Consider the following 112,617-nt stretch of genomic DNA (forward strand, 5'->3'; position numbering starts at 1 on the left):
TCTTCCGCCTGGTCGGACACCGCACGCAACACGCGGATCGGAACACCGAACTGCTCGGCGACCCAGATGAAGGCGTAGGTCTCCATGTCGACCAGTGCAGCACCGGAGGGGCGGATCACGGCGGTGACCTCGGCGTCCTCGACGAAGTGGTCACCGGTCGCGATCAACACGCCGTCGCGTCCGGTGGAGACGCGTGCAGGCAGTGAGACGTGCTGCCCGCGAACGCCGTCGAGGTCGGTGACGTCGTGCTGGAACGCGCTGCCGACCTCGTGGACGGTCGCCTCGAGGCCGGGCTCGATGGCTCCGGCTGTTCCGACCACCACGATCTCGTCGTAGACCTTGGCATCGAGTGCGCGGGTCAGGCCGTACGTGGCCGGCAGCTTTCCGGCGCCGGTCACGAGTCGGTCGAAGCCGTCGAGCTCCTCCGGGAATGCGGACAGTTCGGAATCGAGGGCAGCGACGAGGAGCTTCACCGGTCCATTCTCTCAGGCCTTCGCTGGCAGGAGCATGCGAACGCCGCGGCGTCACCCGGACGTAACACGCAGGGGCGATACTGGTCGAGGACAAGACGGAGGATGACATGTCGTTGCAGAAGCAGATCTCTGAAGACCTCGGCGTCAGGCCCGAGATCGATCCTGAGGCCGAGACCGATCGTCGGATCGGTTTCCTCGCCGACTACCTGCGTGCCACCGGAGCGAAGGGGTTCGTGCTCGGGATCTCGGGCGGGCAGGACTCCACGTTGGCCGGCCGTCTGGCACAGCTCGCGGTGGAGCGCGTGCGCGCCGAGGGCGGCGAGGCGAAGTTCCTCGCGGTGCGTCTGCCCTATCGGGTTCAGCACGATGCCGAAGATGCGGAAGCCGCGCTGGCGTTCATCGCGCCCGACTCCTCCGTCGAGGTCAACATCCAGAACGGTGTCGACGGAGTGGAGGAGGACATCGAGTTCGCGGTCACGAGCGACATCAGCGACTTCAACCGCGGCAACATCAAGGCTCGCGTCCGCATGGTCACGCAGTATGCGCTCGCCGGTCACGACGGACTGCTGGTGATCGGCACCGACCATGCGGCGGAGGCGGTGACCGGCTTCTACACGAAGTTCGGTGACGGCGCTGCCGACATCCTCCCGTTGTCCGGGCTCAGCAAGCGGCAGGGACGCTCGCTGCTGCAGTTCCTCGACGCTCCGGACCGACTCGCCTTCAAGGTGCCGACGGCCGATCTCTTGGACGGCCAGCCCGGACGCGCCGACGAGGACGAACTCGGCCTCACGTACGAGCAGATCGACGACTTCCTCGAGGGGCGCGAGGTCGATCCTGAGGTCGCCGGTCGCATCGAGGCCAGGTATCTCGCGACGCTGCACAAGCGACACCTCCCGGTGACGCCCGACGACACCTGGTGGCGCTGAACCCGCGCGTCGAGGAGCCGCCCGCTTTCGCCTGTGTCCGATGCCGCGGATAGTGTCGAAGCATCCGACAGAACGGGAGCATCGTGCGGATCGACACTCAGGCGCAACGCGTCATCTGGAGCGCGAGCGACCTCAAGGCGGCCGCCGAGTGCGAGTTCGCGTGGGCCCGGGCGATCGACGCGAAGCTGGGGCGCGTCCCCGCCGTCGAAGAGCCGGAGGATGCGACTCTGAAGCGCGCGGCCGAGCTCGGCGACGTGCACGAGCAGAACGTTCTCGACCGGTACATCCACGATCTCGGTGACGAGAACGTGCACCGCATCGAGAAGGTGTCCTCGGTCGACGCGGAAGCGCTCGCTGCAGCAGTCGACGAGACGGTGGCTGCACTGCGCTCGGATGCGCTCGTCGTGTTCCAGGCGGCTTTCGCGACGGACGAGTTCGTCGGGTTCGCGGACTTCCTGCGCAAAGACGATGAGGGGCGCTGGCGTGTGCAGGACTCGAAGCTCGCCCGCAAAGCCCGTGTGACAGCTCTCATGCAGCTCGCGGCATATGTCGACCAGCTCGACCGCCTGCGGATCCCCCGTTCCGACGAGGTAGACCTGATCCTCGGAGACGGCACGCTCAGCACGCACGCCGTCGACGATCTGCTCCCGTTGTTCCAGGTGCGCAGGGCAAGGTTGCGCGCCCTCATCGCGGATCGCCGCATCGCCGACGGCACCGCGGGCGCTCCTCTGGCCTGGGGCGACGATCGCGGTGACCTCCAGGTGGTCGCCTGCGGGCGCTGCGCGACCTGCGAGGAGCAGGTGCTCGCACACCGGGACCTGCTGATGGTGGCGCGGATGCGTCCGGTGCAGCGAGCTCGGCTCCGGGCTGCAGGCATCGAGACGATCGACGCCCTGGCCGGTGCGATCGAGGCGCCGACGGGGATGAACGCCGATACGTTCGAGACGCTCCGTGCCCAGGCCCGTCTGCAGCTGCGGGCTGACAGCGAGGGTGTGCCGACCTTCGACGTGCACTACGCGCAGGCCATCCACACCCTCCCGCTCCCCAGCCACGGCGACATCTTCTTCGATTTCGAGGGCGACCCGCTGTACACCGAGCCTGCTCCTGACGGTGAGGCGCACTGGGGGATCGACTACCTCTTCGGCTGGGTGGACAACGCCGACCAGTACTCGGCACTGTGGGCGCATACGTTCGCCGAAGAGAAGCGGGCGCTAGAGACGTTCCTCGACTTCGTCAATGCCCGCAGAGCGGCGCATCCGGGAATGCACATCTATCACTATGCCCCGTACGAGACCTCGCATCTCGTGGCCATGGCAGCGCGGCACGGAGTGCGCGAGGGCGAGGTCGATCGGCTGCTCCGTGAAGGGGTGTTCGTCGATCTGTATCCGCTCGTGCTGCGGACGGTCAGGGTGGGCTCCCGGTCGTACTCGATCAAGAAGCTCGAGCCGCTCTACATGGGCGACGACGTCCGGACGAGCGACGTGCAGAAGGGTGACGACTCGATCGTGCAGTACGTCGCGGCCCGCGAGCTCGCCGCGGCCGGGCAGCGGTCCGAAGCAGACGCGGTCCTCGCCGACCTCGCCGACTACAACCGCTACGACTGCGTCTCGACACGGCGCCTGCGCAACTGGCTGATCGACATCGCGAGGGAGAAGGGCGTCACGCCGGCGCCGCCCGACGACGCGGACGAGGTCATCTATGAGCCGTCTCCCCGATCGGTAGCGCTCCTCGCCGATGCGGAGCGCGCCGTGGAGGCAGGCGGCGACGGACAGGTGCACCGCATCGCGGCCGCGGCCATCGACTACTTCCCCCGTGAAGCGAAGAGCTTCTGGGTATCGCACTTCCAGAGGCTGCGCGAACCGGTCACGATGTGGGACGGCACGCGTGATGTGGTGCGGGTAGACCGTCCGTCGTCATCGGTCGTCCGGGAGTGGAGCATCATCGAGGGACGGAGAGTGATGTCCAGGGACATCGAGATCCGCGGCGAGGTGTCACCCGGCACCACGCTCGGACCCGGTGCCCAGCCGTTCGCGCTGTACGAGGTGCCAGCCCCGTTCGACACCGAGGTGCCCTCACGCGCCGTCCACGTACCGCACACGGTCACGATCGCCGAGGTGCTCGACGACGGCTACCTCGTCACAGAAGCGGCTGTGCAGGGACAGACCTGGGATGAGCTGCCGCTTGCGCTCACTCCGGCGGCTCCGCCTCGGGTGGTGTCGCTGCAGGGCGCGATCGACGAGTGGGCCGACGCGGTGCACCTGGCCGCGCCGGGCTTCCCCCAGGATGCGGCCACCGACATCCTGCGCCGACTGCCCCCGCGCACCTTCTCGGGCGGCGCGCTCCCGGAAGCAGGTGATGACACGATCGATGCGATCGTGCGGGGAGTGCTCGACCTCGATCACAGCTACCTCGCCGTGCAGGGCCCTCCGGGGACGGGGAAGACCTACACGGGTTCGCGCGCGATCGCGCGTCTGGTCAACGAGCACGGCTTCAAGGTCGGCGTCGTGGCGCAGTCGCACGCCATCATCGACACGCTTCTCGAGCGGATCGTCGCCGACGGCGTCTCGCCCGCCCAGGTGGCGAAGGCGCCGAAGGATCCCGATGCGGCCCCGTCATACACCGTGATCCCGAAGAACGGCATGGCCTCCTTCCTCGCCGAGCACTCCGGTGAGGGCGCGGTCGTGGGCGGTACGGCCTGGGACTTCAGCAACACCCAGCGCGTCGAACGGGCCGGGCTCGATCTCCTCGTGATCGACGAGGCGGGGCAGTTCTCGCTCGCCTCGACGATCGCGGTCGCGGCCGGAGCGAAACGGTTGCTGCTGCTCGGCGACCCGCAGCAGCTCCCGCAGGTGAGCCAGGGCGCCCACCCCGAACCGGTGGACACGTCCGCTCTCGGCTGGGTGATGGACGGCGATCCGGTCGTGCGGCCCGAGTACGGCTACTTCCTCGCTCGGTCGTGGCGGATGCACCCCTTCGTGGCCGCTCCGGTGTCGAAGCTCGCCTACGCGGGACAGCTCGCCTCGGCACCCGGAACCGAACTCCGGTCGCTCGAGGGTGTCGACGCGGGTCTCCACGTCGTCCCGCTGCGCCACCGCGGAAACGCGACGCAATCGCCCGAGGAAGCGGCGGAGGTCGTCCGCCTGGTCGCCGATCTGGTCGGCCGGGTCTTCACCGACAACGACCCCGAGGCGTCGACGCGACCACTCGCGCAGTCCGACATGATCGTGGTCACGCCCTACAACGCGCAGCGCCAGCTGGTGCTCGACGCGCTCGCCGACGCCGGCTTCCCCGACGTCCCTGTCGGCACGGTCGACAACTTCCAGGGCAAGGAGGCAGTGGTCTCCATCACCTCGCTCGCGGCGTCGAGCGGTCGGGATGCGCCGCGCGGTCCGGAGTTCCTGCTGCTCCAGAACCGCCTCAACGTCGCGATCTCCCGAGCACAGGTCGTCGCCTACCTGATCCACTCGCCCGCGCTGCTCGACGACCTGCCGTATACGCCTGAGGGCGTCACCAGGCTCAGCGCGTTCGCCCGGCTCGTCGGAGCGGCCGAGTGAGCGCCCACACCACCGACCAGATCATGCGCGCCGCGGCAGCGTGGGTGTGGTTCCCCCGCGACAGTGAGCACGAGCGCGAGCATCTGCTCCTCGTGCGGGATCCTGCACGGTTCGGCGGGGGAGTGCGAGGTTCGCAGGTCGACTCCGCACTGTCGGCCGTCGACGTGGTGGATGGCGCACTGGCGCGGACGAGAGCATGGGGCGCCTCGCAGTTCACGTTCTGGACGAATCCTTCCGACCGGCCCGACGTCGAGGACGAGCTTCGGCGACGCGGGGCAGAGCACATCGATACGGTGGCGGTGTTCGCACGACCCGTCGACGAGGTGGAGGTCGAGGTGCCGTCCGACGTGTCCACCGAGATCGTGCGTACCCTCGATCAGGTACGCGACCTCGACGGCGTCAATGTGCCCGTGTGGCACCAGCAGCCCCTCGATGAGGAGGGTCTGCGGGCAGAACTCGACGAGGTGTCCGCGGCGCTCGAGGCGCAGACCGGGTTCCGTGTGCTCGCGCGCATCGATGGACGCGCCGTCAGCACCGGAGGATGCACGATCGAGGACGGGTTCGTGCGGCTCTGGGGCGCATCCACACTGGAGAGCCACCGCGGTCGCGGCGCCTACCGCGCAGTGCTGGCCGAGAGACTGCGGCAGGGTGCGGCATGGGGAGCGAAGACGGCCCTGGTGAAGGGTCGCGTCTCGACGTCAGCGCCCATCCTCGCCCGCGCGGGCTTCACGCACCACGGAGATGAGCGCGCCTACCGCCTGACCATCTGAGGCGGAAGACGCACCGAAGAGGTCGTACGTTGCCGAGGATCAGACCGTGCCGTAGAGCCGGTCGCCCGCGTCGCCGAGGCCGGGCACGATGTAGCCCTTCTCGTCGAGACGCTCGTCGAGCGCGCCGAGCACGAGGGTCACGTCGCGGTCGCCGGCCATCGCCTCGATCGCGGCGACGCCTTCGGGAGTGCCGAGCAGGCAGATGGCCGTGACATCCTTGGCGCCGCGGTCGAACAGGAACTGGATCGCGGCGGCGAGCGAACCACCGGTCGCCAGCATGGGGTCGATCGCGAAGCACTGGCGGTCGCTCAGGTCGTCGGGCAACCGCTCGGCGTAGGTGGTCGGCTCGAAGGTGGTCTCATCGCGCACCATGCCGAGGAAGCCGACCTCAGCCGTCGGAAGCAGCTTCACGAGGCCTTCGAGCATGCCGAGACCGGCGCGCAGGATCGGCACCACGATGGGGCGGGGCTCCGAGATCTTCACACCCGTCGTGGTGGTCACCGGAGTCGTGATCTCGATCGGGCTGACCTTCACGTTGCGGGTCGCCTCGTACGCGAGCAGTGTCACGAGCTCCTCCGTGAGCTGCCGGAACACCGGTGAGGGCGTGCGCGCATCGCGCAGCACCGAGAGCTTGTGAGTGATGAGAGGGTGGTCGGCCACGTGAACACGCATGAATACAGGGTAATGCGCCACGCGGTCAGGCACGACATCGGGACTCGGGCCGGGCTCGACGGCTGTCGTAGGCTCGACGCATGACCGCAGCCGACCGACGCGCGATGACGCGTGCCCTCGAGCTCGCCACCGAAGCGGCCATGGCATCCGAGATCCCGGTCGGAGCGGTGGTCCTCGATCCCGAAGGCCGGGTCATCGCGGAGGGACGCAACACTCGCGAGGAGACCCACGACCCGACGGGGCACGCCGAGGTCGAGGCGCTCCGTCGCGCGGCGGCAGTGGTCGGGTCCTGGAATCTCGAGCAGCACACACTCGTGGTGACCCTCGAACCCTGCATCATGTGCGCCGGCGCCGTCCTGCAGGCACGCATCAGTCGTGTGGTGTTCGGAGCATGGGACGACAAGGCCGGTGCTGCCGGATCGATGTACGACGTGCTGCGCGATCGACGGTTGCCCTATCGTGCCGAGGTGGTCGGCGGCGTCGAGGCTGAGGCTGCGACCGCGCTGCTGCGTTCGTTCTTCGAGCAGCGGCGCTGAACGCGGTCCCCGTTCAGTCCGACGACGTTCAGTCCGACGACTTCAGCACGAAGACGTCGGTCGAGGGCTCCGGGTCGATCGCGGGGCGGTAGACGTCGGGCTCGATGTAGACGACCCGCGCGACAGGCACGGCCTCCCTGATCCGAGCCTCGATCGCGTCGATGTCGTCGGCGGCCTCCCGCAGCGGCTTGTCCGCGTTGAGGGCGATCTTCGCCGCCACCATCAGCTCGTCCGGGCCGAGGTAGAGGGTCTTCATGTGGATGATCTTCTCGATCTCGTCGCCGGCGTTGATCGCATCCACGATGCGGTCGTGGTCGGCCTGGGTGGCGCCCTCGCCGACCAGGAGGCTCTTCGTCTCGACACCCAGCACGATCGCGATCAGCACCAGCAGCACACCGATCATCACGGTGCCGAGTGCGTCGAACATCGGATTGCCGGTGAGCAGCGTGAGGCCGACGCCGAGTAGGGCGAACGTGAGGCCGGTCAGGGCGCCCACGTCCTCCAGCAGCACGACGGGGAGCTCGGGTGCCTTGGAGCGGCGCACGAACGACACCCACGACTGCCCCTTCTCCCGCACGAGGTTGCTCTCCCGCACGGCTGTGCGCAACGAGAACGACTCGAGCCCGATCGCGATGGCGAGCACCACGAGCGGGAGCCACCACCACGTCTTGTCGAGCTCATGCGGATTCGTGAGCTTCTCGACGCCCTCGTAGATCGCGAAGAGACCGCCGACCGAGAACAGGATGATCGACACGACGAATGCGTAGACGTAGCGCTCGCGACCGTAGCCGAACGGGTGCGCGCGGTCGGCCTCGCGCCGAGCCTTGCGTCCGCCCAGCATCAGGAGCAGCTGGTTGCCGGAGTCCGCGACGGAGTGGATGGCCTCGGCGAGCATCGAGGCGGAGCCGGAGAGTGCCCAGGCGATGAACTTCGCGAGGGCGATTCCCATGTTCGCCAGGAACGCCGCGACGATGGCCTTGTTGCCTCCGGATGCACTCATGGGACGAGTCTAGAACCGCCCGCCCGGGGATGTCGGAGTGCCCGCCGTAGGATGACGACATGTCTGACTCGCTTCCTTCGCTCGCTTTCCTCGGTGCCGGCTCGATGGGCGGTGCGATCCTCCGCGGAGTGGTCGCCTCGGGCGTCCGCATCGATGGCGGGATCACCGCGACGAACCGCACGGCGGAGAAGGCAGAGGCGTTCGCCGGCCTCGACGAGGTCACCAGCATCGCGCTCGCCGATCGGCCGGAGGGCAACGTCGAGACGGCTGCCGGTGCGCGGATCGTGCTCGTCGGCGTGAAGCCGGCGATGGTGCCGGACCTGCTCCGCGAGATCGCCCCGCACCTCGCCGCTGATGCGATCGTGGTGAGCGTCGCCGCCGGGGTCACGCTGCAGACCTTCGCCGATGTGCTGGGTTCGGAGGCGAGGGTGATCCGCTCGATGCCGAACACGCCGTCGACGGTGCGCAAGGGAGTGACGGGGCTCGCCGCCGGTGCCGCGGTTCCCGCCGAAGACATCGCCCTCGTCCGTCGTCTGTTCGAGACCGTCGGCGCCGTCGTCGAGGTTCCCGAGTCGCAGATCGACGCGCTGTCCACGATCTCGGGATCGGGACCGGCCTACGTGTACCTGCTGATCGAGGAGCTCACCAAGGCCGCCGTCGGCATGGGCTTCACCGATGCGGATGCGCGGCTCATGGTCGAGCAGACGTTCATCGGGGCGACGGCCCTGCTCGACGCCTCCGGCGAGGCTCCTGCAGAGCTGCGCCGTCGGGTCACGAGCCCGAAGGGGACGACGGAGCGGGCGGTCGCCGTGCTGCAGGAAGCACGCCTCGATCGCACCTTCGCGGAGGCTGCGGACGCCGCACTCGCGCGTGCCAGGGAGCTCGCCGCCGGAGCCTGAACCATGCGGCTGAGGATCGAGGGACCCATCTGGTACTGGCGCGGGCCCGCGCCTTTCCACTTCGTCACCGTGCCGCCTGCCGAGAGCGAGATGATCCACGAGATCGCCTCTGTCGTGACCTATGGCTGGGGCATGATCCCGGCCAGGGTTTCCGTAGGCACCACCACCGTGGCCACGGCGCTGTGGCCGAAGGACGGCGGCTACATCGTGCCGATCAAGAAGACGCTGCAGGACAGCGAGGGCCTCGGGGTGGACGACGTGATCGAGGTCGTCCTCGACATCGACGCCTGACCCGTCGGGCCTGATGTCGCGGGAGGCCTGGCGCCCGGGGCCTGCGTGTCGCGTGGGATCCGTCCGCGCTCAACTCTCGCTGGACACGTCGGCGAGCACCTCGGGCCAGCGGCGATCCAGGATCTTCCCGCCCAGCACGGTCCCTCCCCAGAGCGCGAGGCCGCCGAACGCGAGTCCGCACGCGAGGCTGATCCAGCCGAGCGTGGGACTCCAGATCGCCGCGATGGCGAACCCGAATGCGGGTGCTCCGAGGACGAGCGTGATGGGTCCGATGATGATCATCGCGAGCAGCGACTGCACCCCGCCGGATGATCCGCGCCCGAAGGGATTGGCTTCCGGAGCGGGCGCACGGCCCGGAAGGAAGCTCCCCACCCAGGCGCCGGCCCCTGCAGCGATCGCCGTGAGACCGAGGGATGCGCCGATGCTGCCGGGGAGCAGATCCGGCCGCCCGGCGAGGAGGCAGGTCGCCACGCACAGGGCGAGCGTCACCGGCACCGCGATCATCCCGAAGCCGAGCAGGCGCCCGGCACGGTCCGCCGCCCCGGACACACCCGTGAGGACGTGCGCCGCGACGGCATCGTTGTCATAGGCGATCGACATCTGCACGATCGTCCCGGCGAGGAGAGCGTTGATCGCCGGGATCAGTGTGATCGCGGGGGCGAAACCGAGGGACTCCTCCTGCAGGCCGTTCATGAGCGCGATGCCGATGAAGATCGCGGGCAGCAGCAGGAGCATCACGATGTTGACGAGCTGCCGCGGGTCGCGGCGGTAGTAGTGCAGAGATCGTGCGGCGATCGCACCCATCGGGTTCGCCGGCAGCAGTCGATCGAGCAGACCGCCGGAGCGCACCCGTCCACCGCCGCTGCTCTGGATGGGGGAGACGAGCCGGGCGGCGAGCAGCCGCTGAGACGCCCACCACAGGACCACGACCGTCGCGAGGGCGATCAGCAATCGCAGCGTCGCGGTGAGCGCGTCGCCCTGCGCTGCCGATGCCGACACCCCGAACACGGCGCCGAACGGCGTCCAGGCGGCGATGTCGGCAACCGAGGCGAAGGCACCCCCGACGTCCGTCACGGTGGTGAGCGCCCCGATCCCGAGGTTGAGGATGAGGCCGGACGAGGCGGCGAGCAGCACCCCGAGGGTCAGCACCAGGTCGCGGGTGCTGCGTCGGGCCAGCCATCCGGCGAGCAGTCCGCTCACCACGCGGGCACCGAGCACGCAGGTCACGACCGCCACCGGGATCATGATCACCGCGGTGAGCATTGCGGGAAGGCTCACCGACCAGCCGAGGAGCATCAGCAGCAGGGCGACCGTGGTCCCGATGCCGCCGATGGTCGTGGCTCCGGCGACGACGAAGCCCGGCAACAGGGAGGGGGCGGTCACCGGCAGCAGGGCGAAGCGCTCGGGGGCGAGGGAGTCGTCGGCGCTGACCAGGATGGAGCCGATCCACCATCCGAGGACGAGCACGGACCCGGTGAGCACGATGGCGGTGACAGCGCCCTCCGGTGCGGCGAAGCGCAGAGCGACCAGACCCGCAGCGAGTCCGGCGAGGAGCCCGAGGGCGATCATCCCCGTGATGATCAGGGTGACGATCATCCACGGGTTCCGCGACAGTTGATGCCGCAGCTGCCGCCAGCGCAGGCTTACGAGGAGCGCAACCATGCGAGCGTCTCCGTCCCGAGATCGTGCGCCCCGACGAGCGTGAGGAACCGCTGCTGAAGCGAGAGTCCGGCTCGCACCTCGTCGAGCGGACCGTGCGCGAGCAGGCGCCCCTCGGCGACGATGGCCACCCGGTCGCACATCGACTCGACGAGCTCCATCACGTGGCTCGACAGCACCACGGTGCCGCCGCCGTCGACGAACGAGCGCAGGATCTGGCGGATCGTCTCGCCCGAGACGGGATCGACGGCCTCCAGCGGCTCATCCAGGATGAGCAGGCGGGGAGCGTGGATCAGCGCGCAGGCGAGCCCGATCTTCTTGCGCATGCCGGCGGAGTAGTCCACGACGAGGGTGTCTCGCGCCTCTGCGAGCCCCAGCGCCTCGAGCAGGTCACCCGTCCGCGAGACGACGTCGGCCTCTGCCATGCCGCGCAGCAGTCCGGTGTATCGCAGCAGCTCTGCTCCACTGAGACGATCGAGCATGCGGATGCCGTCGGGGAGCACACCCATGCGGGCTTTCGCCTCGGCGGGGTTCTGCCACACGTCGGCGCCCAGCACCCACGCCGTGCCGGCATCGGGGCGGAGCAGTCCGGTGGCCATCGCGAGCGTCGTGGTCTTGCCTGCGCCGTTCGGCCCGAGCAGGCCCAGCATGGATCCGGGCGGCACGTCGAGGGACAGACCGTCGACGGCGACCTTCTGCCCGAACTGCTTGCGAAGCCCGCGAAGGGCGAGGACGGGCGGGGCCGCTGTGGGGTCGGTCATGGCCCCATCCCACCACGGCCGCCGGGCGTCGCGCATCCGCCGCGAGGGGGAGTCGCTCGGAAGGCGGGAGGGAGACGTCAGCGGTCGAGGCCGGCGAACCGCTCGATGTCGCTGTTCGTACCGGACACGATGATCAGGTCGTGGTTGGTCACGATGGTGTTCGCCTCGGCGTAGCGGAACGGCTTGCCCGGGCTCTTCACGCCCACGACGGTCACCTTGTACTTCGAGCGCACGCCGGACTCGTTCAGGCCGACGCCGCGGATGAACTTCGGCGGGTACATCTTGGCGAGCACGAAGTCATCGTCGAAGCGGATGAAGTCGAGCATGCGCCCGGAGACGAGGTGCGCGACGCGCTCGCCGGCCTCGCGCTCGGGGTAGATGACGTGGTTGGCGCCGACGCGCGCCAGGATCTTGCCGTGCGACTGCGAGACCGCCTTGGCCCAGATCTGCGGGACCTTGAGGTCGACGAGGTTCGCCGTGATGAGCACCGAAGCCTCGATGGAGGAGCCGACGGCCACGACGGCCACCTGGAAGTCCTGCGCGCCGATCTGCCGCAGGGCGTCGATGTTCTTGGCGTCGGCCTGGACGGTGTGCGTGACGCGGTCGGACCACTTCTGCACGAGCTCGAGGTTGTCGTCGATCGCGAGCACCTCGCGGTCGAGGCGGTCGAGCTCACCGGCGCATGCGGCACCGAACCGGCCGAGGCCGATGACGAGGACGGGAGCGTCGCCCCGGAGGACTTCAACCAACGATCGGCCTTTCCACGGGCAGTGAGTAGTACTGCGTTCGCGATGTCGCGGCGACCGCCGCGGCGAGAGTCACTGTACCAACGCGGCCCATGAAGATCGTCGCGGCCATGACGTAGGAGGCGGAATCCGGCAGCTCGCCGGTGAGGCCTGTCGAGAGACCGACGGTACCGAACGCGGAGATCACATCGAAGAGCACGTGACTGATATCGGCCTTGGTGATCTGCGCGATCACGATGGTCGACAGCGCGACGATCGTCGCTCCCCACGCGACGACGCTGAGGGCGACGCGCTGCACGTCGCTGGGGATGCGGCGACCGAAGGCTTCGACGGACTGGCGTCCCTTGGCCTCGGACCAGACGGCGATGGCGAGGACGGCGAGGGTGGTCACCTTGATCCCGCCCGCGGTCGAGGCGGAGCCGCCGCCGACGAACATGAGCATGCTCGCCGCGAGCAGGGACGAGCCGTTCAGGTCGTCCATCTCGATCACGTTGAAGCCGCCGGAGCGTGTCATCGCCGACAGGAAGAAGGCTTGGAACGTGGTGTCGGTGGCATCCATCGAGCCGAAGGTCTTCGGGTTGTTGAACTCGAGGATCACGAAGACGGCCGCACCCAGGATGAAGAGCAGGACGGTGGTGACGATGGTGAGCTTGGAGTGCAGGGACCAGCGCTTCACATGCCAGACATGCTTGGCGAGGGTGTAGATGACCGGGAAGCCGATGCTGCCGAGGAAGACGCCGACCATCAGGAGCGAGAGCACCAGGTAGTCGTCGGCGAAGACGGCGACGCCGCCGTCGTTCGGCGCGAATCCGGTGTTCGTGAACGCCATCGCCGCGAAGTAGGGCGCCTCCCAGAGCGCCGCGATCGGGTCGACCTTGGCCATCACGAGGGCGGGGTAGAGGAGGATCGCGAGCGACGCCTCGATGATCAGCGCCGAGACGGCGACCGTGGTGAGCAGCTGGCCGACCTCGCCGAGTCGCACGGTCTGGCTCTCGTTGACGACACCGCCGTGCGCGCGCATCGGGTTCGTGTCGCCTGCCGCCATCAGCTTGGCTCGCAGACCGAGACGCTTCGAGATCAGCATTCCCATGAGCGATGCGAGGGTCAGCACGCCCAGCGCGCCGATGTTCACGCCGAGGAAGATCAGCACGTGTCCGAAGGGCGACCAGTAGTTGGCCATGTCGACGGTGGCGAGTCCCGTCACGCAGATGGTGGAGACGGCGGTGAACAGCGCATCGCTGAGGGGGGTGACCCTGCCGGACGCGGAGGCGATGGGCAGGGAGAGCAGCACCGTGAAGACGAGGATCAGCAGAGCGAAGATCACGATCGCGAAGCGCGACGGCGATGACGTCACGAGGTGCTTGACCCAGCCGGCTGCGCTCTTCAGGCTCTCGCGCGGGGACGACGCCGAAACGATGCCCGACATCGCTGCCCCCTGTGTGTCGTCGCACGCCCTGCCTCGGGCGGCGGCACGGCGCCTGTCGCCGAGCCTTCGTCATGGTACTCCGTGCCGGGGACGACTACCCTGAACTCATGACGGACATCTTCGACGTGATCGCAGACGGTACGAGGCGAGACATCCTCCAGCTCCTGCTGCGGCGCACGACCGAAGGAGAGACCGGCACCAGCGTCAGCCAGATCGTCGCCGATCTGGGTATCAGCCAGCCCACCGTGTCGAAGCACCTCAAGGTGCTCCGCGATGCCGAACTCGTCACCGTGCGCGAGGACGGACAGCGTCGCTTCTACAGCCTCGCGGTCGAGCCGCTCGAGGTCGTCGATGACTGGCTGGTGCCGTTCCTGGTGGATGCCTTCGGAGATGGTGCGCCCGACATCGCATACCCGGGTGCCTCGCTTCCCGACAGCGCCGCCCACGCGGCCGAGGTCGTCGGACGCGCGGCGGCATCCGCGAAGCATGTGGTCGCGTCGGCCCTCAAGCGCCTCGGCGCCTGACGTTCGGGCGATCCCCGCAACGACTCTCCCCTGACGACACGGGGGGCTTGCCGTCAGGGGAGAGGTGCGGGTCCCCACACCCGGGGGGCGGACTCGGCGGTGCCGCACGAGACCTGCGATGACTCTGCCAGTCGCGATTGAGCGAAGCCCGCAGAATGCCTATGCGCCGGCTGGGCGCCTCACAGAGTCCCGCGATGCCTCACTGATCACACGGGTCACAGAGGTTTACACGTGTCCCAGCTACCACATAGAGTGTGCACATCGAGAAAGGGGTACGTGGGATGCCCGAGGTTCCTGACGTCCGATTCCTCACGGTTGCTGAGGTCGCCGAGCTGATGCGCGTGTCCAAGATGACCGTGTACCGGCTGGTTCATGCTGGGGAGCTGCCCGCCGTCCGTTTCGGCCGCAGCTATCGTGTTCCGGAGTCCGCTGTGGCCGATGCGCTGCAGCGACCCATCGCCGACGTCGGTTGACGTCGCAGGCTGTCCCATGCTCGGCCGCCCTCGGGCGGAAGGCGCGTGTGACAGCCCACGCCTTCGGGTTTGCTAGACTGACCCGAGGCATTTTCCGTGCCCGTACCCGGGTGTCCGATTTCGGAGACACCCAGCCACTGACTTAGTGAGGTTTCCGTGGGTTCTGTCATCAAGAAGCGCCGCAAGCGCATGGCGAAGAAGAAGCACCGCAAGCTGCTTCGCAAGACTCGCCACCAGCGTCGCAACAAGAAGTAAGCGACCAGACACGAGCGCCTGTCTTCGGACGGGCGCTTTGTGTCTCCGGCCCCATCTCCGTCCTGCCGAGAGGTTGTCATGAAGTCGATCACCGTCACCGAGCTCGCCGAGCGCACCGCTACCCCGCTCATCGATGTACGGGAAGTGGACGAGTTCGCCGCGGGACACGTCCCCGGCGCCGTCAACATCCCCATGTCGGAGATCGGCAACCGTCTCGAGGAGCTGCCGAGCGAGGCGTTCGACGTCATCTGCCAGGCCGGCGGTCGATCGGCGCGTGTGGTCGAGGCGCTCGAGTCGCGCGGCTACGACGCCACGAACGTCGAGGGCGGGACCGGCGAGTGGATCGCCCAGGGCCGCGCGGTCGAGGTGCCGTCGGCGTGACCACGCTGACTCTGATCGGCAAGCCCGACTGCCACCTGTGCGACGTCGCCTCCGACGTCATCGACGCGGTGGTCGCCGAACTGCCAGACGCCGCAGCCGAGCAGATCGAGATCGTCGAGGCGTCGATCCAGGACGACCCCGCACTGTACGAGCTGTGGTGGGAGAAGATCCCCGTGGTCCTGATCGACGGCGAGCTGCATGCGCACTGGCGCGTGGCACCCGATCGACTGCGTGAGGCGCTCGAGGGCGCTCTCCGTGACGGGGCGGCGAAGACCGGAGTGAAGGAAGCGCTATGACGATCCGCCACGTCGTGACCTGGAAGCTCGCTTCCGAAGATGCTGCCGAGCGCGCGGCGCAGGCTGCGGAAGTCGCCCGCCGCCTCAACGCGCTCGACGGCGTCGTGCCGCAGCTGCTCACCATCTCGGCAGGGGCCAACGTCGCCTACCCGGAGGCGAACTGGGACGTCACGCTCGTCGCGGACTTCGCGTCGGTCGAAGCGATCGACGAGTATCAGGTGCATCCCGCGCACGCCGAGGTCGCCACGTACATCCGCTCGGTGGTCGCCTCCCGAGTCGCCGTCGACTTCGAGGTCTGAGACCGCGTCGCGCCGGCTCAGAAACTCGGTTTCCACGTGTGATCGGGGCCTACTCGCAACACAAACGTAATGTGCGCGGACGTGGATGTCATTGGTCACGCGACGAGCCGCATGTTTAGATGAACTCCTACCCGTCAGCGGGCCTCCGTGCCCTCGACTCACAGGAGCCGACATGCCTCGTCGCAACCTCATCGCCGGTCTCGCCCTCGTGGCGACGGCCACCCTCGCGCTCGCCGGCTGCGCCACCGGATCGTCCGACGCGGGCAGCAGTGACGCTCCCGCCGCCGACGACAAGTACGGCCTCGTCGAGGCCGGAACGCTCACCGTGTGCTCCGACGTCCCCTACCCGCCGTTCGAGGTCGAGGACCCCTCCAGCGAGACCGGCTACTCGGGCTTCGACATCGACCTGCTCAGTGCGATCGCCGAGAAGATCGACCTGAAGCTCTCCGTGCAGGACGTGGGCTTCGACGCCCTGCAGTCGGGCACGACTCTCGCGGCGGGCACGTGCGACATCGGCGCTTCGGCGATGACGATCACGGATGAGCGCAAGGCGAACATCGACTTCTCCGACCCGTACGTCGACTCGTTGCAGTCGCTGCTCGTGCGCGCCGACTCGGACATCAAGTCCATCGACGACCTCGACGGGAAGAACGTCGGCGTGCAGCAGGGCACCACCGGCGAGACCTACGCGGGCGAGAACGCACCGGGCGCGCAGCTCGTGCAGTACCCCTCGGATGGCGAGCTGTGGCCCGCCATGCAGGCGGGGCAGATCGACGCGATCCTGCAGGACCAGCCCGTCAACTACGTGCACGAGCAGGACGACCCCGACTACAAGATCGTCGAGACGTACCCGACCGACGAGTCGTACGGCTTCGCCTTCGCCAAGGGCGAGAAGGACGAGCTGCGCGATGCGGTCAACAAGGCGCTCAAGGAGCTCCAGGACGACGGCGGCTATCAGAAGATCTACGACGAGTACCTCGCGGCCAAGTGACCGGCGGGATCGGTAGAGCGGGAGGACCTCGACGATGGCGTTGAGGCGTACCACCAAGAGCAAGCTGTATCGCTACACGGTCTACGTCGTGCTGATCGCGATCGCCGTCTGGGCGATCGTGAGCACCGACTGGGCGAAGATCGGACCGCTGTTCTTCAATCCTGAAGTCGCGGCGAAGATGTTCCCCGGGATCATCACCACGGCCCTGGTCAACACGCTATGGTTCACGGCCGTCGCTTTCGCCGGCGGCCTGGTCCTCGGCGTCGTGCTGGCGCTGATGAAACTGTCGACCATCGCGCCGTTCCGCTGGATCGCGACGGTCTGGATCGAGCTGTTCCGTGGTCTGCCGGCGATCCTCACGATCTTCGGCATCGCCTTCATCCTGCCGATCGCCCTGGGCGTGCCTGGGACGAAGCTCGGTGGGCCGGTCGTGCTCGGGCTCATCGGTCTCGTCCTGGTCGCCTCGGCCTACATGGCCGAGACGATCCGCGCGGGTATCCAGGCCGTTCCGAAGGGGCAGACCGAGGCGGCCCGCTCGCTCGGCATGTCGCCCATGAAGACGACGTTCTGGATCATCGTGCCGCAGGGGTTCCGGATCATCATCCCGCCCCTGACCAACGAGTTCGTGCTGCTGCTGAAGGATACGTCGCTGCTGTTCGTGGCGGGTTCCTTCATCTGGTCGAAGGAGCTCACCACGTTCGCCCGCGATGCCAGCACGCAGAACGCGAACGGAACGCCGTTGATCATGGCGGCGATCCTGTACCTGATCGTGACGATCCCGCTCACGCGATTCAGCGCGTGGCTGGAGCGACGGATGTCGAGGCAGCGATGATCACCGACCTGATTGATGTCCACGCCCCCGCGATCGATGTGCAGGGGCTCGTGAAGTCGTTCGGCGACAACGAGGTGCTCAAGGGCATCGACCTCACCGTCACCAAGGGAGAGGTCGTGTGCGTGATCGGACCTTCGGGATCGGGGAAGTCGACGCTGCTGCGCTCGGTGAACCTGCTGGAGGAGCCGACCGGCGGCAAGGTCCTCATCGAGGGGATCGACATCACCGACCCCGACGTCGACATCGACCGCGTGCGCACCCGCATCGGCATGGTCTTCCAGAGCTTCAACCTCTTCCCGCACCTCAGCGTGCTCGGCAATCTCACGATCGCTCAGCAGCGCGTGAAGAAGCGGTCGAAGAAGGAAGCCGAGCTGATCGCCCATGCCATGCTCACGCGGGTCGGTCTGGCGGAGAAGGCCGACGCCTACCCCGGGCACCTCTCGGGAGGGCAGCAGCAGCGCGTGGCGATCGCCAGGGCGCTGTGCATGAACCCCGACATGATGCTGTTCGACGAGCCCACATCGGCACTCGATCCCGAACTGGTCGGCGAGGTGCTCCAGGTCATGCGCTCGCTGGCCGACGAGGGGATGACGATGCTCGTCGTCACGCACGAGATGGGCTTCGCCCGCGAGGTCGGATCCCGGCTCATCTTCATGGACGGCGGCTACATCGTCGAAGAGGGCGACCCGCGTGAGGTGCTCGGCAACCCGCAGCATCAGCGCACGAAGGACTTCCTCTCCCGCGTGCTCTGACACGAGATCCGGTTCGCCGAGACCCATCGCAATCGCCGAGACCCCCTGTTGCAGACGTCTGCAACAGGGGGTCTCGGCGTGAAACGTGGGTCTCGAGCTCAGTCGGCTTCGACGACCTCGGCGTCCGCGGCGTTGCGGCGCACGGAGTCGATGCCGTTCAGAGCGGCGGACTTCGACGAGTAGCCCTCGCTGATGGCGATGACCTCGCCGTTGCCGGCCTTCAGGCGGAACCGGTACTCGCCGGACTTGTCGGTGTACAGCTCGAACTTGCCTGCCATGAGGCGTCCTTTCTCTCTCGGATGAAGGGAACCCCGCCCCTCGGCCCTCACGCTAGCGCCCGGGGTATGTCAGGGGAAGAGCGGTGAGTCAGCCGCGCGGATGCACGGCCACGGGCTCCGGGGCGATCGCGATGCGCACCCGGTCGCCGAAGGCCGGATGAGTTCCTGGCGCATGCTGCACCCGGACGAGTTCGCCGGACTCGGTGCGCACGAGCGTGCGACGCATGCTGCCGAGGAAGGTGCTCTCCTCGACCAGGGCCTCGGCTGCGGCGTCGGCTTCGGAGGCGAAGTAGACGTTCTCCGGGCGCAGGTACACGTCCACCGGTCCGTCCGCCGGAGACTGCAGCGGAAGCCGCTGCCCCCACACCATGACGTGATCGCCCTCGGCGACGCCCGACACGACGCTCGACAGGCCGACGAACGCCGCCACCCCGGCCGTGGAGGGCATCGTGTACAGCTGCTCCGGTGAACCGATCTGCTCGATGCGGCCGGCGTTCATCACCGCGATCCGATCCGAGACGGCCAGAGCCTCTTCCTGATCGTGCGTGACGAACACGGTCGTGATCCCGAGCCTCAGCTGGATGCGGCGGATCTCGTCGCGCAGCTGCACGCGCACCTTCGCATCGAGCGCCGAGAGCGGTTCGTCGAGCAGCAGCACCTTGGGTTCGGTCACCAGCGCTCGTGCGAGTGCCACGCGCTGCTGCTGGCCGCCGGAGAGCTGGTGGGGGAACCGATCCGCGAAGTCGGCGAGGCCGACCAGGGCGAGGGCGTCGACCGCGCGCCGTGAGGCCTCCGCCTTGCCGACGCCGCGTCGCCGCAAGCCGAATGCCGTGTTCTCGGCCACCCGTAGGTGCGGGAAGAGCGAGTACGACTGGAAGACCATGCCGATGTCGCGCTTGTTCGTGGGCACTCGCGACACATCGCCGCCACCCAGCAGCACGGCGCCTTCGTCCGCGCCTTCGAGACCGGCGAGCACACGCAGCAACGTGGTCTTGCCGCACCCGGAGGGCCCGAGGAGTGAGACGAACTCGCCGGGGGCGATGTCGAGGTCGACCCCGTGGAGCACACGGTTGCCCGCGTAGCTCTTGACGATGCCCTGCAGCTCGACACGGGTGCCTTCGCCCGCCTGGGCGAGCAGCAGATTGTCCTTGGTGCGCGGCAGCGCGTGGTCGACGGTCATGAGCGGGCCTTTCCGGTGCCGCGGGCGACGCGACCGATGACGAGGAGCAGGAGGAAGACGAACACCAGCGCGAGCAGCGTGAAGATGGCCGGCGCGTAGGGGTCCTGTTTGTTCACCACGACCATGGCCGTCTGGAACACCTGGCGGTTCAGGAGCGAGGCGATCGTGAACTCTCCGAGCACCACGGCGATGGAGATGAGGGACGCGGCAAGCAGCCCCTGTCGGAGGTTCGGGGCGAGCACCTTCAGCACCACGGTCGGCCAGCTCGCGCCGAGGGACCGCGCGGCTTCGGAGAGCGTCCGGAGATCGGCCGCATCGATCGACGCCTGGATGGAGCGGAACGCGAACGGCAGCACGGTGATCCCGTAGGCGAAGGCGAGAGTCCAGGTGCCCGTGCCGAGGGCCCGCCCGATCTGGAGGTAGATCGGCGCGAGGCCGACCACGAGCACGATGGCGGGAATCGAGATGGGCAGCAGCACCGCGAACTCGAAGGCGGGCTTGAGCTTCGGGAAGCGCAGGTTCACCAGGATCATGGTCGGGGCGAGCAGCAGCAGCACGATGGCGACAGTCACCACGGCGAGTACGAGCGAGTTGCCGAGACCGGTCCAGATCGGCTTGAGGGTGGCTGCGGCCGCCGGGTCGAACAACGCGATCCAGCGGGCGAACGAGAGTCCGCCGGCGGGGTCGCGCAGCGTGAAGAGGAACGTCGACACCAGGGGCACCGCGAAGAACGCGCCCACGAGGACGCCGATCACCCACCGGGTCGTGCGGGAGGGGCCGAGCCGGTTCACGACTGCCACCTCGCCGCGCGTCGCTGCACGAGGGAGTACAGGGCCATCACGATCCCGACGATCACGATCATGCCGAGCGCAAGCGCGCCGGCGAGATTCTCCCGACCGAGCACCGTCTCGCTCGTGAGCGCCGTGCGGATCTGCAGCGGCACGATCTGGGCACCCTGGCTCGCGAGAGCGGCGGCGGTGGCGTACGACGAGAACGCGTTCGCGAACAGCAGCAGCAGGCTGGCGAGGAACGAGGGCGCGAGCACGGGGATGCCGATGCGCAGCCAGAAGCTCGCGCGGGTACCGCCGAGAGTGAGGTTGGCTTCGGCCCACTGCGGCTTGAGGGCTGCGAGGGCAGGCATGAAGGTGATGACCATGAGGGGGATCTGGAAGTAGAAGTAGGGGAGTACGAGGCCGGGCAGCTCGTAGAGCCAGGTGCCGTTCTCGAAGATGTTCATGCCGAAGGTGTCCTTCAGGAACACGGTGACGACGCCCTGGATGCCGATGGTCGCGATGAAGGCGAAGGCGAGCATGACGCCGCCGAACTGCGCGAGCACACCCGCGGCGGCATCCACGGCCGAGCGGGTGCGGCCTTCGGGGTCCATGCCGAGGAGCGCGTAGCAGACGAGGGCGCCGACGAGCGCCCCGACCACGGCGGTGAGCAACGAGAGGCCGGCCGAGTTGGCGAAGGTGTTGAGCACGACCGGGTCGACGAGGGCCGACATGTTCGTCCAGGTGAAGGAGCCGTCTTTGGTGAAGAAGCCGGAGCCGATGGCCAGGATCGTCGGCACCGCGAGGAAGAGCACGACATAGGCGGCGAAGGGCACGAGCCCGAGCCAGGCGAGGGACGGAGCGGACCGCCGGGCCCTCGCGTGCTGCGAGGACCCGGCGGGGGTGGCGGGGGCGGACGCCGCAGCGTCCGCCCCCGTTGCGGTGAGGGTGGTCACTGGACCGCCGCGGCCCACTTCTCGCCGAGCAGCGTGCCGGCGTTCGTCGACTGCTCCTCGGTCGGGACCACGGTCTCCTCCGGAGCCTCGGGGAGCGCGGCGGCGAGGTCGGCGTCGATCGTGCCGGCGTCGGTCATCGCTTCCATGCGCACCGGACGGGCGCCGCCCTTCAGCCACAGGTTCTGCACCTCGTCGCTGTAGAGGAACTCCTGCCACAGGCGGGCAGCCGCCGGGTGCGGGGCGTCGGCGTTGATGGCCTGGTTGTAGTACCCGGCGTAGCCCGTGCCGTCGAACACGACGACCTTCCAGTCCTTGTTGTCCGCCGTGTGCGAGGCGTTGAGGTAGTCCCAGTCGAAGACGACAGGGGTCTCGCCGCTGGCGATGGTCGCGGTGGTCACGTCGACCTTGAGCAGGTTTCCGGCCTTCTGCAGCTCGGAGAAGAAGTCGATGCCCGGCTGGAAGTCGTCCAGCGTGCCGTCGGACTGCACGGTGGCGAGGCCAACAGCGGCGAACGCGGCACCGGCCTGGGTCGGGTCGCCGTTGATCGCGACGGCGCCCTTGTAGTCGGCCGAGAGCAGGTCGGAGAGCTCGGCGGGAGCCTCGAACTTCGACGAGTCGTAGCCGATCGACATGTACCCGCCGTAGTCGCCCACGAAGAGGCCGGTGGGCTCCTTCAGCTCGTCGGGGATGTCGTCCCACGTCTGCACCTTGTACGGCGCGAAGACATCGGTGTTCTGCAGGGCGACCGTGAGGCCGATGTCGAAGACGTCGGGTGCGGTGTCGAGACCCTCGTTCGTCTTGGCGGCCTGGATCTCCTCGGCGCTGGAGACATCGGGGGAGGCTTCGTTGATCGTGATCTCGGGGTACTTCTCGGCGAAGAGGTCGAGGATCTCGCCGTAGTTGGCCCAGTCGCGGGGCAGCGCGATGACGTTGAGTGAACCCTCGGCCTTGGCCGCGGCCTCGAGGTCGGCGAACGTGCCGAAGTCGGCGACCGAGGTCGCAGCAGAGGCGTCGACGTCGGAGCTGCCGCCGCCGGTGGCGTCAGCGGCGCCGGAGCAGGCCGTGAGCGCGAGTGCGGCCGTGGTGGCCAGGGCGATGCCGGCGCCGATGCGCGCGCGGCGGGTGAAGCGAGCCATGAGTGTCCTCTCGGTGTCCGGCGCTGTGAGCCGGTGTCGGGTTGCGAGAGGACACTATGAGGCGGAGGTTGCCGCCCGTCGCGGGTCAGGTGAACGGATGGTGGCTGGGTGCTGTCCGGTCGGGGCCGCCGGGGCTTCAGCTCTGGGAAACCGTGTACTTGAAGCCGCGATGCGAGCCGACGTAGCCGAGCCGCTCGTAGAAGCGGTGGGCATCGACGCGGGCGGCGTCGGAGGTGAGCTGCACCATCGATGCGTCGACGGCTGGGGCGGCGACCTCTCCGACCCAGCGCATCACGGCGGAACCGATGCCCGACGAGCGCAGACTGCTCTGCACCCGTACTGCCTCGACCAGCAGCCGCCGTGCACCGCGACGCGCCATCCCCGGGATCGAGGTGAGCTGCAACGTGCCGACCACCGCACCGTCGAGCTCGACCACGAGCAGGTCGTTCGACGGCTCGGCCAGGATCTCGCGGAGACCGCGCTCATAGGCCGGGCGGTCCTCGGCGGATGCCACATCGCCGCGGGCCGCACTGATCGGGTCGTCGGCGAGGAGGGCGATCACGGCATCCGTGTCGTCGACCGTCGCGCGGCGCAGGAGCGCGGTGCCGACGCGCGATTCGAAGGGGTGGGGCAGCGGGAGGGCTTCGAGCATGGCTCCAGTCTGTCAGCGGATGAGTCTGTCGGCGGATGCGAGGGCGGCGTCGACTCTCTGGAATCATGGCGAGGTGGATATCGGCGCCGTGCTCGGACTCGAGCAGCTCACCTGGGGGATGCTGCTGCTCGTGGTGATCGCCGCGTTCTGCGCCGGCTGGATCGATGCGGTCGTGGGCGGGGGAGGGCTGCTGCAGCTGCCGGCGCTGCTGCTGATCCCCGGCATCTCCCCGGTGCAGGCGCTCGCGACGAACAAGCTCGCCTCGGTCTTCGGCACGGCCACCAGCAGTGCGACCTATTACCGACGAGCTAAACCGGACCTGCGCACCGCCCTGCCGATGGCGATCATCGCGTTGATCGGCTCCTTCGGAGGGGCGGCTGTCGCCACCGTGCTGCCCCCTGCCGCGTTCAAACCCATCATCGTGATCGCTCTGCTCGCTGTGGCCCTGTTCACGGCGTTCCGGCCGCAGATGGGGGCGGCGACCCAGCTGCGCTTCCATGGGCACAAGCACCACATCATGGCGGGCGCAGCGGGACTCGGCATCGGCTTCTACGACGGGATGATCGGCCCTGGTACCGGTACCTTCCTGGTGATCACACTCGTCGCGCTGCTCGGCTACGACTTCCTACAGGCGAGCGCCAAGGCCAAGATCGTCAACCTCGCGACGAACGCGGGGGCGCTGATGCTGTTCATCCCGCACGGCGCCGTGCTGTGGCTGCTCGGGGGTATCCTCGCGATCGCGAACGTCGCGGGCAGCTACCTCGGATCACGCATGGCGATCTCGCGCGGGACCACGTTCATCCGCGTCGTGTTCCTCGTGGTCGTGATCGCGCTGATCGGCAAGCTCGGCGTCGACGTGTGGAACGAGAACATCGTCCCGGCCTTCGCATCGATCGCAGGCTGAACGAAGCGACGCCGCCGCAGGCAGAAACGCCGGATCAGGCAGGTTCCTCGCAGAACCGCCTGATCCGGCGTGTGTGCCTGTGCTCGCGCGAGGCGGCTGGACTCAGTCCTCGTCCTCGGGCTCGAAGTCGACGCCGGCCTCGGCGCGCTGCGCATCGGTGATCGGAGCGGGAGCGGAGGTCAGAGGGTCGAAGCCGTTGCCCGACTTCGGGAACGCGATGACCTCGCGGATCGACTCGGTCTTGGTCAGGTGCTGCAGCACGCGGTCCATCCCGAGTGCGATCCCACCGTGGGGCGGAGCGCCGAACTTGAACGCGTCGAGCAGGAAGCCGAACTGCTCGTCGGCCTGCTCGTCGCTGATGCCCATGACCTCGAACACGCGCTTCTGGATGTCCTCACGGTGGATGCGGATCGACCCGCCGCCGAGCTCGGAGCCGTTGCACACGATGTCGTACGCGTACGCGAGGGCCGATCCGGGGTCGGTGTCGAACGTGTCCTCGAACTCGGGCTTGGGGCCCGTGAACGCGTGGTGCACGGCCGTCCAGGCGCCAGCGCCCACTGCCACGTCACCGGAGGCCACCGCGTCGGCCGCCGGTTCGAACATGGGAGCGTCGACGACCCACGTGAAGGCGAACTCGTCGGGGTTCAGATAGCCCAGGCGGCGACCGATCTCGACGCGAGCCGCACCGAGCAGTGCCCGGCTCTGCTTGTTGTCGCCGGCGGCGAAGAACACGCAGTCGCCCGGCTCTGCACCGACGAGCTCTGCGAGTCCGGCCTGCTCGGCCTCCGACAGGTTCTTGGCTGCGGGGCCGCCCAGCGTGCCGTCCTCGTTGAACAGGACGTAGGCGAGGCCACGTGCACCGCGCTGCTTGGCCCAGTCCTGCCAGGCGTCGAGCTGCTTGCGCGGCTGGCTCGCGCCGCCGGGCATGCGCACAGCGCCGACGTACTCGGCCTGGAAGACGCGGAACGGGGTGTCCTTGAAGTACTCCGTCGCCTCGACGAGCTCGAGGCCGAAGCGCAGGTCGGGCTTGTCGGAGCCGTACTTGGCCATCGCCTCGGCGTAGGTCATGCGCGGCAGCGGGGTCTGCACCTCGACGCCGATGGTCGCCCACATCGCCACGATGAGCGACTCCATGAGGGCGATCACGTCCTCCTGGTCGACGAAGCTCATCTCGATGTCGAGCTGCGTGAACTCCGGCTGACGGTCGGCGCGGAAGTCCTCGTCGCGGTAGCAGCGGGCGATCTGGAAGTACTTCTCGACGCCGCCCACCATGAGCAGCTGCTTGAACAGCTGAGGTGACTGGGGCAGTGCGTACCAGCTGCCGGGGCTCAGGCGCGCGGGAACCAGGAAGTCACGGGCGCCCTCCGGCGTGGAGCGGGTGAGGGTGGGCGTCTCGACCTCGGTGAAGTCGTCGGCGTGCAGCACGTCGCGGATCGCCTTGTAGACGTTCGAGCGCAGGCGCAGGGCGGCGGCGGGGGCCGGGCGGCGCAGGTCGAGGTAGCGGTACTTCAGGCGTGCTTCCTCGCCAACGGTCTCGGTGTCGGCGAGAGCCGTGGAGACCTGGAAGGGGAGCGGAGCGGACTCGTTCAGCACCTCGACGTCGGTCGCGATGAGCTCGATCTCGCCGGTCGGCAGGTTCGGGTTCGCGTTGCCCTCGGGGCGCTGCGAGACCTCGCCGGTCACCTTCAGGACGAACTCGTTGCGCAGCGGATGCGCGATCTCCTCGTCGCGGATGACGACCTGGGCGATGCCGGAGGCGTCCCGCAGATCGATGAAAGCGACTCCTCCGTGGTCACGACGGCGATCGACCCAACCCGAGAGGGTGACGGTCTGACCGATGTGCTCGGCTCGCAGAGAGCCTGCCGAGTGGGTGCGAAGCACGGAGTATTCCTTCTGATCTGGGAAATGGGGAACCCGCCCATTCTACGGGGGCGGTCGGCCGGTCATCGGCCCGGTCACCGGCGGCCGGGACGGCGTATCAGTAGGATCGCCACGACACAGCTCATACACAGAAAGAGTGCACCGTGGACAACAACGGCATCTCCGATCTCTATGCGTCGATCTTCTCGGGTACCACCGGCCTGATCGCGCTCGTCTTCTACATCCTCGTCGCGGTCGGCCTGTGGAAGGTCTTCACCAAGGCCGGGTACCCGGGAATCCTCGCCATCATCCCGTTCGTGAACCTCGTCTTCCTGGTGAAGATCGCCGGCCTCTCCGGCTGGTTCGCGCTGCTGTACCTCATCCCTGTCGCGAACCTGATCCTGGCCATCATCGTCGCGTTCAAGCTCGGTGGACGTTTCGGCAAGGGCGGGGTCTTCTCGTTCTTCCTGCTGTTCCTCTTCCCGTACATCGGGTACCTGATCCTCGGCTTCGGGGACTCGCGCTACAGCAAGGCGTGACATGACGGCGTCCCGGCTGCACCTCGTGCGACACGGTGAGGTGCACAATCCGGCCCGCGTGCTCTACGGACGTCTTCCCGACTACCACCTGAGCGACGCGGGTCGGGGGATGGCCGCAGCAGCGGCCGACCATGTGGCCGCGCTCGACCGTCCCGTCTCCGCGCTGTACGCGTCACCTCTCGAACGCGCCCAGGAGTCGGCCGAGCCGTTCGCCGCGACGTTCGACCTCGTGCCGGAGATCGACATCCGGCTGATCGAGCCGACGAACGTGTTCGAGGGGACGCAGATGCGCCGTTCCCTGATGAACCCCCTGAACTGGTGGCATCTGCGCCAGCCCTCGGTTCCCAGCTGGGGCGAGCCCTACTCCTCCATCGCCGAGCGGATGCTCGGTGTCATGGACGAGGCGTGGGATGCGGCACCCGATGGAGACGTCGTGATGGTGTCGCACCAGGCGCCCATCTGGATCACGCACCTCCGCGTCGCGGGGCTTCCGCTGCAACACGACCCACGCACCCGACGCTGCGCGCTGTCCAGCGTCACCTCGTTCGAGCGCGTCGGTGACGTCTGGCGAGAGGTCGCCTATGTCGAGCCTGCCGCGACCGGCGGTGCCGTCGACGTCGGCGCGGTCTGACCCCCACTTCCGAATCGCGCAGGTGGTTCCATTCCGGCGACGGATGGAACCACGTGCGCGATTCGAAACGGGGTCAGTGCTCGGCGGCCAGGAGTGACTGGATGATGCCGACAGCGGCCAGCTGACCCGCGGCGGCCGCCAGCAGCACGGATGCCATCGGGCCGGGGAGGGTCGCACGGTGGGCGAGGTCGCCCGCGGCGAACACCCCGGGGTGCGAGGTACGTCCGAACTCGTCGATCTCGATGCACCCGGACTCGAGCATGCCGAGTCCGAGCTGCGCGGCGAACGGCGCCCGCTGACGCATCGCCCCTGCGGCGATGAAGACTCCGGCGACCACACGCTCGTCGTCGTCCGTGCGGACGAGCACGCCGCCTTCGACCTTCTCGACGCAAGCGACGGGGGTGCGACTCACCCGCGCGCCCTTCGCCTCGAGCGTGCGGATGTCCTCGTCCGTGAACGCCTCCTCGACCGGCACGACTGTGATGCTCGCGACGATCCTCCCCAGCAACCCGATGAGGTGCTCGGCGCGGGGCGCGGCGCCGACGATCGCTATGTCCTTGCCGGCGTGCTCGTGCCCGTCGCAGAACGGACAGCTGAAGGCGAGCGTGCCCCACAGCTCCTGCAGTCCGGACACGATCGGAAGATCGTCGGCGACCCCGGTGGCCAGGATGACCCGGCGCCCCTCGACCACGGATCCGTCGGCGATGACTACCGCGAACGCGTCCTCGACGCCGGTGATGCTCGTCGCCGCAATGTCGCGGATCTCCACGTCGTCGTAGGTGGCGAGCTCCTCTCGGGCGGTCGCGCGGAGGCCGGCGGGGGCGGCACCGTCCTCCCCGATCATGTTGTGCATGTGCAGGACGGTGCCGTTGCGGTACTCGCCCGAGTCGAGGAGGAGCGTGGAGCGGTGCATCCGTCCGAGGGTCAGAGCGGCCTGCAGCCCTGCCGGTCCTGCGCCGATCACGATGGCGTCGTACATGGTGGTCCTTCCTCTGGATGTTGCGTTCCACGCCAGTCTGTGACTTCATGTCAACATGAAGTCAAGTTCCGAGCATCCGTGGTCCGTCGGCGATGTCGCGACCCGTTTCGACCTGCCGACGAACGTTCTGCGGCATTGGGAGTCGGTGGGGCTGCTCACCCCTCCGCGCGACGCTGCCGGGCGGAGGCGCTACGGCGAGGACGAGGTCGTGCGCATCGCCGTGATCCAGCGCAGCAAGGCTGCAGGGATGACGCTCGAGCAGATCGCCGTGCTGCTCGATGACGGGAGTGCAGGGCGGCATCAGGTGCTGCAGCAGCACCTGGACGACATCGACAGGCGCATGGAGGAGATGCGTCTGTCGCGCGAGATGACCGAGCACGCGATGGGCTGCCGCGCCCACGACATCGCCACATGTCCACGCTTCCGGGCGGGTGTGGACGACATCCTGGCGCGCTTCTGAGGGGCGTCGGAGGAGGTCACGTTTCCGGCTCGCGCATAGGATCCTCTGCGTAAACTCGGAGTCGTGCCAAGCGATTCGACGGTCCGTCAGATCCGCAGCGGCCGCTCCTCCCGCACCCGACGTTCGCGTCGTGCGGTCGGTGCCGCGCTCGCTGCGGTGCTCGCCATCGGTCTGAGCGCGTGCGCTCCCGATCCCGTCAGCGAATCCTTCCTGAACGGCGAGAACACCGGCTACGTCGCCGCTGACGGCGCGATCGTCGAGATCCCCGTCGCCGAGCGCGGCGAGCCCGTCGTGTTCAGCGGCGTGACGGAGAAGGGCGAGGAGTTCGACAGCGCCGACATCGCCGGTCAGGTCGCGGTCGTCAACTTCTGGTACGCCGGTTGCGCGCCATGCCGTCTTGAAGCGGCCGATCTGGAAGGCGTCTGGCAGGACTTCAGCGATCAGGACGTCGCGTTCATCGGCATCAACACCCGCGACCAGGCCGACACCGCCGTTGCCTTCGCGAACGAGTACGGCGTCACGTACCCGAGCCTTATCGACGTCGACACCGCTCAGGCCAAGCTCGCCTTCGCGAAGGAGACGCCGATCGCCGCGACACCGACCACGCTCGTGCTCGACAAGCAGGGGCGCGTCGCCGCGCGCATCATCGGGCCCATCGACGGCAAGTCGATCCTCTCCACGCTCGTCAAGGACGCCCTCGCGGAGGACTCGTGAGCAAGCAGGACGGCTCATGAGTCCCGAAGCGATCATCGGCTCCGGGGCCCTCTGGATCGCGATTCCCGTCGCGATGCTCGCGGGACTCGTCTCATTCCTGTCTCCCTGCGTGCTCCCACTCGTTCCCGGCTATCTCGGCTTCCTCGGCGGTGCCGTCGCACCTCGGTCGACCGCTGCTGCCAGCGGGGAAGGCGGGACGACGACGCAGACGGCAGAAACCGCGACGCGGGGGCGACTCGTCGGGGGAGTGCTGCTGTTCATCCTCGGCTTCACGATCGTCTTCATCCTCTACACCGTGCTCGGCGGAACGGCCGGGGTCTTCCTGCTGCAGTGGGGCGACCTGATCACCCGCATCCTGGGCGTCGTCATCATCGGGATGGGCCTGGTCTTCCTCGGGCTGTTCGGGTTCGCGCAGAAGGAATTCCGCTTCCACGTGGATTCCAGAGCCGGAATCGTCGGGGCGCCGCTCCTCGGCATCGCGCTCGGTATCGGATGGGCTCCCTGCATGGGGCCGACGCTCGCGGCGATCCTCGCGCTGTCGTTCAATGCCGGTGACCCGGTGCGGGCAGGCTTCCTCGGTCTTGCCTACTCGCTCGGCCTCGGTATCCCGTTCCTGCTCGTCGCGCTCGGCTTCGGCTGGGCCACGAAGGCGATCGGGTTCCTGCGTCGGCACATCCGGGTGGTGAACATCATCGGCGGCGTGATGCTTCTCCTCCTCGGCGTCCTGATGGTCACCGGACTCTGGACCGACATCATGTCGAGACTGACGGCGGTGATCGGCAGTGTCATCCTCCCGCTCTGACGATCCCGAGACGAGCGAACGAGATGATAGCCGTCCCGACAAGCCCATCCATCCCGAGAAAACTCCCCGCACTGAGAAGGTCATGACCAAGAACAAGGGTGCCGCGAACAGCGACTCCAGCGATCCGCTCCGCCCGTCCGACCACGTCGACGGAGACGACTCGATCACCCAGCCGCGCCTCGGGTTGGTCGGCTGGCTGCGCTGGGGCTGGCGTCAGCTGACCTCGATGCGCACGGCACTGATCCTGCTGCTGGTCCTGGCGATCGCGGCGATCCCCGGCTCGATCTTCCCGCAGCGGATGGCCGACCCCAACGGTGTGACGCAGTGGGAACGCGACAACCCGGACCTGTTCCCGATCCTCGACGGCCTCAAGCTCTTCGACGTCTACCTGTCGCCGTGGTTCTCCGCGATCTACCTGCTCCTGTTCGCCTCGCTCGTCGGCTGCGTGATCCCGCGCATCAAACACCACGCCAAGGCGCTGCGTGCCCGCCCGCCGCGTACCCCCGCCCGGCTGCAGCGCCTCGAGGACTACCGCGCAGTCACGCGCGATCCCGCGGCGGACTCCGGAACCAAGACCGGCGACGCGGAAGCGGAGGCGGCCGCGTCCATCGATGTCGCGACGAAGCAGCTGAAGGCCCTCGGCTACCGGGTGGAGCGCTACGACCGCGGACGCACGTTCTCGGTCTCCGCAGAGCGCGGCTACTGGCGAGAGACCGGCAACCTGCTCTTCCACCTCGCGCTCGTCGGCGTGCTGGTCACGGTCGGCATCGGCGGTGGGTTCTCCTACACCGGGCAGCGGGTGCTGGTCGAGGGCGAGACCTTCGCCAACACGCTCCTCGACTACGACTCGATGAACCGCGGACGGTTCGTGGGCGACGACGCGTTCTCCCCGTACTCGATGCGCCTCGACTCCTTCGACGTGACCTACCAGCCGTTCGGTGAGCCGGGGTCCGGTCAGGCCGGCGACTTCTCCGCCAACGTCACCGTGCAGGAGAACGGCGAGGAACGTACCGGCTCCGTCAAGGTCAACGAGCCCCTCGGCGTCGCCGACGACGACGTGTTCCTGCTCGGCAACGGCTACGCGCCGACGGTGACGGTGCGCGATCCCGAGGGCAATGTCGTGTTCACCAACAGCACGCCGTTCCTGCCGCAGGACAACAACATGAGCTCGCTCGGCGTGCTCAAGGTGCCGGACGGGTTGGCCGAGCAGGTCGGCCTGGTCGGGTTCTTCTACCCGACCACGGGTGTGCTCGAGAGCGGTGCGTTCTTCTCCGCGTACGGCGACCTCACGAACCCGACGCTCACGCTCAACGTGTACACGGGTGACCTCGGCATCAACGAGGGTGTGCCGCGCTCCGTCTACGTGCTCGACACCACTGGCATGACGAAGCTCACGGGCCGCACCACCGACGTCAAGTCGATCGAGCTCGCCCCCGGGCAGACCGCGCAGCTGCCGAACGGCCTCGGCTCGGTGACCTTCGAGGACGAGTCTCCGGCCGGCGCCACGGATGCCTCCCAGTCGGTGAAGCGCTTCGCCTCGCTGCAGATCCACCGTGACGAGTCAGGTGTGTGGGTGCTCGGCTTCGCGCTGCTGGCCCTCGGCGGTCTCATGATCGCGCTGTTCGTTCCGCGGCGACGTGTGTGGGTCAAGGCCACGGCGCAGGACGGCGAGGTCGCCCTCGAATACGCGGCGCTCGCCCGTGGGGAAGACCCGACGCTCGCGGCAGCGGTGGACGACCTCGTCGCCGGCCACGCCCGACTGCTCGACGCGGCAGGCGGCACCACGGTGCGGGCCGAGGACGGCGAGAACCCTGCCGACGACACCGCGGACGATCACACCGTGGCTGATGACATCGCGACTAAGTCCGCCGAGGTGGAAGCCCCGGCAACCGACACCCGGAAAGTAGACTGACACCATGCTCGAGCTCAACGTGATCTCGCCGGTCCTGCTGTGGACGGCGATCGCGATCTACGCGGCAGCCTTCGTGGCCTATGCCTTCGATCTCGCGCGGCGTTCGCAGGCGACGGCCGATGCACAGAACGTGCGGGAGTCGGTGCTCGTAGGGGCCGGCGGAGCAAGCATCCCCGCAGCGTCGGGCGGGTCTAATGCGGGCTCCGCCCCGCAGCGATTCGTGATGGCCAGGATCGGCACCTCGCTCACGGTACTCGGCTTCCTGTTCCACCTCGCGTCCGCTGTCACGCGTGGCATCGCCGCCGGTCGTGTGCCGTGGGCGAACCTCTACGAGTTCGCGATGATGGGCACGCTGCTCATCATCGCCGTGTACCTCGTCGTGCTCACGCGTATCGACCTGCGGTTCCTCGGCACGTTCATCACGGGCCTCGTCGTCGTGCTGCTCGGCCTCGGAGCGACCAACTTCTACGTCGACGTCTCGCCGCTGATGGACCCGCTGAAGAGCGTGTGGCTCGTCATCCACGTGTTCGTCGCCTCGCTCGCGACGGCATTCTTCGCGCTGGCTTTCGCTCTCTCGGTGATCCAGCTCATGCAGTCGCGACGTGAGCGCCTGCTGGGCGAGGGGGCGACCAAGACGGGCCCAGGCTTCCTCCGCACCTTCCCGAACGCGGTGCGCCTGGAGAGCCTGGCGTACATGTTCACGATCATCGGGTTCATCCTCTGGACCTTCACTCTCATCGCGGGCTCCATCTGGGCGTACTACGCCTGGAGCCGCTTCTGGGGCTTCGACGTGAAGGAGACCTGGACCTTCGTGATCTGGGTCATCTATGCCGGCTACATCCACGCACGGGCTACCCGCGGTTGGCGGGGCAACCCCTCGGCGTGGCTCGCGATCGTCGGATTCTCGGCCGTGATCTTCAACTTCACGATCGTGAACGTCTTCTTCAAGGGTCTGCACGCCTACTCCGGCCTGAGCTGAGCCGCGCTCGGCTGCGACGACTCGGCTGCGAAATCCCGGCCGCGAACACTCAGCTGCGAAAACAGAGACCTCCTGCATCAGGCCCGGCGCGTCCACACAGGACACGCGGGGCAGAGTGCGGGAGGTCTCTGTTTCGGCCGGAGTGGGAGTGGGGAGTGGGGGTCAGCCTCCCAACGGCAGGACCTCGGCGTGCTCGATGCCGTCCTCGTACCAGACCAGCTCGGCTTCGGTGATGGTCTCAGCGGGCGCAGGCTCGAGAGCACGCGACTCGGGCTGCGCGAAGTGCGACCAGACCTCCGGGTCGAGAGTCTTGCCGTAGAGCACCGAGAGGTGGAAGGTCCACTCCTCCAACGGCAGCTCGCCCAGGCGGCGGAAGTCCGTGGCATCCAGCGCGGTGGTCAGGCACGAGTACGCCGAGACGAGTGATGCGGTGCGTGCGAGGCGCACGATCAGGATCCTCCACGGCGTGGGGAACTCGTCCACGGCCTCGGCGGTGATCTCGATCGGCGTCTGCTGCGCCGCCCAGGAGCGGATCAGCGTGGCGAGTTCGTCGCGCCGCTCGGGCTCGTAGAAGCCTCGGAGCGTGACGTGCCCGGTGTGCGGTCGTCGTACCGGAGCGCCGAGACGTGCGAGTGCAGTGTCCTGCACTTCCCGGTAGGTATCGGCGACCTCGACAGTGGGCCGGAGCACGAGGTACTGCTGCCCCTCCAAGCTCTCGAGCTGGTCGGGGGTGTCCATGAACGGTCGACGCATGTCAGGAGCCTAGGTCCTGGTCACCGCATGCGAAAACGGAGACCGTCACGCGCACGGCTCAGCGCGTCACATTCCGACGCGCTGAGCTGAGGGGAGATGGTCTCCGTTTTGGCAGGGCAGGGCAGGGAGGGGGCAGAGCAGGAGGGAGTCAGGTGGTGGCGAGGACCGCCTTGGCCGAGGTGGTGCGTCGCAGCGTCACGGCGAGCGTGGTGGCCACGAGTGACAGCACGCCCCAGACGACCAGCGCGGCGACGGCCGAACCACTGGCCGTGATGAGCCCTGCGAAGGCCGGGGCCGTCGGAAGTGCCGCACCGATGCCGGCGAGCCAGTCCGGCACGGTCGAGATCAGGCCCGTCGCTACGGCGAGCACTCCCACCAGGGCCGAGATCCAGCGACCGACGCCGCCGAACACCGCGACGAGAGCCTGGTTGACGGCGGCGAACACCACTCCGGCGAGGACCGCTGTGCCCGCGAAGGCCCACCAGGTGCCCGCGTCGTAGCTCGCCACGATCTGCACGATCAACGACACGAGCAGACCCTGACCGGCACCGATCAGCGCCGCCGGAGCGAACGCGCGCAGCGTCAGACCCGCCGAAGACCGTCGAGAGGTGAGCGTGCGAGCGGTGTGGGCGCGCATCACGACGAACGTCGCGAGTCCACCGAACCAGAGCACGACCGCGGCGAGCAGCGGGATCGCGGTGGGGCCGAAGATCGTGTCCACCGACGAGTTCGACGACACCGGGTCGGCGATCACCGAGGCGAGCGACTTCGACTCGGTGTCGCTGAACGAGGGGAGCGAGTCGGATGCCGTGCGCAGCCCGCCCGCGAGGTCGCCCGTGCCGGTCGCCAGCGTGTCGAGTCCGGTCGTGAGCTCGGTCGCGCCGTCGGCGAGAGCGGTCGCGCCGCCGGAGAGCTGGGCCGCACCGGATGCGAGGCTGCGCGCGCCAGAGGCGGATGCCCCGATACCCTGGTCGGCGAGCTGGGTGAGGCCGGAGGACAGCTGCGTGGCGCCAGCGCCGGCCTGGGACATGCTGGACGCCAGAGTGCTGAAGGTGCCAGGGAGGGCTGCGACACCACCGGCGACTTCGTCGTTGGTGAGGATGCCCGATGCCGTGCCGGCGTCTTTCGCGACAGCTCCGGCGTCGGTTGCAAGCGACGAGTACAGATCGCACTGCGCTTGGTCGGTGACCGGAGGTGTGCATGCCTGCTGAGCCAGGCCGCCCAGACGCTGCGCGAGCGCTACCGAGCCGGTCGCTGCCGATTGCGCCGATGCGGAAGCGCCTTGCACGGCCCCGACCAGCTTCTGAACCCCGCCGACGTTCTGCTGCAGCTCCGCACCACCAGCCGCCAGCCCGGACCCGATCTGTCCCGCACCCGCCGCAGCTTCACGGGCCTTGCCCGCGATCGTGTCGAGCCCCGAGGCGAGTGAGGACGCACCCGTGCTGAGCTCACCCGCGCCGGAGGCGAGTTTCGCCGCACCGTCCGGGATCGCCGCGGCTCCGGTGGCGGCGTCGCGTGCTCCGTTCGCGAGCTTGACGGCACCATCTGCGGCCTCGCCGATCTGGTCGCCGATCGTGGTGAAGCCGACCAGGATGTTCTCGGTCGTCGCCTCGGAGAGCATCGTGCCCATGGTCGAAGCGGCGACGTCGGCGATCTGGCCCGTGATGAGGTCGTCGGCGACGAGTCCGTCCTTCGGGGTCGTCACCTCGATGGTGGCCTTCTCCGCCTTCCCTCCGCCGTCGGAGATCGCGGTCCCGGCCGAGGTGGCGGCGGACGAGAAGTCCTCGGGAATCGTGATGACCGCCTGATAAGAGCCGTCGGCGAGTCCGTCAGCGGCGTCGTCCTTGTTCGAGATCACCCACGTGAGGTTCGAATCGAGGTCGTCCGATCCCTCGACGAGGCCCGAGGCGAGCTGACGTCCGAGCGGGGTCATCTGGCCGTCGATGGTCACGGGCTCGTCGAGATTGACGATCGCCGCGGTCATCGAGTCCAGCCGCTCGATCGGGTTCTGTAGTGCCGCGACCAGGATGCCGCCGACCGCCGCCGGCAGCAGCAGCACCCCGAGGATGGTCAGCCACGTGATGGGCTTGCGGGAGCGCGCGCGCTCTATGGGGAGGGTCATGCGGTCACCTCGGTGGATTCTGCGGCGCTCCGGCGAGGGGCGCGCGTGTCGAGTGTCTGGGCGTCTGGCCATCCGGCCTCGGCGAGGGTCGTCCGTGCCGAGTCGGCATCGGATGCGGTGGTGAAGACTGCGATCGTGCGGGTCGCTGCAGCATCGCGGAGCATCGCCGTCGCCTGGTCGCGCTGCCCGCTGCTCAGCCGGTCGATCCCGTCGATCACGACGATGGATGACTTTCCGCGCAGGGCTTCTGCGAGATCGTCGAGCCCTGTGTCGGCATCGTCGATCAGCACGCAACCGACATGTGCGCGCACCCAGGCGGCGCGGCCGGGGAGGAGGTGCCCCGCAACCCTGAGTCGTCCCTCCGTCGGGGTCAGACGTCCCGCGATCGTCAGAGCCAGTGCGCGGCGGCTGCGGTGGTCGCCACCGGTCGCGATGAGGGCACCGCCCTCCGGGATCCGCATCGACAGGTTCTCGATCAGCGGCGCATCCGCGCTGATCTCGAGGTCGTCGGCGGCGACGACCGATCCGTCGCCCGGCCACGCGGCCAAGTGGCGTTCCCGTTCGACGGCCTCGCCCTCGACGTCGATGCGGGGGAGGATCTTCTCCAGCCAGCGCGGGAGCTCCCAGGCGCGCTCGCCCAGGATGGCCATGAGGGCGGGGATCAGCGTCATCCGCACCAGGAAGGCATCGAACGCGACGCCGGCGGCGAGGCCGAGTGCGATGGGCTTGAGCGACGAGTCGCCCTCAGGGACGAAGGCCACGAACACCGCGAACATGATGAGTCCTGCCGCCGTGACGACCTTCGCCGAGCCGGTGAAGCCGCTGCGCACGGCGCGGAGGGCAGCGGCCCTGCGGGTGGCGCGGTCGGGACTCTTCGCGTCCTTGTCGTGCACGAAGTCCTCGCGCATGCGGGAGACGAGGAACACCTGGTAGTCCATGGCGAGGCCGAACAGCACGCCCATCAGGATGATCGGCATGAAGCTGATGATCGGTCCCACCTTGGCGACATGCAGCAGATCGGCGAACCAGCCCCACTCGAACACGGCGCCGACCACACCGAAAGCGGCCACGATCGACAACAGATAGCCGATGGCGGCGGTGATCGGCACCCAGAGGGATCGGAACACGATGGTCAGCAGGATGAGCGAGAGGCCGATCACGAAGATGCCGAAGGGCAGCAGCGCGTTGCCGAGCTGGTCGGAGATGTCGATGCCGACGGCCGTGAAGCCGGTGACTTTGAGGTCGATGCCGAACTCGTCGAGCCATTCATCGTGGTGGCTGCGCAGCTCGCGCACGAGGTCGGCGGTCGCGGGGTCGTCGGGCGCGGTCTCCGGCACGATCTGCACGATCCCGGTGTCTGCGGTCTCGTTCGGGGTCGCGAGGGCGACCTCCTTGACGCCGGGGACCTTCGCGACCGCGTCGCCGAGGTCCTCCATCAGCGTCAGCGGATCGGTGGAGGTGACGATCGTGCCCGTCAGGATCATCGGACCGTTGAAGCCGGGGCCGAACTCCTCGCCGACGAGGTCGTAGGTCTGCCGTGCCTCGTTGTCCTTGGGTAGCACGCCGGCGTTCGGCAGAGCGAGGTCGAGGCTGAGCGCGGGGACGGCGACGATCCCGAGTCCGAGCACCACTGCGATCGACACCAGCACGGGGTGCTTCATGACGCCGCCGACCCACCGGGCGCTGCCCTTCACCGGGACGACCGGCTTCGAGGGCACGGAGTCGTCGGCCTGACCGGCGGCGGTCTTGTTCGTCTTCGGGGTCCTGACCTTCTTCGGGCGCCCGACGACCCTGCCCTTCATGAAGCCGAGCAGGGCGGGAGTGAGGGTGACGGCGATAGCGACGGCGACGGCCACGGCGGCGGAGGCGGCGATACCCATGGTCGTCAGGAACGGGATGCCGGCGAAGCCGAGGCCGATCAGGGCGATGAGCACGGTGACACCGGCGAACACGACGGCGGATCCGGCGGTGCCGACGGCACGGGAGGCCGACTCCTCCGGGTCGACGCCGTCGCGCACCTGGTCCTGATGTCTCGCCATGATGAACAGTGCGTAGTCGATACCCACCGCGAGCCCGAGCATGAGAGCCAGCAGCGGGGTGGTGGACGATACGGTGGCGAACGCGGTCGCGGTGAAGATGCCGGCCATCGAGATGCCGACACCGAGGATCGCGGTGAGCAGGGGGAGGCCGGCCACGACGAATGAGCGGAACGTGACGATCAGCACCAGCAGGGCGATGAGCAGTCCGACGGCTTCGGTGAGCGTGACGCCAGGGATCGAGATCGCGAACAGATCTCCGCCGAGCGAGGTCTGGGACCCTGTCGGGAGTTCGGCTCCCAGGTCGCTCACGACCGTGCGCAGCGCATCCTTCGTCTCCTCGGAGACGTCAGTGGATTCGCCGTCGAACTGCACGCGCACGATGGCGGCGGTGTCGTCGTCGTTGATCATGCCCTTGACCATCTCGTCGTACGGCGAGGTGGCAGCGAGCACGCCGTCGAGGTCGCCGAGCTCATCGACCGCGCCCTCGATGTCGTCCTGGTACTCGGCGTCCGTGATCTTGTCGCCGTCGGCGGCGACCACGATGAACTGCGCATTGGTGCCGCTCACCTGCGGGAACGAGCGCGAGAGCTGCTCGAGCCCCGCCTGCGACTCGGTACCGGGGATGGAGAACGTGTTGTCGGTTCCGGCGCCCAGGACGAGCGCTCCGGCGCCGGCGATGCCGAGCGCGAGCAACCAGGACACGAGGACCCGCCACGGGTGCCGGAAGGACCAGCGTCCGAGCGAGGACAGGAGAGTGGACACGCGTTCCTCCGAGGGGTGCGGGGTGGATACACAGGTGTATCCAATACATAGATGTATCGTAAGGTGACCCGCCCGGCCAAGCCTGTGTGCGGGGTGTGAATCATGCGAGAGTGAAGGGCTAGGAGGTTTCGATGTCGACACCCGCAACCCGCAGCCGCGAGAACACGCGCGCTCGCCTGCTGGAAGCCGCGGCGCAGGTCTTCGCCGAGGTCGGGCTCGATGGAGCGTCGGTCGAGGCGGTGTGCGAGCGCGCCGGATTCACGCGCGGCGCGTTCTACTCGAACTTCGAGTCCAAGGATGAGCTGTTCCTCATGCTCGCCGCCAGCGTCTCCGAGGTGCGCGTGAACGCCGTGCGCACCCGTGTGGAGGAGTTGACGGCCGCCGGTGCCCTGGTGGAAGGCTGCGATCCGATCGAGCTCGTGCAGCAGATCATGGAGCTCGGCGGCGACGACAGGCTCGGCGTCATGCTGCTCAGCGAGATCCGTATCCGTGCGCTGCGCGACGCGAAGTTCGGCGAGGCATACCTCGCGCAGGAGCGGGAGATGGTCGCCAGCATCGCCCAGATCGTCGACGACATCGTCGCGGCCGGTCTGCTGCGTCTGCGACTGCCCGCGGTGGTCGCAGCCCGCATGCTCATGATCATCTGGGAGGGGATGACCGTGCGCGGGGCGATGGCCGGACAGGACGATGCCCAGCTCCGGCACTCCGGTGGCGAAGAACTCGGGCGCCTGGTGCAGCTGCTCATCGAGTCGTAGGCCGGGCTTTGGTTCCGCGGATTCAGCCCGGCGTGGACAGCTCGCCGTAGCAGCGGGCGAGCCGGGCGAGCCACCATTCGCGACGCTCGTCGGGCGCCGCGAGCCGGCTGAGCGACTCCGCGTCCGGCGTCACGCGGCCGACGGGGATCGAGCCGTCGACCGGGCGAAGATCTGCCACGTCGTCCAGGAACAGGGAAGCCGTTCCGAGCCCGCAGTCGTAGTCGAGCGTCGGGAGCGCGGCGGCGAGGGCGGCACCCTGGGACAGGCCGATGGCCGTGTCCAGCGCGCTCGAGACCACGACGGGAAGGCCGGCGGCGGTGACGATTTGCAGGGCGTGCGTGATCCCGCCGAGGGGCTGCGCCTTGATCACGAGCAGGTCGGCGGCTCCGGCGCGGGCGACCGCGAGGGGGTCGGACGACTTGCGGACGCTCTCGTCGGCGGCGACGGGGATGCCCATGTACTTCACGCGTCTTCGGAGCTCCGCCAGTTCGGGAACCGTCGCGCACGGCTGCTCCACGTACTCGAGGTCGCACTCGCCGAGGGCGTGCACCGCGTGCTCGGCCTCGTCGACGTTCCAGGCGCCGTTCGCGTCGATGCGGATGCGGCCCTCCGGACCCATCGTCTCCCGCACCGCCCGGACGCGCGCGACATCGTCGGCGAGCGTCTGCCCTGGTTCGGCGACCTTCACCTTGGCCGTGCGGCAGCCGGCGAAGCGCGCCAGCAGCTCGGGCACCAGTGACGCCTCGATGGCCGGAACCGTGGCGTTGACGCCGATGCGATCCCGCAGCGCGGTCGGCTGACGATTCCAGGCGAAGTCGATCGCGGCAGCCAGCCAGGTCGCCGCCTCCACGTCGTCGTACTCCACGAACGGGGAGAACTCCGCCCAGCCTTCCGGCCCCTCGAAGAGCAGTGCCTCCCGTGTGTCGACGCCACGGAAGCGGCTGTGCATGGGGAGGGCGACGACCCTGGCCGAGTCGAGCAGGTCTGCGAGCGGCGGGATCATGTGCCCATTCTGCTCCGAGTCGCCCTGCGGGCGTGCCCCGTGGAGGGGTGAGTCTCATTTCGGTGTGCGGTTGACGATAGTGTGCGACACACAGTAATGTGACGGGCATGAACGAAACGCTCGACATCCACCTGCAGGAACTGCGGCGCGGCACCGTGGTGCTCGCCTGCCTGCAGCTGCTGCGCTCGCCGGGATACGGCTACGCGCTGTTGGAGATGCTCGAGCAGCGCGGTTTCGCCACCGATGCGAACACCCTGTACCCGCTGCTGCGCCGTCTGGAGAAGCAGGAGTACCTCACGAGCGAGTGGAACACCGACGAGGCGCGTCCCCGCAAGTTCTACCGCACCTCGGAAGCCGGCGTCCGCCTCGCCGACGCCCTCACCGACGAATGGCGGTCGCTCACGGCGGCGATCGCCTCCCTCACCTCAGAGGAGAACTGACATGACCACCACTCTCACCGAACGCTACGTCAGCGCCACGATCCGCAGTCTGCCGCCGGAAGCGCAGGCGGATGTCCGTGCCGAGCTCGAAGCCTCCATCGCCGACGCGGTCGAGGCGCGCGTGGAGCAGGGAGAAGCGCCCGAGGATGCCGAACGCGCGGTACTCACCGAGCTCGGCGATCCCGGCGCTCTCGCGGCAGGCTATGCCGACCGCCCCCTGTACATGATCGGGCCCCGCTACTACCTCACCTGGTGGCGTCTGCTGATCCTGCTGCTCAAGTTCGTCCCTGTCAGCGTTTTCGCCGCCGTCGCGCTGGGCCTGACGATCTCCGCGGCCCCGATCGGGGAGATCATGTCCACGTCGCTCCTCGCGACCGGCGGCACGATTCTCCACCTGTGCTTCTGGACCACCCTGGTCTTCGTGATCCTGGAGCGAGCCGGTACCGACACCGGGGTGAGATGGGATGTCGATCAGCTTCCCGAGCCGACCGACGACGGGGTGGGCCGCAGCGAGCTGATCGCCTCGCTGGTGTTCCTCGGCATCAGTGTCGGAGCGCTGTTCTGGGACCGCTTCCGCGGTTTCGTCCAGGTGGACGGTGAGGCGCTGCCGATCCTGAACCCCCAGCTGTGGCCGTGGGGGATCGGCGTTCTATTCGTGCTGATCGCGGCGGAGGTCGTGTTCGCCTTGGTGCTCCACCGGCGGCGGCGATGGAGCATCGGTCTCGCCGTGGCGAACACGGTGCTGGCCCTGGCCTTCCTCGCCTGGGTCGTGATCCTGCTGCTGACGGATCAGCTCGTGAACCCCGAGTTCCTCGCACAGATCGCGACGGCCGGTGGCGAGGGTTTCGCCGCCGGTCAGGCGGAATCGGCCGACGAAGGCGGGGTGTTCAGGATCCTCGCCGTGCTGCTCGGATTCGGCGTCGCGATCGGGGTCGGGTGGGACATCGTCGACGGCTGGCTCAAGACCGCCCGCGCGAACAGACGACCGGAGCAACAGGAATAGGGTGGATGCCGTGACCGATGCCTTCGTCTCCGACCTGTTCGACCCGGCCGAATGGGTGCTCGCGCCCGGCGCCGAGGACTACACCGACATCACCGCGCACGTCTCGCGGGACGGCGGAGTCGCGCGCATCGCCTTCAACCGGCCGGAGGTGCGCAACGCCTTCCGTCCGCACACGGTCGACGAGCTCTACCGTGCCCTCGACATCGCCCGACAGGATGCGCGCATCGGTGCGGTGCTGCTCACGGGAAACGGACCGAGCCCGAAGGACGGCGGCTGGGCGTTCTGCTCCGGTGGCGACCAGCGCATCCGCGGTCGCGATGGATACAAGTACTCCGACGCCGAGACGGCGATCGTCGACGGGGCGAGCCGCGCGGCGGTCGGTCGACTCCACATCCTCGAGGTGCAGCGGCTCATCCGCTTCATGCCGAAGGTCGTCATCGCGGTGGTGCCGGGGTGGGCGGCCGGCGGCGGCCACTCCCTGCATGTGGTGTGCGACCTCACGATCGCCTCGGCGGAAGAGGCGCGTTTCAAGCAGACGGATGCGGACGTCGGCAGCTTCGACGCCGGATACGGCTCTGCATACATGGCGCGTCAGACCGGACAGAAGTTCGCCAGAGAGGTGTTCTTCCTGGCGGAGGAGTACTCCGCACAGCGCGCGTACGAGGCCGGTGCGGTCAACCGTGTCGTGCCGCACGTCGACCTCGAACGCGAGGCGCTGAAGATGGCGCGCACCGTGTTGACCAAGTCCCCGACCGCCATCCGGATGCTGAAGTTCGCCTTCAACGCGGTCGATGACGGTCTCGTCGGCCAGCAGGTCTTCGCCGGCGAAGCCACTCGCCTCGCCTACGGCACCGACGAGGCCGTCGAGGGGCGCGACTCCTTCCTCGAGAAGCGCGACCCCGACTGGTCGTCCTTCCCCTGGCACTACTGAGTCCGTCGGTCCCACAGAGTCGGAGACACGCATGACCGCCCTGATCCCCACAGATGCCGAAGACCCGGTTCTGCTGCGGGAGGCCCTGCAGCGGGCGCTCGACGGCGGCCCCGCTCTGGGGCTGGGGATGGTGGCCGATGCCCCGGAGAACGTGGCGGACGGACTCGCGGCGGTGATCGCGACGTCGGGATCGAGCGGCATCCCGAAGCGCGTCGCCCTGAGCGGGGAGGCGCTGAGGGCGAGCGCAGAGGCGACGGCGGCACGGATCGGCAGCGGGCGCTGGCTGCTCGCACTGCCCGCCGGCTACGTCGCCGGGCTCCAGGTGCTCGTGCGGTCGATCCTCGCGGGTACGCAGCCCACACGGATCGAGGGGCGATTCTCGCCGCAGGTCTTCGCCGAGGCGACGTACGAGATGATGCGGCCGTCGTCGAGCACGGGGATGCCCGACCTGTACACCTCGCTCGTGCCCGCCCAGGTCTCGACGCTGCTCGACGCCGCGGACGAGACGTCGGTCCGCGCGGCCTTGACGGCGTATCGGGCGATCCTCGTGGGCGGCCAGTCTCTTCCCGAGCCGCTGCGCGAGCGAGCAGCCGACCTCGGGGTGCGACTGGTGCGCACCTACGGTTCGACCGAGACCAGCGGGGGATGCGTCTACGACGGCGTACCGCTCGACACGGTCGGCGTCCGCACGGTGGACGGAGAGCTGCGCATCGCCGGGCCCATGCTCGCCGAAGGATACCTGGGAGATGCGGCACTGACCGCGCGCACCTTCGTGCGTGATGAGCACGGCATCCGCTGGTACCGCACCGGCGACCTCGGCCTCGTCGAAGACGGCACCGTGCGCGTGCACGGCCGGGCCGACAACGTGATCGTCTCCGGCGGCATCAACATCTCCCTCGACCGTGTGGAGCGGGTCGTCCGCCGCGTCCCCGGTCTCCACGAGGCCGTGGTGGTCGGCGTGGAGGATGAGCGGTGGGGCGAGGCATCCGTGATCGTGGCGGCGCGGGGGGAGGTGCTCCGGCGCAGCGAGTCCGAGCAGCTCGCGCACGCCCGGGACGCGGTCGAGGAAGAGCTCGGCAAGCATGCCAGGCCCGCACGGTTGATCGTGGTCGACGAGATCGACGTGCTGTCCTCGGGCAAGCCCGACCGCGAGTCCCTCCGACGGATGGTCGCCGAGCTGCGCTGAGGCGTGCCACGACCGGTCTCGAAGCGCTCTGCCAGACTGACCCCATGGCCTCGTACACGCATGGACACCACGAAACCGTCCTCCGCTCGCACAACGTCCGCGACATCGCGAACTCCGCCGAGTACCTCCGTCCGCACCTCGGGGCCAGCACACGACTTCTCGACGTGGGCGCAGGTCCTGGGAGCATCACGGTCGACTTCGCCGGCATCGTGGCGCACGTGACAGCGACGGAGATCGACGAGAACGCCCTGTCCCTCTCGGAGCGGCTCGCCGCCGATCGCGGCCTCACGAACCTGTCGTTCTCCGTCGAAGACGTGCACGCGCTGAGCTTTCCCGACGAATCCTTCGACGTCGTGCACGCGCACCAGGTGCTCCAGCACGTCGGCGACCCCGTGCAGGCTCTGCGCGAGATGCGCCGCGTCACGGTTCCGGGCGGCGTCGTCGCCGCACGCGATGCCGACTACGCGGGCTTCGTGTGGTTCCCCGTGCTGCCGGAGCTCGACCGGTGGCTCGCGCTGTATCGCGCCGCGGCCAGGGCCAACGGCGGAGAGCCGGATGCGGGACGACGGTTGTTGGCCTGGGCACGCGCTGCGGGCTTCACCGACATCTCGGCGACGGCGTCGACCTGGTGCTACGCGTCTCCGGAAGAGCGGGCTTGGTGGGGCGGCATGTGGGCCGACCGTATCCTCGAATCCGCGCTCGCACGGCAGCTCGTCGACAGCGACATGGCGACGCCCGCTGATCTACAGGAGATCAGCGACGCCTGGAAGCGCTGGGCCGATGACGGCGACGGCTGGTACCTGGTGCCGCACGGCGAGATCGTCGCACGCGCCTGACCTGGCACGGATACATCCCTCGACGGATGCCCACGCGCAGACGCTCGCGTAGCGTGGGGGAGTGATCCGCCCGCTCTCCCGCACCGCGCTGATCCTCGACATCGTCGGGGCGGCGTTGCTCTTCCTCGTGCTCGCACCGATGTCGCTGGTGTTCTACGGGCCCGTCACGGACAACCCGGCCGTCGGCGGCGCGGCGATCGTGATCCTCGTCTTCGCGAGCGTGCTCATGTCCGGCGCCGTCGCCATCGGACGGCTCGCGCCCGGATGGGCGTTGGCCGCTGCCTGGGCCGGCGCCGTGCTGCAGATGATCGCCGGTTTCGGGCCGCTGCCGATCGACGTCGCGATCCTGCTGGTGCTGTACGCGACCTCCGCCTGGGGGACGCGCCGGGTGCTCTGGTGGGGATTCGGTTCAGCGCTCTTCGGCGGTCTCGTGGCCGCCGTATTCATGGTGATCGTCAACGGTGTGGCGTTCGGAACCGGCGACGGATGGCAGAAGATCACCACGGGGACGCTGCTCCTCGTGCTCTCGGTCATGGCGCTCGGCTTCGCCTGGGTGTGCGGCCTGCTGTGGCGTGTCGTGCTGCGCGCGCGCCGAACGAGGTCGGCCCAGCTGCAGGCCGAGTCCCTCGCCGCCGAGGAGCAGGAACGGGTGCGCATCGCGCGCGACATGCATGACGTGGTCGCGCATTCGCTGGCCGTGGTGATCGCCCAGGCGGACGGTGCCAGGTACGCGGCCGCGGTGCAGCCCGAAGTGGCGACCGAGGCTCTCGGCACCATCGCCCAGACCGCGCGCGGAGCTCTGAGCGACGTACGGATGCTGCTCACGCAGTTGCGGCATCGACAGGGCGACGGTCCGCAGCCGACGCTCGCCGACCTCGAGGCGCTGTTCGCGCAGGTGCGGCAGGCCGGGATCGAGCCGCGCGTCACCGTGGATCCGATGCCGCCGGGGGAGCCGCCCGCCGCGATCCAGCTCGCCGTGTACCGCATCCTCCAGGAGGCGCTCACGAACGCGATCCGCCACGGAGACGGCGCGGTCGACGTGCACATCGCCTGGCTTCCCGACCGCGTCGACGTCGATGTGCGGAACACGGTCGCGAGCGAGGCGACCTCCGTCCCCGGCGGACACGGGCTCATCGGCATGCGTGAGCGTGCGCAGCTCGTCGGCGGTAGTCTGCAAGCCGAGCGCAGAGGGACACAGTTCGTCGTCCACGCCACGCTCCCGATCGGAGTCTCCGAATGATCAGAGTCGTGCTCGTCGACGACCAGGCGCTCTTCCGTGCCGGAATCCGGATGCTCATCGCGTCACAGCCCGACCTCGAGGTGGTCGGCGAAGCCGGCAACGGCCAGGAGGCGATCGACGTCGTCCGCACGACCCGCCCCGACGTGGTGATGATGGACATCCGGATGCCGGTGATGGACGGGCTCACGGCGACTGCGGAGATCCTGACCCGCCCTGATGCCCCGCGCGTCGTCATGCTCACCACGTTCGATCTGGATGAGGCAGCGGCGAGGGCGATCCGGCAGGGCGCGAGCGGATTCCTCCTCAAGGACGCCGACCCCGAGTTCCTGCTCGCGGCGATCCGCACGGTGCACTCCGGGTCGAGCGTGATCGCTGCTTCGGCGACCCGCGATCTCTTCGAGCACTTCGCCGAGGCTCCCAAACCCGTTCCGCCGCAGTATGCCGACCTGACGGACCGGGAGAGGGAGATCTTCGCGCTCGCGGCCCGAGGGCTGTCGAATGCCGAGATCGCGAGCCGGGAGTACCTGAGCGAGGCGACGGTGAAGACGCACATCAGCAGGATCCTCAGCAAGCTGGCGCTGCGCGACCGGGTGCAGCTCGTGGTGTTCGCCTTCGAGCACGGCCTCGCCTGACGCAGACATCCCCTGACGTACGTCTCGCCTGACGCACGTCTCGCCTGACGCACGCCTCGCCTGACGCACGCCTGGGTGTGACGGGATCATCCTTGCGATGTATGCCGATGAGCCCCGCGGGCGATGACCCGCCACGGGCGGCGGAAATAGCGTCGGGGACATGGAGATCACGACCACCGACCTGGGGCTCGCCGCCCGCGTCCAGCACCTGAAGAAGACCTACGGCTCCGGCGAGGGCACCGTCCACGCACTGGACGACGTCAGCGTGGGCATCCGCCGCGGGCAGTTCACCGCCATCATGGGGCCTTCGGGTTCCGGCAAGTCGACCCTGATGCACATCATGGCGGGACTCGACAGCCCGACCGAGGGACGCGCGTGGATCGGCGACACCGAGATCACCGGCCTGGGCGACATCGACCTCACCATCCTGCGGCGTCGCCGGGTCGGCTTCATCTTCCAGGCCTTCAACCTCGTCCCGACGCTCGACACCCTCGGCAACATCATGCTCCCGTTCGAGCTCGACGGTCGTCGTCCGAGTGCGATCGAGCGGGCGCGCATCGACGGGCTCGTCGAGACGCTCGGCCTGGGCTCGCGGCTCTCCCACCGACCGCACCAGCTGTCCGGGGGTCAGCAGCAGCGTGTCGCCATCGCCCGCGCCCTCGCCACCGCGCCCGACCTCGTGTTCGCCGATGAGCCCACCGGCAACCTCGACTCCAAGACCGGCCGTGAGGTGCTGCGCCTGCTCGCCACCGCGAGCCGCGAGCACGGGCAGTCGATCGCGATGGTCACGCACGACGCGATCGCCGCCAGCCACGCCGACCGCGTGCTCTACCTCGGCGACGGACGCATCGTCGCCGACCACCCCCGTCAGACCGCTGAGGAGATCTCGGCCTACATGCTCGCCGCGGAGGTGGCCGCATGAGCGCCGTCGCCACGGTCGTCCCCGAGACTCGGGCGACCGGACCCCGACTCGCGTGGTTGCGCGACCGCGGGATGGGCGCCAGCATCCTGGTCGCGGCACTGTCCGCGGCGTTCGGCGTGCTCCTCGTGGAGATCACCGCCTACATCGGCGCCGTGCTGCAGAACGATCCGTTCATCGGCGACAGCGAGACTCTCGCCTTCGTCGTCGCCCTGCTCTCCGTCCTGTTGACCGTCGTCGCGATGTACGTCGCGGCCATCGTCACCGCCAACACCTTCTCGACGATCATCGCCGGCCGTACGCGGCAGATCGCGCTCATGCGCCTGATCGGAGCGACCGCGCGCTCCCAGCGGGCCGAGGTCGGCAGGCAGGGACTCGTCGTCGGACTCCTCGGAGCAGCGATCGGCCTGCTGGTCGGGATCGGGCTCGCGGCCGTCGGAGTGCAGATCGGCGGGCAGCTGATCACCAATGCCCCGTCCGATTTCTCCCTCGCTCAGCCCTTCGTGGCGCTTCCGGCGATCGGGGTGGCCCTCACGACATGGGCGGCGGCCTGGGCCGGTTCCCGACGCGTGCTCGCGGTGACCCCGCTGCAGTCGCTGGGCGGTTCGGTCGAGCGCACCCTCGACGAGGTCTCCGGCAAGCCGGGCCGGCACATCGGCGCCTGGGTGCTGCTCATCGCCGGTGCGCTGCTCCTGGTCGGCGGGGTTCTGGTGGGGCTCATGACGCCGCTCGGCGTCGTCGTGGCGTTCGTCGGCGGTGTGCTCTCGTTCACCGGCCTCGCGCTCGGATCCGTGCTGTTCATGCCGCCCGTGCTGCGTCTGGTCGGCCGGATGTTCGGGTCGAGCGCCACCGCTCGCCTCGCCGCCGAGAACGCGCTGCGATACCCCGAGCGTTCGTCGCGGATGGCGATCGGCGTGGTGATGGGTGTGACCCTGGTGACGATGTTCGCCGTGGCCCTGGAATCGGCCAAGGCGTTGATGATGAGCCAGTCGACGGGAGAGGTCCCTCCGGAGTTCTTCGCCCCGATGGACGCTTTCGCGGCGGTGATGATGGTGCTGGTCGCCGTCTCCGCGGTGATCGCCGCAGTCGGCCTCGTGAACCTCCTCACGATCGGAGTGGTGCAGCGACGCAGGGAGCTCGGACTGCTGCGCTCGATCGGTCTGTCGAATCGCCAGGTGCGACGGATGGTGCTGCTCGAAGCCACGCACATCACGGTCGCGGCGACTCTGACGGGCCTCGTGCTCGGGGTCGTGTACGGCTGGATCGCCGCGCAGTCGCTGCTCGGTTCGGTGCCGACGTTGCCGGACTTCACACCGGCGGGACTCGTCGCGCCCCAGATCCCGTGGGTTCCCGTGGTCATCATCGTCGTCGCGACAGCGGTGCTCACGCTGGTGGCGGCCGCGACGCCGACGCGACTGGCGACCAGGGTGGCCCCGGTCGAGGCTCTCGCAGCCGACTGACGCCTCTAGGCTGGTCGGGTGCCGTCGCCGTTCGATCAGTCCACGTATCAGGTCCGCCTCGACTGGGGGACAGCCGGTCTCGACCGGCTCGCCGGCGCCGACGTCGTCGTGGTCGTCGATGTGCTGAGGTTCTCCTCGATCGTCGTCGACGCCGTCGCGTCCGGCGCCGAGGTCGGCCTGGCCGAGGCGGAGACCTGGTCGCGCAACGGCGCGGCGGTCGCGGTCGCAGCCTCCCGCGATTCGACGGTGCTCGTGGGAAGCATCCGCAACGCCGGCGCCGTCGCTCGCGCGGTGCAGACCATCCAGGAGCGTCGGCAGGCACGCACCTCCGTCGCCGTCATCGCGGCGGGCGAGCTCGACGAGAACGAGCTTCTCCGGTTCGCCGTGGAAGACCAGCTCGGTGCGGGCGCGGTCATCGCCGCTCTCTCGGCTCGGGGCATCGATCACACGGCCCCGGACGCCGCGGTCGCCGCCGAGGGGTTCCACGCGCTCCGCGCCGCCGTGCGGCATATGGTCGGGGCGAGCGGTTCCGGGCGGGAGATCGCGGGCGGAATCGCGGCGACGGCCCGCATCGAAGCAGCAGGACTGACACCCACCACGGTCGCCGACGCGGCGGTGCTCGACGCGGTCGACGTCGTCCCCGTGCTGCGTGATGGGGTGTTCACCCGCTTCGAGTGATGTCGCCTCGGCCCGTCCGGAGCGATCCCGCCGGCACGCAGATGTGTGCCGGATGCCGCGGGGCAGGCGCCGGTGCGGGCGAGGACACGTAGGGTCGTGTCATGAGGTACCTTCCCGCTGTCGTCGTCGACGTCGTGCTCGTGCTGATCTTCGCGGCGATCGGTCGCGCCTCCCATGACGAGAACCCCGCCGGGTTCCTCCTCACGGCATGGCCGTTCCTGATCGCCCTCCTGGTGGGGCATGCCCTCGCGGCCCTGTTGCCTGGTCGACCCCGCCGCCCCTGGTCGTTGCTGTGGGGCGCGGTGGTCTGGATCGTGACGGTCGCCGGTGGCATGCTCATCCGCGTGCTGAGCGGTGATACGGCGGAGGTGCCCTTCATCATCGTCGCGACGCTCGTGCTGGGGGTGTTCCTGGTCGGCTGGCGCGCGATCGCGGCGCTGGTGCGTCGCCGGCGCAGCTCGGCGGAGAGCATCGACGGATCCGCACCGGTCGAGACGGAGGGCGTCGACGACTCCGACAGGTGAGTCGCGGTCAGCGCGGGAGCTGCGCGGCGAGCCGCACGTCGCTCGTGATCTCACGTCGGGTCCAGGCGAACAGGTGCCGGGAGTCGAATGTGCGCGAGCAGCGTGCACACGACGTCGGCCTCGTGGGCCGGCGGTGCCGGTACGTGACGTGCCCGGCAGGGCAGCTGCCCACCCAGGGCGCGAGCTCCACCGCCGTCTCGCCGCGATGGGTGGTGCCGCCGACGTAGCCGAGGTCGCGGGCGACGCGCTTCCAGATCGGTCCGTGGGCGGCTTCGTGGCCGGCGAGGGCGTGCGCGACCTCATGCAGCAGCACCTGGTGGATGTCGTCGTCGTCGAAGCGCGCGGCGAGGTAGCGCGACACGGTGATCCGCTTCTTCGTGTAGTCGCACTGACCGGCCCGACGCTTGGCGTTGTCGAAGCCGAACGACCAGCTGTCGTCGAGATGCAGCGTGATCAGTGCCTCGCCCCAGACGCGCACACGGTCAAGTTCCGCCATGCGATCAGGCTAAGCCATGCCGGTGACATCGCGGCCGCGCCGGGCCTCAGCCGGGGATGAGCTGCGGCGGGCGCCGACGCTCGACCGCTTCGATCGCCAGGAGCGCGGTCTCGAGCTCGCTGTCTTCGGCCCCGGACTCGCGACGCAGGAACAGCGACTGCTTGAAGCTCTCGCGCGCGGTCTCGTAGTCGCCGGCGTCGTAGGCGTTCTTGCCATGGTGCTGGTACGCGAAGGCCGCGATCGACAGCCACCGCTGGCCCTCGGCCTCGGCGGCGCAGGTCGCGAGCTCCTGTTCCGCTGCGGCGTGCGCACCCCGATACTGCAGGATCGTCGCGTGCAGCACGCGTGCGCGAAGCACGTCCTTGCGAGTCCCCGCCATGCGCGCCTGGCGCACCGTCTCGTCCGCCAGTGCGAGCGCTTCGTCGAGGCGATCGAGCACCTTCAGCAGCCACACGCGCTCCAGCAGAGCGGGCAGGCTGCGCTGCGAATCGATCTCCGCGAGACGGGCCTCGCACTCATCGAGATCGACCTTTTCGCGGAGGGTCTCCTGGTCGTATCCCCGGATGAAACTCATTGCTCTCCTTCCGCAGCGTCCCCATCCAGTCTGCCTTCCGTGCGCGGGGTCCACCCGACGGCGCGCCCTGGTCCGCCGCATCCTGATTTCGACACGCCGCCATCGCTTTCCGGGGGCGCCGTCCGAGCCGGTCGCGCGCGGGGAGCGGGCGGTGCGTCAGCGCAGGAACAGCGAGGCGTCCGGCCGCGGTGAGGCGACGGCGTCGGCGTCGGTCACGATCCGCGCCCCCTGGATGAAGGCGTCGACCTCGGCGCCCTGAGCGATCTTGGCGGGATGGGGCCCCGCGGCCAGGATGCGCGGCAGCCACTCCGTCGGCAGGGGAGCGGCGGAGGCGGCGACGACGAGGTTCCCGAAGCGCCGGCCCTTGAGCACCTGGGTGTCGGCCAGGATGCCGACCTCCGGAAGCACGTCCGCGATCGTCGCGGCCTGGCGGCGGGCGAAAGCGAGTCCCGGCCCGTCGGCGACGTTGACGAGGAGCACCCCGCCCGGGGCCAGCAGCTCTGCGAGTTCCCGGTAGAACTCGACGCTGGTGAGATGCGCGGGTGTCTGCGCGCCCGAGTAGACATCGGAGACGACGAGGTCGCAGCTCGCGCGGAGCGCGCTCGGCAGCTTGGCGACTCCTTCGCGGGCATCGCCGATCCTGATCCGGATCGGCGCTCCCTTCGGCAACGGGAGGTGTTCGCGCACCAGCTGCGCGAGCGGAGCCTCGAGCTCGATCACCTGTTGACGTGAGCCGGGCCGCGTCGCGTCGATGTAGCGCGGTACGGTCAGCGCGCCGGCCCCGAGGTGCACGGCGGTCAGGGGGCCGGGGGCGAGCTGATCGATGACCGCGCCCATGCGGACGATGTACTCGAAGTGCAGGTGCGTCGGGTCGTCGAGGTCGACATGGGACTGCGGGGTGCCGTCGACGATGAGCTCGAAGCCGCTCGTGAACTCCGAGGGCACGATGCCGGCGACGCCGCCGTGGTCCAGCCGGACCTGGGGATGCTCGGTGTCGCGCGATCTCGTCCGGCCCATGGGCACGAGCCTACGCGCTGCTCAGCGTCTCAGCGGCTCAGCGCTGCTTGCCGTTCGCACACGTCTCCTGATCGACCGTCTGCCCGGAGATCGCCGAGTCGAGCGTCGCACGGGGAGACGGGGCGTCCGTGGCAGGAGCATCCGTCGCCGGCGGGTCCGTCACCGGAGCCTCGCCTTCCGTGCCCGGCGCAGGTTCGACGAGTTCGACGCCCCCGTTGTTGCTGACGTCGCCGGTGAGCTGCACGGGCTGACCCGCTTTCAGAGCGTCCCAGATGGTCGCGGCGGCCTGCTCGTTCGGGATCACGCGGTCGGAGTCGTCGGGGTCGGCGAAGACCGGGTACTGGAGGAACACGAACTCGGAGAACGGCACGTCCTTGATCGACAGGGCCAGCTGGGCGAGCCGGATGGGGTTTCCCAGCTCGACGCTCGGATCGATGTTGTCCACGATGGTGTCGGCGAGCCCCAGCACCTTGCCGGGATCGGACAGCACCTCGTCGCTCATGATCTTCTTCACGAGGCGGGACATGTACTGCTGCTGGTTCGACACGCGCGCCATGTCGCTCTCATCGCCGACGCCGTGCCGCGTGCGGATGAACTGCAGGGCCTCGTAGCCCGATACGGTGCGCAGACCCGGCTCCCAGTCGAGCGCGGTGTGCCGGTCGCGGATGCCGTCACCGCCGATGCACACCTCGACGCCGCCGATCGCGTCGGTCACCTCCATCACGCCGTCGAAGTCGATCTTCGCCGCGAACGGGATCTCGATCCCGGTGAGCTCGGTGACGGTTTTCGCGACGCACGACATCCCGGCGTTCTGATAGATCGAGTTGATCTGCGTCTTGCGGGTCTCCGAGGCGATCGATCCGTCTTCTCTGGTGCACTCCGGCGTAGGGATCATGAGGTCGCGGGGAAGCGAGACGACGGTGACGTTGCGCGGCTCCGCCGAGACGTGGACCAGGAGGTTCACGTCGTTGAGGATCCCACCGTCGGCCTTCGAGCAGCGCTCGCCCAGCAGACCCGTCGACACGGCACCGCATTCGTCGGTGCCGAGGACGAGGATGCTGAACTCCCCGGGGTAGGCGCTGATGGACGGCGGCTCCACCTCGGGGGCATCCTCCAACGCGACGGCGCCCTCGTTGAAGCGGTTGAAGTAGTCGGTGACGACGAACGCGGCGACCGCGATCGCGGCGACGAGGATGACACCGACGGAGATCCCGGCGATCTTCAGGAATCCTCTGGCGGGCTTCTGGGCGGGGAGTGTCGCGTGGCGAGCGACCGTCGAGCGGTCGTTGTCAGGAGTGCGGCGAACCATCCGGGGAGCCTACCGGGGGAACCTGATGTTACGGCCACATGACGATTGTGAGAGGAACTTGCAGGTAATTAGTTAGTCGTGGATACTTTTTCCTAACCCCCGGTGAGTACCCGATGCTTGCCAGGACTTTTCAAAGAGGAGATCCCCGCAATGCACAAGCGCATTCTCTCGGCTGTGGCGCTCGGCGCCGTGGCCACGCTCGCCCTCGCCGGTTGCGCCGGCGGCAGCGACACCGGCTCCACCGACGGCAAGGGCCAGGAGCTCACCGTCTGGATCATGAAGGGCACCAACCCCGACGCCTCCGCCTTCTACGACAAGGTGTCCGACGCCTTCGAGAAGGAGACCGGCGCGACGGTCAAGATCGAGGAGATCCAGTGGGCCGACGCCCACGACCGCTTCGTGACCTCCATCGCCGGTGGCACGACCCCCGACATCGCCGAGACCGGCACCACCTGGACCGCGGAGTTCGCCGACGCTGGCGCGCTCGAGCCGCTCGATGAGTACGTCGACGCCGAGAAGGGCCTCCGCGACGACCTCGTCGAGGGCCTCGAAGTCGCCGGCACCTACGACGGCGAGCTGTACGGCATGCCGTGGTACGCGGGCGTCCGCTCGCTGGTCTACCGCGCCGACGTGTTCGAGGAGCTCGGTCTCGAGGCTCCGAAGACGTGGGACGACATCGTCGCCGCAGGTGAGGCCATCAAGGCAGCCAAGCCCGACATGCTCCCCTTCCCGGTCCCCGGTGACGCCGAGTTCCAGGTCTACCCCTGGGTCTGGGGCGCCGGCGGAGAGATCGCCACGAAGGACGGCAAGACCTGGACCAGCGAGCTGGACAGCACGCAGTCGCAGGCCGGCATCGAGTTCTACACGGGCCTGGCCACCGAGCACGGCTTCTCCTCCGCTGGTGCCACCACGTGGAAGGAGACCGACCTCCGCGACGCGTTCACGCAGAGCAACGTCGCCATGATGCTCTCCGGCTCCTGGACGCCGAAGTCGCTCATCGAGGCGAACCCCGACCTCGAGGGCAAGATCGGCGCAGCCGTCATCCCGGGTGAGGACGGTGGAATCGCTCCGTCCGTGCTCGGCGGATCGCACCTCTCCGTGTTCAACACGACCAAGAACGCCGACCTCGCGTGGGAGTTCGTCAAGCTCATGACCACCGGCGAGTTCGCCGAGCAGTGGTCGAACGAGACCGGCTACTTCCCGGGCGTCCAGTCCGCGATGGAAGAGGCGCTGGCCTCGACCGACCCGCTGGTCGCACCGTTCGCCGAGCAGATGGTCGACGGCGGCGCATCCGTCCCGGTCACCCCGAACTTCGGCGCCGTGCAGGCGAAGAAGACGACCAACTCCATGATCCAGGCCATCCTCAGCGGGCAGAAGGACGTCGCGACCGCGACGAAGGACGCCGCCGCCGAGATGACCGAACTCCTCAACCAGAAGTAAGGAAGCATTCCTTCCATGTCGATGGTGCAAGCGCCACTGCCGGCCACGGAAGCGGAGTCCCCCTCCGCTCCCGTGGCCGGCGGCCGGAAGCGACGCGGTCTCTCGGTCGTCGCGGCCCGCCCCTGGCTCCTTCTCGCGCCCGGGCTGGCCATCCTCGCGGTGCTCATGCTCTGGCCGCTCATCCAGGTGTTCATCTACTCGCTGCAGGACTACGGTCTGCGCGAGATCAACACCGGGGAGAACAACTGGATCGGTCTCGACAACTACGTCGAGGCGCTCACCAACCCGACTCTCTGGACGGTGGTGCTGCCGAACACCGTCGGCTTCGCCGCCGTGGCCGTGTTCGTCACGGTTGCTGTCGGCACGCTCGTGGCGCTGCTGCTCGCGCGGCTGGGCACCACCTGGCGCGTCATCGTCTCCAGCTGCATCATGGTCGCCTGGGCGATGCCCGCGGTGACCGGAACGTACGTCTGGACCTTCATCTTCGATGCCGACCGCGGCATCTTCAACACCGTCCTGCGCGACCTCGGCCTGATGGACGATCCCGTGAACTGGTTCACGAACCAGTGGTCGTTCTATGCCATCGTGCTCCTCAACGTCGTGCACCACGGCTTCCCGTTCGTCGCCATCACGGTGCTCGCCGGCCTGCTGGGGGTCTCGAAGGAGATGCTCGAAGCCGCCGCGCTCGACGGCGCCGGTGCATGGCGCCGGTTCTGGAAGATCATCTTCCCCACGCTCAAGCCCGTGTTCTCGGTCGTGATCATCCTCTCCACCATCTGGGACTTCAAGGTCTTCGCGCAGGTGTACCTGATGCCCGGTGGTGGCGGTGGCAACCGTCAGGTGCTGAACCTCGGCGTCTGGTCGTACGTGGAGTCCTTCGGCCAGAACCGGTACGGCTTCGGTGCGGCTCTCGCCGTGCTGCTCACCCTGGTGCTGATCGGCATCACGATCGTCTACATCCGCTCCCTCATGAAGGAGGACGAGCTGTGAACCCGCGTCCGAGGCTCCGCTCCCGCATCGGAATCGGGATCGCGGTCGCCGCCGTCCTGATCTTCACCCTCTTCCCCGTCTACTGGATGGTCTCCAGCGCCTTCGACGGCAAGGCGTCCAGCGGTGGACAGTCGCTCCTCCCGCAGGAGTTCACGTGGGACAACTTCGCCTTCGTGCTCACCGACGGCGGATTCGGCACGTACCTGCGCAACTCGGCGATCGTGGCGCTCGTCACGGTGCTCGTGAGCGCTCTGGTGTGCCTGCTCGCCGCGGTCGCGGTCGCGCGCTTCAAGTTCAAGTTCCGCACCACGATCCTGATGATGATCCTGATCGTGCAGATGGTGCCGCTCGAGGCGCTCGTGATCCCGCTGTTCCTGCAGGTGAAGAGCCTCGGCCTGCTCAACAGCATCCTCGGACTGATGGTCGTGTACGTCGCGCTGTCGCTCGCGTTCGGCATCTGGATGCTGCGCGGCTTCGTCGCCGCCGTTCCGGTCGAGCTCGAAGAGGCCGCGTACATCGACGGCGCGAGCTGGTGGCGCATGTTCCGTTCGGTGCTGCTGCCGCTGGTCATGCCCGGTCTCGTCGCGACCAGCATCTTCAGCTTCATCACCGCATGGAACGAGTTCATCTTCGCGATGACCATCCTGGGGGCGCAGACCGACCAGTACACCGTCTCGATCGGTCTGAAGTCGTTCTTCGGCCTGCACTCCAACGACTGGGGCAGCATCATGGCCGCGTCGACCATCATCACGGTGCCCGTCATGATCTTCTTCGTGCTGGTGCAGCGCAAGCTCGCCTCCGGCATGGTGGCAGGAGCGGTGAAGGGATGACCGACGAGCTCGAACGTCTCGCGAACGGCGTGCTGTGGCCGGGCTTCTTCGGCACCGAGGCGCCCGCGTGGCTGCGAGACGAACTGCGTGAAGGGCTGGCCGGAGTCGTGTACTTCGGGCAGAACGTCGGAGAGGGCCTGCCTGCGCTGAGCGCCCAGATCCTCGACGCGAACCCGAATGCCCTGATCGGCATCGACGAGGAGGGCGGCAGCGTCACCCGGCTCGAGTCCGCCACCGGGTCGACGGTTCCCGGTGCCGCGCAGCTCGGCCTACTCGACGATCTCGTCGCCTCGGAGGAGACCGGAGCGGAGTTGGCACGTCGCGTGCGTGCGGTCGGCGCCAACGTCGTGCTCGGTCCGGTCGCCGACGTGAACACCGACCCCCGCAACCCGGTCATCGGCGTTCGCGCGTTCGGTGACGACGAGGCGCTCGTCTCCCGGCACGTGGTCGCGACGATCGACGGCATCCAGGACGGCGCGGTCGCGGCGTGCGTGAAGCACTTCCCCGGTCACGGCGACACCCACATGGACTCGCACCACTCGCTTCCCGAGATCACGCTCGACCTCGAGGAGTTCGAGCGTGTGCATCTGGAGCCGTTCCGCGCGGCGATCGATGCGGGCGTCGATGCCGTCATGACCGCTCACATCGTGGTCCCGGCTTGGGGCGAGCAGCCGGCCACCCTCAATCCGCGTGTGCTCGGCATGCTGCGCGACTGGGGCTATGACGGCGTCATCATCACCGATGCTCTCGACATGGCGGCCATCCGCGAGACGGTCGGACTCGGCGGGGGAGCGGCCATGGCCCTCGCCGCCGGAGCCGACCTCCTGTGCATCGGAAACCCGACCAACCCGGGCGATGCGGCTCTGCCCGACCAGGACGAGCAGGACTTCCGCGCGGCGAGAGACGGGATCGTCGCGGCTCTCCGCGACGGCTCGCTCCCGCGTGAGCGCGTCGAGGAGGCAGCAGCCAGGGTCGCTGCGCTCGCGACCAAGCTCCGCTCCGCCGCGGCCGCGGTAGAAGCCACGCAGGAGCCGACAGGCGACTTCGACGCCGCCGGGATCCTGCGCCGAATGGTGACGATCTCCGGAGGTACTCCCGAGGTGTCGACGGAGCTCGCCGTCATCGATGCGCGTCGCCGATCGACACTGGCGGTCGACAGCGCGGGTTCGTACGTCGCGAGTGCGCTCGCGGAGGAGGGCCTGCGCGTGCGTCTCGACGTGGCGTCCGCGCCGCTGTCCGAGCAGGACCGGGTGCTCGACGAGATGGCGGCCGCGGCGGCCACAGCCTCCGCGACGACCGTGCTCCTGATCGACCGGCCGGACACCGACGCCGCGCAGCGGGCACTCGTCGAACGTGCTGCCGTGCGCGATCCGCACGCTGTGGTCGTCAACGTGGGGCTTCCGACGGCGCAGCCGTTGCCCCTGCCGACCGTGGAAGTCGCCGCAGCCAGTAGGCTCGGTGCCCAGACGGCGCGTGAAGCACTCCTCGGACGCTTCACGGCGCAGCAGAGGATGACCAGCGCCGGCTGAGACAGGACCCTCCATGGACGATGACGTTCTCGCTCTGGTGCGGCGCTCCCTTCCCAAGGTGAGCGCCGCAGAGGCGCGCGTCGCGGAGAAGATCCTGGGCGACCCGACCCTGGTCGTCGATCTGGCGATCAACGACCTCGCCCAGCTCTGTCAGACCTCGCTCTCGACGGTCGCCCGCTACGCCCAGTCCCTCGGATACAGCGGCTACCGCGAACTCAGGGTCGCGGTCGCCCGCGCGATCACCCTGGAGCAGGCGCAGCAGGCACGGTTCGGTCTGGACACCACCGCGATCGACCCCGACGACGGTCCGAGCGCGATCGCCGCCAAGCTCGCCGCCCAGGAGATCGACGCGATCGAGAAGACCGCGCTCGCCCTCGACGCGGCCGCGCTCGACAGGGTCGCCCGTGCGGTCGTCGATGCCCGGCACATCGATCTCTTCGGCCAGGCCGCGTCATCGCTGACGGCGCAGGACCTGCAGCTGAAGCTGTCGCGCATCGGCTGCTCCGTCTCGCACTCGGCCGACCCGCACCTCGCGGTCACGACGGCTTCGCTGCGCAGTGCCGCCGACGTGGCGATCGCGTTCTCCCACGGCGGCGAGACCACCGAGACACTGCGTGCCCTCGAGGTCGCGCGCGACGCCGGTGCGCTCGCGGTCGCGGTCACCAGCGCTGCGGACTCGCCTGTGGCACTGGCGGCCGATGTCGTGCTGCTCACGCACGCGCACGAATCCCCCTTCCGGATGGCCGCGATGTCGAGCCGCATCGCACAGCTCGCGCTCGTCGATGTGCTCTTCGTGCGGGTCGTGCAGCACCGCGGGGAGCCGGTCGCCGTCTCGCTGCAGCGCACTCACGACGCGGTCCCGGCCCGGCGTCGCAGCTGAGGCCCGCCGTCGCAGCTGAGACCCGGCGTCGCAGCTGAGGCCCGGCGCGAGAAGCACCGGTGCGAGAAGGCAGGCTCGAGAAGGCTCAGTCGACGTGGTCGCGGGTGCTGACCAGGGCGCGGGTCGCGATGCGATGTCCGCGCGCGAGGCTCCCCGTCAGCGAGAGGCCGGTGAGGACCCCGGCGAGGAAGCCGGCCGCGAAGGCATCGCCTGCGCCGATGGTCTCCACCACGGGCGCGTCGAGCGCGTCGCTCTCGGCGGTCTCGGTGCCGTCGAACGCCACGGCACCGCTCGCGTCGGTGATGAGCAGATGGCGCGGGTGGGGGAACAGGGCGCGGATCCGCTGCGGCTCGCTCGTGCCGAACACAGCCTCCGCGTCGGGTCGGGTGCAGAACACGATGTCGGCGCGGGATGCGAAGTCCGCGACGATCCTGCGGCCCTCGGCCTCGCGTCCGAGCCAGAGCGCGGGTCGCCAGTTCACATCGAAGCTGAGCAGGCGGCCGGGGCGTCGCTCCGTGAACAGCGCTTCCTGGGCGGCGAGGGCTGAGGCCGACAACGCGGGTGTGATCCCCGAGGTGTGCACGAGCGCCGCATCGCCGAGGAGCGCGGATGCCACCGGCGTCGTGAGCGTCCGGGGCGACAGGGACGCGGCGGCCGACCCGGCACGGTAGTAGTGCATGGTGCCGTCGACGGCACCGTCCTCCCGTGCCGACAGCTCCTTCACGTAAAGCCCGGTGGGTGCGTCGCCGTCGACCTCGACCGCGGAGTCGTCGACGCCGTGGGCGCGCAGCTCAGCGGTGAGGAAGCGCCCGAAGCCGTCGTCACCGACGCGGGAGAGGACCGACGTGCGCACACCTGCCGACGCCAGAGCGATCGCGGTGTTCCACTCCGCCCCGGCGAGGGAACGGTGGAAGGTCCGGCAGTCCTCGAGCGGACCCGCGGTGGCGGCGACGAGGGCGACCATGCCCTCTCCGAAGCAGACGGCGAGCGGAGTGGTGTCTGGCACGATCTGGACACTACCGGATCGATGCCGGTCCCGCCGATATCGGATTGCAACCTGGATGCGTTTGGTATCTGAGGATCTGCTGGGTACCGTCGAGTCATCACCGTCACCGAGGCGAGGAAGCCTCGGGACGCGCAAAGAAGCGCCCGACAGGGAAGGTCACACAATGCACCAATCAGTCAAGCGTCGGCGAGGACTCATCGCCGTAACCGGAGCCACGATCGCGGCGCTCGCGCTCGCCGGCTGCGTCGCCAGTGAGCGTGGCGACGAGGGCTCGGAAGGCTCGGGCGACGTCGACGGGACGTTCGTGTTCGCTGCGTCCTCGGACCCGGCGAGCCTGGACCCCGCCTTCGCGCAGGACGGCGAGAGCTTCCGCGTCTCGCGTCAGATCTTCGAGGGTCTCGTCGGCACCGAGCCCGGCACCGCCGACCCGGCACCGCTGCTCGCCGAGTCATGGGAATCGTCCGAAGACGGGATGTCGCACACCTTCGAGCTGAAGAAGGACGTCACGTTCCAGGACGGCACGCCGTTCAACGCCGAGGCCGTCTGCGTGAACTTCGACCGCTGGTTCAACTGGACCGGTCTCGCGGCTTCCGAAGCCTTCGGGTACTACTACAACAAGCTCTTCAAGGGGTACGCCTCCAACGCGGCCGACGCCGTCTACAAGTCCTGCACGCCCGACGGCGAGAACTCGGTGACGATCGAGCTCAACAAGCCGTTCGCCGGCTTCGTCGCCTCGCTCTCGCTCCCGGCCTTCGCCATGCAGAGCCCCTCGGCGATGCAGGAGTTCGGTGCGGATGAGGTCAGCGGTTCCGCCGAGGCCCCGCAGCTGTCCGAGTACGCCATGGGCCACCCGGTCGGCACCGGCCCCTACGCCTTCGACGAGTGGGCGCCGGGCGAGCAGGTCACGCTCAAGTCCTACGACGGGTACTGGGGCGAGAAGGGGCAGATCGACGAGATCATCTTCCGCACGATCGACGATCCGACCGCACGCCGCCAGGCGCTCGAATCCGGCTCGATCGACGGCTACGACCTCGTCGGACCGGCCGACACCAAGGCTCTCGAGGACGACGGCTTCACCATGGTGTCGCGCCCGCCGTTCACGATCCTGTACCTCGCCTTCAACCAGGCGGTGCCGGAGCTGCAGGACCCGAAGGTGCGTGAGGCGCTCTCGTACGCGGTCGACAAGGACGCGCTGATCAGCCAGGTGCTGCCGGAGGGCACGCAGAAGGCCATCGAGTTCGTCCCCGAGGTCGTCAACGGCTACAACTCCGATGTCACGACCTACGACTACGACCCCGAGAAGGCGAAGTCGCTGCTGGCCGAGGCGGGCTACACCGAGGCGAACCCGCTGAAGCTCACCTTCAACTACCCGGTCAACGTGTCGCGTCCGTACATGCCGGACCCCGAGCAGATCTTCACCGTGCTGTCGTCGCAGCTGTCAGAGGTCGGCGTCGAGACCACCCCGGTCTCGGAGGAGTGGGTCGAATACCTCGACCGCACCACCGGCACCTCGGACCACGGCATCCACCTGCTCGGCTGGACCGGTGACTACAACGACACCGACAACTTCGTCGGCGTCTTCTTCGGTCAGCAGAGCTCCGAGTGGGGCTTCGACAACCCCGAGCTGTTCCAGAAGCTGAACGAGGCGCGCGGCGTCTCGAACCTCGAGGACCAGACGGCGCTGTACGAGGAGATCAACGAGATGGTCGCCCAGTTCATCCCCGGTGTTCCGCTCGCGCACCCGGCGCCGACCCTGGCGTTCGACCCGCGCGTGAAGAGCTACCCCGCCAGCCCGGTGAACGACGAGGTCTTCACGGACATCGTCCTCACCAAGTAGGCCTGACCACTTGATACGTCGTTCCCCGGTCCCACCCCTTCGGCGGGACCGGGGAACGACGTACCTTCTGATCGACGGAGATCTTCGTGCTGCGCACCATCGGCAGGCGACTGCTGTTCCTCATCCCCACCCTGTTCGGGCTCAGCATCCTGCTGTTCGCCTGGGTCAGGGCCCTTCCCGGCGGCCCCGCGGTCGCCCTGCTCGGCGAGAAGGCCACACCCGAGGCCGTCGCCAGAGTCAACGAGCTCTACGGCTTCGACAAGCCGCTCATCGAGCAATACTTCATCTGGATCGGGCGGCTCCTCCAAGGAGACTTCGGAACCTCCATCGAGACCAACCGTCCGGTGACCGAGGAGTTCATGCGGCGCTTCCCCGCGACGCTCGAGCTCAGCGTGATGGCGCTCATCTTCGCGGTCGGCATCGGCATCCCGCTCGGATACTGGGCCGCCCGCCGCCACGGCAAGTTCACCGACCACGCATCCGTGGTGCTGAGCCTGATCGGCATCACCATCCCGGTGTTCTTCCTCGCCTTCATCCTGAAGTACGTCTTCGCGGTGCAGCTGGGCTGGCTGCCGTCGGACGGACGACAGAATCCACGAATAGACGCGACCCATCCCACCGGGTTCTATGTGTGGGACGGCATCATCACCGGAGAGTTCGATGCCGCATGGGATGCGATCCTGCACCTGATCCTCCCGGCGCTCGCGCTGGGTACGATCCCGCTCGCGATCATCGTCCGCATCACCAGGGCCAGTGTCCTGGAGGTGCAGAACGCGGACTACGTGCGCACCGGTCGGGCCAAGGGCGTCGGTGCGCCGACGCTGCGCAACCGCTTCATCCTGCGCAACGCCATGCTCCCGGTGATCACCACGATCGGCCTGCAGACCGGGCTGCTGATATCCGGGGCGGTGCTCACCGAGACGGTGTTCGCCTTCCCGGGCATCGGCTCGTTCCTGGCGAGGGCGATCTTCACCAGGGACTTCCCGGTCCTCCAGGGGTTCATCATCTTCATCGCGATCGCGTACGCGCTGATCAACCTGGCGGTCGACGTCTCCTACAGCTTCATCGACCCGAGAGTGAGGGTCCAATGATGTCCCGCTCCATCGTCCGAAAGGAGGCGGTCGCATGACCATCGCACTCCCGCCCGCCCAAGGTCCCTCGGCGGAGAGCGGCGGCAGCATCGACACCGTCGCCATCGCCCAGGCCGACCTGAAGAACGGCTCCGGCGGCTTCTGGCGGGATGTGTTCCGCCGCCTCCGCCGCAATCCGACGGCATGGATCGGCGCGGCCATCGTGGTGGCGTTCCTGCTCATCGCCGCTCTCGCACCTCTGATCGCTCCCTACCCGGAGACGGCGCTGCCCGGCGCGAAGTACATCACGCCGACCTACATCCCGGGGCCGGGGGAGCTGCCGCAGTTCCCGCTGGGCCTCGACCGCTTCGGCGGCGACGTGCTGTCCAAGCTCATCTGGGGTGCGCAGGCGTCGCTCATGATCGGTGTCATCTCCACCGCGATGGGCCTGGTCGGCGGCATGATCCTCGGGTTGCTCGCCGGCACGTTCGGCGGATGGGTGGACACGCTCATCATGCGCATCGTCGACATCATCCTGTCGGTGCCGAACCTGCTGTTGGCCGTCTCGATCGCCGCGATCCTCGGGCAGACCCCGTTCGCGATCATGATCGCGATCGGGGCCTCGCAGGTGCCGATCTTCGCGAGGCTGCTGCGCGCATCCATGTTGCAGCAGCGCTCCAGCGACTATGTGCTCTCGGCGCAGACGCTCGGTCTCGGCCGCGGCAAGATCACCATGTCGCACGTGCTGCCCAACGCCATCGGGCCCGTGATCGTGCAGGGGACCCTGACGCTCGCCACCGCCGTGATCGATGCGGCGGCACTGTCGTTCCTCGGCCTCGGCGGAGGCCGCCCGGAGACGGCCGAGTGGGGGCGCATGCTCACCTACGCACAGGCCGAGCTCGCCATCGCGCCCTGGCTCGCCTTCCTGCCCGGCATCTGCATCGCCGTCACGGCGCTCGGCTTCACCCTGCTGGGTGAGGCGCTGCGCGAAGCGATGGACCCGCGAACGAGGGCGCGATGAACGTGCGCGACGACGGCGCCGTGAGCGCCGCGAAGGAGATGCAGATGTCGACCGAGCCGTTGCTGTCGGTGCAGGGACTGGCCGTGGACTTCGCCACCATGGACGGCGTCGTGCACGCCGTCGAGGGCGTCGACCTCGAGATCCGCCCCGGCGAGACCGTCGCGATCGTGGGGGAGTCCGGCTCGGGCAAGTCCACCACCGCGATGGCCATCATCGGGCTGCTCGCCGGTGGAGGCAGGATCGCCGCCGGCAGCATCCGCCTCGACGGGAAGGAGATATCCCGCGCGCCGGAGCACGAGCTGCGCACGATCCGCGGTCGGGACATCGGCCTCGTGCCGCAGGACCCGATGTCGAACCTGAACCCGGTGGCGAAGATCGGCACACAGGTGGCCGAGACGCTGCTCGCGCACGGCCTCGCCACGCGGCAGAACGTGCAGGCGAAGGTGGTCGAGGCGCTGACCGCCGCCGGGCTCCCCGATCCGGAGCGGCGGGCGAAGCAGTACCCGCACGAGTTCTCCGGCGGCATGCGCCAGCGGGCGCTCATCGCGATCGGTCTGGCCTGCAAGCCGCGCCTGCTGATCGCCGACGAGCCCACCAGTGCCCTCGACGTCACGGTGCAGCAGACGATCCTCGATCAGATCGGGCAGATGACGCGCGAGCTGGGAACGGCCGTGCTGCTCATCACCCACGACCTGGGACTCGCCGCCGAGCGCGCGGAACGGGTGATCGTGATGCACCGCGGCAAGGTCGTGGAGCAGGGCGACGCCCGGCAGATCCTGGAGGATCCGCAGCATCCGTACACGCAGTCGCTCGTGAAGGCGGCACCCTCGGTGGCGGCGGCCCGTCTGCGGCCGGAGGCGTTCCGGGTGCAGGAGCCGGTGGACTCGGCGACGGACGCTTCGACAGGATCAGCGACCCCCGGGGTTCCCGGCTCCCAGGGCTCGTCGAAGGGCAACATCGTCGAGATCGAGAACCTCACCAAGGTCTACCCGGTACGCGGCCGCGGGGAGGACTTCGTCGCGGTCGACGACGTGTCGCTGGTGATCCCGCGCGGGGAGACGGTCGCGATCGTGGGGGAGTCCGGTTCGGGCAAGACCACGACCGCGCGGATGCTGCTCAAGGTGATCGAGCCCACGAGCGGGCTGATCCGCTACGGGGGCAAGGACATCGCGTCGCTGAGCCGGGCGGAGACGAAGGACTTCCGCCAGCGGGTGCAGCCCATCTTCCAGGACCCGTACTCGAGCCTGAACCCGATGTTCACGATCGAGCGGCTGATCGCCGAACCGTTGGAGTTCTACAAGCGGGGGAGCACTGCGGATCGTCGCAAGCGCGTGCGGCAACTGCTCGACGACGTGGCGCTGCCGCAGTCCATGCTGCGTCGCTACCCGTCCGAGCTCTCAGGCGGTCAGCGGCAGCGCATCGCGATCGCCCGTGCGCTCGCGCTCTCGCCCGATCTGATCGTGTGCGACGAGCCCGTGTCGGCGCTCGACGTGCTCGTGCAGGATCAGATCCTGAAGCTGCTCGGCGACCTGCAGAGCGAGTACGGCCTGAGCTACCTGTTCATCTCGCACGACCTCGCGGTGGTGCGCCTGATCAGCGACTACGTGTGCGTCATGAAGGACGGGAAGCTGGTGGAGGCCGCGACCTCGGAGGAGATCTTCACGAACCCGCGCGACCCCTACACGAGGCGTCTGCTGGCGTCGATCCCGGGCAACGAGCTGAACATCGCCTCCTGAGGCCCCGTTCGCCGACACCCATCCCGCCCGCCGAGACCCATCGCCGCAGACGTCTGCGGCGATGGGTCTCGGCGCTGACGGTGGGTGTGGACGACTCCGGCGGGGTGCCAATACCGCAGGTTCGAAGATTGGTCAAGGATTGCGCTTGCCATGTCGCAGAATCGTGCGTATAGTTGGTAGTTGCGCTCGCTTCTCCCTGCCCTCATATGGTGGTCGGCATCTGTTGAGTTCCCGGGCGCACACTCCACCTGACGACAAAGGAATCGAGAAGCCCTGCGGGGCTCACGGAGGTTATTCCCTTGGCTGCTGCTCGCAACGCATCCACATCCACCACCACCAAGAACGGACGCGGAGCTTCCCGTCTTTCGTTCGCCAAGATCTCCGACACGCTGACGGTCCCTGACCTTCTCGCCCTGCAGACCGAGTCCTTCGGTTGGCTGGTCGGCAACGACGCCTGGAAGGCGCGCGTGGCCGAGGCCAAGGCCGCCGGTCGTACCGACGTGAACGAGAACAGCGGCCTCGGCGAGATCTTCGAGGAGATCTCTCCGATCGAGGACCTCGGCGAGACGATGCAGCTGTCGTTCACGAACCCGTACCTCGAGCCGGAGAAGTACTCGATCGAGGAGTGCAAGGAGCGTGGCAAGACCTACGCCGCTCCGCTGTACGTCGAGGCCGAGTTCATGAACCACCTCACGGGTGAGATCAAGACCCAGACGGTCTTCATGGGCGACTTCCCGCTCCAGACCGACAAGGGCACGTTCATCATCAACGGCTCCGAGCGCGTCGTCGTCTCGCAGCTCGTGCGCTCGCCGGGTGTCTACTTCGACAAGACCCCCGACAAGACGAGTGACAAGGACATCGTCTCGGCGCGCGTCATCCCGAGCCGTGGTGCATGGCTCGAGTTCGAGATCGACAAGCGCGACCAGGTCGGCGTGCGCGTCGACCGCAAGCGCAAGCAGTCCGTCACGGTCTTCCTCAAGGCGCTGGGCATGACCAGCGAGGAGATCCTGGCCGAGTTCGCCGGCTACACCTCGATCGAGGAGACGCTCGCGAAGGACACGATCGTCACGAAGGAAGATGCTCTCCGCGACATCTACCGCAAGCTCCGTCCGGGCGAGCAGGTCGCAGCCGAGGCCGCGCGTGCGCTTCTCGACAACTTCTACTTCAACCCGAAGCGCTACGACCTCGCCAAGGTCGGTCGCTACAAGATCAACCACAAGCTGGGCCTCGACCAGCCGCTGACCTCGTCGGTGCTCACCGTCGAGGACATCGTGGCCACGATCAAGTACCTCGTGCGTCTGCACGCCGGCACCGAGGAGACCTTCACCGGTATCCGCGGCGGCAAGAAGGCCGAGATCCGTCTCGCGACCGACGACATCGACAACTTCGGCAACCGTCGCATCCGCGCGGTCGGCGAGCTCATCCAGAACCAGGTCCGCACGGGTCTGTCCCGCATGGAGCGCGTCGTCCGCGAGCGCATGACCACGCAGGACATCGAGGCCATCACGCCGCAGACCCTGATCAACGTGCGCCCCGTCGTCGCCGCGATCAAGGAGTTCTTCGGAACCTCGCAGCTGTCGCAGTTCATGGACCAGAACAACCCGCTCGCGGGTCTGACGAACAAGCGTCGTCTCTCCGCGCTCGGCCCCGGTGGTCTCTCGCGTGACCGCGCCGGTGTCGAGGTCCGTGACGTCCACCCGTCGCACTACGGCCGCATGTGCCCGATCGAGACTCCTGAAGGCCCGAACATCGGTCTGATCGGTGCGCTCGCGACCTTCGCGCGCATCAACTCGTTCGGCTTCATCGAGACCCCGTACCGCAAGGTCGTCGACGGTGTCGTCACCGAGCAGATCGACTACCTGACGGCTTCCGAAGAGGTCGACTTCAACATCGCGCAGGCCAACGCCCCGCTCGATGCCAAGGGTCGCTTCGTCGAGAGCCACGTCCTGGCACGCCCGAAGGGCGGCAGCGGCGAGGTCGACATGTTCCTCCCCGAGGACATCGGCTACATCGACGTCTCGCCGCGTCAGATGGTGTCCGTCGCGACCTCGCTCGTCCCCTTCCTCGAGCACGACGATGCACAGCGCGCCCTCATGGGTGCCAACATGCAGCGTCAGGCCGTGCCGCTGCTGCGCAGCGACTCGCCGCTCGTCGGAACCGGTATGGAGGGCTACACGGCCATCGACGCCGGTGACGTGATCACTGCCGAGAAGGCCGGTGTCGTCTCCGAGGTCTCCGCGGACCGCGTCGTGGTCATGCTCGACGAGGGCGGAACGCAGGAGTACCACCTGCGCAAGTTCGACCGCTCGAACCAGGGCACGTCCTACAACCAGAAGGTCGTCGTCAACGCCGGTGAGCGCGTCGAGGTCGGAGAGGTCATCGCCGATGGCCCCGCCACCGAGAACGGCGAGCTGGCCCTCGGGAAGAACCTCCTCGTCGCGTTCATGACGTGGGAGGGCTACAACTTCGAGGACGCGATCATCCTGAGCCAGGACCTGGTGAAGGACGACACCCTCTCCTCGATCCACATCGAGGAGTACGAGGTCGACGCCCGCGACACCAAGCTCGGCAAGGAGGAGATCACCCGTGACCTCCCCAACGTCAGCCCGGAGCTGCTGAAGGACCTCGACGAGCGCGGCATCATCCGCATCGGTGCCGAGGTCCGCCCCGGCGACATCCTCGTCGGCAAGGTCACGCCGAAGGGTGAGACCGAGCTGTCGGCCGAGGAGCGTCTGCTCCGCGCGATCTTCAACGAGAAGAGCCGCGAGGTCCGCGACACGTCCCTGAAGGTGCCTCACGGCGAGCAGGGCACGATCATCGCGGTCAAGGAGTTCAACGCCGAGGACGGCGACGACGAGCTCGGCTCCGGCGTCAACCGCCGCGTCGTGGTCTACATCGCCCAGAAGCGCAAGATCACCGAGGGTGACAAGCTCGCCGGCCGTCACGGCAACAAGGGTGTCATCGCGAAGATCCTCCCGATCGAGGACATGCCGTTCATGGCGGACGGCACCCCGGTCGACATCGTCCTGAACCCGCTCGGCATCCCGGGTCGAATGAACTTCGGCCAGGTGCTCGAGACCCACCTCGGGTGGATCGCGAAGCAGGGCTGGAAGGTCGAGGGCACACCGGAGTGGGCAGCTCGTCTGCCGGAGCAGGCTTTCGAGGCCGCTCCCGGCACGAAGGTCGCGACCCCGGTGTTCGACGGTGCGAGCGAGGAGGAGATCGCAGGTCTCCTCGACGCGACCATCCCGACCCGCGACGGTGTCCGTCTGATCGACTCCACCGGAAAGGCCCAGATGTTCGACGGCCGCTCCGGCGAGCCGTTCCCGGCCCCGATCTCGGTCGGCTACATGTACATCCTGAAGCTGCACCACCTGGTCGACGACAAGATCCACGCACGTTCCACGGGTCCCTACTCGATGATCACCCAGCAGCCGCTCGGTGGTAAGGCGCAGTTCGGTGGACAGCGCTTCGGTGAGATGGAGGTGTGGGCCCTCGAGGCCTACGGCGCCGCGTACGCGCTCCAGGAGCTCCTCACGATCAAGTCCGACGACATCCTCGGCCGCGTCAAGGTGTACGAGGCGATCGTCAAGGGCGAGAACATCCAGGAGCCGGGCATCCCCGAGTCCTTCAAGGTGCTCATGAAGGAGATGCAGTCGCTCTGCCTGAACGTCGAGGTCCTCTCGGCCGACGGCACGCTGGTCAACCTCCGCGACACCGACGATGAGGCGTTCCGCGCCGCAGAGGAACTCGGTATCAACATCTCCAGCCGCTTCGAGGCCGCCTCGATCGACGAGATCTAATCCTTCGGAGGGCCCGGGACCCACGTCTCGGGCCCACCGAAGCAGACTTCTCAAAAAGAATTTCCGACACAGGAGAACTAGTGCTCGAGTCCACAACTTTCGATGAGCTTCGCATCGGCCTGGCGACCGCAGACCACATCCGCGCGTGGTCCTACGGCGAGGTCAAGAAGCCCGAAACCATCAACTACCGCACCCTCAAGCCGGAGAAGGACGGTCTCTTCGGAGAGCAGATCTTCGGCCCGTCCCGCGACTGGGAGTGCGCCTGCGGCAAGTACAAGCGCGTCCGCTTCAAGGGCATCGTCTGCGAGCGCTGCGGCGTGGAGGTCACCAAGAGCTCCGTCCGTCGTGAGCGCATGGGTCACATCGAGCTCGCCGCTCCCGTCACCCACATCTGGTACTTCAAGGGCGTGCCCTCGCGCCTGGGCTACCTGCTCGACATGGCACCGAAGGACCTCGAGAAGGTCATCTACTTCGCCGCCTACATGGTCATCTCGGTCGATGAGGAAGCTCGTCACCGCGACCTGGGCACGCAGGAGAACAACATCCGTCTCGAGCTGAAGACGCTCGGCGACCGCCGCGACGCCAAGATCGCGGAGCGCCTGGCCAAGCTGGAGGAGGAGCTCGCTGCTCTCGAGGCGGAGGGTGCCAAGGCCGACGCCAAGAAGAAGGTCAAGGACGCCGCCGAGAAGGAGATGTCGCTCATCCGCAAGGGTGCCGACGAGGCGATCCTGAAGCTGGAGCGCGTGTGGGAGGACTTCCGCACGCTCGAGGTCGGCGCACTCCGTCCGGAGGACGACGTCTTCCACGAGCTGCAGGACCGCTTCGGTCAGTACTTCGAGGCCTACATGGGTGCCGAGTCGATCCAGCGTCGTCTCGCGGCGTTCGACCTCGAGGCCGAGGCGGAGAACCTGCGTCTGCAGATCTCCGAGGGCAAGGGCCAGCGCAAGATCCGTGCGATCAAGCGCCTGAAGGTCGTCAGCTCGTTCCTCGAGACCGGGATGAGCCCGGCGTCGATGGTCCTGGACGTCGTCCCGGTCATCCCGCCGGAGCTGCGCCCGATGGTCCAGCTCGACGGTGGCCGCTTCGCGACCTCCGACCTGAACGACCTGTACCGCCGCGTGATCAACCGCAACAACCGTCTTCGTCGTCTGATCGACCTCGGTGCCCCCGAGATCATCGTCAACAACGAGAAGCGCATGCTGCAGGAGGCCGTGGACGCACTGTTCGACAACGGTCGCCGTGGTCGCCCCGTCACCGGTACCGGCAACCGTGCCCTGAAGTCGCTCAGCGACATGCTGAAGGGTAAGCAGGGTCGTTTCCGTCAGAACCTGCTCGGAAAGCGTGTCGACTACTCCGGCCGTTCGGTCATCATCGTCGGCCCGCAGCTCAAGCTGCACCAGTGCGGTCTGCCCAAGCAGATGGCTCTGGAGCTCTTCAAGCCGTTCGTCATCAAGCGTCTGATCGACCTCGGTCACTCGCAGAACATCAAGGCCGCCAAGCGTGCCGTCGAGCGCACCCGTCCCGAGGTCTGGGACGTGCTCGAAGAGATCATCCGCGAGCGTCCGGTGCTGCTCAACCGTGCACCCACCCTGCACCGTCTGGGCATCCAGGCGTTCGAGCCCCAGCTCGTCGAGGGCAAGGCCATCCAGCTGCACCCGCTCGTCTGCGCGGCGTTCAACGCCGACTTCGACGGTGACCAGATGGCTGTCCACCTGCCCCTGTCGGTCGAGGCTCAGGCCGAGGCCCGCGTGCTGATGCTCGCGTCGAACAACATCCTGAAGCCGTCGGACGGCCGCCCGGTCACCCTGCCTTCGCAGGACATGATCATCGGTCTGCACCACCTGACCACGGTCAAGGAAGGCGCGACCGGCGAGGGCCGTGCATTCGGTTCGGTGGGCGAGGCGATCCTGGCCAAGGACGAGGGCTCCCTCGACCTGCAGGCGAAGATCCGCATCCGTATCCCCGGCCTGACGTTCCTCGAGGGCGAAGCTCCCGAGGGCTACGAGCGTCACGGTCTCGTCGACGCCTCGCTGGGTCAGGCGATCTTCAACGACACGCTGCCGAAGGGCTACCCGTTCGTCCGCGAGCAGGCTGACAAGAACAAGCTGTCGCAGATCGTCAACAAGCTGGCCGAGGAGTACCCCAAGGTCGAGACGGCTGCGTCGCTGGACCGCATCAAGGACGCCGGCTTCTACTGGGCAACGCGCTCCGGTGTGACCGTCGCCCTGAGCGACATCCTCACGCCGCCGAACAAGGCGGAGATCGTCGCGGGCTACGAGAAGCAGGCCGCGAAGGTCCAGTCGCAGTACGAGAAGGGTCTGACGACCGACTCTGAGCGTCGCCAGGAGCTCATCAAGATCTGGACCGAGGCCACCGACGAGGTTCAGGCCGCCATGAAGGCGAACTTCCCCGAGGACAACACCATCAACCGCATGGTGTCGTCGGGTGCTCGTGGTAACTGGCTGCAGATCCGGAACATCGCCGGTATGCGTGGTCTGGTGAACAACCCCAAGGGTGAGATCATCCCGCGTCCGATCATCTCCTCGTACCGCGAGGGTCTGTCGGTGGCGGAGTACTTCATCGCGACGCACGGTACCCGTAAGGGTCTCGCCGACACCGCTCTGCGTACCGCCGACTCGGGTTACCTGACCCGTCGTCTGGTGGACGTCTCGCAGGACGTCATCATCCGCGAAGAGGACTGCGGCACGTCGAAGGGCCTCGAGCTCCCGATCGCCGCTCCGAACTCGCAGGGTGAGCTGGTGCGCGACGCGAACGTCGAGAACTCGGTGTTCGCCCGTACGCTGGCCTCGGCCGTGATCGACAGCAAGGGCGAGGTTCTCGCCGAAGCCGGTGAGGACGTCGGTGACGTGCTGATCGACAAGCTCGTCGCTCTGGGTGTCGAGACCATCAAGGTGCGCTCGGTCCTGACCTGCGACTCCGCCGTCGGTGTGTGTGCACAGTGCTACGGCCGTTCGCTCGCGACCGGAAAGACCGTCGACATCGGCGAGGCCGTCGGCATCATCGCGGCCCAGTCGATCGGTGAGCCCGGTACCCAGCTGACGATGCGTACCTTCCACACGGGTGGTTCGGCATCGGCGGATGACATCACGCAGGGTCTGCCCCGCGTGCAGGAGCTCTTCGAGGCGCGTACCCCCAAGGGCGCGTCGCCGATCGCCGAGGCCGACGGCCGCATCGCGATCGACGAGACCGACAAGGGCAAGAAGGTCATCCTCACGCCCGACAGCGGCGACGAGCCCGTCATCTACCCGGTGCTGAAGCGTGCCACGCTTCTCGTCGAGGACGGGCAGCACGTCACGGTCGGTCAGCCGATCCTGGTGGGCACGCTCGACCCCAAGGAGATCATGCGCGTCATGGGTGCTCGCGAGGTGCAGCGTTACCTCGTCGGCGGCGTCCAGGGCGTGTACCGCTCGCAGGGTGTGCCGATCCACGACAAGCACATCGAGGTCATCGTCCGTCAGATGCTCCGCAAGGTCACCGTCGTCGATCACGCCGACACGACCCTGCTCCCGGGTGAGATGGTCGACCTCAAGCGCTACCAGTCGATCAACCGCGAGGCTGTGGCAGAGGGCAAGCGCCCCGCGTCCGGCCGTCCGGAGCTGATGGGTATCACGAAGGCGTCGCTCGCGACCGAGTCGTGGCTGTCGGCCGCCTCCTTCCAGGAGACGACCCGCGTGCTCACCGAGGCTGCGATGCAGGGCAAGCGCGACCCGCTGGTCGGTCTCAAGGAGAACGTCATCATCGGTAAGCTCATCCCCGCCGGAACCGGTCTCTCTAAGTACCGCGACGTCACGGTCGAGGCCACAGAGGAAGCCAAGAGCGAGCGCTACCCGAACCGGATCTTCGCATCCGACGGTGCGTACGCCGATGGTGACTTCGGCTACGTCGACTTCGACGCGTTCTCGACGGACGACATCACCCCCGGCACCTACAACTGATTGAGGCGAGAGCCGGCGAGCTTGCTCGTCCGGCCGAGCCGATTGAGGTTGTCGAGCGACGAAGTCGCGACACAACTGAGTGCTGAGTGACGAAGAAGGCCCCAGGGTTCGCCCTGGGGCCTTCTCCGTGCCCGGGTTTCACGCCGTGCCGTCGACGGGGCTCCGGGCGCGGCGGGGTCAGTCGAAGATGTGCTCGATGATGCTCGAGGTGTAACCGGTCGGCGCCAGGTTCGAGTAGCGGGTGTCGATCATGACGTCGTCACGCCAGAACAGGGTGCGGCCGTCCGTCACGGGATACTGCTCGTTGGGCCAGGTCTTCTCGCATCGGGTGCCGCCGTCCGGCGTGAAGCAGGAGAAGCCCTCGTTGTCGGCGAGTGCATTGAGCATGTCGAGCGCGGGACCGCGGTTCATCCGCGAGATGGTGGTCGTGAGCCTCGTGGTGTCTGCGCGCGGGTCGGCCCAATTGCAGGTGAGGGCGCCGTCCGCACCCACGCCCGAGGGTCCGAAGGCGGCGTCGTTGAGCGGGATGTCTCCGAGCTCGGCGAGTACGGACTCCGACAGGATCGCGCGGCAGTCGGTCGGGAGCGTGACGGGCTTGGCGGTGGGCGCGGGGGAGGGCGTTCCGGGCCCCTCCGTGCTGGTCGAGTCCGGGCTGGGCGCGTCGCTCGCTACAGGGGGCGCTGAGGCCCCTCCTCCGGCGTCGGCCTGCGGAGTGCACGCCGTGAGGGCGACGAGGAGTGAGAGGGCCACGGCGATGCCGGCGAGGCGGGCGTTCATGGCCACACCGTACTGTCCTCCGGCGTCGGGACGCGAGAGGATCGCGGTGTTGTCAGGGCGTCCCGACACCGCGATAGTGTCAGCGGGTGAGCAACGAGACTTCTGCTGCCGGTTCCGTGGTCGTGATCGGCGATGCCCTGATCGATGAGATCCGTGATGATGCGGGGGTGCGCGAGCTCGTCGGCGGCGCTGCGCTGAACGTGGCCGTCGGCCTTCGTCGGCTGGGGGTCGACACCACGCTGATCGCGATGGTCGGTGACGATGAAGCGGGCGCCCACATCCGCGAGTACCTCGGGGATCACGGGGTGCGTCTGATCGCGAGCGAGGCCCCGCACGGCTCCTCTCGTGCCGTCGTACAGCGCGCGTCGAACGGCGAGCCGCAGTACGTGTTCAACGAGGCGGCGCAGAAGCGCAGCATCCGATACTCCGACGAGGCGCGTCAGGCGATCTCCGACGCCGCGCTCGTCGCCATCAGCTGCTTCCCCTTCGATGTGCCGGCAGAGGTCGATGCCCTGGTCGAGGCTCTGGGCGATGCGAGGATCGCCGTCGACCCGAACCCGCGCACCGGGATGCTCAGCGATCGCGAGGAGTTCGTCCGCGGGTTCGAGCGGCTGGCCACGTCGGCCGCCGTCGTCAAGGTCGGCGCGGATGATGCGGCGATCCTCTACGACGGGGACCTGGATGCCCTGCGGGCGCGCCTTCGAGGCCTCGGAGCCGCTGCCGTACTGGCGACCGCGGGAGCGGAAGGCGCCACGATCGATGCGGACGCCGGTGTCGTCTCCGCGCCCATCGCCCAGCTTCCCGGTGCGGTGATCGACACCGTCGGGGCAGGGGACGCGACACTCGCGGCGGTCTCCGAGGGCCTGGTCTCGGCGTCGCGGTCCGACCTGGCGCAGTGGCGCGCGCTCCTGCTGCGAGCCATGGACATCGCCGCTGCGACCTGCCGCGCAGAGGGCGGCCTGCTGCGGACTCCGGAGTCTCTGGCCGACTCGGGGCGGGGCGTGAACGGCAGCTGACGTTTCGATTTCTTGCACCCGCCTCGGACAGGTATGCTTGTCTCTCGTGCCCCCGGTTGGCTGTTCAAGTCGGACGGGTGCGCTCTGGCGAGTTACCCAAGCGGCCAAAGGGATCTGACTGTAAATCAGACTGCACTGCATTCGGGGGTTCGAATCCCTCACTCGCCACCACCACCTCTGCGGAGAAGCGCAGAGATCGAAGGCCCACGCGATCACTGCGAGGGCCTTCTCTCGTTGGTGTGACCCTCCCCGTGAATAGGGTGGTCACATGCCGCCGAAGACTCGTGCCCATTCCGACGTCCGGATTCGATCGTGACCGCGCCCGCAGGCTGGTACACCGATGCCCAGGGCTCGACGCGGTGGTGGGACGGTTCACGGTGGGGTGAGGAAGCGCCGGTCGTGGCGACCTCACCGGAGTACCTGCCGGTCCCTCAGGGGACCACCGCGAACACCACATGGGTCTGGTTGATCGTGCTCCTCCCGGTGCTGAGCACGATCGCGGCCATCGGCTATCTCGTGCAGATGCAACAGGGGATGTTCGAGGTACTCGCGGTCGTGCCGCTGGATGGCTCGTCGTCACTCGACGTGGACAAGTTCATCGCTGCAGAGTTCAACGCCTTCCTCACGCCGTGGTACCTGGTCCTGACGCTGTCGGGCTGGGCGGTCTACGGGCTCTCCGTGTGGTTCGCCGCCCTGGATGCCCGAGAGCTCGCAGCGCGGGGGTTCGTTCGTCCCTTCCCCTGGGCGTGGGCCTTCCTGTCCTCGCTTGTCTATGTGATCGGCCGCCATGTGGTGATCCGTCGGCGGGGCGGAAGGATTCTGGCACCGCTCGTGGTCACGATCGCGATCCAGGTCGCCATTCTCCTCGCCGCATCCGTCTGGGCGTCCGTGTTCGCCGTGCAGGTGTTCGAGACGGTGTTCGGGATGGTCACGACGCGTCGACTGTGACGCGGCCCCGCCCCGCGAACGGTTTCCTAGACTGGAGCGATGCGACCGCTCACCGAAGCCGAAGTCCGGGCATCGTTCGTCAATGCGGACGATGACGAGCTGCGTCTGATGGAGATGCCTCATGACTTCCTGCTCGTCGACTGGGACTACCTCGACTTCTTCGCCTGGCAGGACCCCGGTGCGAGCCGTCGCGGCTATGTGCTGATCCCGCACGGCGACGAGGTGATCGGGGTGGTGCTGCGTGCGACGGACCCCGGTCGCGCGCGGTCGGGCATGTGCAACATCTGCCACACGATGCAGCCGGGGAACCAGGTCGCCCTCCTCTCCGCCCGTCGAGCAGGCGAAGCGGGCAAGCGGGGGGATTCGTTCGGCACCTACATGTGCGCCGACCTCTCCTGCCACGAGAACGTGCGCCTCGCGCACCCGCTCGCACCGAACGAGGTCAGGTCGCCCGGTCAGGTCGACTTCCGTCTCGACGGCACGCGCCGGCGCATGGAGAGCTTCGTCTCGCAGGTCTGGGAGCGCGTCTGATCGCGGTTACGCTGGTGCGACACGTTCTGTGCTCGAAGGAGAAGCCATGACTGACGCCATCCTGTTCGCCGTCGAAGAGGAAATGGCTCGGCTCACACTGAACCGGCCCGCTCGGCTCAACGCGTTCAACGCCGACCTGGCGCACGCCTGGAAGGACGCGACGGCCGAGGCCACGTCGCGCACCGACGTGAAGGCGATCCTCATCGATGCCGCGGGTCCTGCGTTCTGCGCCGGAGGCGACGTGATCGACATGGCGACGACCATGGGCGCGTCCGGTGCGGAGATCACCGCGCTCGCCGGGGTCATCAACTCCGGCATCCGCTCGCTGACGGAATCAGCGGTGCCCGTCGTCGCGGCGGCCCACGGCACGACCGCGGGAGGTGGCCTGGGCATCCTGCTGTGCAGCGACTACGCCGTCGTGGGCTCGCGGTCGAAGCTCGGCAGCCTGTACGCGAACATCGGTCTGACCCCAGACCTGTCGGTCTCCGCTCAGCTCGCTCGTGCCGTCGGCCAGCGCCGTGCCCTGCAGCTCGTCCTGCAGGATCGGCTGCTCACCGCAGCGGAGGCCGTCGAGTGGGGACTCGTCGCCGAGGCCGTCGAGGGTGAGGACGCCGCCGCGGAGGCGGAGCGTGTGCGAGCGCGCGGTGAGGAGGTCGCACGCTTCTGGCTGGCGGGCGCCGCCGACGCCTACGGTCAGGCGAAGAGGCTGGTGCGCGAGCAGCCGGAACGCTCCTTCGTCGAGCAGCTGAGCGAAGAGGCGCGCTCGATCGGTGCCGCCCTCGAGACAGCCGACGCGCAGGCGAGGGTCGCGGCGTTCGCTGCGGCGTCGGCGAAGAAGACCGGCTGACCTCTCCTCCCCAGACCTGAAGGGTCGACAGACTTCCCGCGACGGGGTAGAACCCCTGGCAACCGTCGGCGCGCATGGCAGGATGAAGGCATCGCCGCTCGACGAGAGGAACGCCATGTCCCAGCCGGACATCACCACGCATCGACCGCAGGGTGAGAAGAAGAACATGTCGCTGCTGATCAGGGGCTCCCTGTGGATCGCCATCGGCGCTCTCATCGCCGCGGCCCTCGTGTGCGTCATCTGGGTGCTCATCGGTGACCAAGACGGTCTGATCGGTCGTGCGTTCCTCACGATCCTGCTGCTGGCGGCGTTCGCGGGAATCGCGATCCTCGAGGCCGGGTTGGCGCCGAACCGCCCCGACTGGCTGCAGCTGGCGAGCATGGTGAGCTGGATCGTCGCTCTCCTCGTCGGCGCCGTGAAGATCTGGCTCCCGGAGGACGGGTTCTACTTCGGCGCCGAGCGCTTCTTCCAGCTGCTCCTCGTGATCGGCATCCTCCAGCTGGCCCTGCTGCACGTGCGCCTGTTCACGCCGGCAGCGCAGCGATACGTCACGACCTTCACCCGAGTGATCTACATCGTGACCGTCACTTTCCTCGTCGGTCTCGTCGGCATGCTCGTGTTCTTCCTCGCCTTCCCCCACACGTTCCACTACGGCGAGCTGTATTGGCGCATCGTGGTCGCACTCACGATCCTCGTGGCCGTCGGTACCACGCTGATCCCGCTGCTCAATGCGCTCTTCGCGCCGAAGAAGAAGACCCCGGCCAACCGTGCCGTCGCGTCGGCGCCGTCGTGGCCGACCTACGCCGATGGCATCACCCCGCTTCCGGCGCTGCCCGATGCATCGCCCGACTGGAACGCCTACTACACCGGGTACCCGACGGTCGCCCCGCCCCAGCAGGCACTCCCGCAAGCGCCCGTCGCGGCATTCCCCGTCGTGCCGCAGCCCGTCTCGCCGCAGCCTGCGCCGCCGCAGCCCGCTGCGTCTCCGTTCGCGCCGCCGCAGTTCTCGCAGCCCGCAGAGCCCGCGCCTTCGACTCCGGGCGAGCACCCGGTGCCCCCTGCCCCGGCCACGCAGACTCCGGCCACGCAGACTCCGGCCTCCCCGCAGGAGGCTTCGCAGGCTTTCCCGCCGCCGCCGCCCGCGCCCCGGCAGCCCGAACAGTGACGCTGGAACTCGAACTCCGCGACCTCGCGACCGAGATCGCCGAGGAAGCAGGGCAGCTCGCGCGACTTCGACGACAGGAAGGGGTGCGCCTGGCGGCGACCAAGTCGTCGTTGGCCGACATCGTCACGGACGCAGACCGAGAGGTCGAAGCGCTCATCCGTTCGCGTCTGCGCGCGGCGCGGCCTGACGACGGCTTTCTCGGGGAGGAGACGGGGGCCGAAGCGGGGAGCAGCGGGATCACCTGGATCGTCGACCCCATCGACGGCACCGTCAACTACGCGTACGGCATCCCGGCGTACAACGTGAGCATCGGCGCGGTCCGCGGGGAACCTGATCCCGAGACCTGGGAAGCGCTCGCCGGCGCCGTCAACGCCCCGGCGTTGGGAGAGACCTTCTCAGCGGCGCGAGGTCATGGCGCCTGGTCGAACGGCATTCGTCTCGCGGTGACGGACACGACCCCGGCCGGCGCTCTCCTCGCCACGGGCTTCGGCTACGACCCCGCCACCCACGAAGGCGACATCGCGACCGTGGCGCGGGTCATGCCGATGGCTCGCGATGTGCGACGTATGGGCGCGGCCGCACTCGACCTGGCCTTCGTCGCTGCGGGGCGACTGGACGGTTACTTCGAGCGGGGCCTTCGCCCCTGGGACTTCGCCGCCGGTGCGCTCCTCGTCGAGGAAGCCGGAGGCGTGGTGTCCCGAACGGATGTCGACTCCCCGCGCCCGATGCTGGTAGCGGGAGGAGTCGATGTGCACGCCCGACTGCTCGCGATCCTCGCGGAGAATCCGTGAACGATTCATGGCATTCTCAGCCTGGTCACGGTAGGGTTTACCCGATCGTTACTTTCATCACCCGAAGGTGAAAGTCAAAGTTTGCGCCCCCCGAGCACGACGCACGACCGAGAGAAACGCTTTGCCCCTCGAGAACTCCCAGGCTGCCTCTGCGCCCACGCGCCGATCCAGCCGACTCCGCACTGCGGCCTCCGAGGCCCCCGCGGCGGGACCGACGGCACCCCTTTCTGCCGCTGATTCCACTGCCGTCGCCCTCGCTGCTGTCGCCCCCCTTTCCCGACGCGCCGCCCGTCAGCGGCCGGCACCCGACGAGGTGGTCACGGAAGCGCTGATCGAGCCTTTCGTCGCCACGAACTCGGAGCCGGTGATCGCCGATGTTCCCGCGGTTCCTGTCGCCTCGGAGCCGGTCGAGGCTCCTGCGGCTCCGGTCCGCGAAACCGGTGAGGACGGGCGTGGACCGGCGGTCGAAGCCGACGCGTTCGAGCGCGCTTCCCGTGCCTTCCGCGCGACAGGTGCGGTTCCGACGGTTTCCACGGCTGAGCGCTCGCCGTCCGCAGCGAGTTCGGACGCTGAGTCTGTCGTCCCCTCGCATGTGGCCCCTCGTCGCCCCCGCAACCTCCGCAAGGTGGTCACGGTCGGAGCGACCGTCGGTGTGATGAGCCTCGCAGGGCTTCTCGCGGTGTCCATGACGCTCCCCGCGGAGGCGGTCGCCGGTGTGCGGGGCGGCTCGGCCGCATCCATGTCGTTGGTCTCCGCTGCTGCCGCCGACTCGAAGGACGAGGCCGAGGACGAGATCCAGGCTTTCGTCGCACCGTCCGGCGTCGAGAGCGTCCCGCTCTCCCGCTCCGATGACTTCAGCACGGTCTCGCTCGCCGAGGTCGCCGCCGAGCAGGGCATCAACTACTCGGGTGAGATCTTCACGAACGACCCCGACGCCGCCATCCAGTGGCCGTTCCTCGTCGGTGTCGGCATGAGCTACGGCTATGGGATGCGCAGCGGCCGCCTCCACGAGGGCATCGACTTCGTGCCGGGCAACGGTGCGCCGATCCAGGCCATCGCCGACGGCACTGTCCGCATCGCCACAGAGCAGGGCGGGGCCTTCGGGGTCACGGTCTACATCGACCACGTCATCGACGGCCAGGTCATCACGAGCCACTACTCACACATGCAGTACGGCTCCCTCAACGTCAAGGCCGGCGACACCGTCAAGGTCGGAACGATCGTCGGCAAGACGGGCAACACGGGTCGTTCCTACGGCGCGCACCTGCACTTCGAGCTCATCGTCAACGGAACGACCATCGACCCGATGCCGTGGCTCAAGGCGAACGCCGGTCGATCGTCGCTGACCGCGGAGGAGTGACCGGCTCGATTTCATGAGGACGCCACAGTAATGGTATTCTCGTACGGTTGCCCCGCGAGGGGCAGCACGCCCCGATAGCTCAGTGGCAGAGCACTTCCATGGTAAGGAAGGGGTCGTCAGTTCAATCCTGACTCGGGGCTCGCAAGCATTCTTCTCACGCGGACGGATGCCTCGCGGCAGGGTAGCTCAGCTGGTTAGAGCGCACGACTCATAATCGTGAGGTCGCGGGTTCAAGCCCCGCTCCTGCTACAGATGAAAACCCCCGGATTCCCGGGGGTTTCGTCGTTCACGGGGGCAGCGCGTCGAAGCTCAGTCGCGGGACTGGCGCCCCGGTTGGAGTCCGCCGATCGGCGAACCCGCGGCGCCGTTGACGTACATGTAGCCATCGATGATGTCCGCGGATCGCCCTCGGCCGAGCCATGCGTCGATGCCGTCGCAGGCGTTCTCCGTCTGGGGGAGGAGCGTCTCCAGCTCGATCCTTCCCGCCGAATCCTGCGACCAGCGGCCGCTCAGATCGTTGCACCCGTCGCTGCCCGTGACGGTCCCGTCGGGACTGAACGACAAGAACGTCGCTCCATCGACGCTCGCCTCCCAGCCCCCGACGGGGTCGGGGAGTGGCGGAGTCGTCTCGGCGGGAACCTCACCGTTCGCGATCCTGTCGTTGCGCGCGTACATGGGGGCAAGCCCGGCTTGGAAGACGGCGCTGGTGGTGATGGCCGACACCAGCACGAGGACCACGCCGAGCAGGGGAGCCCAGTAGGCGGGCTTTCTCCGATGCCGGAGCATGAACGCGGCCACGATCGCCGCGATGACCGAGGCAGCGACCGCCCACGGGAAGACGGCGCGGGCGCCGAAAGCGAGTGCCAGGTCGCAATCGCCTTCGCAGCCGACGGCGCTGAACGACTCGAGGATCTGCGCGACGTACGCCGCGACGACGAGCAACGGAACGAGCAACCAGAGGGTGACGGCGAGTGCGGAGCGGTGCGCACGGTCGCGATGGGCCGGTTCCGGATCCTCGACGGTCATGTCCCTGAGGGTATGGCGGAGTGCCGAGACGGACCGCAGGCGCGACGCGTGTCGTCGGCGCGGTGATGGCACGTCTCGGCTACGACGCCGCAGGGGTCGTGGTCGCCGTCGGCGAGGAGTCGACCCGCTTCGCCGTGGGGGATCGCGTGTTCTACGCCGGGCAGATCGATCGCTCAGGCACGAACGCGCGGTTCCACCTGGTGAACGAGAACATCGTCGGACATGCTCCTAGCACGCTGTCGGTCGCAGAGGCGGCCGCACTGCCGCTGACGGTCATCACCGCGTGGGAGAGCCTGTTCGACCGTCTGGCGCTCACCCGCGAAAGCAGAGGAGTGCTCCTGGTGATCGGCGCGGCAGGAGGCGTCGGCTCGCTGATCATCCAGCTCGCGAAGGCCCTCACGCGTCTCGAGGTCATCGCCGCGGCCTCGCGCCCGGAGACGGCGGAGTGGGTGCGTCAGATGGGGGCCGACCACGTCGTCGGCCGTGACTTCGCCGGCGAGGTGTCGGCGCTCGCCCCCGCCGGCGTCGACTACGTGTTCACCTCGTTCACACCCGGCAACGTCAGGGCGATCGCCGACGTGATCCGTCCGCGCGGACAGGTCGTCTCCGTCGATGAAACCGGCGGCAGCATCGACGCGCTCAAGGCGAAGAGCGTGACCTGGCACTGGGAGCTCATGTTCACGAGACCCGTCACCGATCCCTCCGACCACTACCAGCACGACCTCCTGGAGAGCGTCGCGAAGCTGGTCGACGCAGGAACTCTCCGTACAACGCTGACGACCCACCTCACTCCGCTGGACGCCGCGACGATGCGTCGGGCCCACGAGATCGTCGAAGCGTCTCGCACGATGGGGACGGTCGTCGTCACGGACTGGCCAGAGGCGGGCCAGCTATCGTGACGTCGGTCGGCTCTCGCGTGTTCCCAAGCGACGCTCGTCCGGGAGTGCTCGGCTATCGCCCGTGCCGCTCCCGAGCGGCCAACCAGAACAAGACACCGAGAACCGCGGTGAGTGGACGGTAGAAGCGGTTGTCGAGCCGCCGGAACCTGCCCCCAGCAGGAGGGCGGCCGAGCACGGAGAGTGCCGCGTCGCCACCGAGGATCGCCCGTGCGAGCATGACCGTTCCCATGGTTCTCCGGATGACCGCCTCTGAACGAATACTCCGATATGAAGGGTCCCGAGCGATACAGTGTTCTCGACACTTGAGGCAGCCGGAACCTGCGGATGGACAGCAGAGGTGCTCCCCGCGATGTCGATCGGATCAGCACCTCGAGGAGACCTGCGATGACCCACATGAACGAGTATCGATTCGACGGCGGTTACCCGGATGACGCCACCGTGTCCGCCGCCTACGACGCCGCCGATCTGATGCGTGCGGTCCAGTGCTACAAGCACTTCTTCCCGCTGGTGTCGGGAGCGATGATCTTCGCGGGGCAGGCTCCGGTCGGCGTGGTCCCGAACCGCGTCTTCGGCTACATGGACACCCGCCCCGAGCAGGTCGGCTTCACGCTGAACTCCGATACTCCGTACGGCGGCATCCTGCTCGACCTGCACATCGGTCCCGTGGTGATCGAGATCCCCGCAGGCCCCGTCATCGGTGCGGTCCTCAACTTCGATCAGAGCTGGATCACCGATGTCGGCATCCCCGGTCGCGACGGCGGCAGGGGAGGCTCCTATCTCATCCTGCCGCCAGGGCACACCGGCGATGTCCCCGACGGCTACCTCGTCGCGCAGGCCCAGACGTTCAAGGTGGTCGCCGGACTGCGCGGCATCCCCCGCGAAGGCGATGTGCGGGGAGCGCTCGAGTTGCTGCAGATGACCGCTGTACACCCCCTCGACGACTCGGTCAGCTGGGAGACCCCGACATGGATCGACATGTCCGGCCGACCGCAGGACACTTCTCCGGCAGTGCTCCAGGGCACGCTCGACTACTGGCGCGTGCTCCACGGTGCCCTCCAGGACGAGCCGCAACGGCCGGACGACCGTGCATACGAGTCGGAGCTCGCCGTGCTCGGCATTGAACGCGGTCGCGAGTTCGCACCCGACGAGAGGATGCAGGACATCCTTGCGCGCGCCGCCGTCGAAGCCGATGCACAGCTGCGCGTGCAGTCGCTCGCCGACCGTCGACCCGACCGCACGGTCTGGCCCGACCGATACTGGGAATGGGTCACCCTCCGCCCGGAGAACGCCGCGTTCGAGATCGGCGGAAGAACCGATGTCGATGCTCGGGAGACCTGGTTCTACCAGGCCATCGCGAGCTCACCCGCCATGTTCCGGCGAGTGCCCGGCGGAGGTTCTCTCTACTGGTTCAGTGGCCGAGACAGCGACGGCGTGTACCTCGACGGTGGTCGGGAGTACACGCTTCGCATCCCTGCCCCGGTCCCGGCGCGGTTGTTCTGGTCCGTCACCGTGTACGACGCCGTCACCCGCAGCCAGATTGCGACCGACCAGAGCAGAGCAGCCCTGCGATCGATGTTCGAGCTTTCGGGCGCGACCGATCAGGGCCTCGACCACGTGCTCCGGTTCGGGCCCGAGCAGCCGGCTACGGGAGAGGAGCAGTGGGTCAAGACGATCCCGGGCAGAGGCTGGTTCGTGTACCTGCGCCTCTACGGTCCGACGGAAGCGGCTTTCGACGGCACCTGGCTGCCGGGCGACATCACTGCCGAGGGGTGAGCGCTAGCGCTGCGGCGGGATGCGCCGTCTCGGCACGACGAGATCGACGAGTACCGGCACCGTCGCCGAGCTCGCGTCAGGTAGCCACAGCTCCGGCCGAGGGGTTGCGTTCGTGCGCTCCCCGAATCACGAAGGCGACCACGACGAGACCGATGAAGCCGATCACCAGGTAGATCACGTTGGCGATGTAGACGATGTCGCTCGGTGTGCCGACGCCGGTCGCGAAGACGGAGAAGTCCCACAGGCCGTGCAGCACCATCGCCCAGATGAGCGAGCCCGTCACTCGGCGCAGGATGTAGAGCGTGGTGCCCATGAGGAACGCGGCGCCGACCTGGCTGATGGTTCCTGCGAGCGGTGCGCCGAGGAGAACATTGACGAAGTGCGTCACGGCGAAGAGCGAGGAGGAGAAGAACCAGACCCAGACCTCGGAGAATCGAGAGCGCAACGCGGTGAGGAGCAGGCCGCGGTTGACGATCTCCTCCGTGAATCCGACCAGGAGGAGCACGAGGGATGCCCCAGGAAGGCGCCGCTGTAGGAGCCCCAGTCGGTTCCGACCAGGTTCATGACGGCCGCTCCGGCGACGAGGACCGGGACGAAGATCGGCCACGTGTGCCGGCTCCGGTGCGCCTCGTGGATCGCGGGCTGCCACCATCCCAGCAAGCTGGTCGTGACCGCGAGGAGCACCGTCGCGACGATGAGAGACACGCCGGCCCCGAGGAAGAGATTCCCGGCGTTGTCTCCCCAGGTGTCGTAGGAGATGCCCGTCGACTTCTGGATAGCGAAGACCAGCACGAGATAGCCGGCCCAGGTGGCGAGCCCAATCCAGACGCGCGGGGTGACCTTCAGTGATGGGGCGCTCACGCTGCATACTCCTGGGGGAACGTCGGCTTCGCGTCGCCCACTCGTCCGCGGATGAAGAAGATCAGGACGAATCCGGTCACGATGACCGCGATGTTCCCGAAGCCGGCGATGGCTGTGAGCGCGCCTTCGGCGGGGTGCGCCGTCTGCAGGAAGATGCTCGGATCCGTGCTGGCGTGCAACAGGATCGGCGCGAGGATCGTCCCTGTGACGCGGAGGGCGAGGTACATCAGGATGCCGAACGCGAAGGTGTAGACGAGCTGGAACGCGGTCGCGAACACCGATTGCCCGTTCAGGAGGTTCCCGGCGTGGAGACCGGCGAACACGGTCGCGGAGATCACCGCGACCACGATCTCGCGGTATCCGGCCTTGCGGGCGAGGTTCACGACGAGGCCGCGGGTGAGCACTTCCTCGGCGTATCCGATCAGGAGTCCGGCGAGGAGCCAGGTGGCCACGACGTCGAGGCCGACGTCACCGTAGTCGATGGTCGCGAAACGCAGGATGTTGAACAGCAGCACGACGACGATCGCGATCCACATCCACCCCCGGCCTCGGATCGGCTGCGGGCCGAAGACCTCCTTCCACCACCCGAGCGAGGCGATGAAGCCCACGAGCAGAAGGCCGCCGACGACGAGCGGCAGGACGTAGTAGACGACGACTGCGGATGCGCCGCTCGGATCGTCCACTTGGAGGGCGAGCGGGGTGAAGGCGAGGGACAGCAGATAGTAGAGGATGAAGTAGACGGCCGCGAGGACGAGTGCGCGCCACCAGCCGCCTTTCTCCCAGAACCTCCTCCAGGGTGACGTCATCGCGGGTGTCGACATGGGGGCTCCTGACCGCCGGAAGTGGGGACGGCCGGCTGCCCGTCAGTTTGGCGCAGCGCAGCGGGCGGCGGCCATACGGAGATTCCGGGGCGCGTCGCCGGTGTCACCCTCGGAGTCCTTTCGAGCCGCGCGCTGGGGGAAGGTGCGGGATGGGGATCGGACGCGTGGCGCGCGATGTCTCCTGGAACCTGCGTACGGCCTCGAGGACGTCTTCGGGTGAGGAGTATCGCAAGGCGAGAGGAAGGTCGCGCCGCCACAGCACCTCGACCTCGGTCGGGGCGTCCTCGAAGATCGTGCAGACCACCCGCCGGTGGTCGTTCTCCGGGTACTGCAGATCGTGAATGGCCCAGTCTGTCTCACTGGCCTCCACCAGCGTGAACCTCAGGTATGGATCGTGCTCCATCATTCTCCTAGCTGTCCCCACGCTGAAGAATGCTCGATCGCGGCCCGGAAGGGGAGCCCCTTGACAGAAGGCCGCCCCTGCTCCAGAGGGGGCAGGGGCCGCCGTGTTCACCGAGCTGGCGTGTTCATCGAGATGGCGGTATCGAGTCAGACTCCTCCGGTGCGCCAGGCGACGCGACCGCAGCTCCCGACCATTCGACGCCTCGTTGCTCGGCCTCCAGACGCTCCGCTTCCTCTCCGCTGATGGCCTCGCCCCTGGCCACGAGCCCCGCGGTGTCCGACAGCGGGATCTGCTTCAGGAACAGCGAGAGCAGCAGCGCGAGGGCGATGAACGGCACGAGATACCAGAAGACCGGGGCGAGGGCATCCGCATACGCGGTGACGATGCCGTCGCGCACCTCGTCCGGCAGGGAGTTGAGCGTGGAAGGGTCGATCGTCGATGCGGCCTCTGAGGCGGCATCGGGCGATGCGCCGGCGCCGGCGAAGACCCCGAGCAGGTTCTCGGTGAGGCGAGTGGTGAAGATGGTGCCGAAGACCGCGGTGCCGAGAGACGCGCCGACCTCCCGGAAGTAGTTGTTCGTGCTGGTCGCGGTGCCGATCTCACCCGCCGGAACCGCGTTCTGCACGACCAGCACCACGACCTGCATGATGAGGCCGAGCCCCGCTCCGAACACGAACAGGAACACGCAGATCAGCCAGATGGGAGTCGACGCCGAGAGTGTGGTCATCGCGACCATGGCGATACCGGTGATGATCGTGCCGAGGATCGGATAGATCTTGTACCTGCCGGTCTTCGAGATCGCGATCCCGGAGAAGATCGACGTGCCCATGAGGCCGACCATCATGGGGATCATCAGCAGACCGGATTCCGCCGCAGAGGTGCCGGAGGACATCTGCAGGAACGTCGGCACGAATCCGATCGCCGCGAACATGCCGATTCCGAGCACCAGTCCGATCGCGGTGGCGTTCACGAAGATCGGGTTGCGGAACAGGCTCAGCGGGATGATCGGGTCCTGCACGCGCGATTCTGTGATCACGAACGCCGTCGCCGCGACGATCAGCCCGGCACCCCATGCCCAGGTCGCGAGCGAGTCCCATCCGAACTCCTTGTCACCGCCGAAGTCGGTGAAGAAGATGAGGCACGTCGTGGCGATCGAGAGGAAGATGACCCCGAAGATGTCGATCGGCTTCTCGGCCTTCTTGCTCGGGAGCTTGAGGGCGATGAGGGCGATGATGAAGGCCGCGATCCCCACCGGGATGTTGATGTAGAACGCCCACTGCCAGGTCAGGTGATCCACGAAGTAGCCGCCGAGGAGAGGGCCGGCCACGGCCGAGAGGCCGAAGACCGCCCCGAGGGGACCCATGTACTTGCCACGCTCGTTGGTGGGCACGATGTCGGCGATGATCGCCTGGGACAGGATCATCAGGCCGCCGCCGCCGAGACCCTGCAGGGCGCGGAACACGACGAACATCCAGAAGTCCGTGGCGAACGCGCAGCCGACGGATGCCAGCGTGAACAGTGCGATCGCGACGAGGAACAGGTTGCGCCGGCCCAGCACGTCGCCGAACTTGCCGTAGATGGGCATCACGATCGTGGTGGCGAGCAGGTAGGCGGTGGTGATCCACACCTGGTGGTCGACGCCGCCGAGCTGTCCGACGATCGTCGGCATGGCGGTGGACACGATGGTCTGGTCGAGGCTGGAGAGCAGCATTCCCGCGATGAGAGCACTGAAGATGATCCAGATGCGGCGCTTCGTGAGCAGGAACGGCTCATCCTTCGTGGCGGTGGCGGACATTCAACGGGCTTTCTGTGACGGTGCGTAGAGCGAGCGGGCGAGGTCGAGGCGTCGCGCGATGAGATCGGCGAACGGCTCGGGGGACTGGTTGTGCAGGAGCTGGTCCATGCTCATGCGCACGAGCGCGCCGACGGTGTGCACGACCACCTCGGCGCGGAGTTCGGCATCGTCGTCGCCCTCGGTGCGACGGAGGATCAGGGCCTGGTCACGACGCTCGTTCTTGGCGAGCTGTTCGAAGGCCGCCTTCAGCAGCCGCGGCTCCTGCTCGATCACGGCGAACATCGCCGGCGCATCATCGACCGGGTTGAAGAGCTCGAAGCGACGGATCGTCAACTGGATGAAGTCGTCGAGGAGGTCTCCGCGCTGCGTGGCGAACTCCTCCTCGAGAGCTTCCTGGCGGGAATCGATCGTCGCGAAGCCGAAGACCGCGTTCTCCTTGCTCTCGAAGTAGTTGAAGAACGTGCGCCGCGAGACTCCGACCTCGGCGCACAGCTCCTCGACCGTGAATCCGGCGAACCCCTTCTCTGTGGTCAACCGGCGTACGGCATCGGTGAGGGCTCGGGAGGTCTCCCGCTTGCGCTGTTCCCGCAAGGATTCTGCACTGTCGCTCATAGAGTGCAATATTGCACTTCAAAGCTTGGAGTGCACTGTGAAGTGATCGTATCCGTTGTCGGCGACTTTCTTCGGATCGATTTGTGACATCCGCTGCTCGCGATCCGTCCTAGTCATAGCGTCGCTGACCGCGACCGGCGCCCCTACGGGCAGAACACGGATGAAGGAGCTCATGATGGCGAACACGACTCCGGGCACGCAGCCCGAGATCCACGTCGAAGCACCGCTGCAGGGGGCTGCAGTGGGCACGACGACGATCGAGGATGCGGTGGTCGCGAAGATCGCCGGCATCGCCGCGCGGGATGTCGACGGGGTTCATGCGCTCGGCGGGGGCGCCGCGCGCATGGTGGGAGCCATCCGGGATGCCTTCAACACGACCGACCTCTCGCAGGGAGTGTCCGTCGCGGTCGGCGAGGCGCAGATCACCGTCGACATCACGATCGTCGCCGAGTATCCGGTCGCCCTGCAGAAGGTCGCCGACGAGGTCAGGGCGGCTATCCATCGAGACCTCGTCGAGCTGGCAGGGGCGGACCTCGTCGAGGTCAACGTCACGATCGACGATGTGCACGTCCCCTCGGGCGACGTCGAGGGCGAGACCGCTGTGGCAGCGAGCGAGTAGTCGCCACATCCAAGACACGGCTCCGAGACCCGGGGCCGTAACGAGAAAGGGAGAAGAAATGAGCGCTGAAGACAAGATCAAGGCCACAGCCGAGAAGGTCGCCGGAAAGGCCAAGGAGACCGTGGGCAAGGTCATCAACGATGACAAGCTCGTCGCCGAGGGCAAGGCCGAGCAGGCCAAGGGCAACGTGCGCGACGCTGCGGAGGACGTGAAGGACGCGTTCAAGAAGTAGGCGGGACCGGGGGAGAGGCCGCACCGCCTCTCCCCGATCCCTCACAGGCGGGTGAGACATGATCCGATCCGATGGGGCATCTGTTCCGAATTCCTTCGGGGATCGGATCGAGGGGTGGGGTAGATGGAGAAGGAACGCTTTCGGACAGCGCTCGAGGATGCGGACGACGGCATCGTCGCCGGACGGGCGATGGACGGGGACGTCGAGGCGTTCGCCGTCTTGGTACGCAGGTATACGCCGATGATGCGCGCCTATACGCAGCGGATACTGAACGCCTCCGCCGACGTCGATGACATCGTGCAGGAGTCCTTCGTGGTCGCGTGGCAGCGGTTCGGCGAGCTCGAGGATCCGGCGAAGGTCAAGAGCTGGCTGATGCGGATCGTCAGCCGGAAGGCGGTCGACCGCATCCGTGCGATCCGCCCGGCCGTCGACATCGACTCGATCGACCGACCGGCACCTCTTCATGCGGCACCGTCCGCGGTCGTCGAGGCTCGCGCCGGTGTCGCAGCCCTCGGTGCTGCTCTGCGGGAGCTGCCCGACGCCCAACGCGAGTGCTGGGTGCTTCGCGAGATCGGCGGCTACACCTATGAGGAGATCTCGGAGCAGTTGGACATCCCGATCTCCACGGCGCGCGGCCTGCTGGCCCGCGCCAGAAAATACATGATCGTACGGATGGAGGAGTGGCGATGACCGACGACAGGGACGCGCCTGAAATCCGCAGACTCGGACTCGAGCCCACCGACCTCGACGGGCACACCCTGGACGAGCTCACCGACTACCTCGACGCCGGAAGACGCCCGGCCGACCGTTCCATCGACGAGTCGCCCGGGTGTCAGCTGGCCTTGGATGCGCTTGAGCGTCTGCGAGGGCTCGGCGCGGAGCTGCTCGCTGCGGAAGCCGCAGCCGAACCGGAGGTCGATGACAGCTGGGTCGACCGCATTCTGAGCGGCATCGCGATGGATGCGCGGGCCGGACGCCGCATCCCCTTCGAATCGCCCGATCCGAAGGCGGATCTCGCCATCACCGAGGGAGCTGTTCGCGGTCTCGTGCGCTCCTCGGAAGACGCCGTTCCCGGTCTCCTCATCGGCCGGTGCCGGCTGGAGGGCGATGTGACCCGGCCCGGCGCCCCGATCCGCGTCGGGATCGATGCGAGCGCGCTGCATGGACAGCCGATCCCGAAGGTCGCGGACGAACTTCGAGCCGAAGTGGATCGTCGCCTTCGCGCGCACACCGAACTGAACGTGGTCGCGATCGACATCGCGATCCGAGACATCAGAGAGGTGTCGTCGTGAGCGGCGGAGACGTGAGTGGGGGAGACGTGATGCAGGCGGAGGAGCGCGAGGAACTCGCTGCGGCGATCGAGGCGACCCTGCGATCGACCCCGGGGGTGCGCAGCGTCTACAGATCGGGATCTGTGATCTCTCAGCTGTTGCGACTGGGCGCTGAGGCTATCGGCGCGCGAAAGGACGATGAGCCGATGGTCTCGGTGATCGTCGCCGACGGCGGGGTGGTGGTCGAGGCCACACTCGGGGTCGAGTCCACGGCGAGATCGGGCGACATCCTCCACGCCGGGCACGGGGCCGTCGACGCGCTGCTCGACGCCCGAGGCCTGCGTCACGAGAGCATCACCCTCACGGTCGCGCATGTGCAGCCGGCCGAACGCCCTCGGGTGCCTGCGACCTCCTGAGGCACGGAACCACCGAGTGCCGCCGTCCGGGGGGACGGCGGCACTCGGTCTTGCGGGGCCGATCAGGCGGAGGCGGCGCGGAGTCCCTCGACGAGCGGGGTCGTGGGGCGCCCGATGAGGCGAGCGAGCGTGCCATCGGTATCGGCGAGCGCGCCGTCCTTGATGCCGGCGTCGAGGGCGGCGACGAATCCAGCCGTCCCCTCGTCGAGCCCGGCCTCGCGGAGCGCGGCGACCTGGTCGTCGTGGTCGAGCGCGACGAACGCGACTTCGCGTCCCGTGACCTCGGCGATGGCAGCAGCGAGATCGGTGTAGTTCCAGGCGACATCGCCGCCGAGCTCGTAGACCTCACCGACGTGTCCGTCCTCGAGCGCGACGACGGCTGCGGCCTCGGCGAAGTCCTTGCGGCTCGCGGAAGCCACCCGCCCTTCTCCCGTGCCGGCGGCGAGCACACCCGTCTCCGCGGCGCGGGCGAGGTCCGCGACATAGTTCTCGGTGTACCAGTTGTTGCGCAGGATCACGGCGGGCAACCCGGCCGCGGCGATGAGCTCTTCCGTCGCCTTGTGTTCGGGAGCCAGGATCAGGTCGCTCGTCGTGGCCTTGGGAGCGCTCGTGTAGACGAACTTGGAGACGCCGGCCGCCTTCGCGGCATCGATGACCGCCCGGTGCTGCGGGACCCGCTGGCCGACCTCGGAGCCGGATACCAGGATGACCGTGTCGACGCCTTCGAGTGCGGACGCGATCGATGCGGGGTCGGTGTAGTCGAGGTGCGCGACGCGAACGCCGAGGTCTGCGGCCTTGGCGGTGTCGCGGGCTCCTGCCACGATCGACTGGGGGTCGGTGCCGCGCTCGAGCAGGCTGGCGATGATGAGGCGGCCGAGGTTGCCGGTCGCACCGGTGACGAGGATGGTCATGAGGGTCCTTTCGTAAGTGACACCCACGACAACCCGCGATCGGGTGTTCGGCATTCCGATCTGACGGTACCCACTTTGAAGTAAGGTACCCACATGACGGTTAGTTTCGCGCAGATAAAGGAATCGACTCCGTTCGTGTTCGACCAGAACTGCGGCACGCGTGTCGTCCTGGATCACATCATGAGCAAGTGGGGAGTGCTCGTGCTCTCCTGCCTGTCCGACGGCACCCACCGCTGGGGCGCCCTCCGCAGGGAGGTCGACGGCATCAGCGAGAAGATGCTGGCCTCGACGCTGCGGACGCTCGCCGATGACGGCCTGGTGCACCGGGAATCCCTTCCGACCGTCCCTCCGCACGTGGAGTACAGTCTGACCCCGCTGGGGCGTGACCTGATGGAGCGCATGCTGCCGCTGATGGAGTGGGTGGCTGACCACGCCGACGGCATGCTCGAAAGAGGCTGAATCTGCGGATTCCGTCGTGAGCTCCACTTCTTTGCTTCGGATTCATGCTGTCTGAGAAAGCCGTTGACGCGAGAACCGTTGTGGCTCTACTGTTCTGACATGGCAGCAACGACGCCGATTCATCTGGAACGACCCGACGGCAAGGGTCTGGCCGCCGGCACTCTGGGACTCTGGGGATCGACCGTGATCGGTCTCGCCTCGACAGCACCTGTGTACTCGCTCGTGGCGACGCTCGGCTTCGTGGTGCTCGCGGTGGGGGCGCAGGCTCCGATCGCGTTCATCATCGCCTTCGTCCCGATGCTCCTGATCGCCTTCGCGTACCGCGAGCTCAACAACGCCGTCCCCGACTGCGGCACGACGTTCACCTGGGGAACCAAGGCGTTCGGTCCCTGGGTGGGCTGGATGGGCGGGTGGGGAGTCGCCGTCGCGGGAATGGTCGTGCTGGCCAACCTCGCGCAGATCGCCTCGGTCTACTTCTGGTCGCTGATCGGACAGGACCTGGAGAACAACGACTGGCGCGTCGTCGTCGTCGCCGTGCTCTTCATCGCGGCGATGACCTGGGTCAGCTGGCGCGGCGTCGAGATCGGCGAGCGCATCCAGAACATCCTCCTCGCGATCCAATACCTGGCACTGGCGATCTTCATCGTCGCGGCGCTGTGGCAGTTCTTCGACGGCACGGCTCCGAACGCGACGCCTTTCGACTGGGAGTGGATGAACCCGTTCGCGTTCACCGACTGGTCGGGCTTCACGGAGGCGATCCTTCTGGCGCTGTTCATCTACTGGGGGTGGGACACCTGCCTCGCGCTCAACGAGGAGACCAAGGACCCGAAGCGCATCCCCGGACGCGCCGCGCTGCTGACCACCGTGATCCTGCTGTTCACCTACGTTGCGGTGACCATCGCCGCGATGATGTACGCCGGACTCGGCGAGGACGGCACGGGCCTGGGCAACGAGGCGAACGCCGACGACTTCTTCCTCGCGATCAAGGACGGGTTGCTCGGTCCGTTCGGCTGGGTGCTGGTGGTGTCCGTGATCATCTCGGCCATCTCGTCGACCCAGACCACGATCCTGCCGACCGCCCGGGGAACGCTCGCCATGGGTGTCTACCGCGCCCTGCCCGCCAGGTTCAAGGAGGTGCACCCGACGTACAAGACGCCGTCGTTCTCGACCATCGTCATGGGTGTGGTCGCCTCCGTCTACTACGTCGGGATGACGCTGATCAGCGACAACATCCTGCAGGACTCGATCCTGTCCCTCGGTCTCGCGATCGCGTTCTACTACGCCATCACCGGCTTCGCGTGCGTGTGGTACTTCCGCAAGGACCTCACCTCGTCCGCGCGCGAGTTCTTCTTCAAGGGGCTGTTCCCGCTGCTGGGCGGGCTCATGCTCGCGTGGGCGTTCATCCAGTCGGCCATCGACATGTGGGATGTCGACTACGGCTACACGGTCCTGTTCGGTATCGGCGGCACGTTCGTGATCGGCGTCGGCTCGTTGGCATTCGGTCTGGTGCTGATGTTCGTCTGGTACCTCTTCCCGCGCTCGAAGCGCTTCTTCCGTGGCGAGAGCCTGAACCGCGACACCGAGGTGATGGTCCCGGACGAGCCTGCCGTGACCATCCGGTCGATCGACGGAGGCATCTGAGGATGGCGGTCGCGACGGCGGACCTCTACGACGAGCTCGGGGAGGAGATCCAGTCGCTCTCGCTGCAGCTGCGCTCCTTCGGCCGGCGGTCGGCGTTCGACGGGCCGATCCGCACCGTGCGCTGCTTCGAGGACAACGCGCTGGTGAAGGCGGTGCTGGCGACTCCCGGTGCGGGCGCGGTCCTGGTCGTCGACGGCGCTGGATCGCTGGAGACGGCACTGATGGGCGACCTGATCGCGGCGTCCGCCGTGGCGAACGACTGGGCCGGGGTCGTGATCAACGGCGCCATCCGCGACAGTGTCGCCATCGATGCCCTCGAGCTGGGGGTCAAGGCCCTGGGGACGAATCCGCGCAAGAGTGCGAAGCTCGGAGCCGGTGAGACCGATGTCGCGCTCGTGATCGAGGGTGTGGTTTTCCGGCCGGGGGCGCATCTCTACAGCGATCGGGACGGAATCCTGGTCGAACGGTGAACGCCGCCTGAAGTCCGGCGGTCTCGGTGTCCTAGGCTTGCTGCGTGCGCATCCGGCTCGACATCGCCTACGACGGCACCCATTTCCGAGGGTGGGCGAAGCAGCCGACTCTGCGCACGGTGCAGGGCACGCTGGAAGCCGCCCTCGCGCGCATCGTGGGCTCGGACGTGCAGTTCGTGGTGGCAGGTCGCACGGATGCCGGCGTGCACGCGAGCGGCCAGGTCGCGCACGTCGACCTCGACGAGAAGCAGTGGTCGCGCATCGAAGCCCGGCAGGGGCGGGCGCCGTCGGAGCCCGCCGAGACCATCGCGGGCCGCATGCGGGGTGTGCTCGGTGCGTACTCGGATGTGACCGTCACGCGGTCGTCGATCGCCCCCGAGGGGTTCGACGCACGGTTCTCCGCGGTCTGGCGTCGCTATCGCTATCGTCTCGCCGACGGACAGGCCGGGTACGACCCGCTGCGGCGCCACGACACGACCCTCGTCCGCGGCCGCCTCGACGAGCGCGCGATGGATGCCGCGGCGCGGACGCTGATCGGACTGCACGACTTCGCGGCGTACTGCAAGCCTCGGGAAGAGGCGACGACGATCCGCACACTGCTCGACTACCGCTGGGAGCGTGATGCCGACGGCGTGCTCGTCGCGGAGGTCAAGGCCGACGCGTTCTGCCACAGCATGGTGCGCGCACTCGTCGGGGCCTGCGTCGCCGTGGGGGAGGGGCGCCTCGATGTCGACGACCTCGTGGTGCTGCGCGATGCGCTCACCCGCACCAGCGAGTTCAAGGTGCTGGCCGCGCGGGGGTTGATCCTCACCGAGGTCGGGTACCCCGCCGACGAGCTGCTGTCGTCGCGAGCGATCCAGACGCGCGCGCGTCGAGACCGCGACTGACGCGCGCCTCGGACCCCGCCCGCGACGACGGAGCGCCGCGAGCAGGGGCATGCGGCGCAATACCGCAGACGAGTCACGGTGTGCAACCCGGAGCCGATGCACAGCGGGCCGGAGTAGCGTGGAACGGTCATGAAGGTCATCTCGTACAACCTCCAGAAGCATCGAGCCGCGGGTGAGCTCGTGACTCTGGTGCGCGAGCACGATCCCGACATCCTCTGTCTGCAGGAGTGCGACGTCCCCGCGCTGCCGACGCAGATCGGCGACCTCGTGCTCGCCGACGCCACCCAGGGCAACCGTCTCGGACTCGCACTCTTCTATCGCGCGAGCACGTTCCACCTGCAGGCGATCCGCATGCTCGGACTCAAGAAATCCCTGCACGACCGGATCGCGAAACCCGCACACGAACGCGTTCTCGGTGCGCGATTGCGCGACATCGACGACGGCCAGGACTTCATCGTCGCCTCCTTCCACGCCGCTCCGCTGACCGCGTTGAACTCCCTGCGCCGTCACCAGATCCGCGCCGCGCTCTCCGAGCTCGCCGCGCTCTCCGAGCTCGCCGCGCTCGGCGAGGGCCTGCCCCAGCTGATGGTCGGTGACTACAACTATCCGATCTTCAAGGAGAACCTCGGTCAGGCCGTGCGCGACCACGGTTACGCGCTCTCCCTCAGCGACGACCACACGTACACGCGCTACCGGGTGTTCCGGGGCCACTACGACTTCGCCACGTCGACGGGCTTCGAGATCGAGCGCATCACGACCCTGCCGCAGGGGGCGAGCGATCACCGTCCGATCCTCGTCACGGTCAAGCCCGACTGAGCCGCGGTTTGGGCATACGGCACCGGTGGCGTATGATTTCCCTTTGGTGCCTTTCCCGTCCGCGGAGAAAGCGCATCGTCCGAACGTGAGCCCTCCACTGGCGTGTTCCTCCCTGTCGGGAAGAACCACCCCGGAGTGGGATTCACGAACTTCTCCGTTCGACACAAGAAAGCAGCACTATCGTGACGCGCACTTACACTCCCAAGGCTGGCGAAGTCCAGCGCGATTGGGTCGTCATCGACGCCACCGACGTCGTTCTCGGCCGTCTGGCTTCGCACGCCGCTACGCTCCTGCGTGGCAAGCACAAGCCGACCTTCGCCAACCACATCGACTCGGGTGACTTCGTCATCATCGTGAACGCCGACAAGGTCGCGCTCACCGGTCAGAAGCTCCAGAAGAAGATGGCCTACCGCCACTCGGGTTACCCGGGCGGCCTGAAGTCCGTCACCTACGCCGAGCTCCTCGAGAAGAACCCGGTCCGCGCTGTCGAGAAGGCCATCCGTGGCATGCTCCCCAAGAACAGCATCGGCCGCCAGCAGCTGTCCAAGCTCAAGGTGTACGTCGGTGCCGAGCACCCGCACGCCGCGCAGCAGCCGACGCCGTACACCCTCGACCAGGTCGCCCAGTAAGCGCCGTAAGACTTAAGGACATACTCGTGGCTGACATCCAGGACACCACCGAAACCCCCCAGAACTTCTCGACGTCGACTCCCGAGACCGACGCGGTCGAGGCGGCTCCCCGCCCCGTCCTCAGCGTCCCGGGTGCCGCTGTCGGCCGTCGCAAGCAGGCCATCGCCCGCGTGCGCATCGTCCCCGGCTCGGGCACGATCACGGTCAACGGCCGCACGATCGAGGACTACTTCCCGAACAAGCTGCACCAGCAGCTGATCAACGACCCGTTCACCGTGCTGAACCTCGCCGGTGCATACGACGTCATCGCACGCATCTCCGGCGGAGGCCCCTCGGGCCAGGCCGGTGCGCTTCGCCTCGGCATCGCCCGCTCCCTGAACGGCATCGACGAGGAGAACAACCGTCCGACCCTGAAGAAGGCCGGCTTCCTCTCGCGCGACGCTCGCGTCAAGGAGCGCAAGAAGGCTGGACTCAAGAAGGCCCGTAAGGCGCCTCAGTACTCGAAGCGTTAAGGTCAACTGCTCCGATGCCGATCTTTGGCACGGACGGTGTGCGAGGACTCGCCAATGGCATCCTCACCGCCGACCTGGCGCTCACCCTGGCCCAGGCGACTGCTGTCGTCCTGGGCCAGGGTCGTACTGCGGAGGCTCGCAAGGCCGAAGGCAAGCGGCTGACCGCAGTCGTGGCCCGCGACCCCAGGGTCTCCGGGCACTTCATCGCGGCGTCCGTCGCTGCCGGTCTCGCCTCCTCGGGAGTGGACGTGCTCGAGGCGGGGGTCATTCCGACACCCGCGCTCGCCTTCCTCGTCGCCGACCGTGACGCCGACTTCGGTGTGATGATCTCCGCATCGCACAACGCCGCTCCCGACAACGGGATCAAGATCTTCGCCCGCGGGGGCCGCAAGCTCCCCGACGAGGTCGAGCGCCGCATCGAAGAGGCCATGTCCGGCGAGAAGCTGCGCCCGACGGGCGCCGGGGTGGGACGCATCGACCGGTTCTCCGACGCGGAGGACCGCTACGTCATGCATCTTCTCGGGTCGCTCCCGAACCGCCTCGACGGTATCCACGTGCTGCTCGACTGCGCCCACGGCGCCGCCTCAGGGGTCTCTCCTGAGACGTTCCGGGATGCGGGCGCCGAGGTCACCGTCATCGGCGCCGACCCTGACGGCTGGAACATCAACGACGGCGTCGGCTCGACCCATCTCGACAATCTCGCGGAGGCCGTCGTGCGCCTCGGCGCCGACATCGGGATCGCCCACGACGGCGACGCCGATCGCTGCCTTGCCGTCGACGCCGAGGGCAACCACATCGACGGCGACCAGATCATGGCCATCCTCGCGGTGTCCATGAAGGAGCGCGGGCACCTCACCGACGACACCCTCGTCGCGACGGTGATGAGCAACCTCGGTCTGCACGTCGCCATGCGCGAGCACGGCATCACGGTACGGCAGACGGCCGTCGGCGACCGCTACGTGCTCGAAGACATGAACGAGGGCGGCTACGCGCTCGGCGGTGAGCAGTCCGGTCACGTGATCATGAGCGAGTTCGCCACCACGGGCGACGGGATCCTCACCGGCCTGCACCTGGTCGCCGAGATGGCGCGGCAGCAGAAGTCGATCGCAGAGCTGGCGTCGGTGATGACGGTCTACCCGCAGGTGCTCATCAACGTGCGCGACGTCGACAAGGACCGTGTGTCCGAGGACGAGGTCGTGCAGCAGGCTGTGCGCGACATCGAGTCGGAGCTCGGCGATTCCGGAAGGGTGCTGCTGCGCAAGTCCGGAACCGAGCCGCTGGTGCGTGTGATGGTGGAAGCCTCCGACGCGGAATCCGTCCACGCCTACGCCGGTCGCCTCGCCGAGGTCGTGCAGGAACGTCTGTCGCTCTGACCTCGCGACCGAACACGGCCGACCGCTGATCTCAGCGGTCGGCCGTTTCGCGTTCCCCACCGTGCCGAGCGGCGTCGCGATGGGTGCGCAATGCGCGGGGCGTGGCACCGTAGTCCTCCTCGATGGCGCGGCGAAGGCTGATCGGAGAGGCGAAACCCGAGCGCTGCGAGATCTGCTCGACGCTCAGATCGTCGTATCGGCTGTCGGTGAGCAGAGACCGCGCCAGGAGCGTGCGTCGGTGTCTGATCTCGCCCGCGACCGTGTTCTCGACCTCGGCGAAGACCAGCTGGAGCTGGCGGAGGGAGGTCTGCACCTCGCGGGCTACCCGCGCGGGGTTCAGCCCCGGGTCGCCGCACTGCTGAGCGATCAGGGCGACCGCTCGGTCCCGCAGGGCGGCGTGAGCTGAGCGCGGTCCGGATACGGCGTCGACGCGGTCGAGCAGCACCGCTCCGCTCATCTCCACGATCAGATGCTCCATCGCATATCGTTCGATCGCGGTCGCCTCGTCATCGACGGCCAGCACCTGCTCGATGAACGCCTGCATCGCCCGATCGAGCGGGCGTCGCTCCTCGAGGATCCATGTCGAGGAGGGGAGTGCGGCGACGTATGTCCCGAGCGCGGTGCGGGGAACATAGGCGGCGGTGATGTGCCACGTGCCGACACACCGCACGCGCTCCGCGACCCCGGGCGGGGCCACCACGAGCCCGCTCTCGACGGGCATCCACGGACCGTTCTGCTCCTTCGCCGCGAGCCCTGCGGCGTCGACGAAGGCGAAGACCGCGTGGTCGGGGTGAGTCGTGGCGGTGTCGATGGCGAGCTCCGTGGTGCTGCCCTGCAGGGACAACAGGGTCACCGGACCCGACGTCCGCTTCGTCGCCAGGAGGGGGACACGCTCATCCACCGCGTGCACGCCATGTGCGCTCAGCTCCGCCGAGTCGATCGCTCTCGCATCTCCTGGACCCACTCAGCACCCCCCGACGCCGATGACCATGCGGCGGCGTCGACCAGCTGGCCGTCGCGCCGGGCGTTCACGCCCCCCGTCTTCCTTCGTGCGGGCGGGCGGATGTTCGCCTGGTCAGAGGATACCGGCGCGGTCACAGCGGGCAACAGAGGATGTTCATCCGATGTCACGCACCGCTCAACGGGAGGAGTCGCTCCAGTTCAGCTGTTCGATGTAGCGCAGCAGCACCCCTTCGCGCAGCGCCCATGGTGAGACCTCGAGCTCGTCCACGTCGAGGGCGGTCATCGCCGCATGCAGAGACACGGCCGCGGCCACGATCTGGAACGTCCGATCCGGGGTGATGCCGGGCAGCTCCTGTCTGGCGGACGCGGGCAGACGTGCGAGCCGGGGGATCCACGATCCGAGAGCGGTGCGGGGGAGCAGCATCCGTTCGCTCCCCGACCATCCCTGGGCCGGGTATCCGACCAGTCGGGCCAGGGAACGGATGGCCTTGGACGAGCCCACCACGTGATCGGGGCGGGGGAGGGCGACGAACCTCGGCAGCACCTCCGCGAGCGTCGCCGTCGCGTGCGCGCGCAGTCGTTCCACGTCCGTCTCACCGGGCGGATCGTTCGGCAGGAACTGTACGGTCATGCGCCCCGCGCCCAGGGGGACCGAGACCGCAGCGTCCGGCAGCTCCTCGGCTCCCGCTGCGATCTCCAGCGAGCCGCCGCCGATGTCGAGCAGCAGGAGCTGACCTGCCGACCAGCCGAACCAGCGACGGACCGCGAGGAAGGTCAGCTCCGCCTCGGTCTCGCCGTCGAGCACCTGGAGACTCTGTCCCAGCGCTGCTTCGATGCGGGCGATGACGTCTGCGCCGTTGCGGGCGTCGCGCACCGCGCTCGTCGCCGTGGCGAGCAGGGCATCCACGCGCTCGCTCTCCGCGACCCTTCGGGCCTGCGCGACCGCGGCCTCGAGCGCGACGACGCCCTCCTCCGCGATGGACCCGTCGGGGGTGAGGTAGCGCATGAGGCGCAGCACCGTCCGGTCGCTCGTCGTCGCGAGCGGACGTCCACCGGGGCGGACGTCGGCCGCGAGCATGTGGACGGTGTTGGATCCGATATCGAGGACTCCCAGGCGCACGGGATGAGAATACTCTCCCGCGGACATCGCGCCGTGAGCGCGCCGATACGATGGACCCCGTGACCACCGCCGACCCCACGCTGCCGCTGTCTCCGTATCGGGAGATCGGGCGTGCGGAGTGGGCGCGCCTCGCCGCCGGACTCGACCAGCCGCTCACGGAGACCGAGGTCGTCGAGCTGCGCGGCATCGGAGATCGCCTCTCGCTCACCGAGGTGCGCGAGGTGTATCTGCCGCTGAGTCGATTGCTCAGCCTGTACGCGACGTCGACGAAGCGACTGGGTGCCGCCACCTCTTCGTTCCTCCAAGAGGACGACACCACCACCCCGTTCGTCGTGGGAGTCGCCGGGTCTGTCGCCGTGGGCAAGTCGACCATCGCGCGCCTGCTGCGCGAACTCATGAGCCGTTGGCCGGGGACCCCGAGGGTGGAACTGGTGACGACCGACGGGTTCCTCTACCCGAACGCGGAGCTCGAGCGCCGCGGCATCATGGACCGCAAGGGCTTTCCCGAGTCCTATGACCGCCGCGCCCTGATCGAGTTCCTGACCGAGGTCAAGAGCGGTGCCGCCGAGGTGCGTGCTCCTTTCTACTCGCACATGCGCTACGACATCGTCCCGGATGCGAACGTGGTGGTGCGCCGCCCCGACGTCGTCATCGTCGAGGGCCTGAACGTGCTGCAGCCGCCGCCCGCGCCGAACGACGTGGCCGTGAGCGACCTCTTCGACTTCTCGATCTTCGTCGACGCCGACACCTCGCACATCGAGAAGTGGTACGTCGATCGCTTCCTCGCCCTTCGTCAGGCCGCGTTCAGCAACCCCTCGTCGTACTTCAACGTGTTCGCGCACCTCACCGACGAGGAGGCGATCACCACCGCACTGGGATATTGGAACGAGATCAACATGCCGAACCTCGTCGAGAACGTGATGCCCACCCGGCACCGTGCGCGGCTCGTCCTGCGCAAGGGCGCGGATCACGACGTGGAGAGCGTGCTCCTGCGCAAGCTCTGAGGCCCCCCTGCGACGTCCGATTGTACGGACGACTCGCAAAAAACGCGTCTTACTCTTGATGCCATGTGTGGAATCGTCGGATACGTGGGCCCGCGCCCCAGCCAGGACATCCTTCTCGCAGGCCTCGCACGCCTGGAGTACCGGGGATACGACTCTGCGGGCGTGGCGGTCATCGACGGTGACGGGGCGCTCGGCATGCGCAAGAAGGCGGGCAAGCTCGCCGTGCTGCGCGACTCGCTCGCGGATGCGCCGCTCCCCGACGGCTCGACCGGCATCGGGCACACCCGTTGGGCGACGCACGGTGGGCCCACCGACGACAACGCGCACCCGCACCTGGCCGATGACGACAAGCTCGCGGTCATCCACAACGGCATCATCGAGAACTTCTCGGCCTTGCGTGATGAGCTCCTCGCCGACGGCGTGGTGTTCCGCAGCGAGACCGACACCGAGGTCGCCGCAGCCCTGCTCGGACGGGAGTACGCCGGCAACGGCGGCGACCTGCAGCTGGCCTTCCGCAACATCGTGAACCGCCTGGAGGGGGCATTCACCCTGCTGGCGATGCACCAGGACCACCCGGGCCTCGTCGTCGGCGCTCGTCGCAACTCCCCGCTCGTGATCGGGCTCGGCGAGGGCGAGAACTACCTCGGATCCGACGTCGCCGCCTTCATCGAGCACACCCGCAAGGCGCTCGCGATCGGTCAGGACCAGATCGTCTCGATCACCCCGGACTCCGTGACGGTCACCGACTTCGCCGGCACACCCGTCGAGCCGGAGCCCTTCGACGTGTCGTGGGACGCGGCAGCCGCCGAGAAGGGCGGATGGTCGAGTTTCATGGCCAAGGAGGTCGCTGAGCAGCCCGAGGCGGTGGCGAACACCATCCGCGGCCGCATCCAGGACGGTCAGGTCGTGATCCCGGAGCTCGACGGGTTCGACGAGCTCTTCGTCGGCATCAACCGGGTCATCATCACCGCCTGCGGCACGGCCTCCTACGCGGCGCTGGTGGGCAAGTACGCGATCGAGCAGTGGGCACGCGTGGCCGTCGACGTCGAACTCGCACACGAGTTCCGCTACCGCGACCCTGTGATCGGCGCCGACACCCTGGTCGTGTCGATCAGCCAGTCGGGGGAGACGATGGACACCCTGATGGCCGTGAAGTACGCCCGCGAACGCGGTGCGCGCACGCTGTCGATCTGCAACACGCAGGGCGCCACCATCCCGCGTGAGTCGGACGCGGTGGTCTACACGCACGCCGGACCCGAGGTCGCCGTGGCCTCGACCAAGGCGTTCTCGGCACAGATCACCGCCCTCCTGCTGCTGGGGCTGCACATGGGCCGGGTCCGCGGTGCCGTGGCCGACGCCTCGCTCGACGCGGCAGAGCTCGCGGCGCTCCCCGAGAAGATCGCCAAGGTCCTCGACAGCGAGCAGGAGCACGTGACGCAGCTCGCCGGGTGGATGGCGGACACGCGCTCGGTGCTCTTCCTCGGCCGGCACGTGGGGTACCCCATCGCGCTCGAGGGTGCGCTCAAGCTCAAGGAGATCTCCTACATCCACGCGGAGGGCTTCGCCGCCGGCGAGCTCAAGCACGGTCCGATCGCATTGATCGAGCCGGGGCAGCCGGTGTTCGTGCTCGTGCCGTCGCCGCGTCACTCTGCGCTCGTGCATTCCAAGGTCGTCTCGAACATCCAGGAGATCCGCGCGCGCGGTGCCAGGGTGATCGTGGTCGCCGAGGAGGGCGACGCGGCCGTGCTGCCGTTCGCCGACGAGGTCATCCGCATCCCGCTCGCCGGCCCGATGTTCGAGCCGCTGCTCGCCGTCGTGCCGCTGCAGATCTTCGCGATGGCCCTGGCCACGGCGAAGGGACTCGACGTCGACCAGCCGCGCAACCTCGCGAAGTCGGTGACGGTCGAGTAGACCCGGCCCCCGATTCGCGCGAATGGCTTCGTTTCCAGCGGAAACGGAGCCATTTGGGCGATTTCAACGAGATTCAGGCTCGGTAGGCTGAACGGGTGATCATCGGAACCGGCATCGACCTCGTGGACATCCCGAGGTTCGAGCGGACGATGGAGCGGACGCCGCGACTTCGCGAACGCCTCTTCGCCCCGTCGGAGCGCACGCTACGTCTGCCTTCCCTCGCCGCGCGCTATGCCGCCAAAGAGGCGTTGATCAAGGCTCTGGGCGGATCCGACGGTGTGCACTGGACCGAGATCGAGATCGCCTCGGAACCCTCCGGTCGCCCGCACTTCGTGCTCTCCGGGTCGACGGCCGCCGTCGTCGAGGAACGGGGCATCCTCACACTGCATCTGACTCTCACCCATGACGCCGGCCTCGCCGCGGCGTTCGTCGTCGCCGAAGGAGCACCGCTGTGACCGTCCCGTTCCGAGAAGCGACCATCGATCTCGATGCCATCGCCGACAACGTGCGGCACTTCCGGCGCCTCACCGGCGTCGAGGTGATCGCCATCGTGAAAGCCAACGCCTACGGTCATGGTGCGGCTTCGGCAGCGGTGGCCGCGCTCTCGGCCGGTGCCACGCGGATCGGCGTCGCCGAGATCCCCGAGGCGCTCGAGCTGCGCAGACAGGGCGTGCACGCGCCGATCATGGCGTGGTTGCATGCGCCGGGGGAGAGGTTCGAGCACGCCGCGGCACAGGACATCGAAGTCGGGATCTCCTCGTTCGATCAGCTCGAGGCAGCCGGCGCGGCAGCCGCTGTCGACCGGCCGGTCGGAGTGCACCTGAAGCTCGAGACCGGGCTGTCGCGCAACGGTATCGCCCCGGCGGACTGGGGACGTGTGCTGGCGGAGGCGGCGCGGCTCGAGCGCATCGGGCGCCTGCGCATCGTGGGACTGTTCAGCCATCTCTCCAACACCTCCGTGGACGACGACAGGGCGGCGCTCGCGAAATTCGAAGAGGGGGTCGCCACCGCTGCGTCGTTCGGCGTCCATCCCGAGATCCGACACATCGCCGCCACGGCAGCAGCCATAGACCTGCCCGAGATGCGCCTCGACGCCGTCCGCATCGGCGTGGGACTCTACGGCCTCTCGCCCTTCGACGACCGCAGTTCAGCGGAACTCGGGCTGCGGCCGGCCATGACCCTCCGGGGCGCGATCGCCGCCGTCCGTCGCGTGCCGGCGGGAACCGGGGTCTCCTACGGCTATGACCATCGCACCGACCGCGACACGACCCTGGTGCTCGTTCCTCTCGGCTACGCCGACGGGGTGCCCCGCAACGCCTCGGGGAAGCTTCCGGTCTCGATCGGCGGGCGCCGGTTCCTCAACGTCGGACGGATCGCGATGGATCAGTTCATCGTCGACGTCGGGGACACGCCCGTCTCGATCGGGGATGAGGTGGTCCTGTTCGGCGACCCCACCCTCGGCATGCCCTCGGCTGCGGACTGGGCCGAAGCCGCCGACACCATCAACTACGAGATCGTCACCCGGATCGGCCCCCGGGTGCCTCGGAGGACGTCGTGAGCGTGGATCCCGCCTTCCTCGGCCGCCGGGAGATCGCCACCGCCGAGGAGATGGAGCAGCTGGGTCTGCGCATCGGCGAGCATCTCGAGGCGGGCGACCTGCTCGTGCTGACCGGTCCTCTCGGCGCGGGGAAGACCACCTTCACCCGCGGTCTCGCCGAGGGGCTGGGGGTGCGCGGACCGGTGCAGAGCCCGACCTTCGTGATCGCCCGCACTCATCCCTCCCTGGTCGGCCGAGCACCACTGGTGCACGTCGACGCCTACCGGCTCGGCTCGGCTGCTGAGCTCGACGACCTCGACCTCGACCTCGAGCGGTCCGTCGTGGTGATCGAGTGGGGGCGTGGCATGGCCGAGGAGCTGGCGGACTCGTGGTGGGACATCGAGGTGGAACGGCCCGTCGGAGCGGCGGATGTCGACCCGTCCGAGCTGGATGCCGACGCGCCGCGCTTCGTCACGATCACGCGCGAGAGCGCCTCGTGAGCTCGGGGGACGTCCGCGCCCTGGTCGCCGTGATCATCGAGGACGATCCCGGTGTGCGCTCCCTGCTCGACGAGGTCTTCCTCGCGGCGGGCTTCGAGACGATCCTCACGGGGTCGGGTGTGGACGGTCTCGAGGCCGTCGAGCGGCACCAGCCGGTGATCACGACCCTCGACATCAACCTGCCCGGCATCGACGGCTTCGAGGTGGCGCGGCGCATCCGTCGAGTCAGCGACACCTTCATCATCATGCTCTCGGCGCTCTCCGACGAGTCCGACGTGGTTCTGGGGCTCACCTCCGGTGCCGACGAGTATCTGGTGAAGCCGTTCCGCCCGCGCGAGCTGCGTGCCCGCATCGAGGCGCTCCTGCGTCGTCCTCGACTGCCGGACGTCCGCAGTGCGTCGAGCCTGCGTGCTCCGGTCGAACCCGAGCCCGTGGCCGACGGCGCGACCGTGCTCACCTGGCGTGGGCGGGTGCACCGGGACCTCAGCCTCGACCTCGACACGCGGATGGTCCTGATCGGGCAACGGCGGATCGACCTCACCCCGACCGAGTTCGATCTGCTCGCCGCATTGCTCGAGGCGAAGCAGCGCGTATGCAGCAAGGCCGAGCTCGCCCGGGGGTTGCGCGGCCTTCCCCCGGGCTCGATCGACTACGTGAGCGAGCCGGACAAGCGCGCGATCGAGACGCACATCGCCAACCTGCGGCGAAAGCTCGGTGACAGCACGAGCGCCCCTCGCTACGTCGAGACCGTGCGCGGGGTCGGCTACCGCCTGACCCCCGCAACGATCGAAACGAACTGACCGGGGCGGAGCCGCGGCTCCCCAGCCGCGGCCCCGGATGCCTGCGAATCCCCACTCGCCTGGCCCCGGCGTCTGCGTTGTTCCCCAGTCGCAGTTTCGGCCCCACTCAGAATGCTAGGGGTGCGAGGCCGCCCGAAGAGCGGGCTGCACCGATCTTTGAGTAATCTTGCGGGAAAGCTGAGGATCGACCGGAGGGCGGGCGAAGAGCATGATCCGCACCGTCTCGATCTGGCGATGGCAACTGGTGTTCATGGGCAGCATCGTCGCCATCGTGGTGATGATCACCGCCTTCAAGCCCCAGACCTTCGCCAACCCTCTGATCGTCACGGGGATCGCCCTCGTCGTCGTGACCACTCTGGTGACTCTGGCCGTGCCCTGGCATCGACTCCCGCACAGCGCGGTGGCTGCCATCCCGCTCCTGGACGCCCTCGCCGTCGGCTTCACGACGAACGCGCCCGACATCCGCCTGGGCTTCCTCTGGGTCTTCCCCGTGGTCTGGCTGGCGACCTACTTCTCCCTGCCGTGGGTGCTCGGAGGCATCGCCTTCATCAGCGGCACTCTCGTGGTCTTCGCGGATCAGAACGGCACTCCGGCGGACATCCTGCTGCGGCTGTTGACGCTCGTGATCACCCTCGGGTTCCTGGGCGTCACGGTGCGCATCGGCGCTCAGCGCTCTCGTGCGGCACGCCGACTTCTCCAACGGCGGTCGGAGCAGGTCAATCGCGCGGCCGAGCGCGCCGAAGCCAACCAGCGCAGGGTCACGCAGATCGTCGACGCGCTGGGCGCCGCGCTCGTCGTCGTCACATCGTCCGGTCGCATCCTGCAGATGAACGACGCGTACAGGTCTCTGTACGGGCGCGACCGCTTCGGCGCCGCTCTGCCCTCCGCCTCGGTCGAGTACGACGCGCGTCGCGGCCATGCCGTGCCGCAGACGCGCACGACGCTGGCGAGGGCGGCGCGCGGAGAGACGTTGCAGTCCGAGCGGGTCTGGCTGTTCGACGGCGGTGGACAGTGGAGGGCGCTGGAGGTGAGCACACAGCCGATGGCCACGGCCGGCGAGGGGGAGGACATCACTCTCGTCGTGATCGATGATGTGACCGCGATGCTCGAGGCCGAGGAGGAGCGCAGGGCGTTCACGGCGGTCGTCTCGCACGAGCTGCGCAACCCGCTCACCGCGATCATCGGCCACGTGGAGCTGCTGCGCGAACGCGAGGACCTCCCGGGGAGGGTGCCCGCTCAGCTGGAGATCATCGCGCACGCGGGCGATCGTATGCAGGAGCTCGTCGGGAGCATCCTGGAGCAGACGAGCCATACGGCCCCGGAGCCGTTCGCTCCTGTGGACCTGCGCGAACTCGTCGAGGCGTCCGCCGCTTCGTACTCACCGCTCATCGCCGGCAGCAGACAGACCCTCACCGTGGAGGGGGAGGGCGGACTCGTCGTCTCCGGCGACGCTTTCCGCCTGCGCCAGGTGCTGGACAACCTGCTCAGCAACGCCGTCAAGTACACCCCCGCCGGAGGGATCATCACCGTGGACCTCTCGACAGGGCCCGACGGGTACGCGGAACTCGCTGTCTCCGACAACGGGACGGGGATGTCCCCCGAAGACCTCTCGCGGGTGTTCGAGCCCTATTTCCGTGCGGAGAGCGCGATGCGTGCCGGCATCGGCGGAACGGGGCTCGGGATGGGGATCGCCAGGGAGATCGTCGCCGCCCACGAGGGCACGATCGATGTGGTCAGCGAGGCCGGCACCGGAACCAGGGTGACACTGCGGTTCCCGCATCACCGAGCGAAGGAGAAGCACACATGAGTCCGCTCGTTCCGGTGAACGTCGACATCACCACCAGCATGGTGGCCGTCGTCACCGTGCTCACAGCGCTGGTGGTGGGGCTCGGAACGCTCGCCCGCCCGAGCCGTGCGACGGTGACCTGGGCCGGTGCGTTCGGGCTCGGCATGCTCGGGGCCTACCTGTGGCTGGCCGGGCAGCAGACCGATGAGCAGATGCTGCGCGCCGCGGCCTCTGCGCTGATGCTGTGCTTCGAGCCGCTGGTGTGGATCGGACTGCGGCTGCACTTCGGTCGCCGCGCATCCTGGTGGGCGGTGACCCCCTTCCTGGTGGCCGCCCCCGTGCTTCTCGTGGCGACGACCGAGACGCCCTGGTATCTGCCCACTTTCCACGTCGTCTTCCTCGCCAGCGGGGTGTTCGCCGGCATGGTCGCGTACGAGCTCCTGCGCGGACGGCCCGTGGCCAGGGACATCGTGCTGCCGCTGGCTCTCGCCTCGTGCGGATTCGTGGTCGTGGCGGTCGTGAGCGCCGCCTCCGCCCTCGTCGTGGGCGGTGCGGGAACCCAGGAGCAACTGAGCGCGCTGCGCGGCATGAACGCCGTCGGGACCCTCGTGGTGAGCACCTGCGCGGCCTTCACCCTCGTGCTGCTGGTGCGCGTGGGGGAGAAAGCCGCTACCGGTCGCAGCACCGACGGGGCGGATCGCGCCCGCAGACGTCTGCGCAAAGCCGAAGCGCAGAACGACCAGCCGTGGTCCGTCCTCGACATCCGCCTCGACGATCCGGTCGACCTCCGCGAAGCATCGACCGGAGCGGAGTTCGCCCGCATCGTCGATCGCTTCCACGACGACATCGAAGACGCGCTGCCGGCATCAGCGGACGCCGATCGGATCGAGGACGGGCGGGCCGTGGTGATCATCCGTGGCAGCGACGAAGCGGTGCGGTATCACCTGCGCGGCATGCTCACCCGCATCGCCATGCTCGAGAAGGACGCCTCAGCGAGCGGTATCCGCTCCTCCGCCAGCATCGGCTGGGCGCCCGTATCCGTCGTCGGCTACGACTACGACCTGCTGCGGGCAGCGGCGGACCGGGCCGCGGTCAGAGCCAGGGCGGCGGGCGGCGATCAGTGGAAGCGCGCCAACGCGGACGACCTGAGCGGCGTGCGACCGGCGGGTTGACTACCGCGTGCGGGTCTCTCGTCCTCGCGCGAGGGCAGCGACGATCGCGCCTTCGGCGTCGTCACCCGTCTCGGCGGCGGCCGACACGTTCTCGGCGACCACGGCCTCGATGATCTCGGTCCTCTGGATGCGCGTCTCGCGCGGCGCCTTCACGCCGATGCGCACGCTGTCGCCCTTGATCTCGAGCAGCGTGACCTCGATGTCGCCGTCGATGCGCACGCTCTCACCGATCCGCCTCGTCAACACCAGCATTCGTTCAGCCTAGTGCTGCGGGGACGACGCCGACCGCCGGTGCGGGGATGTCGTGCACGACGCCCACCGTCTCGATCGTGAGAGCCGCGGCAGTCGCCTCGTTGTACGACAGCACGGGGAGGCCGTCGGTCTGCGCGGAGATGAGGCGCCGCACGGCCGGTCGCAACGAGGGTGCGCACACGAGCACCGGCTCGCCGCCTTCCCGCACCGAGGAGACGGCGTGCTTCACGGACTCGATCACGGTCTCCATGCGCTGCGGATCGAAGACGATCTGACTGCCCTCGTCGCTCGAGCGCAGGCTCTCGAGCATGGCCTGCTCCAGCAGCGGGTTGATCATGACCACGCGCAGGGTTCCGGCATCGGCGAAACGGGCGGCGATCGCCGGGCCGAGGGCGGCGCGGGCGGCCTCGATCAGGCCCTCCGGGTCGGTGGACACCCTGGCCCGCAACGCGAGAGCCTCGTAGATGCGGCTGAGGTCGTTGATGGGGACCCGCTCCGCCAGGAGGCCTTGCAGAACGCGCTGCACCTCTGCCAGTGAGAGCAGAGCGGGGGTGAGCTCCTCGACCGCAGCGGGCGAGACCTGCTTGAGGGCGTCGGTGAGCTGGCGCACGTCTTCGCGGCTGAGCAGTCGAGCGGCGTGGGCGTGGATGACGCTGGAGAGATGCGTGATGATCACACTCGCGCGGTCGATCACGGTGGCCCCGGCGAACTCCGCGCTATGGCGCATCTCCATGGGGATCCACTTGCCCTCGAGACCGAAGACCGGGTCGAGCGTCGCCGTGCCGGGAAGGCTGTCCAGCCCCTGTCCGAGCGCGAGCACCGACCCGACGGGTGCCGTACCGCGACCGGTCTCGACCCCGGCGATCCGGATGACGTAGGTCGCCTGCGGCAGCTCGATGCTGTCGCGGGTGCGCACCGGTGGCGCGACCAGCCCCAGATCGAGGGCGACACGGCGTCGGAGGGCTTTCACGCGTGCGAGGAGGTCGTCCGGGCCCCCGGTGACCAGATCCACGATGTCGGGGGCGAGCAAGATCTCGAGCGGATGCACACGCATCTTCTCGATGAGCTCCTCCGGCTGGTCGGTCGGAACAGTCGACGGGCTCTGCACCGCAGCCGCCTCTTCGCGTTTCTGGGTGGCCTTGATCCGCTGCGCGATCAGCAGCAGCGTCGCGCCGATCGCGACGAACGGCAGCATCGGCATGTGCGGGATGAGCGACATGATGATCGCGGCGCATCCGGCGATGATCAGCGCATTGCGGGACTGGCCGAGCTGGGCGGACGCCGCCGTCCCCATCTCCGCCTCCGCCGTGGAGCGGGTCACGATCATGCCGGTGGAGACGGCCATCAGCAGGGCGGGGATCTGCGTGACCAGACCGTCGCCGATCGTCAGCAGGCTGTAGGTGCTCACGGATTCGTCGATCGTCATGCCGTGCTGCACGATCCCGATGGCGATGCCGCCGACGATGTTGATGATGATGATGACGAGACCGGCGATCGCGTCGCCCTTCACGAACTTGGACGCACCGTCCATGGCTCCGTAGAAGTCGGCCTCGGCCGCCACCTCGGCGCGGCGCTCGCGGGCCTCCGCATCGGTGATGAGTCCGGCGTTCAGATCGGCGTCGATGGCCATCTGCTTGCCGGGCATCGCGTCGAGCGTGAATCGTGC

112 protein-coding genes and 3 tRNA genes (2 of these 115 only partly in view) are annotated in these 112,617 nt (G+C 68.1%); 79 read left to right on the forward strand and 36 right to left on the reverse strand.

Going from position 1 to position 112,617, the window contains the following annotated elements; all coding sequences use genetic code 11:
- Positions 1-473: the 5' portion of a phosphorylase family protein gene (locus AAY78_RS05240; protein WP_046747291.1), read on the reverse strand. It extends 85 nt beyond the left edge of the window; 473 of the gene's 558 nt are visible here — the first part of the coding sequence; the start codon lies at positions 471-473; the stop codon falls past the left edge of the window.
- A 107-nt stretch (positions 474-580) separates the two neighbouring features.
- Between AAY78_RS05240 and nadE the strand changes: the two genes are divergently transcribed.
- The 3 genes from nadE (at position 581) to AAY78_RS05255 (ending at position 5,723) form a co-directional block, all read left to right on the forward strand.
- Positions 581-1,399, forward strand: coding sequence for an ammonia-dependent NAD(+) synthetase (gene nadE, locus AAY78_RS05245; protein WP_046747292.1), 819 nt, complete (start codon positions 581-583; stop codon positions 1,397-1,399).
- Between the two features lie 83 nt (positions 1,400-1,482).
- Positions 1,483-4,953 carry a TM0106 family RecB-like putative nuclease gene (locus tag AAY78_RS05250; protein WP_046747293.1) on the forward strand — a complete coding sequence of 1,157 codons (3,471 nt, stop codon included), beginning with the start codon at positions 1,483-1,485 and terminating at the stop codon, positions 4,951-4,953.
- On the forward strand, positions 4,950-5,723 hold the full coding sequence (locus tag AAY78_RS05255) for a hypothetical protein (RefSeq protein WP_046747294.1): 774 nt from the start codon (positions 4,950-4,952) through the stop codon (positions 5,721-5,723). Before AAY78_RS05250 ends, AAY78_RS05255 begins: the two co-directional genes overlap by 4 nt.
- A 39-nt stretch (positions 5,724-5,762) precedes the next feature.
- Here AAY78_RS05255 and upp read toward each other — a convergent pair whose 3' ends face one another.
- A complete protein-coding gene (gene upp, locus AAY78_RS05260; protein ID WP_021198071.1) occupies positions 5,763-6,395 on the reverse strand; it encodes a uracil phosphoribosyltransferase in 633 nt (210 codons plus the stop codon).
- Positions 6,396-6,475: 80 nt separating this feature from the next.
- On the opposite strand from upp, the gene tadA reads away from it, so the two are divergent.
- Positions 6,476-6,931 carry a tRNA adenosine(34) deaminase TadA gene (gene tadA, locus AAY78_RS05265; RefSeq protein WP_046747295.1) on the forward strand — a complete coding sequence of 152 codons (456 nt, stop codon included), beginning with the start codon at positions 6,476-6,478 and terminating at the stop codon, positions 6,929-6,931.
- A 28-nt stretch (positions 6,932-6,959) separates the two neighbouring features.
- Here tadA and AAY78_RS05270 read toward each other — a convergent pair whose 3' ends face one another.
- Entirely contained in the window at positions 6,960-7,931 is a 972-nt protein-coding gene (locus AAY78_RS05270) for a cation diffusion facilitator family transporter (protein ID WP_046747296.1), read from the reverse strand.
- Between the two features lie 59 nt (positions 7,932-7,990).
- Between AAY78_RS05270 and proC the strand changes: the two genes are divergently transcribed.
- Positions 7,991-8,830, forward strand: coding sequence for a pyrroline-5-carboxylate reductase (proC, locus tag AAY78_RS05275; protein WP_046747297.1), 840 nt, complete (start codon positions 7,991-7,993; stop codon positions 8,828-8,830).
- Between the two features lie 3 nt (positions 8,831-8,833).
- Positions 8,834-9,121, forward strand: a complete 288-nt coding sequence (locus AAY78_RS05280; RefSeq protein WP_046747298.1) for a DUF1905 domain-containing protein — start codon at positions 8,834-8,836, stop codon at positions 9,119-9,121.
- A 69-nt stretch (positions 9,122-9,190) separates the two neighbouring features.
- Here AAY78_RS05280 and AAY78_RS05285 read toward each other — a convergent pair whose 3' ends face one another.
- The 4 genes from AAY78_RS05285 to AAY78_RS05300 form a co-directional block, all read right to left on the reverse strand.
- Positions 9,191-10,783, reverse strand: coding sequence for a hypothetical protein (locus AAY78_RS05285; protein ID WP_046747299.1), 1,593 nt, complete (start codon positions 10,781-10,783; stop codon positions 9,191-9,193).
- The gene (locus tag AAY78_RS05290; protein WP_046747300.1) at positions 10,765-11,541 is read right to left on the reverse strand and encodes an ABC transporter ATP-binding protein; all 777 of its coding nucleotides are present in this window, start codon (positions 11,539-11,541) and stop codon (positions 10,765-10,767) included. The genes AAY78_RS05285 and AAY78_RS05290 overlap by 19 nt, the downstream gene beginning before the upstream one ends.
- 77 nt (positions 11,542-11,618) lie before the next feature.
- Positions 11,619-12,290 carry a potassium channel family protein gene (locus tag AAY78_RS05295; RefSeq protein WP_021198064.1) on the reverse strand — a complete coding sequence of 224 codons (672 nt, stop codon included), beginning with the start codon at positions 12,288-12,290 and terminating at the stop codon, positions 11,619-11,621.
- On the reverse strand, positions 12,283-13,713 hold the full coding sequence (locus AAY78_RS05300) for a TrkH family potassium uptake protein (RefSeq protein ID WP_046747301.1): 1,431 nt from the start codon (positions 13,711-13,713) through the stop codon (positions 12,283-12,285). The genes AAY78_RS05295 and AAY78_RS05300 overlap by 8 nt, the downstream gene beginning before the upstream one ends.
- Before the next feature lie 107 nt (positions 13,714-13,820).
- Between AAY78_RS05300 and AAY78_RS05305 the strand changes: the two genes are divergently transcribed.
- From AAY78_RS05305 to AAY78_RS05340, 9 genes are all read left to right on the forward strand, one after another.
- Positions 13,821-14,237 carry an ArsR/SmtB family transcription factor gene (locus tag AAY78_RS05305; protein ID WP_046747430.1) on the forward strand — a complete coding sequence of 139 codons (417 nt, stop codon included), beginning with the start codon at positions 13,821-13,823 and terminating at the stop codon, positions 14,235-14,237.
- 281 nt (positions 14,238-14,518) lie between these two features.
- Positions 14,519-14,710, forward strand: coding sequence for a helix-turn-helix domain-containing protein (locus AAY78_RS05310; RefSeq protein ID WP_017204627.1), 192 nt, complete (start codon positions 14,519-14,521; stop codon positions 14,708-14,710).
- A gap of 156 nt (positions 14,711-14,866) precedes the next feature.
- Positions 14,867-14,965: a 30S ribosomal protein bS22 gene (locus tag AAY78_RS19495; protein WP_003792170.1), complete on the forward strand. Its 99-nt coding sequence runs from the start codon at positions 14,867-14,869 to the stop codon at positions 14,963-14,965.
- 78 nt (positions 14,966-15,043) lie between these two features.
- On the forward strand, positions 15,044-15,346 hold the full coding sequence (locus AAY78_RS05315; protein WP_046747302.1) for a rhodanese-like domain-containing protein: 303 nt from the start codon (positions 15,044-15,046) through the stop codon (positions 15,344-15,346).
- Complete coding sequence (locus AAY78_RS05320) at positions 15,343-15,642, forward strand: glutaredoxin family protein (RefSeq protein ID WP_046747303.1); 300 nt, start codon at positions 15,343-15,345, stop codon at positions 15,640-15,642. The genes AAY78_RS05315 and AAY78_RS05320 overlap by 4 nt, the downstream gene beginning before the upstream one ends.
- Positions 15,639-15,941 carry a Dabb family protein gene (locus tag AAY78_RS05325; RefSeq protein WP_046747304.1) on the forward strand — a complete coding sequence of 101 codons (303 nt, stop codon included), beginning with the start codon at positions 15,639-15,641 and terminating at the stop codon, positions 15,939-15,941. The genes AAY78_RS05320 and AAY78_RS05325 overlap by 4 nt, the downstream gene beginning before the upstream one ends.
- 172 nt (positions 15,942-16,113) lie before the next feature.
- Positions 16,114-16,932, forward strand: coding sequence for a basic amino acid ABC transporter substrate-binding protein (locus AAY78_RS05330; RefSeq protein ID WP_046747305.1), 819 nt, complete (start codon positions 16,114-16,116; stop codon positions 16,930-16,932).
- A 34-nt stretch (positions 16,933-16,966) separates the two neighbouring features.
- Entirely contained in the window at positions 16,967-17,764 is a 798-nt protein-coding gene (locus AAY78_RS05335) for an amino acid ABC transporter permease (protein ID WP_046747306.1), read from the forward strand.
- Complete coding sequence (locus AAY78_RS05340) at positions 17,761-18,516, forward strand: amino acid ABC transporter ATP-binding protein (protein WP_046747307.1); 756 nt, start codon at positions 17,761-17,763, stop codon at positions 18,514-18,516. Before AAY78_RS05335 ends, AAY78_RS05340 begins: the two co-directional genes overlap by 4 nt.
- Positions 18,517-18,614: 98 nt before the next feature.
- Here the strand turns inward: AAY78_RS05340 and AAY78_RS05345 are convergent, their stop codons facing one another.
- The 6 genes from AAY78_RS05345 to AAY78_RS05370 all read right to left on the reverse strand — a co-directional run bounded on the left by AAY78_RS05345 (position 18,615) and on the right by AAY78_RS05370 (position 23,488).
- A complete protein-coding gene (locus AAY78_RS05345; protein ID WP_021198051.1) occupies positions 18,615-18,794 on the reverse strand; it encodes a YegP family protein in 180 nt (59 codons plus the stop codon).
- Positions 18,795-18,882: 88 nt separating this feature from the next.
- Positions 18,883-19,974 carry an ABC transporter ATP-binding protein gene (locus tag AAY78_RS05350; RefSeq protein WP_046747308.1) on the reverse strand — a complete coding sequence of 364 codons (1,092 nt, stop codon included), beginning with the start codon at positions 19,972-19,974 and terminating at the stop codon, positions 18,883-18,885.
- The gene (locus AAY78_RS05355; RefSeq protein WP_046747309.1) at positions 19,971-20,765 is read right to left on the reverse strand and encodes an ABC transporter permease; all 795 of its coding nucleotides are present in this window, start codon (positions 20,763-20,765) and stop codon (positions 19,971-19,973) included. Before AAY78_RS05355 ends, AAY78_RS05350 begins: the two co-directional genes overlap by 4 nt.
- Positions 20,762-21,700 (reverse strand): ABC transporter permease, encoded by a 939-nt coding sequence (locus AAY78_RS05360; protein WP_046747431.1) that lies wholly within the window; start codon positions 21,698-21,700, stop codon positions 20,762-20,764. Before AAY78_RS05360 ends, AAY78_RS05355 begins: the two co-directional genes overlap by 4 nt.
- Positions 21,697-22,836 carry an ABC transporter substrate-binding protein gene (locus AAY78_RS05365; protein WP_046747310.1) on the reverse strand — a complete coding sequence of 380 codons (1,140 nt, stop codon included), beginning with the start codon at positions 22,834-22,836 and terminating at the stop codon, positions 21,697-21,699. Before AAY78_RS05365 ends, AAY78_RS05360 begins: the two co-directional genes overlap by 4 nt.
- A gap of 136 nt (positions 22,837-22,972) precedes the next feature.
- Positions 22,973-23,488: a GNAT family N-acetyltransferase gene (locus AAY78_RS05370; protein WP_046747311.1), complete on the reverse strand. Its 516-nt coding sequence runs from the start codon at positions 23,486-23,488 to the stop codon at positions 22,973-22,975.
- Positions 23,489-23,606: 118 nt separating this feature from the next.
- On the opposite strand from AAY78_RS05370, the gene AAY78_RS05375 reads away from it, so the two are divergent.
- Positions 23,607-24,392 (forward strand): sulfite exporter TauE/SafE family protein, encoded by a 786-nt coding sequence (locus AAY78_RS05375; protein WP_046747432.1) that lies wholly within the window; start codon positions 23,607-23,609, stop codon positions 24,390-24,392.
- 102 nt (positions 24,393-24,494) lie between these two features.
- Here the strand turns inward: AAY78_RS05375 and aspS are convergent, their stop codons facing one another.
- The gene (gene aspS / locus AAY78_RS05380) at positions 24,495-26,273 is read right to left on the reverse strand and encodes an aspartate--tRNA ligase (RefSeq protein ID WP_046747312.1); all 1,779 of its coding nucleotides are present in this window, start codon (positions 26,271-26,273) and stop codon (positions 24,495-24,497) included.
- A 143-nt stretch (positions 26,274-26,416) separates the two neighbouring features.
- Here aspS and AAY78_RS05385 point away from each other — a divergent pair, with 143 nt between their 5' ends.
- Together AAY78_RS05385 and AAY78_RS05390 are read left to right on the forward strand one after the other, a co-directional pair.
- Positions 26,417-26,791: a DUF5684 domain-containing protein gene (locus tag AAY78_RS05385; RefSeq protein ID WP_046747313.1), complete on the forward strand. Its 375-nt coding sequence runs from the start codon at positions 26,417-26,419 to the stop codon at positions 26,789-26,791.
- Position 26,792: 1 nt separating this feature from the next.
- Positions 26,793-27,422 (forward strand): histidine phosphatase family protein, encoded by a 630-nt coding sequence (locus AAY78_RS05390; protein WP_046747314.1) that lies wholly within the window; start codon positions 26,793-26,795, stop codon positions 27,420-27,422.
- A gap of 73 nt (positions 27,423-27,495) precedes the next feature.
- Here the strand turns inward: AAY78_RS05390 and AAY78_RS05395 are convergent, their stop codons facing one another.
- Positions 27,496-28,401, reverse strand: a complete 906-nt coding sequence (locus AAY78_RS05395) for an NAD(P)/FAD-dependent oxidoreductase (protein WP_046747315.1) — start codon at positions 28,399-28,401, stop codon at positions 27,496-27,498.
- 55 nt (positions 28,402-28,456) lie between these two features.
- Between AAY78_RS05395 and AAY78_RS05400 the strand changes: the two genes are divergently transcribed.
- The 5 genes from AAY78_RS05400 (at position 28,457) to ccsB (ending at position 33,268) form a co-directional block, all read left to right on the forward strand.
- Positions 28,457-28,861: a MerR family transcriptional regulator gene (locus AAY78_RS05400; RefSeq protein ID WP_046747316.1), complete on the forward strand. Its 405-nt coding sequence runs from the start codon at positions 28,457-28,459 to the stop codon at positions 28,859-28,861.
- A gap of 63 nt (positions 28,862-28,924) precedes the next feature.
- Positions 28,925-29,575: a TlpA family protein disulfide reductase gene (locus AAY78_RS05405; RefSeq protein ID WP_082108579.1), complete on the forward strand. Its 651-nt coding sequence runs from the start codon at positions 28,925-28,927 to the stop codon at positions 29,573-29,575.
- A 16-nt stretch (positions 29,576-29,591) separates the two neighbouring features.
- Positions 29,592-30,377 carry a cytochrome c biogenesis CcdA family protein gene (locus AAY78_RS05410; protein WP_046747317.1) on the forward strand — a complete coding sequence of 262 codons (786 nt, stop codon included), beginning with the start codon at positions 29,592-29,594 and terminating at the stop codon, positions 30,375-30,377.
- Positions 30,378-30,459: 82 nt separating this feature from the next.
- A complete protein-coding gene (resB, locus tag AAY78_RS05415) occupies positions 30,460-32,289 on the forward strand; it encodes a cytochrome c biogenesis protein ResB (RefSeq protein ID WP_046747318.1) in 1,830 nt (609 codons plus the stop codon).
- Positions 32,290-32,293: 4 nt separating this feature from the next.
- Positions 32,294-33,268, forward strand: a complete 975-nt coding sequence (gene ccsB, locus AAY78_RS05420) for a c-type cytochrome biogenesis protein CcsB (RefSeq protein WP_046747319.1) — start codon at positions 32,294-32,296, stop codon at positions 33,266-33,268.
- A gap of 162 nt (positions 33,269-33,430) precedes the next feature.
- Here ccsB and AAY78_RS05425 read toward each other — a convergent pair whose 3' ends face one another.
- The 3 genes from AAY78_RS05425 to AAY78_RS05435 form a co-directional block, all read right to left on the reverse strand.
- On the reverse strand, positions 33,431-34,021 hold the full coding sequence (locus AAY78_RS05425) for a 2'-5' RNA ligase family protein (protein ID WP_231589662.1): 591 nt from the start codon (positions 34,019-34,021) through the stop codon (positions 33,431-33,433).
- Between the two features lie 148 nt (positions 34,022-34,169).
- Positions 34,170-36,143 carry a YhgE/Pip domain-containing protein gene (locus tag AAY78_RS05430; RefSeq protein ID WP_046747321.1) on the reverse strand — a complete coding sequence of 658 codons (1,974 nt, stop codon included), beginning with the start codon at positions 36,141-36,143 and terminating at the stop codon, positions 34,170-34,172.
- Positions 36,140-38,944: an MMPL family transporter gene (locus AAY78_RS05435; protein WP_046747322.1), complete on the reverse strand. Its 2,805-nt coding sequence runs from the start codon at positions 38,942-38,944 to the stop codon at positions 36,140-36,142. The genes AAY78_RS05430 and AAY78_RS05435 overlap by 4 nt, the downstream gene beginning before the upstream one ends.
- A gap of 131 nt (positions 38,945-39,075) precedes the next feature.
- On the opposite strand from AAY78_RS05435, the gene AAY78_RS05440 reads away from it, so the two are divergent.
- Positions 39,076-39,699: a TetR/AcrR family transcriptional regulator gene (locus AAY78_RS05440; RefSeq protein WP_046747323.1), complete on the forward strand. Its 624-nt coding sequence runs from the start codon at positions 39,076-39,078 to the stop codon at positions 39,697-39,699.
- A gap of 22 nt (positions 39,700-39,721) precedes the next feature.
- Here AAY78_RS05440 and AAY78_RS05445 read toward each other — a convergent pair whose 3' ends face one another.
- Complete coding sequence (locus AAY78_RS05445) at positions 39,722-40,702, reverse strand: o-succinylbenzoate synthase (RefSeq protein ID WP_046747324.1); 981 nt, start codon at positions 40,700-40,702, stop codon at positions 39,722-39,724.
- A 107-nt stretch (positions 40,703-40,809) separates the two neighbouring features.
- Here AAY78_RS05445 and AAY78_RS05450 point away from each other — a divergent pair, with 107 nt between their 5' ends.
- The 11 genes from AAY78_RS05450 (at position 40,810) to AAY78_RS05500 (ending at position 50,551) form a co-directional block, all read left to right on the forward strand.
- Complete coding sequence (locus AAY78_RS05450; protein ID WP_046747325.1) at positions 40,810-41,142, forward strand: PadR family transcriptional regulator; 333 nt, start codon at positions 40,810-40,812, stop codon at positions 41,140-41,142.
- A 1-nt stretch (position 41,143) separates the two neighbouring features.
- A complete protein-coding gene (locus tag AAY78_RS05455) occupies positions 41,144-42,145 on the forward strand; it encodes a permease prefix domain 1-containing protein (RefSeq protein ID WP_046747326.1) in 1,002 nt (333 codons plus the stop codon).
- A gap of 10 nt (positions 42,146-42,155) precedes the next feature.
- Positions 42,156-43,076, forward strand: coding sequence for a 1,4-dihydroxy-2-naphthoyl-CoA synthase (locus AAY78_RS05460; RefSeq protein WP_046747434.1), 921 nt, complete (start codon positions 42,156-42,158; stop codon positions 43,074-43,076).
- Between the two features lie 31 nt (positions 43,077-43,107).
- Complete coding sequence (locus AAY78_RS05465) at positions 43,108-44,262, forward strand: AMP-binding protein (protein WP_082108580.1); 1,155 nt, start codon at positions 43,108-43,110, stop codon at positions 44,260-44,262.
- A 44-nt stretch (positions 44,263-44,306) separates the two neighbouring features.
- A complete protein-coding gene (locus AAY78_RS05470; protein WP_046747327.1) occupies positions 44,307-45,098 on the forward strand; it encodes a class I SAM-dependent methyltransferase in 792 nt (263 codons plus the stop codon).
- 61 nt (positions 45,099-45,159) lie between these two features.
- Complete coding sequence (locus tag AAY78_RS05475) at positions 45,160-46,338, forward strand: sensor histidine kinase (protein WP_046747328.1); 1,179 nt, start codon at positions 45,160-45,162, stop codon at positions 46,336-46,338.
- Positions 46,335-46,970, forward strand: coding sequence for a response regulator (locus tag AAY78_RS05480; protein WP_046747329.1), 636 nt, complete (start codon positions 46,335-46,337; stop codon positions 46,968-46,970). The genes AAY78_RS05475 and AAY78_RS05480 overlap by 4 nt, the downstream gene beginning before the upstream one ends.
- A gap of 160 nt (positions 46,971-47,130) precedes the next feature.
- Entirely contained in the window at positions 47,131-47,892 is a 762-nt protein-coding gene (locus tag AAY78_RS05485) for an ABC transporter ATP-binding protein (protein ID WP_046747330.1), read from the forward strand.
- Positions 47,889-49,349, forward strand: coding sequence for an ABC transporter permease (locus AAY78_RS05490; RefSeq protein ID WP_046747331.1), 1,461 nt, complete (start codon positions 47,889-47,891; stop codon positions 49,347-49,349). Before AAY78_RS05485 ends, AAY78_RS05490 begins: the two co-directional genes overlap by 4 nt.
- Before the next feature lie 18 nt (positions 49,350-49,367).
- Positions 49,368-50,027 (forward strand): 2-phosphosulfolactate phosphatase, encoded by a 660-nt coding sequence (locus tag AAY78_RS05495; RefSeq protein WP_046747332.1) that lies wholly within the window; start codon positions 49,368-49,370, stop codon positions 50,025-50,027.
- 101 nt (positions 50,028-50,128) lie between these two features.
- Positions 50,129-50,551: a DUF3054 domain-containing protein gene (locus AAY78_RS05500; protein ID WP_046747333.1), complete on the forward strand. Its 423-nt coding sequence runs from the start codon at positions 50,129-50,131 to the stop codon at positions 50,549-50,551.
- A gap of 7 nt (positions 50,552-50,558) precedes the next feature.
- Here AAY78_RS05500 and AAY78_RS05505 read toward each other — a convergent pair whose 3' ends face one another.
- From AAY78_RS05505 to AAY78_RS05520, 4 genes are all read right to left on the reverse strand, one after another.
- On the reverse strand, positions 50,559-51,047 hold the full coding sequence (locus tag AAY78_RS05505) for a SprT-like domain-containing protein (protein WP_046747334.1): 489 nt from the start codon (positions 51,045-51,047) through the stop codon (positions 50,559-50,561).
- A 46-nt stretch (positions 51,048-51,093) separates the two neighbouring features.
- Positions 51,094-51,621: a hypothetical protein gene (locus AAY78_RS05510; RefSeq protein WP_046747335.1), complete on the reverse strand. Its 528-nt coding sequence runs from the start codon at positions 51,619-51,621 to the stop codon at positions 51,094-51,096.
- A 156-nt stretch (positions 51,622-51,777) separates the two neighbouring features.
- On the reverse strand, positions 51,778-52,638 hold the full coding sequence (locus tag AAY78_RS05515; protein WP_046747336.1) for a spermidine synthase: 861 nt from the start codon (positions 52,636-52,638) through the stop codon (positions 51,778-51,780).
- A gap of 37 nt (positions 52,639-52,675) precedes the next feature.
- Positions 52,676-53,947, reverse strand: coding sequence for an LCP family protein (locus AAY78_RS05520; protein WP_046747337.1), 1,272 nt, complete (start codon positions 53,945-53,947; stop codon positions 52,676-52,678).
- A 150-nt stretch (positions 53,948-54,097) separates the two neighbouring features.
- Here AAY78_RS05520 and AAY78_RS05525 point away from each other — a divergent pair, with 150 nt between their 5' ends.
- Genes AAY78_RS05525 through AAY78_RS05545 form a run of 5 tightly spaced genes read left to right on the forward strand, consistent with a single transcriptional unit; the run spans position 54,098 to position 59,616 of the window.
- Positions 54,098-55,387 (forward strand): sugar ABC transporter substrate-binding protein, encoded by a 1,290-nt coding sequence (locus tag AAY78_RS05525; RefSeq protein WP_046747338.1) that lies wholly within the window; start codon positions 54,098-54,100, stop codon positions 55,385-55,387.
- A gap of 15 nt (positions 55,388-55,402) precedes the next feature.
- Positions 55,403-56,377, forward strand: a complete 975-nt coding sequence (locus AAY78_RS05530; RefSeq protein WP_046747339.1) for a carbohydrate ABC transporter permease — start codon at positions 55,403-55,405, stop codon at positions 56,375-56,377.
- Entirely contained in the window at positions 56,374-57,207 is an 834-nt protein-coding gene (locus AAY78_RS05535) for a carbohydrate ABC transporter permease (RefSeq protein WP_017828171.1), read from the forward strand. The genes AAY78_RS05530 and AAY78_RS05535 overlap by 4 nt, the downstream gene beginning before the upstream one ends.
- A complete protein-coding gene (locus AAY78_RS05540; RefSeq protein ID WP_046747340.1) occupies positions 57,204-58,736 on the forward strand; it encodes a glycoside hydrolase family 3 N-terminal domain-containing protein in 1,533 nt (510 codons plus the stop codon). The genes AAY78_RS05535 and AAY78_RS05540 overlap by 4 nt, the downstream gene beginning before the upstream one ends.
- A 13-nt stretch (positions 58,737-58,749) precedes the next feature.
- The gene (locus AAY78_RS05545) at positions 58,750-59,616 is read left to right on the forward strand and encodes a MurR/RpiR family transcriptional regulator (RefSeq protein WP_046747341.1); all 867 of its coding nucleotides are present in this window, start codon (positions 58,750-58,752) and stop codon (positions 59,614-59,616) included.
- 85 nt (positions 59,617-59,701) lie between these two features.
- Here AAY78_RS05545 and AAY78_RS05550 read toward each other — a convergent pair whose 3' ends face one another.
- Positions 59,702-60,622: a sugar kinase gene (locus AAY78_RS05550; RefSeq protein ID WP_052748658.1), complete on the reverse strand. Its 921-nt coding sequence runs from the start codon at positions 60,620-60,622 to the stop codon at positions 59,702-59,704.
- A 163-nt stretch (positions 60,623-60,785) separates the two neighbouring features.
- Here AAY78_RS05550 and AAY78_RS05555 point away from each other — a divergent pair, with 163 nt between their 5' ends.
- The 6 genes from AAY78_RS05555 (at position 60,786) to rpoC (ending at position 74,045) form a co-directional block, all read left to right on the forward strand.
- Positions 60,786-62,459, forward strand: coding sequence for an ABC transporter substrate-binding protein (locus tag AAY78_RS05555; protein ID WP_046747343.1), 1,674 nt, complete (start codon positions 60,786-60,788; stop codon positions 62,457-62,459).
- An 86-nt stretch (positions 62,460-62,545) separates the two neighbouring features.
- Complete coding sequence (locus AAY78_RS05560) at positions 62,546-63,550, forward strand: ABC transporter permease (protein WP_046747344.1); 1,005 nt, start codon at positions 62,546-62,548, stop codon at positions 63,548-63,550.
- Between the two features lie 34 nt (positions 63,551-63,584).
- On the forward strand, positions 63,585-64,550 hold the full coding sequence (locus AAY78_RS05565) for an ABC transporter permease (protein WP_021199008.1): 966 nt from the start codon (positions 63,585-63,587) through the stop codon (positions 64,548-64,550).
- Positions 64,547-66,286 (forward strand): ABC transporter ATP-binding protein, encoded by a 1,740-nt coding sequence (locus tag AAY78_RS05570; protein ID WP_082108581.1) that lies wholly within the window; start codon positions 64,547-64,549, stop codon positions 66,284-66,286. The genes AAY78_RS05565 and AAY78_RS05570 overlap by 4 nt, the downstream gene beginning before the upstream one ends.
- Before the next feature lie 299 nt (positions 66,287-66,585).
- Positions 66,586-70,089, forward strand: a complete 3,504-nt coding sequence (gene rpoB / locus AAY78_RS05575; RefSeq protein ID WP_046747345.1) for a DNA-directed RNA polymerase subunit beta — start codon at positions 66,586-66,588, stop codon at positions 70,087-70,089.
- Between the two features lie 80 nt (positions 70,090-70,169).
- The gene (gene rpoC, locus AAY78_RS05580; protein ID WP_046747346.1) at positions 70,170-74,045 is read left to right on the forward strand and encodes a DNA-directed RNA polymerase subunit beta'; all 3,876 of its coding nucleotides are present in this window, start codon (positions 70,170-70,172) and stop codon (positions 74,043-74,045) included.
- A gap of 177 nt (positions 74,046-74,222) precedes the next feature.
- Here rpoC and AAY78_RS05585 read toward each other — a convergent pair whose 3' ends face one another.
- Positions 74,223-74,891 carry a hypothetical protein gene (locus AAY78_RS05585; RefSeq protein ID WP_231589663.1) on the reverse strand — a complete coding sequence of 223 codons (669 nt, stop codon included), beginning with the start codon at positions 74,889-74,891 and terminating at the stop codon, positions 74,223-74,225.
- A 17-nt stretch (positions 74,892-74,908) separates the two neighbouring features.
- On the opposite strand from AAY78_RS05585, the gene AAY78_RS05590 reads away from it, so the two are divergent.
- From AAY78_RS05590 to AAY78_RS05635, 10 genes are all read left to right on the forward strand, one after another.
- Entirely contained in the window at positions 74,909-75,838 is a 930-nt protein-coding gene (locus tag AAY78_RS05590) for a PfkB family carbohydrate kinase (RefSeq protein WP_046747347.1), read from the forward strand.
- An 86-nt stretch (positions 75,839-75,924) separates the two neighbouring features.
- Positions 75,925-76,009, forward strand: a tRNA-Tyr gene (locus AAY78_RS05595).
- A 141-nt stretch (positions 76,010-76,150) separates the two neighbouring features.
- The gene (locus tag AAY78_RS05600; protein WP_046747348.1) at positions 76,151-76,786 is read left to right on the forward strand and encodes a DUF2510 domain-containing protein; all 636 of its coding nucleotides are present in this window, start codon (positions 76,151-76,153) and stop codon (positions 76,784-76,786) included.
- Positions 76,787-76,825: 39 nt separating this feature from the next.
- The gene (locus tag AAY78_RS05605) at positions 76,826-77,317 is read left to right on the forward strand and encodes an FBP domain-containing protein (RefSeq protein ID WP_046747349.1); all 492 of its coding nucleotides are present in this window, start codon (positions 76,826-76,828) and stop codon (positions 77,315-77,317) included.
- Positions 77,318-77,363: 46 nt separating this feature from the next.
- Positions 77,364-78,164: an enoyl-CoA hydratase/isomerase family protein gene (locus AAY78_RS05610; protein ID WP_046747350.1), complete on the forward strand. Its 801-nt coding sequence runs from the start codon at positions 77,364-77,366 to the stop codon at positions 78,162-78,164.
- A gap of 115 nt (positions 78,165-78,279) precedes the next feature.
- The gene (locus AAY78_RS05615) at positions 78,280-79,329 is read left to right on the forward strand and encodes a hypothetical protein (RefSeq protein WP_156172616.1); all 1,050 of its coding nucleotides are present in this window, start codon (positions 78,280-78,282) and stop codon (positions 79,327-79,329) included.
- The gene (locus AAY78_RS05620) at positions 79,326-80,120 is read left to right on the forward strand and encodes an inositol monophosphatase family protein (RefSeq protein WP_046747351.1); all 795 of its coding nucleotides are present in this window, start codon (positions 79,326-79,328) and stop codon (positions 80,118-80,120) included. The genes AAY78_RS05615 and AAY78_RS05620 overlap by 4 nt, the downstream gene beginning before the upstream one ends.
- Before the next feature lie 121 nt (positions 80,121-80,241).
- A complete protein-coding gene (locus AAY78_RS05625) occupies positions 80,242-81,480 on the forward strand; it encodes a M23 family metallopeptidase (RefSeq protein WP_046747352.1) in 1,239 nt (412 codons plus the stop codon).
- 68 nt (positions 81,481-81,548) lie between these two features.
- Positions 81,549-81,620 (forward strand) — tRNA-Thr (locus AAY78_RS05630).
- A gap of 35 nt (positions 81,621-81,655) precedes the next feature.
- Positions 81,656-81,729: transfer RNA gene (locus AAY78_RS05635), tRNA-Met, on the forward strand.
- A 60-nt stretch (positions 81,730-81,789) separates the two neighbouring features.
- On the opposite strand, the gene AAY78_RS19180 is transcribed toward AAY78_RS05635, so the two are convergent.
- The gene (locus AAY78_RS19180) at positions 81,790-82,506 is read right to left on the reverse strand and encodes an META domain-containing protein (RefSeq protein ID WP_052748659.1); all 717 of its coding nucleotides are present in this window, start codon (positions 82,504-82,506) and stop codon (positions 81,790-81,792) included.
- A 20-nt stretch (positions 82,507-82,526) separates the two neighbouring features.
- Between AAY78_RS19180 and AAY78_RS05645 the strand changes: the two genes are divergently transcribed.
- On the forward strand, positions 82,527-83,405 hold the full coding sequence (locus tag AAY78_RS05645) for a zinc-binding alcohol dehydrogenase family protein (RefSeq protein WP_231589664.1): 879 nt from the start codon (positions 82,527-82,529) through the stop codon (positions 83,403-83,405).
- A 384-nt stretch (positions 83,406-83,789) separates the two neighbouring features.
- Complete coding sequence (locus tag AAY78_RS05650; RefSeq protein ID WP_052748660.1) at positions 83,790-85,178, forward strand: DUF1254 domain-containing protein; 1,389 nt, start codon at positions 83,790-83,792, stop codon at positions 85,176-85,178.
- A gap of 76 nt (positions 85,179-85,254) precedes the next feature.
- Here the strand turns inward: AAY78_RS05650 and AAY78_RS19870 are convergent, their stop codons facing one another.
- From AAY78_RS19870 to AAY78_RS05675, 5 genes are all read right to left on the reverse strand, one after another.
- Positions 85,255-85,683, reverse strand: coding sequence for a CPBP family intramembrane glutamic endopeptidase (locus tag AAY78_RS19870; RefSeq protein WP_052748661.1), 429 nt, complete (start codon positions 85,681-85,683; stop codon positions 85,255-85,257).
- Between the two features lie 352 nt (positions 85,684-86,035).
- Positions 86,036-86,860: a CPBP family intramembrane glutamic endopeptidase gene (locus AAY78_RS05660; protein WP_046747353.1), complete on the reverse strand. Its 825-nt coding sequence runs from the start codon at positions 86,858-86,860 to the stop codon at positions 86,036-86,038.
- A gap of 103 nt (positions 86,861-86,963) precedes the next feature.
- A complete protein-coding gene (locus tag AAY78_RS05665) occupies positions 86,964-87,263 on the reverse strand; it encodes a hypothetical protein (RefSeq protein WP_046747354.1) in 300 nt (99 codons plus the stop codon).
- Between the two features lie 124 nt (positions 87,264-87,387).
- On the reverse strand, positions 87,388-89,058 hold the full coding sequence (locus tag AAY78_RS05670) for an MDR family MFS transporter (protein WP_046747355.1): 1,671 nt from the start codon (positions 89,056-89,058) through the stop codon (positions 87,388-87,390).
- A complete protein-coding gene (locus AAY78_RS05675) occupies positions 89,059-89,670 on the reverse strand; it encodes a TetR/AcrR family transcriptional regulator (protein WP_046747356.1) in 612 nt (203 codons plus the stop codon). It lies immediately after the preceding gene.
- 175 nt (positions 89,671-89,845) lie between these two features.
- On the opposite strand from AAY78_RS05675, the gene AAY78_RS05680 reads away from it, so the two are divergent.
- The 5 genes from AAY78_RS05680 to AAY78_RS05700 all read left to right on the forward strand — a co-directional run bounded on the left by AAY78_RS05680 (position 89,846) and on the right by AAY78_RS05700 (position 92,208).
- On the forward strand, positions 89,846-90,289 hold the full coding sequence (locus AAY78_RS05680; protein WP_082108584.1) for an Asp23/Gls24 family envelope stress response protein: 444 nt from the start codon (positions 89,846-89,848) through the stop codon (positions 90,287-90,289).
- A gap of 58 nt (positions 90,290-90,347) precedes the next feature.
- Positions 90,348-90,521: a CsbD family protein gene (locus AAY78_RS05685; RefSeq protein ID WP_045263668.1), complete on the forward strand. Its 174-nt coding sequence runs from the start codon at positions 90,348-90,350 to the stop codon at positions 90,519-90,521.
- 123 nt (positions 90,522-90,644) lie between these two features.
- Complete coding sequence (locus AAY78_RS05690; protein WP_046747357.1) at positions 90,645-91,211, forward strand: RNA polymerase sigma factor; 567 nt, start codon at positions 90,645-90,647, stop codon at positions 91,209-91,211.
- A complete protein-coding gene (locus AAY78_RS05695) occupies positions 91,208-91,813 on the forward strand; it encodes an Asp23/Gls24 family envelope stress response protein (RefSeq protein WP_046747443.1) in 606 nt (201 codons plus the stop codon). The genes AAY78_RS05690 and AAY78_RS05695 overlap by 4 nt, the downstream gene beginning before the upstream one ends.
- Entirely contained in the window at positions 91,810-92,208 is a 399-nt protein-coding gene (locus AAY78_RS05700) for a hypothetical protein (RefSeq protein WP_231589665.1), read from the forward strand. The genes AAY78_RS05695 and AAY78_RS05700 overlap by 4 nt, the downstream gene beginning before the upstream one ends.
- 62 nt (positions 92,209-92,270) lie before the next feature.
- On the opposite strand, the gene AAY78_RS05705 is transcribed toward AAY78_RS05700, so the two are convergent.
- A complete protein-coding gene (locus AAY78_RS05705; protein ID WP_046747359.1) occupies positions 92,271-93,119 on the reverse strand; it encodes an SDR family oxidoreductase in 849 nt (282 codons plus the stop codon).
- 93 nt (positions 93,120-93,212) lie between these two features.
- Here AAY78_RS05705 and AAY78_RS05710 point away from each other — a divergent pair, with 93 nt between their 5' ends.
- The 8 genes from AAY78_RS05710 to glmM all read left to right on the forward strand — a co-directional run bounded on the left by AAY78_RS05710 (position 93,213) and on the right by glmM (position 99,906).
- Positions 93,213-93,578: a winged helix-turn-helix transcriptional regulator gene (locus AAY78_RS05710; RefSeq protein ID WP_045263673.1), complete on the forward strand. Its 366-nt coding sequence runs from the start codon at positions 93,213-93,215 to the stop codon at positions 93,576-93,578.
- A 99-nt stretch (positions 93,579-93,677) separates the two neighbouring features.
- The gene (locus AAY78_RS05715; protein WP_046747360.1) at positions 93,678-95,219 is read left to right on the forward strand and encodes an APC family permease; all 1,542 of its coding nucleotides are present in this window, start codon (positions 93,678-93,680) and stop codon (positions 95,217-95,219) included.
- Between the two features lie 2 nt (positions 95,220-95,221).
- Positions 95,222-95,689: a ribonuclease E activity regulator RraA gene (rraA, locus tag AAY78_RS05720; protein WP_046747361.1), complete on the forward strand. Its 468-nt coding sequence runs from the start codon at positions 95,222-95,224 to the stop codon at positions 95,687-95,689.
- A gap of 44 nt (positions 95,690-95,733) precedes the next feature.
- On the forward strand, positions 95,734-96,576 hold the full coding sequence (truA, locus tag AAY78_RS05725) for a tRNA pseudouridine(38-40) synthase TruA (RefSeq protein WP_046747362.1): 843 nt from the start codon (positions 95,734-95,736) through the stop codon (positions 96,574-96,576).
- Positions 96,577-96,705: 129 nt separating this feature from the next.
- Positions 96,706-97,392: an endonuclease/exonuclease/phosphatase family protein gene (locus tag AAY78_RS05730; RefSeq protein WP_046747363.1), complete on the forward strand. Its 687-nt coding sequence runs from the start codon at positions 96,706-96,708 to the stop codon at positions 97,390-97,392.
- A 182-nt stretch (positions 97,393-97,574) separates the two neighbouring features.
- Positions 97,575-98,021 (forward strand): 50S ribosomal protein L13, encoded by a 447-nt coding sequence (gene rplM / locus AAY78_RS05735; protein WP_046747364.1) that lies wholly within the window; start codon positions 97,575-97,577, stop codon positions 98,019-98,021.
- 26 nt (positions 98,022-98,047) lie between these two features.
- The gene (gene rpsI / locus AAY78_RS05740; RefSeq protein WP_045263679.1) at positions 98,048-98,533 is read left to right on the forward strand and encodes a 30S ribosomal protein S9; all 486 of its coding nucleotides are present in this window, start codon (positions 98,048-98,050) and stop codon (positions 98,531-98,533) included.
- A gap of 14 nt (positions 98,534-98,547) precedes the next feature.
- Positions 98,548-99,906 (forward strand): phosphoglucosamine mutase, encoded by a 1,359-nt coding sequence (gene glmM / locus AAY78_RS05745; RefSeq protein WP_046747365.1) that lies wholly within the window; start codon positions 98,548-98,550, stop codon positions 99,904-99,906.
- 31 nt (positions 99,907-99,937) lie between these two features.
- On the opposite strand, the gene AAY78_RS19195 is transcribed toward glmM, so the two are convergent.
- Both AAY78_RS19195 and AAY78_RS05755 read right to left on the reverse strand, forming a co-directional pair.
- Positions 99,938-100,807, reverse strand: coding sequence for a helix-turn-helix domain-containing protein (locus tag AAY78_RS19195; RefSeq protein WP_127011864.1), 870 nt, complete (start codon positions 100,805-100,807; stop codon positions 99,938-99,940).
- 237 nt (positions 100,808-101,044) lie between these two features.
- Positions 101,045-101,989: a Ppx/GppA phosphatase family protein gene (locus AAY78_RS05755; RefSeq protein ID WP_046747366.1), complete on the reverse strand. Its 945-nt coding sequence runs from the start codon at positions 101,987-101,989 to the stop codon at positions 101,045-101,047.
- A 50-nt stretch (positions 101,990-102,039) separates the two neighbouring features.
- Between AAY78_RS05755 and coaA the strand changes: the two genes are divergently transcribed.
- The 8 genes from coaA (at position 102,040) to AAY78_RS05795 (ending at position 110,699) form a co-directional block, all read left to right on the forward strand.
- A complete protein-coding gene (coaA, locus tag AAY78_RS05760) occupies positions 102,040-102,993 on the forward strand; it encodes a type I pantothenate kinase (RefSeq protein ID WP_046747367.1) in 954 nt (317 codons plus the stop codon).
- 63 nt (positions 102,994-103,056) lie between these two features.
- Positions 103,057-104,904: a glutamine--fructose-6-phosphate transaminase (isomerizing) gene (glmS, locus tag AAY78_RS05765; protein WP_046747368.1), complete on the forward strand. Its 1,848-nt coding sequence runs from the start codon at positions 103,057-103,059 to the stop codon at positions 104,902-104,904.
- A gap of 95 nt (positions 104,905-104,999) precedes the next feature.
- Positions 105,000-105,359 carry a holo-ACP synthase gene (locus AAY78_RS05770; protein WP_017828216.1) on the forward strand — a complete coding sequence of 120 codons (360 nt, stop codon included), beginning with the start codon at positions 105,000-105,002 and terminating at the stop codon, positions 105,357-105,359.
- On the forward strand, positions 105,356-106,462 hold the full coding sequence (gene alr / locus AAY78_RS05775; RefSeq protein ID WP_046747369.1) for an alanine racemase: 1,107 nt from the start codon (positions 105,356-105,358) through the stop codon (positions 106,460-106,462). The genes AAY78_RS05770 and alr overlap by 4 nt, the downstream gene beginning before the upstream one ends.
- Positions 106,459-106,941 carry a tRNA (adenosine(37)-N6)-threonylcarbamoyltransferase complex ATPase subunit type 1 TsaE gene (tsaE, locus tag AAY78_RS05780; RefSeq protein ID WP_046747370.1) on the forward strand — a complete coding sequence of 161 codons (483 nt, stop codon included), beginning with the start codon at positions 106,459-106,461 and terminating at the stop codon, positions 106,939-106,941. Before alr ends, tsaE begins: the two co-directional genes overlap by 4 nt.
- Positions 106,938-107,741 (forward strand): response regulator transcription factor, encoded by an 804-nt coding sequence (locus tag AAY78_RS05785; protein ID WP_046747371.1) that lies wholly within the window; start codon positions 106,938-106,940, stop codon positions 107,739-107,741. Before tsaE ends, AAY78_RS05785 begins: the two co-directional genes overlap by 4 nt.
- A 208-nt stretch (positions 107,742-107,949) precedes the next feature.
- A complete protein-coding gene (locus tag AAY78_RS05790) occupies positions 107,950-109,548 on the forward strand; it encodes a sensor histidine kinase (RefSeq protein WP_046747372.1) in 1,599 nt (532 codons plus the stop codon).
- Positions 109,545-110,699, forward strand: coding sequence for a hypothetical protein (locus AAY78_RS05795; RefSeq protein WP_046747373.1), 1,155 nt, complete (start codon positions 109,545-109,547; stop codon positions 110,697-110,699). The genes AAY78_RS05790 and AAY78_RS05795 overlap by 4 nt, the downstream gene beginning before the upstream one ends.
- Here AAY78_RS05795 and csrA read toward each other — a convergent pair whose 3' ends face one another.
- Both csrA and AAY78_RS05805 read right to left on the reverse strand, forming a co-directional pair.
- Positions 110,700-110,951 (reverse strand): carbon storage regulator CsrA, encoded by a 252-nt coding sequence (gene csrA / locus AAY78_RS05800; protein ID WP_046747374.1) that lies wholly within the window; start codon positions 110,949-110,951, stop codon positions 110,700-110,702.
- 4 nt (positions 110,952-110,955) lie between these two features.
- Positions 110,956-112,617 carry the 3' portion of a flagellar biosynthesis protein FlhA gene (locus AAY78_RS05805; RefSeq protein ID WP_046747375.1) on the reverse strand. It continues 399 nt past the right edge of the window, so 1,662 of the gene's 2,061 nt are visible here — the last part of the coding sequence; its start codon lies off the right edge, out of view — the gene reads right to left on this strand; the stop codon is at positions 110,956-110,958.

Source organism: Microbacterium sp. Ag1, assembly GCF_001005635.1.
Classification (GTDB): Bacteria; Actinomycetota; Actinomycetes; order Actinomycetales; family Microbacteriaceae; genus Microbacterium; species Microbacterium oxydans.

What these genes read in the sequence shown, in the direction of transcription:
- nadE (WP_046747292.1), top strand. Translation starts at nt 581, where the DNA reads ATGTCGTTGCAGAAGCAGATCTCTGAAGACCTCGGCGTCAGGCCCGAG.
- upp (WP_021198071.1), bottom strand. Translation starts at nt 6,395, where the DNA reads ATGCGTGTTCACGTGGCCGACCACCCTCTCATCACTCACAAGCTCTCG.
- tadA (WP_046747295.1), top strand. Translation starts at nt 6,476, where the DNA reads ATGACCGCAGCCGACCGACGCGCGATGACGCGTGCCCTCGAGCTCGCC.
- AAY78_RS05270 (WP_046747296.1), bottom strand. Translation starts at nt 7,931, where the DNA reads ATGAGTGCATCCGGAGGCAACAAGGCCATCGTCGCGGCGTTCCTGGCG.
- proC (WP_046747297.1), top strand. Translation starts at nt 7,991, where the DNA reads ATGTCTGACTCGCTTCCTTCGCTCGCTTTCCTCGGTGCCGGCTCGATG.
- AAY78_RS05280 (WP_046747298.1), top strand. Translation starts at nt 8,834, where the DNA reads ATGCGGCTGAGGATCGAGGGACCCATCTGGTACTGGCGCGGGCCCGCG.
- AAY78_RS05285 (WP_046747299.1), bottom strand. Translation starts at nt 10,783, where the DNA reads ATGGTTGCGCTCCTCGTAAGCCTGCGCTGGCGGCAGCTGCGGCATCAA.
- AAY78_RS05290 (WP_046747300.1), bottom strand. Translation starts at nt 11,541, where the DNA reads ATGACCGACCCCACAGCGGCCCCGCCCGTCCTCGCCCTTCGCGGGCTT.
- AAY78_RS05300 (WP_046747301.1), bottom strand. Translation starts at nt 13,713, where the DNA reads ATGTCGGGCATCGTTTCGGCGTCGTCCCCGCGCGAGAGCCTGAAGAGC.
- AAY78_RS05305 (WP_046747430.1), top strand. Translation starts at nt 13,821, where the DNA reads ATGACGGACATCTTCGACGTGATCGCAGACGGTACGAGGCGAGACATC.
- AAY78_RS05310 (WP_017204627.1), top strand. Translation starts at nt 14,519, where the DNA reads ATGCCCGAGGTTCCTGACGTCCGATTCCTCACGGTTGCTGAGGTCGCC.
- AAY78_RS05315 (WP_046747302.1), top strand. Translation starts at nt 15,044, where the DNA reads ATGAAGTCGATCACCGTCACCGAGCTCGCCGAGCGCACCGCTACCCCG.
- AAY78_RS05325 (WP_046747304.1), top strand. Translation starts at nt 15,639, where the DNA reads ATGACGATCCGCCACGTCGTGACCTGGAAGCTCGCTTCCGAAGATGCT.
- AAY78_RS05330 (WP_046747305.1), top strand. Translation starts at nt 16,114, where the DNA reads ATGCCTCGTCGCAACCTCATCGCCGGTCTCGCCCTCGTGGCGACGGCC.
- AAY78_RS05335 (WP_046747306.1), top strand. Translation starts at nt 16,967, where the DNA reads ATGGCGTTGAGGCGTACCACCAAGAGCAAGCTGTATCGCTACACGGTC.
- AAY78_RS05340 (WP_046747307.1), top strand. Translation starts at nt 17,761, where the DNA reads ATGATCACCGACCTGATTGATGTCCACGCCCCCGCGATCGATGTGCAG.
- AAY78_RS05345 (WP_021198051.1), bottom strand. Translation starts at nt 18,794, where the DNA reads ATGGCAGGCAAGTTCGAGCTGTACACCGACAAGTCCGGCGAGTACCGG.
- AAY78_RS05350 (WP_046747308.1), bottom strand. Translation starts at nt 19,974, where the DNA reads ATGACCGTCGACCACGCGCTGCCGCGCACCAAGGACAATCTGCTGCTC.
- AAY78_RS05365 (WP_046747310.1), bottom strand. Translation starts at nt 22,836, where the DNA reads ATGGCTCGCTTCACCCGCCGCGCGCGCATCGGCGCCGGCATCGCCCTG.
- AAY78_RS05370 (WP_046747311.1), bottom strand. Translation starts at nt 23,488, where the DNA reads ATGCTCGAAGCCCTCCCGCTGCCCCACCCCTTCGAATCGCGCGTCGGC.
- AAY78_RS05375 (WP_046747432.1), top strand. Translation starts at nt 23,607, where the DNA reads ATGCTGCTGCTCGTGGTGATCGCCGCGTTCTGCGCCGGCTGGATCGAT.
- AAY78_RS05390 (WP_046747314.1), top strand. Translation starts at nt 26,793, where the DNA reads ATGACGGCGTCCCGGCTGCACCTCGTGCGACACGGTGAGGTGCACAAT.
- AAY78_RS05395 (WP_046747315.1), bottom strand. Translation starts at nt 28,401, where the DNA reads ATGTACGACGCCATCGTGATCGGCGCAGGACCGGCAGGGCTGCAGGCC.
- AAY78_RS05400 (WP_046747316.1), top strand. Translation starts at nt 28,457, where the DNA reads ATGAAGTCAAGTTCCGAGCATCCGTGGTCCGTCGGCGATGTCGCGACC.
- AAY78_RS05410 (WP_046747317.1), top strand. Translation starts at nt 29,592, where the DNA reads ATGAGTCCCGAAGCGATCATCGGCTCCGGGGCCCTCTGGATCGCGATT.
- resB (WP_046747318.1), top strand. Translation starts at nt 30,460, where the DNA reads ATGACCAAGAACAAGGGTGCCGCGAACAGCGACTCCAGCGATCCGCTC.
- ccsB (WP_046747319.1), top strand. Translation starts at nt 32,294, where the DNA reads ATGCTCGAGCTCAACGTGATCTCGCCGGTCCTGCTGTGGACGGCGATC.
- AAY78_RS05425 (WP_231589662.1), bottom strand. Translation starts at nt 34,021, where the DNA reads ATGCGTCGACCGTTCATGGACACCCCCGACCAGCTCGAGAGCTTGGAG.
- AAY78_RS05430 (WP_046747321.1), bottom strand. Translation starts at nt 36,143, where the DNA reads ATGACCCTCCCCATAGAGCGCGCGCGCTCCCGCAAGCCCATCACGTGG.
- AAY78_RS05440 (WP_046747323.1), top strand. Translation starts at nt 39,076, where the DNA reads ATGTCGACACCCGCAACCCGCAGCCGCGAGAACACGCGCGCTCGCCTG.
- AAY78_RS05445 (WP_046747324.1), bottom strand. Translation starts at nt 40,702, where the DNA reads ATGATCCCGCCGCTCGCAGACCTGCTCGACTCGGCCAGGGTCGTCGCC.
- AAY78_RS05450 (WP_046747325.1), top strand. Translation starts at nt 40,810, where the DNA reads ATGAACGAAACGCTCGACATCCACCTGCAGGAACTGCGGCGCGGCACC.
- AAY78_RS05455 (WP_046747326.1), top strand. Translation starts at nt 41,144, where the DNA reads ATGACCACCACTCTCACCGAACGCTACGTCAGCGCCACGATCCGCAGT.
- AAY78_RS05465 (WP_082108580.1), top strand. Translation starts at nt 43,108, where the DNA reads ATGACCGCCCTGATCCCCACAGATGCCGAAGACCCGGTTCTGCTGCGG.
- AAY78_RS05470 (WP_046747327.1), top strand. Translation starts at nt 44,307, where the DNA reads ATGGCCTCGTACACGCATGGACACCACGAAACCGTCCTCCGCTCGCAC.
- AAY78_RS05480 (WP_046747329.1), top strand. Translation starts at nt 46,335, where the DNA reads ATGATCAGAGTCGTGCTCGTCGACGACCAGGCGCTCTTCCGTGCCGGA.
- AAY78_RS05485 (WP_046747330.1), top strand. Translation starts at nt 47,131, where the DNA reads ATGGAGATCACGACCACCGACCTGGGGCTCGCCGCCCGCGTCCAGCAC.
- AAY78_RS05490 (WP_046747331.1), top strand. Translation starts at nt 47,889, where the DNA reads ATGAGCGCCGTCGCCACGGTCGTCCCCGAGACTCGGGCGACCGGACCC.
- AAY78_RS05500 (WP_046747333.1), top strand. Translation starts at nt 50,129, where the DNA reads ATGAGGTACCTTCCCGCTGTCGTCGTCGACGTCGTGCTCGTGCTGATC.
- AAY78_RS05505 (WP_046747334.1), bottom strand. Translation starts at nt 51,047, where the DNA reads ATGGCGGAACTTGACCGTGTGCGCGTCTGGGGCGAGGCACTGATCACG.
- AAY78_RS05510 (WP_046747335.1), bottom strand. Translation starts at nt 51,621, where the DNA reads ATGAGTTTCATCCGGGGATACGACCAGGAGACCCTCCGCGAAAAGGTC.
- AAY78_RS05515 (WP_046747336.1), bottom strand. Translation starts at nt 52,638, where the DNA reads ATGGGCCGGACGAGATCGCGCGACACCGAGCATCCCCAGGTCCGGCTG.
- AAY78_RS05520 (WP_046747337.1), bottom strand. Translation starts at nt 53,947, where the DNA reads ATGGTTCGCCGCACTCCTGACAACGACCGCTCGACGGTCGCTCGCCAC.
- AAY78_RS05525 (WP_046747338.1), top strand. Translation starts at nt 54,098, where the DNA reads ATGCACAAGCGCATTCTCTCGGCTGTGGCGCTCGGCGCCGTGGCCACG.
- AAY78_RS05530 (WP_046747339.1), top strand. Translation starts at nt 55,403, where the DNA reads ATGTCGATGGTGCAAGCGCCACTGCCGGCCACGGAAGCGGAGTCCCCC.
- AAY78_RS05540 (WP_046747340.1), top strand. Translation starts at nt 57,204, where the DNA reads ATGACCGACGAGCTCGAACGTCTCGCGAACGGCGTGCTGTGGCCGGGC.
- AAY78_RS05545 (WP_046747341.1), top strand. Translation starts at nt 58,750, where the DNA reads ATGGACGATGACGTTCTCGCTCTGGTGCGGCGCTCCCTTCCCAAGGTG.
- AAY78_RS05555 (WP_046747343.1), top strand. Translation starts at nt 60,786, where the DNA reads ATGCACCAATCAGTCAAGCGTCGGCGAGGACTCATCGCCGTAACCGGA.
- AAY78_RS05565 (WP_021199008.1), top strand. Translation starts at nt 63,585, where the DNA reads ATGACCATCGCACTCCCGCCCGCCCAAGGTCCCTCGGCGGAGAGCGGC.
- AAY78_RS05570 (WP_082108581.1), top strand. Translation starts at nt 64,547, where the DNA reads ATGAACGTGCGCGACGACGGCGCCGTGAGCGCCGCGAAGGAGATGCAG.
- AAY78_RS05605 (WP_046747349.1), top strand. Translation starts at nt 76,826, where the DNA reads ATGCGACCGCTCACCGAAGCCGAAGTCCGGGCATCGTTCGTCAATGCG.
- AAY78_RS05610 (WP_046747350.1), top strand. Translation starts at nt 77,364, where the DNA reads ATGACTGACGCCATCCTGTTCGCCGTCGAAGAGGAAATGGCTCGGCTC.
- AAY78_RS05615 (WP_156172616.1), top strand. Translation starts at nt 78,280, where the DNA reads ATGTCCCAGCCGGACATCACCACGCATCGACCGCAGGGTGAGAAGAAG.
- AAY78_RS19180 (WP_052748659.1), bottom strand. Translation starts at nt 82,506, where the DNA reads ATGACCGTCGAGGATCCGGAACCGGCCCATCGCGACCGTGCGCACCGC.
- AAY78_RS05650 (WP_052748660.1), top strand. Translation starts at nt 83,790, where the DNA reads ATGACCCACATGAACGAGTATCGATTCGACGGCGGTTACCCGGATGAC.
- AAY78_RS05660 (WP_046747353.1), bottom strand. Translation starts at nt 86,860, where the DNA reads ATGTCGACACCCGCGATGACGTCACCCTGGAGGAGGTTCTGGGAGAAA.
- AAY78_RS05665 (WP_046747354.1), bottom strand. Translation starts at nt 87,263, where the DNA reads ATGGAGCACGATCCATACCTGAGGTTCACGCTGGTGGAGGCCAGTGAG.
- AAY78_RS05670 (WP_046747355.1), bottom strand. Translation starts at nt 89,058, where the DNA reads ATGTCCGCCACCGCCACGAAGGATGAGCCGTTCCTGCTCACGAAGCGC.
- AAY78_RS05675 (WP_046747356.1), bottom strand. Translation starts at nt 89,670, where the DNA reads ATGAGCGACAGTGCAGAATCCTTGCGGGAACAGCGCAAGCGGGAGACC.
- AAY78_RS05680 (WP_082108584.1), top strand. Translation starts at nt 89,846, where the DNA reads ATGGCGAACACGACTCCGGGCACGCAGCCCGAGATCCACGTCGAAGCA.
- AAY78_RS05685 (WP_045263668.1), top strand. Translation starts at nt 90,348, where the DNA reads ATGAGCGCTGAAGACAAGATCAAGGCCACAGCCGAGAAGGTCGCCGGA.
- AAY78_RS05690 (WP_046747357.1), top strand. Translation starts at nt 90,645, where the DNA reads ATGGAGAAGGAACGCTTTCGGACAGCGCTCGAGGATGCGGACGACGGC.
- AAY78_RS05695 (WP_046747443.1), top strand. Translation starts at nt 91,208, where the DNA reads ATGACCGACGACAGGGACGCGCCTGAAATCCGCAGACTCGGACTCGAG.
- AAY78_RS05705 (WP_046747359.1), bottom strand. Translation starts at nt 93,119, where the DNA reads ATGACCATCCTCGTCACCGGTGCGACCGGCAACCTCGGCCGCCTCATC.
- AAY78_RS05710 (WP_045263673.1), top strand. Translation starts at nt 93,213, where the DNA reads ATGACGGTTAGTTTCGCGCAGATAAAGGAATCGACTCCGTTCGTGTTC.
- AAY78_RS05715 (WP_046747360.1), top strand. Translation starts at nt 93,678, where the DNA reads ATGGCAGCAACGACGCCGATTCATCTGGAACGACCCGACGGCAAGGGT.
- rraA (WP_046747361.1), top strand. Translation starts at nt 95,222, where the DNA reads ATGGCGGTCGCGACGGCGGACCTCTACGACGAGCTCGGGGAGGAGATC.
- AAY78_RS05730 (WP_046747363.1), top strand. Translation starts at nt 96,706, where the DNA reads ATGAAGGTCATCTCGTACAACCTCCAGAAGCATCGAGCCGCGGGTGAG.
- glmM (WP_046747365.1), top strand. Translation starts at nt 98,548, where the DNA reads ATGCCGATCTTTGGCACGGACGGTGTGCGAGGACTCGCCAATGGCATC.
- coaA (WP_046747367.1), top strand. Translation starts at nt 102,040, where the DNA reads ATGGACCCCGTGACCACCGCCGACCCCACGCTGCCGCTGTCTCCGTAT.
- glmS (WP_046747368.1), top strand. Translation starts at nt 103,057, where the DNA reads ATGTGTGGAATCGTCGGATACGTGGGCCCGCGCCCCAGCCAGGACATC.
- AAY78_RS05790 (WP_046747372.1), top strand. Translation starts at nt 107,950, where the DNA reads ATGATCCGCACCGTCTCGATCTGGCGATGGCAACTGGTGTTCATGGGC.
- AAY78_RS05795 (WP_046747373.1), top strand. Translation starts at nt 109,545, where the DNA reads ATGAGTCCGCTCGTTCCGGTGAACGTCGACATCACCACCAGCATGGTG.
- csrA (WP_046747374.1), bottom strand. Translation starts at nt 110,951, where the DNA reads ATGCTGGTGTTGACGAGGCGGATCGGTGAGAGCGTGCGCATCGACGGC.